The organism is Janthinobacterium sp. 61 (assembly GCF_002846335.1).
Classification (GTDB): Bacteria; Pseudomonadota; Gammaproteobacteria; order Burkholderiales; family Burkholderiaceae_D; genus Janthinobacterium.
On record NZ_PJMQ01000001.1, the window covers coordinates 1,533,564 to 1,648,472 of the forward strand.

The following is a 114,909-nucleotide window of genomic DNA, read 5'->3' on the forward strand; positions in this document are numbered from 1 at the left end:
CGCGGGGCTGAAAGTAGCGCACCTGGACGCCGAAGGCGGCCAGGCGCAGCGCGATGGCCTGGCCGATCTGGCCGAAGCCGAAGATGCCGGCCGTCTTGCCGCGCAGGCTGGAGGCGGGGGCGATGGCCTCGCGGCGTTCCCAGCCGCCATCGCGCACGAAACGGTCGAGCGTCACGATGTGCCGCGCGCTGGCCAGCAGCAAGGCCAACGCCACGTCGGCCACGTCATCCGTCAGCACGTTCGGCGTGGTGGTGACGGCGATGCCGCGCGCGCGGGCTGCGTCGAGGGCCACGCCATCGAGGCCCACGCCATTCACGGCGATGATTTCCAGGGCGGGCAGCAAGGCCATGTCGGTGGCGTTCAAGCCCAGCGCGCCCGTCGTCACGACGGCGCGGATGGCAGGCGCGCGTTCGGCCAGCCAGGCGTGGCGCTCGTCCGCCGGCACTTGCCAGGCGTGGTGGCAGGTATATTGCTGCTCCAGCTGCGCGTTGACGGCAGCCGAGGGGCTGGGAGCGAGGATGAGGAGTTCGGGTGGCATGGGCGTCCTGGGGCGTGTCGACATAAGGGTGGGAAACAAACGCAGACGCAACTTAGCATATTTGACGCCCAGCCGGGGATGGCTGCCCCGGAATGGCCGTCAATCCCATACCATTGATACGGTCTTTAGCCAGGGCAAGGCACGCGTTTCACCTTGCCGCCCGTCTTGAACGGGTCAGCGCCAGAGCCAGGATTCTCGGCCATGCCATAGCAGGTGGCGCCGCCGGCGCTGACCACGCGCGTGGCGGGCCGGCCATCAGCCGTCAGGTATTCCTCCACGCGAATGACGGGGCCGCCGCGCCAGGCGGAGGCGACCAGCTTCTGGAAAGCGCTTTCGCTTTTGAGTTCGGCTGCGGCCAGCCACGGCTTGTCTTGCTTGATTTCGCCGCGCAGGGACTTGTCGGCGGCCCCGGCGGCCAGACGGGCGCGCGTGCGCAAGTCTGCGGCGGGCGCAGCTGCGGGCGATTCTTCGGCAGGCACGGTGATGGTTTCTGCTGCAACGGCGGGCGATGCGAGGATGGCGGGAGGCGTGGCAGGCGCCGCACTGGCGCGCGCACGCGGCATGGGAAACGGCAGCGGCAGCGGCAAGGCCATCGACGGCGTCTGCGGCGGTGGACGGGGCGGCATCAGGCTCATGAAGGCCACTTCCGTGTATTGCTTGAGCTGGCGCGCCGGCAGCAGGAGGAAATACAGGCCCAGCGCGTGCATGGCGAGTATCAGCGCAACAGCCATGCCTTTCAGGCTCAAGCCCCGCCGCATGCGCAGGGAGGCGGACTGTAGATGGCGGAGCAATGGCATGCGGTTTCCTGTGGGCGCCGGGCGCGATGGCCCATTTTAGCGAAACTTGAGCATAGGCATTAATAAATCCATAAGGTATCGTCTGGCGCGCCTTTTTCCGCCAGATTCCAGTGCCTGCCTGGTGTTGTACGAATGGCGACTTTTTTTATGACATTCTCACACTTATTCACGCCCCGCTCGTCACTGGAATATAATGATAATCATTCTCATTAATATCCAAACAACACCATGCGCCCCTTCCGCCTCGCTCCTACCCCCTTCGCCCTGGCCGCCTTCCTGCTGGCCAGCACTGCCGCCCACGCCCAACACACGCCGCCAGGCAGCGATGCGCAAACCATGCCCACGGTGGAAGTGAATGCCTCGGCCGATGCGTCGGCGGAAGGCTTGTCGAAAGCGTATGCAGGTGGCCAGGTGGCGCGCGGCGGGCGTTTGGGCTTGCTGGGCAACGTGGACATGATGGACACGCCCTTCAACAGCACCAACTATACGCAGGCGCTGATCCAGGACCAGCAGGCACAGGGCGTGGGCGATGTACTGCAAAACGATGCTGGCGTGCGCGTGACGCGCGGCTTCGGCAATTTCCAGGAAATGTACATGATCCGCGGCTTCGCCGTGAATTCGGACGACCTCGCGTATAACGGCCTGTATGGCTTGCTGCCACGCCAGTTTGTCGCTTCCGAATTGCTGGAACGCGTGGAAGTGTTCCGTGGCGCGAATAGCTTCATCAATGGTGCGGCGCCCGGCGGTGGCGGCGTCGGCGGCACCATCAATCTGGTGCCCAAGCGCGCCACCGATGCACCGCTGACACAGATTACGGTCGGCACGGAAAGCGGCGGCCAGGGCTATGTGGCAGCCGATATCGGCCGCCGCTTCGGCCCCGACAATAATACCGGCGTGCGCATCAATGCAGTACGACGCGATGGCGACACAGCCGTCGACCGCGAAAAGCGCGAACTGAGCGTATTCTCTGTCGGCGCCGATTACCGCGGGCGCGATTTCCGCCTGTCGGCCGATGCCGGCTTTCAGGAACACAAGCTGCGCAATCCGCGCCCAAGCGTCAGTGTGGCCAGCGGCGTTGCCGTGCCCGCTGCGCCTGATGCCAGCAGCAACTTCGCGCAAGGCTGGACGCACTCCAACGAACGCGATACTTTCGGCACCCTGCGCGGAGAATACGACCTCGCCAAGGACGTCGTGGCTTGGGCTGCCATCGGCTTTCGTAATGGCGACGAGTCGAACGTGCTGGCAGCGCCCACGGTGAACAGTACGTCCGGCGCGGCCAGTTCCTATCGCTTCGACAATACCCGCCACGATAGCGTCCGTACGGGCGAGATCGGCGTGCGCGGCAAGCTGCGCACAGGCAGCGTCGGGCATACCATCAGCGCCACCGCCTCGACCTTCTGGTCGCAATCGAAGAACGCCTATGGCATGAGCGATTTTGTGACAGGCTTTGGCACGAATATCTATGCTCCCGTGCAGGTAGCCGCGCCCGCGCCAACCTGGTTCATGGGCGGCGACCTGGCGCATCCGCTGGTGACGGCACGCACCATGCTGTCGAGCTTTGCCATTGCCGACACCATGGCCTTTGCCGATGACGAGGTATTGCTGACTGTGGGCGCGCGCCGCCAGACCATCAAGGACGATTCGTACGACTACAACACGGGCGTCCGGTTTGATAGCAGCAGCTACAGCGAAAGCACCACCACGCCTGTGCTGGGCCTGGTGTATCGCCCAGTCAAGGAAGTGTCCGTCTATGCCAACTATATCGAAGGCCTGCAAAAAGGCGCGGTCGCCGCTGGCACCGGGGTGACCAATGTCGGCCAGGCGTTCGCGCCCTACAAGTCGAAACAGAAAGAAATCGGCGTCAAGTATGACGCTGGCCGCATCGGCGCCAGCCTTGCCCTGTTTACCACCAAGCAGCCATCGGCCTATGTGGAAAACGGTATCTTCGGCGTGTTTGGCGAACAGCGCAACCGCGGCATCGAATTGTCGGTCTTCGGTACACCTGCCCGTGGCCTGCGCCTGCTGGGCGGCCTGACACTGCTCGACACGGAGCAGCTGAGCGCCATGAACGCTGCCAACGAGGGCAAGGATGCCATCGGCGTGCCTGCTACCCAGCTGAATTTCGGTGCGGAATGGGATGTGCCCGGCGTACGCGGCCTGGCTTTGACGGGACGCACCTTGTATACGTCGAAGCAATACATCGATGGCGCTAATATGCAGAAAGTGCCGTCCTGGACACGCCTGGACCTGGGCGCACGCTACCTGACCACCATCGCCGACCGCGCCGTCACCTTGCGCGCGCGCCTGGATAACGTGACCGACAAGAACTACTGGGCGTCTGCCGGCGGCGCCTCGGGCGCTGGCTATCTTGTGCTGGGCGCCCCACGCACCGTCGTCGTGTCGGCGTCAGTGGACTTCTAAGCCAGAAGACAAAGCTGCCCTCGGGCAGCTTTTTTTTTCGCGTGCGCGCCTGTGCCGCGAGGCGCGATTCGGCGACAATGCCCGCATGAAACGACTCCCCGCCCTGCTGCTCTTGCTCTGTCTATCCCTGCCGGCGGCTGCCCAGAAGCAAGCCGCCTGCCCCTATGCCGCCTGGAAAAGCGGCTTCAAAGGTGATGCGCGGGCGCAAGCCACGTGTTTATTACGTCCCGTCAAGTTGTATGCGCGCCTGGGCGACAGCGCGCCGCTACCGGACATTCTTGCCGCCCACATCGGCCAGCGCACGGGCATCACTCCGGCACGGCTGCGCGCCTGGCTGGCACAGCAGTCGATCAGTGAAACGGATGTGGGCGGCGCCGTCGACGCACCGCTGTCGCGCGCCGTGGGCCGGCTGGCGGCGCCTATGGCCCGCTATTTCGTCATCCATGACACCAGCTACCCGAATTTCTTGCTGGAAACTATTCCCGACCATATCAACGATGCCAGCTGGGACTTCAACGATTTTAGCTTGCGCAATCCGGCGCTGGGTGGCGGGCCGAAAGGCCATGTGTATGTGAACCGTCTGGGCGCCTCGCTGCAAGTGCGCGACTTTGGCACGCCCAGCTACGCCAGCAAGCTGGAAAAGGACAAGCCGTCGCTGACGGGCCTGTTCCTGCACGTGGAGCTGGTGCAGCCGCGCAATTCCGTGCCGGGCGGCGGCAAGGGCAACGACGGGCTGGCCCCCGATCCGGGCTTTACGCCAGCGCAATACGACCGCCTGGCCCTGCTGTACCTCGCTGCCAGCGTGCGCAAGGGCACGTGGCTGATTCCCGCCTTCCACGCCGTGCTCGATACGGGTTTTGCGAACGGTCATGACGACCCGCAGAACTTTTCTCTGGCCGAGTGGTCAGCATCGCTTTCCCGCCTGCAGGCGACTCTGCGGCAAGCCGATACGGGACAATAAGGCGTTTCCCTGGCCGCCGAATTGGCGCATACTATTATGAGCATAGCCATTCCTGTCAGGGAGTTCAGGTGAATATTGCCACGGATCATCAGGCGGACCGCCAGGCGGGCGCGCGCCATCCACTGCAGCGCGCACAGCGCATCTTTGCCATGCGCGACGCCGTCCTTGGCGTCTGGGAACAGCGCGTGCGGGCCAGCGTGCGCGGTGCGGATCAGTTGCTCAAGCCCATCCTCACCAACACCCTGCCCGCTTTTTTCGATAATCTGGCCGAAGCACTGACCCCGGGCCACCCGCGCGAAAACGCCGCCAGCAACAGTAACGTGCCCGCCGTGCATGGCAATGAGCGGGCGCGCATGACGAATTACGGGCCGGAACAGGTAATCCAGGAATACCAGATCTTCCGCGACTGCTTTGCCGCCGTCGCGCATGAATCAGGTATCACCCTGCGCAGCAAGGATTGGCATGTCATCAACGAGTCCATCGACGTGGGCATCTGCGAATCGATACGCGAATTTACCAGCATGCACGAAGCTTTCCGGCGCCGCATCGCGGCCGGTCTGTCGCACGACATGCGCAACCCCCTCGCTGTTATCAGCACCAGCGCCCAGTTGCTGCTCCGGCCAGTGGACCCGGAACGGGTGGTATTGCTGGCGCACAAGATTGCCGAGCACAGCAAACGGCTCGACAGCATGATCGAGGAATTGCTCGATAGCCTCAGCTACCACCAGGGCCAGCGGCTGCCGCTGGCCCTGAGCCAGTTCGATGTGCTGCCCCTGGTGCACGCCGTGGCCAGTCAGGTCAATCTGCAGCTGCCCGACAAATGCCAGGTCAACGGCCAACCCGTTGTCGGCTGGTGGTGCGAGAACTCGCTGCGACGCGCGCTGGAAAACCTGCTCGGCAATGCCATCAAGTACGGCGACGACGCGCCCATCAGCGTGCACGTGGAAGCGGTCCACGAACGCCTGATCATCACCGTCCACAATGGCGGCCAGGCCATCGCGCCGGAGCAGGCCGAACGCATCTTCGACTACCTGCGCCGCGAGAACGACAACCCCGCGCCAGGCTGGGGCATCGGCCTGCCTTTCGTGCAGAACGTGGCCGAAAGCCACGGCGGCAGCATCGCCGTCGACAGCGCACCTGAAACGGGCACCAGCTTCATCTTCGACGTGCCCGTCGATTGCCGTCCCTTCGTCCAGCCCGCCGACTTCCCCAAGAGTGACAGTTAGCGCACCAAATCGGTGCGAAGAACGCCGCAACGCCACAAAAGTGGTCATATTTGCACATCTTCGAGGCCACCCTCTTGGCACGCTTCCTGCTGAGCTATACATAGACACGGCTCAAGGGAAATCACAACATGGCAAATTTTTTCAATGAAATGACTGCGGATGAAGTGGGTACGGACAGCAAGGTACGTGAACACTATCGTGAATTTGACAACTGGCTGGCGCAGCAATCCCCCGAGACCATCGCCCGCAAGCGGGCCGAAGCCGACCTGACGTTCCGCCGGGTAGGCATCACCTTCGCCGTGTATGGCGACGATGCCGGCACGGAGCGCCTGATACCGTTCGACACCATCCCCCGCATCATCCCCGCCGCCGAATGGGCGCAGATGCAGACGGGCCTGGTACAGCGCGTGCAAGCCTTGAACATGTTCATCCATGATATTTATCATGGGCAAAACATCATCAAGGCGGGCATCATTCCTGCCGAGCAAATCTACAAGAATGCCCAGTATCGGCCGGAAATGCAGGGTATTTCCGTCGCCTCCGACATCTACGCGCACATCGCCGGTGTCGATATCGTGCGCGCCGGCCAGGGCGAATTTTATGTACTGGAAGACAATTTAAGGGTGCCTTCGGGCGTGTCCTACATGCTGGAAGACCGCAAGATGATGATGCGGCTGTTTCCGGAACTGTTCGCCCGCAACCGCATCGCCCCCGTTGACCATTATCCGGACATGCTGCTCGACAACCTGCGCTCCGTCGCGCCCATGGGCGTGGATGACCCAACGGTCGTCGTCATGACACCCGGCATGTACAACTCCGCCTACTTCGAACACGCCTTTTTAGCCCAGCAAATGGGCGTGGAACTGGTCGAAGGCAAGGATTTGTTTGTCAACGACAACTCCGTGTACATGCGCACCACGCGCGGCCCCAAGCGCGTCGACGTGATTTATCGCCGCGTTGATGACGATTTCCTCGATCCGCTGGCTTTCCGCTCCGATTCCTCGCTGGGCGTGCCAGGCCTGCTGTCCGTCTACCGGGCCGGAAGAGTCACCTTGGCCAACGCCATCGGCACGGGCGTGGCCGACGACAAGTCCATCTACCCCTTCGTGCCCGACATGATCAAGTTTTACCTGTCGCAGGAGCCGATACTCAACAACGTGCCCACTTACCAGTGCCGCAAATCGGCCGACCTGTCCTACGTGCTGGCGAATTTGTCCAAGCTGGTGGTCAAGGAAGTGCATGGCGCGGGCGGCTATGGCATGCTGGTGGGCCCGGCATCGAGCGCCGCGCAGATCGAGGATTTCCGCCAGCGCCTGCTGGCCAATCCGGGCGGCTACATCGCCCAGCCTACACTTGCCCTGTCCGCCTGCCCCACGTATGTGGACGCCGGCATTGCGCCGCGCCATATCGATTTGCGCCCGTTCGTGCTGTCTGGCAAGACGATTTCCATGGTACCGGGCGGCCTGACCCGCGTGGCGCTGGGCGAAGGCTCGCTGGTAGTCAATTCCTCGCAAGGGGGCGGCACCAAGGATACCTGGGTACTGGAAGCCACATCCGCTTTTGCAGGAGAAAAAACATGCTGAGCCGCACTGCCGATCATTTGTTCTGGATGGCCCGCTACACGGAACGGGCGGAAAACACGGCGCGCATGCTGGACGTCAACATGCAGACCTCGATGCTGCCCCAGTCCGAGCAGGACGCGGAACAGGGCTGGCGCGCCACCCTGGGTATTTCCGAACTGCAAAGCGCGTATGACCACAAATATGGCCGCTTCCATACGCGCGACGTACTCGACTTCATGGTGCGCGACCCGAACAACCCGTCTTCCATCCTGGCCTGCCTGACGGGCGCGCGCGAAAACGCCCGCGCCGTGCGGGGGACATTGACGACCGAAGTGTGGGAAATCCAGAACGCCACCTGGCTCGACATGCAGAAACGCCTGAAGAGCAATCTGCTGGAAACGGACCCCAGCCAGTTCTTCGAATGGGTCAAGTACCGCTCGCACCTGTCGCGCGGCGTGACCCTGGGCACCATGCTCAAGGATGAAGCCATCCATTTCATCCGCCTGGGCACCTTTCTGGAGCGCGCCGACAACACGGCGCGCATCCTCGACGTGAAGTTCCACGGCGCGCGCGACACGTCGAAAGACATCACCCAGCGCGACTTTTACTACTGGGCGGCCCTGCTGCGCTCCGTCTCCGGCTTTGAAATCTACCGCAAGGTCTACCGCGACGTGATCACCCCGGCGCGGGTAGCGGAATTGCTGATGCTGCGCGGCGACATGCCCAGATCCTTGCTGGCCTGCATGGATGACGTGGTGGAAAATCTGAAGCATATCCGCAACGATGTGTCGGCCGATACGGAGCGGTTCGCCGGCAAACTGCATGCCGAGTTAAAATTTGGCCATATCGACGACATCATGAAGGCTGGCTTGCACCATACATTGACGGAGTTTCTGGAAAACATTTATGAGCTGGGCAACCGGGTCAGCCGCGACTTCCTCGTTCCCCTGGCGGCCTGATGCAGCTCACCATCCGCCACGAAACCCATTACGCCTACAGTGCATCGCTGGCCTACACCATCCAGCAGCTGCATCTGACGCCGCGTATCGAGCCGCAGCAGCGCGCCCTGTCCTGGCAGATCACCACGCCAGGCCGGTGCCACGCTTATACGGATGCCTACGGCAATTTGTCGCACATGCTGACCATCAGCGGCAGCCATCAATCCCTGAGCCTGGTGGCGCACGGCGTGGTGGACACCATCTACCCGCACAAGGGACGGCTGAACCTGATCGACACCTTGTCGCCGCTCTTGTTTACCATGCCGACACCCCTGACGCAGGCCAATCCCGCCATTCTGGAGTTGGCGGCCGCCAGCCTGCCGGACCGCCGGGTGACGGCCGGCACGGGCCATTTGCTGCGCCTGGCCGAGCACATCGTCGGCAAGGTGGCGTATGAAAGCGGTGCCACCATGGTCACCACCACCGCTGGCGATGCCCTGGCGCTGGGACGCGGCGTGTGCCAGGACCACGCCCATCTGTTCCTGGCCTGCTGCCACGCCTGGGGCATCCCGGCCCGCTATGTGTCCGGCTATATCGATCCAGGCACGACGGGCCATGCGGCCAGTCACGCCTGGGTCGACGCCTGGACGGAAGACACGGATTTCGCAGGCTGGGTCAGCATCGACGTCACGCATGCGCGCCTGATGACGGACGCGTATTGCCGCCTGGCCATCGGGCGCGACTATGATTCGGCCGCGCCCGTGCGCGGCGTGCGCCAGGGTGGCGGCACGGAAACGTTAAGAGTCGATGTGCAGATCGTGCCCGTGTAACTGGCAGGAATGAGGCTGGCCGGGCCTTGCCAGCAGGTGGCAAGGCCCGGCTGGTGTAGAATGTCCCCCCTTTTGACTTGATTTACGACGATGACTTATTGCATAGGCATGCGCCTCAACGAAGGCCTGGTCTTCCTGTCCGACTCCCGCACCAACGCCGGCGTGGACCAGGTGGGCACCTTCCGCAAGATGAGCGTGTTCGAAAACCCGGGCGACCGCATGCTGGTCCTGATGACGGCCGGCAACTTGTCGATCTCGCAGGCGATTCGCCAGATCGTCTCCGAACACGTGGATGCAGATGGATGCAGTATCTGGAACGTGGCCAGCATGTACGATGCGGCGCGCATCGTGGGCGAAGCCGTGCGCACCGTGCACCAGCGCGAAGCGAAGGCCCTGGCCGAGTGCGGCATCGATTTCAATGTCAGTATTATTCTCGGTGGCCAGATAGGCGCCGAACGCTGCCGGCTGTTCCAGGTGTATTCGGCCGGCAATTTCATCGAATCGCACGATGAAAACACGTATTTCCAGATCGGCGAAGCGAAATACGGCAAGCCCATTATCGACCGGGTGATCAACCCGGCCACGCGCCTGGACGAAGCGGCCAAGTGCGCGCTGATCTCCATGGATTCCACCCTGCGTTCGAACATTTCCGTCGGCTTGCCGCTCGACCTGCTCGTCTACGAGACAGGCAGCCTGGCCGTCACGCGCTTCGTCACCATCGATGAAAAGAACCAGTATTTCCGCATGATCCGCGACACTTGGGGAGAGCAATTGAAACATGTTTTCGAAGGCATCGTCGATCCCGTGTGGAATGCGGCGCCGGAAACCGCGACGAACGTATTGTCGTCGGCCAACATGCACAGCAAGCCCGTGCGCGTGGCCATTCCCGAGCACCTGAGTCGCGGCGGCCTGACGGTAGCGCCCTTGCAATCGCTGGCGCAGCAGTTCGGCGACGACAAACAGCATTGATCTGCCGCGCACCGCCCGCGCGCGGTGCTGGACAAATCGCCCCTACCGTGCTTTTATGGCAAGATGGCTTGACATTCAATCCAGATTGACCTGAAAGGCAGGTGGCGCATGGACTTGATTACTTCCGCCGTCGTGGCGGCCATCGGACAGGGCGCGCCTGACCACGCGTCCGAAGCCGTTACCAGCCATTTTCAAAGGCTCAAGCGGGCCATCGCCAAGTTCGACAGCGCGGCCGCCATCCTGGCCGCCATCGCCGCCGTGGAGGCGGCGCCGGACCATACCCGGCTGCAACTGGCCCTGTCGGCCGCCCTGTCCCGCGCGAAAGTACCTGATGACATGGAAGCCCTGTTCGCCGCGCAAGGCTTGCTCGATGCGTTGCAGCGGCCTTTCCCCCAAATACCCGAAGTGCAAGCGGTGCCCGCGCCTGCCGATAAAAGCGCCGTCGTGTCCAATTATGCGGTGATGAAAGTGTACTTCGCCACGGACCGCCAGCGCGACGTGGGCAAGCCGCCCGCCCAGCGCTTCAGCGGCGAACGCAGTAAAGGAATGAGCAGCGGCAACGGCGGCGGCGATGGCCTGCTCAGCTATGGCAGCTGCAACATCAGCATCCCCCGCGACCACCGCATGGGGCAGCTGGAATCGCCGTCGTTGTGGCGCCTGGAATTTCGCGACGACCCGGCCAAGCATGTCGTGCTGCTGGACGCCGTGGTGCAAGACCGCGAGCTGTTCTTTGCGGCCTTGAAAACGCAGATCCGCGCCTCGGCCGGCAAGAGCGCCTTTGTCTTCGTGCACGGCTACAACGTGAGTTTCGAGGATGCGGCGCGGCGCACTGGGCAAATGGCCTACGACCTGGGTTTCGATGGCGCGCCCGTCTTCTACAGCTGGCCGTCGCGCGGCGACCTGGCCGGCTACACCATCGACGAAAACAATATCGAGTGGAGCACGCCCCATATCACCAATTTCCTGGCCGACTTTCTCGCCAGCACGGAAGCGGCACAAGTCTATCTGGTGGGACATAGCATGGGCAGCCGGGGCCTGGCGCGCGCCGTGGCCGACTTGCTGGCCGCGCAGCCGCAGCTGGCGCAAAAGATCACGGAAATCATCCTGTCCGCGCCCGACATCGACGCCGCCATCTTCAAGCATGATATCGCGCCGAAACTGGCCGGCGCGCGCAACCCCGTCACTTTATATGCCTCGTCGCAAGACCTGGCCCTGGCCGCCTCACAAGCCGTGCACGGCTACCCGCGCGCGGGCGACAGCGGCGCCGCCATGCTGATCGTGGCGGGCGTGGAAACCATCGACGCCACGGGAGTCGACACGAGCTTCATGAAGCACGCCTACTTTGCGGAAAAGCGCTCTGCCCTGTCCGACATATTCTATTTGATACGCAACCACGCGCGTGCCGAGCAGCGCTTTCTCGACCCCGTCGATACAGTAGCCGGCCGCTACTGGACGTTCAAACCATGACGCGGCTTCATGCTAGTGGGCACGCATGCTAAGATACGGCCAAGAGGGTGGCAACGGGCACGGCGATGACGCCGTCAGCCGATCCCCCGCAAGCAGGCCATATCATGTTGACATCATCTTCTACACCGCAAGCCGAATCACTGATCCGCAACACCAACGCCCGCGTCACCAAGACGCGCGTAAAGGTGCTCGACTTTTTAATGGCGCAAAGCCGTTCGCTGACCCACCATGAAATCCAGCAGGCACTGTCGCAGGACAGCGATATCGATTCCGTCACCCTGTACCGGGTATTGGAATGGTTGACGGAAAATGAACTGGTGCACCGCATCGCGGGTGCCGACCAAGTGTGGCGCTTCAGCGCGGGCGCTGGCCACCAGGCGCACGAACACGCGCACTTCCAGTGCACCAAATGCGCCAACGTCACCTGCTTCAATGAAGTCAAGCTGCCACCGCCCGTGCTGTTGCCGGAAGGTTTCAGCGGCGGCGAAGTCGATTATTTGATCAAGGGCCTGTGCCCCCGCTGCAAGTAAGGCCCTTCTGACATCACTTGAGCAGGCAGGCCAGGTGATGCTCGTCGTACAGCAAGTTGCCCACGCGCATAGAGCGCGGCTCCGTGCCATACGCGCTAAATCCCAGCGATTCATATAGTTGCCATGCGGCATTGTTTTCCGCATTCACGCTCATGCATGACTGCAGGGTCCGTCCCGGCCTGTTCCATGCAGGCGTTGACGAGACGCGACGCCCCCCCCTTACCCCGCTGCGCCACATCGACGCAGACGCCCCATAGCAAGGCCTTGTGCCACAGCTGACGCAGCGGTGCGCGCCGCAAACCGGCAAAGCCCACGAGGCGTTCGCCATCGAAGGCGCCAAAGCCGCTTTGCTGCGCGCCGTCGGCGATGCGCTGCGCGTGTTCTTCTTGTGTGCGTTTGTCCTCGCGCGACGATGAAAACGCGCTGGGCGAATCAAGGATGGCGCGCAGGTGCAGTACGCAGAGGCGGCGGGGTCTGCTGGCGTCAGCAGGCGAATGACGATAGCGGGTGCGTGCCTGGTGGAATTCGGCTCTTTTCCATCCTGCCCACGCCCTGCCCTTACGCTGGCACGCGGCGCAAGACTAGCAAGGTCCAGCCGTACAGGGCCGCCATCAGCCATACCATGGCCCCGCCCAGTGACGCCATCCAGCTTTCCGGCAGCGACCAGGCGGCGTCCAGCTTGCCGGCCGCCATGCAGGCGGCCATGGCCACACAGATGGCGACGATGGGCCAGCCCAGGCGGCGCCGGAAGGCCCGCACGATATCAATCTTGCCGGTGCGCATGACTTTCGCCGTGACCCAGCCATCGAAGGTATCCGTCACGCCCATGCCCACGGCAAACACCGTACCAGTGAGCAAGGCCGGCCCCATGCCGCCCAGCGCCACGGCCGCATAGCCCCATGCGGCCGCCTGCACGGCCGTGTCGAACACCAGCGCGAACAGCATGCCGACGAGGATGGCGGCAAGCGGCCCGGACGTGTCCCGCACCCAGCGGGGTAGCAGCCGGGCGCGCACCTCGGCCAGTTGCGCGCCCGCCAGCAAGCTGCGCGCGTTCAGGGCTGCGATGAGCAGCAGCAAGGCGATGGGCAGCCACTCCAGCCAGCCGAACACGGCTTCCGATGGTGAGAAATGACTTGAGGCCAGCGCGGCGACAGCCACGATGGCCAGTACGCTGACGCCATGCCCCAGCGCAAACAGCGCGCCCATCCACGGCGCCCAGCGCGGATGGGCGGACTGGCTGCGCAGGGTCAGGCCATCGACGGCGGCCAGATGGTCCGGCTCCAAACCATGCCGCATGCCGAGCAGGAAAATCAGCGCCAGGGCGGGCAAGCCCGCGTCCACGCTCATGCGGCCGCCAGGCTGGGGGCGCTGGCCGCACCTGCCACGCAGCGGTCCAGGCCCCGCGTCAGCATCTCCTGCGGCAGGTCGCGACCGATGAAAATCATCTTGCTGGCGCGCGTCTCATCGTCGCGCCATGGCGCACCCAGTTCCGAGCCCATCAGCATGTGCACACCCTGGAAGACGGCGCGGCATGGCAAGTCGGCAACATACAAAATGCCTTTGTAACGCATCAACTGGGTGCCGAACAGCTGCACCACGGCGTCAAGGAAGTTTTCCACCTGCAGCAAATCGAGGGGCTGGGACTGGTGGTACACGAACGATTGCACGCCGTCGCCGTGGCGGTGGCCCAGTTCCCCCAGGAAATCCGGCTCCAGTTCGACGATGGCGTTCAAATTGAAACCGCGAATGTTCAGGATGTCGCGCAGCGGCACATTGCCAAAGCGCACTTTCTGTATGCTGGCGCGGCCATTGATGGCGACCAGGCGCTGGCGCAGCGCGGCCAGCTCGTTTTTGCTGACCAGGTCCGTCTTCGACAGCAGGATGCGGTCGGCAAAGCCCACCTGCTCCTGCGCTTCCTTGTGCGCCGTCAATTGCTGTTGCGCATGGCGCGCATCGACCACCGTCAGGATGGCGTCGAGCATGAAAAACTCGCTGACGGACGGCTCGGCAAAGAATGTTTGCGCCACGGGGCCGGGCGCCGCCAAGCCCGTCGTTTCGATGATCACGTGGTCAAAGGCGATCATCGCGGCGGCCCGTTTGGCCTGCAATTCGCCCAGGATGCGGATCAGGTCGCCACGTACGCTGCAGCAGATGCAGCCATTGTTCATTTCCACGATCTGCTCGTCGCTATCTTGCACCAGCAAGCCATGGTCGACGCTTTCGGCGGAAAATTCATTTTCGATCACGGCGATGCGCACGCCGTGATCGCCCTGCAATATGCGCTTGAGCAAGGTGGTTTTCCCGCTGCCGAGAAAACCCGTGATGATGGTGACGGGGATCAGTTCTCTCATGGTGCGTTCCTATCGATGGTTAATCTTCCAGTTCTTCCATGCGTTGCCATTGGGGAAACGGGTCGGGCAACTTGCGCCAGGCGGCCATGCCCTGGCGCGTTTCCGTGTAGTTGAGTTGACATTTCTTTAAGTCCGCCTCGATGGCGGCCTGGTCCATGTCCTGGCCGATGAAGACGAGTTCCTGGTAGCGGTCGCCATACGTTTCGCTCCAGCCCGCTTTGACTTCCGCCAGCGAGGCCGCATCCGTGGGCCAGCGATCTTTTGGCACGGAGGCCCACCACAGGCCCACGGGTTCGATATTCATCAGCTTGCCTGCGCCGGACAGGCTGGCCACCCATTCGGGCCGGCTGGCCAGCCAGAAATAGCCCTTGCTGCGTACCACGCCCGGTATCGGCCGGGAAATATAGTCATGCAGGCGCTGCGCGTGGAAGGGCTCTTTCGCCCGGTAGACGAAGCTGTGAATGCCATACGTGTCCGTTTCCGGCGTATGGATGCCGGCCAGCTCTTGCGCCCAGCCCGGCATGGCGGCCGCCTGCTCCAGGTCGAACAGGTTTGTGCCCAAAATGGCGTCCAGCGGCACGACGGACTGGTTGGTTTCAATGATGCGCGCTGCCGGATTCAAGGCCTTGAGGATGGCCAGCACGCGCAGGCGCGCATCCACATCTACCATGTCAACCTTGTTGAGGACGATGACATTGGCAAACTCGATCTGTTCCGTCAGCAAATTGGCCAATTGGCGGTCGTCGCCCTCGCCCGCGATCTCGCCGCGCTGCTCCAGGCTGTCTTCGCTGTGAAAATCCGTCAGCAGGTTGGCGCAGTCGACCACGGTGACCATGCAGTCGATGCGCGCCACGTCGTTCAGGCTGTCGCCGTGCTCATTCTCGAAGTCGAAGGTGGCGGCCACGGGCATGGGCTCCCCTACGCCCGTCGATTCGATCAGCAGGTAATCGAAACGGTCTTCGGCAGCCAGGCGCCGCACTTCCAGCAACAAATCGTCGCGCAAGGTGCAGCAGATGCAGCCATTGGACATTTCCACCAGTTTTTCTTCCGTGCGCGACAGGGCCGCGCCGGCCGCCTCGGCACTGTCCTTGACCAGCGAGGCATCGATATTGACTTCGCTCATGTCGTTGACGATGACGGCCACGCGCTTGCCTTCGCGGTTGCGCAGTATGTGGTTGAGCAAGGTGGTCTTGCCGGCGCCGAGAAAGCCGGACAGGACGGTGACGGGGAGTTTGCGCTGGGTCATGGGTAATCCTTCGGATTGGTGAGTTCGTGATGGCGGACGTAAATGCAGCTTAGTTGCATTTTTAAATTATAATGCAACTTACTTGCATTTGCATGGCAATCGTTACCCACCATGACGAAAGAAACCTTGCTACACACTCGCATTTCACGACATGTCGTGCAGTCAAGGACCACGCTCCTCAAGCTGCTATAGTGAAATTGTGTCGGCCATGCTATCGAAGCAAGCGCATGGCGACTGAACAGTCAAATTCTCACAGTTTCCAAGGAATCGATGATCTTGCGCAGCTATACAATGTTTCTTGCATTAGTTATTTTGATGATGGGCAGTGCGATTGCCGCAGAAATAAAACACCCGATCAAACACTATATTTACTTTAATCACCGCGAACTGAACGGGGAAAACATCACCTCGGATAAAGCACTAAACGATCCCCGTTTCAGCGGCGCGCAAATCGTGTACACGTGGCGCAGCCTGGAGCCCGAACAGGACCGTTATGATTTTGCGGCGATCCGCCACGACATCGCCTATCTCGATTCAATCGGGAAAAAACTGTGGATACAACTGCAGGAAAAATCATTCACGCCACGCTATAACGTGCCGGCCTATTTGCTCAGTGATCCTCGCTACCATGGCGGCATCATCAAGCAAAGCATGCTTTCGGCGCCGGAACGCGACCCGCGCAAGCCGGTGACGGATGATGAGTACGGCTGGTCGCCAAAAATGTGGGAAGCACCGGTACGCGAGAGCTATCAACGCTTGATACGGGCGCTGGGCAAGGAATTCGACGGGAAAATCGAGGGCATTAATTTCAGCGAAAGCTCGATCGACATTGGCGTTGAGGACAGCAAGGGAAATACTACTTTCCCCGATGATTTCAAGCCGCAAGAATATGTGGATGCCATCAAGGAAAACATGCAGGTACTGGCCACTGCTTTTCCCCACACCACCACCATGGTGTACTTAAACTTTCTGCCGGGTGAATGGCTGCCGTGGACCGACAAGGGCTATATGCGCAGCCTGTTTGCGCAAGCGCAAACGCTGCATATGGGCGTGGGCGGTCCTGACCTGATGCCGTATCGAAAAAGCCATATGGGCCAGAGTTACGGCTTTATCAAGGACTACCCTGCGAACCTGGTCAAGGGCATGGCCGTACAGGACGGCAACCTGCGCCAAATCAATCCCCGTACCGGGAAAAAAAATTCCGTGGAAGATTTGCTCGATTTTGCCCGCAATTACCTGGGTCTGAACTATATTTTCTGGGTAGAAGACGAGCCTTACTTTAGCAATGAAGTGCTGAAAAAACTGCCGGCGCATTGATACGCAATCGCGCCATCGCGCGGCAGCGTGTATCCATGCGCCTTGCACGGCTGTCATCGGCGCGTCATATGGCGGCGCTACAGTCGCGTCCTTTGAATCTTTCCGAGGGCGGTAATGAAAACAAATTGGGTCATGCTGGCGGCGCTGACAAGTGCAGGTTTAACTGGCTGCAACGGCAGCTCGACGACGGCGCAGGTCATTCAAGAAGGGACGACGGTCACCGTGGCATTGCTGGAAACCACGGATATCCACTCGAACGTCCTGAGCTACAACTATTACGCGCTGGCCGAAGACACCAGCCTGGGCCTGGAGCGCACGTCGACTCTGATCCAGGCGGCGCGTGCGGAAAACCCGAACAATGTGCTGCTTGACGATGGCGACGTCATCCAGGGCACCCTGCTGGCCGACCTGCAAGCCGTGGCCGCGCCCGTGCCCTGCTCCGGCACTCTGGCCGTACACAAGGCCATGAACGCGCTGAAATACGATGCGGGCGGCATGGGCAACCATGAATTCAATTATGGCTTGCCCTACCTGAGCCAGATCACCAACACGGATTTCGGCATTCCCGGCGTGGCCAGGCCGACGGGCACCTGCGGCGCGCCCGCCTTCCCTTCCGTGCTGAGCAATGTCGTCGGCGTAGCCAGCGGCAAGCCCATCTTCCAGCCCTACACCCTGCTGCCCCGCGATTTCACCGCCACGGCGCCCGATGGCAGCAAGCTGACCGTGAAGATCAATGTGGGCGTGCTGAGCTTTGTGCCGCCGCAAATCCTCGAATGGGATCAAAAAGTACTCGCTGGCAAGGTCAGCGTGACGGGCGTGCAGGAAGCGGCCAAGCAATACGTGCCGGAACTGCGCAGCAAGGGCGCCGACCTCGTCGTGGCCCTGTCGCATGGCGGCCTGGACACCAGCGCCTACAGCCCGAAGATGGAAAACGGCAGCTATCACCTGACCAGCACGGGCATCGACGCACTGATGATCGGCCATTCGCACCTGATCTTCCCGAAGGGTAAAGAGACGGGCGCGGCCGCGCTGGACGCGTCGTTTGCCGCCTTCCCCGCCAGCGCCAAGATCGACGCCGTCAACGGTTTCGTCAATGGCGTGCCCACCGTCATGGCACAAAGCTGGGGCCGCCGCCTGGGTATCATCAAGCTGACCATGGTGTATCAGGGCGGGCGATGGGTAGTACAGCCGGCCAAGACGACGGTGGAATCGCGCGGCTTCAAGTACACGGATGGCACGACCCTCGTGAAAGCCGACCCGGCCATCGCGCCCCTGGTCGCCACCGAGCACGCAGCCACCATCGCCTATGCCAAGCAGCCGCTGGGCATCAGCACGGATTTCGAAATGTCCGCCTATTTTGCGCTGGTGGGCGACGTCAGCGCCATCCAGCTGGTGAACCAGGCACAGCTCGATTACGTGAAGAACTTCATCGCCACCAGCACGGATGCCACCTTGGCCAGCTACAAGAACATCCCCGTCATCTCGTGCAGCGCGCCTTTCAAGGCGGGCCGCAACGGGCCATCGGACTTCACGGACGTGGCTGCAGGCGCGACGCCAGCCGCACCAATCGGCTTGCAGGTGCGCAATCCGGGCGACTTGTATTTATATAGCAACAACAACCTGCAAGCCGTCAAAATCAAGGGTTCGGACTTGAAGGCGTGGCTGGAAACGTCGGCCAAGCAATTCAACCAGATCGACCCGAGCGCCACGGCCGAGCAGGACCTGGTGCCGTCGTATGGCACGATTTACAACTATGACGTGTTCTACGCGGAAAACAATGCTCTCACATACCAGATCGACGTGACGAAAAAGGTCGGTAGCCGCATCGTCAATCTCACGTACAAGGGCGCACCCGTGGCCGATGGCGATGACTTCATCGTCGCCACCAACGACTACCGCGCCGGTGGCGGCGGCGCCGTGCCGGGCATCGATGGCAGCAAGACCATCATCAAGTCGCCTGATGCGAACCAGGCCGTGGTCAGCAACTACCTGGCGTCGCTCAGCACCAAGGGCGGCAAGGTGACCCTGGCGGCCAATGGCAGCGCACGCAGCTGGAGCTTCGTCAAGACAGCCACGGCCGGCCCCGTGATCCTGCGTTCGGCACCGGGCCATCTGGCCTTGGCGCAAGGCAACGGCATCGCCAACGTGGCGGCTGAAGGCGGACTCGACGCCAGCGGTTTCGCCAAGTACCGCATCGACCTGAGCAAATAAGGTCCATGGGCCGGGACTGCGGTGGTTCCGGCCTGTTTTGATGAAAGGTGATCCAGATGAAACATGCACTCTCCCTCCCCGCCGTCGTGCTGGCTGCCGTCCTGGCCGCCTGCCAGGCATCGCCGCCGCCCACGCCGGCTGAAATCGAAGCCGTGGCCATGCATGCGCGCCAGGCGGGCGACCACCAGGCCGAGCGCCGTGTGCGCAGCTGGGCCAGCAAGGACATCCCCGTCGCCGAGCGCGAACTGGCGCTGATTTACCAGCCCCGTCCGGAACGCCGCGCCGAGGCGCTGAGTCTGTTCGAACAGGCGGCCCGCGCCGGCGATACGGAAGCGGCATTCGAACTGGGGCAAATGCTGCGCGCGGCAGCGCCCGGCCAGGCCTGGTTGTGGTACCGGCAAGCGGCCAAGCAAGGCCATGCGAAGGCGGCATTGATGCTGGGCTTGCTGGCAGCGAACGGCGAAGGCGTGCCAAAAGATCAAAGCGAAGCGGCGCGCTGGCTGGAAAAATCGAGTGAGCTGGGCAACCCGCACGCCATGTTCCTGCTGTACAACGCCTACCGCGAAGGCCGCGGCGTGCAGCGCGACCTGGTCAAAGGCCATGCCCTGCTGGAAGAAGCGGCCCACCACGAATATCCGCCCGCCATCCAGGAACTGGCCATGACGGTGCAGGCGGACGACGCTCTGCGCGCGGGGCATCTGATGAAGGAAGCGACGGAACACCGGCACAATAACTGGAACAAGTTTTAAGCCAGGTCAAGGTCAAGCCGTATTGCTGGATGCCACATATCGCTAGCGCCAGAAAATCACGCTGCGCTTTGGGCCAGGTCAATCGTGTTGGACTGGACATTGCCGAGGGGCTATGATGAACAAGCTGCTTCCGTGGAGGCGGCGGGGCTGTTGCCGGCCCCGAAATAGCACACTGTATTTGCTTTTTAGAAATTTGTTACTCTGGACCAGCCTCGGTGAGCATGTCGCATACGCTCAGCCCAGCCAGTGTTTGGGTAGGCCCTGGCTCGTCCGTTGACCTCCCTATAAGAAAGAGTCCAATGAAAAAGCTGACCACCGCCTTTGGCGCGCCTGTAGTCGACAACCAGAACATCCAGACGGCCGGCCCGCGTGGCCCTGCCCTCTTGCAAGATGTGTGGTTTTTGGAAAAGCTGGCCCACTTCGACCGCGAAGTCATCCCCGAGCGCCGCATGCATGCAAAGGGTTCCGGCGCGCACGGCACGTTTACCGTCACGCACGACATCACGCGCTACACCCGGGCGAAGATTTTTGGCGCCGTGGGCAAGCAAACGCCCATGTTCGCACGCTTTTCCACGGTGGCTGGCGAGCGGGGTGCGGCGGACGCGGAACGCGACATCCGCGGCTTTGCCCTGAAGTTCTATACGGAAGAAGGCAACTGGGATTTGGTCGGCAACAACACCCCCGTGTTTTTCATGCGCGACCCGCTGAAATTCCCGGATTTAAATCACGCCATCAAGCGCGACCCGCGCACGGGCTTGCGCAGCGCCAACAGCAACTGGGATTTCTGGACCTCGCTGCCCGAAGCGCTGCACCAGGTGACGGTGGTGATGAGCGACCGGGGCTTGCCGCGCAGCTTCCGCCACATGCATGGCTTCGGCAGTCATACCTTCAGCTTCCTGAATGCGCAAAACGAGCGTTTCTGGGTCAAGTTCACGTTTAAAACCCAGCAAGGGATACAAAACCTGACGGACGCCGAAGCAGAGGCGCTGGTGGGCAAGGACCGCGAAAGCTCGCACCGCGACCTGTACGAAAGCATCGAGAACAAGGATTTTCCCCGCTGGACCCTGTACGTGCAGATCATGCCGGAAAAAGAGGCAGGCACGTATCACATCAACCCCTTCGACCTGTCGAAGGTGTGGCCGCACGGCGACTATCCGCTGATCGAGGTGGGCGTGCTGGAACTGAACCGCAATGCCGACAACCATTTCGCGGAAGTGGAACAAGCTGCCTTCAACCCGGCCAACGTGGTGCCCGGCATCAGTTTTTCGCCAGACAAGATGCTGCAAGGCCGCTTGTTTTCGTATGGCGACGCGCAGCGCTACCGCCTCGGCGTCAACCACAGCCTTATCCCCGTCAACGCGCCAAAGTGCCCGTTCCACAGCTACCACCGCGACGGCCAGATGCGCGTCGACGGCAACCAGGGCGGAACCCTGGCCTATGAGCCGAACAGCGAACAGGAATGGGCCGAGCAGCCGGATTTCCGCGAACCTCCGCTGAGTATCGAAGGCGCGGCCGACCACTGGAACCACCGCGTCGACGAAGATTACTATTCGCAACCGCGGGCCCTGTTCCGCCTGATGACCCCGGCACAGCAGCAAGTGTTGTTCGACAACACGGCGCGCGCCATCTCGGGCGCCTCGGAGCAAGTCAAGCAACGCCACATCGGCAACTGTACCCTGTGCGACCCCGCTTATGGGGCGGGCGTGGCCGAAGCGATCGGCCGCCTGAGCAAATAAGGGCAGACTGAAAGCAGGCAGGAAAGACGGCGGCGCCAGGCCTGGCAACAGGCCTGGCCCGCAACACGGTGCGCCTTGGTGGCCAGAGGCGCTTGCCTAGCTGCGCTCGATATCGACCTGGCCCGTGATGCTCGTTTCCACCGGATAGCCATCGACTTGCGACGGCACGCGCCGCCTGACGGACGCATCATGCAGATACACGACGAGGGCTTCGCCGCCGATGGCGGTCTGTCCCAGGCTGACGCCTTCGACCCCATCGATCGCCATCAGCGCCCGCTCGTGGCGCCGCTTTGCCGCTTCCAGCCGGCCGGGCGGCGGGGCCGCATGAGCGAAGCCCGCCACCGTGTGGCCACTGGCCTCGTCCGGCACATATGGCATGGCCCCATCCTCGAAGTCGGCGTATGGCGCTTGTACGAATTTACTGTTTGACATGACACATCCTCCCGATGCCGCCCATGGCACGCATGGAACAAGGAGGCACGGCAGCGCCTCTTGCCCGTCAGGCCATGCATGGCAGCCACTCCTGACCATCTCATCATCGTGCAAAAGGCCGCGCAGTGCAAGGTAGCATCACGCCGCCACGCCGTTTTCTGTGACAATGATCAAGTGTACAACTCTCGGTTCGTCCCTTGCCGCTGCTGCCCGGCGGGGTGCCCGCAGTCTGCGACGTGCAGCTCCTTGCGCACGCTGTCCATGCGGCGGCCGTGTTCGCCATCCTCAGCCGCCTGCGCGAGCATGGCCGCTTCCAGAAAGTGCGCGCAGCCGTGAAGGCGCACATGGCCGAACTGATCGCCACGCCGGATCTGATCGCAGGCTACCACTGCTGACCTACCGCCAACTGATGCGCACCTCAGGCCTTGTCCGCCTGCGCCACATACCAGGCAATGGTCTGCCGCAAGCCCTGCGTCAGGTCGTGCGTGGGCACATAGCCGAGCAGGCGGGCCGCCTTGGCGATGTCCGCCTGCGAATGGCGCACGTCGCCGGCGCGGAATGCGCCATATTGCGGCGGCAGCGGCACGTGCTGCGGGCGGGCGGCCAGCAACATCTGCTGCATGGTGACGTGCAGCTGCGTCAGGCTGGTGCTGGCGTTGACGGCCACGTTGTAGACCTGGTTCACGGCGGCCGGATCGGCTTGCGTGGCGGCCAGGATATTGGCTTGCACGGCATTGTGCACAAAGCAGAAGTCGCGGCTGGTGGCGCCGTCGCCATGGATGTACACGGCCTGCTCGTCCAGCATGGCGGCGATCCAGCGGGGAATGACGGCCGCGTAGGCGCCCAGCGGGTCTTGCCTGGGGCCGAAGACATTGAAGTAGCGCAACCCCACCGTCTGCATGGCGTAGCAGCGCGCGTACACCTGCGCATACAACTCGTTGACATACTTGCTCAAGGCATACGGCGACAGGGGCGCGCCGATGTGCTGCTCCACCTTCGGCAAGGCCGGGTGGTCGCCATAGGTGGCGCTGGAGGCGGCGTACACGAAGCGCTGCACGCCCGTGTCGCGCGCGGCGGCCAGCATGTTCAGAAAACCGCTGACATTGACGGCGTGGCACAGCAGCGGGTCTTCCAGCGAGCGCGAGACGGAACCGAGCGCCGCCTGGTGCAGCACGTAGTCGACAGGACCGCCAGTCCCGGCACGGCCGCAGCCGGCAGTCTCCGCTTCACCGTCGCCAACGCTGGCGGCCTGCGTCGGCGCGCCACACGCGCGCGCGCATGCCTGCGGGTCGCGGATATCGGCCTCGATGAAGGTGAAGCGCCGCCATGCCGCTTCGCCCACGCTGGCGCGCACCAGTTCCAGATTGTGGCGGTGGCCCGTCAGGAAATTGTCCAGGCCTCGCACTTCCTGCCCCAGCTGCAGCAAGGTTTCCAGCAGGTGAGAGCCGATGAAGCCGGCCACGCCCGTCACCAGCCAGCGGCGCGGTTCCCTGGCCAACTGCGCGCAGGCCAGCGCATACGCGCCTGTCGCCGGGCCGCCGGCGGGATCGCCTTGCGCCATGTTTGCGCCTTGATCGAAGGCATCGGCCGCCATCACAGCCGCCACACATGCAAGCCCCCATCCTCCAGCGGACGGGGGTCGAAATGCGATTTGATGTCGATGAAGCAGCCGTTTTCCAGCACCTTGGCCTGGAAATCGGCCAGCGGGCGGGCCAGCAAGGCCTGGTGCGAGACGGCGCTGATAATGGCCTCAGCACGCGGCAGCTGCTCCCAGCTTTCCAGCGCCAAACCGTATTCTTCCAGCGCTTCGTGGCCATCGGCGACGGGGTCGTGCACATGCACCTGCACGCCATACGATTGCAGTTCGTGGATCATGTCGACCACTTTCGAGTTGCGCAAGTCCGGGCAATTTTCCTTGAAGGTCAGGCCCAGCACATTCACGTGCGCGCCCTTGAGTTTAAAACCGGCGCGCACCATTTCCTTGATGGTTTTTTCCGCCACGAACTTGGCCATGCCGTCGTTGATGCGGCGCCCGGCCAGTATCACATGCGGGTGGTAGCCCAGCATTTCAGCCTTGTGCGTCAAATAATAGGGGTCGACGCCGATGCAGTGGCCGCCCACCAGCCCCGGGCGGAATGGCAAAAAATTCCATTTCGTGCCCGCCGCCTGCAGCACTTCCAGGGTGTCGATGCCGATGCGGTCGAAGATGATGGCCAGCTCGTTCATCAGCGCGATGTTCAGGTCGCGCTGCGTGTTTTCGATGACCTTGGCCGCTTCCGCCACGCGGATGCTCGACGCCCGGTGCACGCCCGCCGCGACCACGCCTTCGTACAGGGCGGCCACCTTGTCCAGCGTGGCGTCGTCGTCCCCCGAGACCACCTTGCGGATGCTGTGCAGGGTATGCGCCTTGTCGCCAGGGTTGATGCGCTCCGGCGAAAAGCCCACATGAAAATCTTCCTTCCAGCGCAGGCCAGAGTGCCGCTCCAAGATGGGGATGCAGATTTCCTCGGTGGCGCCCGGATACACGGTGGACTCGTAAATGACGATGGCGCCGCGCCGCATGTGGCGGCCGACGGCCGCGCTGGCGCCGGCCAGGGCGGAGAAATCGGGATTGTGCGCGCTGTCAACGGGTGTGGGCACGGCCACGACAAGAAAATCGGCCAGTTGCAGCTCGGCCGGATCGCAGCCCACGCTCAGCCACTGCGCCGCGCGCAACTGTTCCGTACTCACTTCGCCCGTGGGATCGACATGGTTGCGGTAACTTTCTACCTTGCGTGCCGACAAGTCAAAGCCGATGGTGCGCTGGCGCATGCCAAAGGCCACGGCCAGCTGCAAGCCGACATAACCGAGCCCTACCACCGCCACCACGTCCGCCTTGCCACCTTCCTTGCTATCCATATGCATGTGCTCCCAATGGTTGCGGCCTGAGCAACGCCGTCCGGGAAATTCTACGGTCGCCGGCCCGGTAATTCTTGAGCGGGAACAAGGAACACGGAGCATGGGCAGGCAGGCGCGCGGCCAATCGGCCGCTTGTTGAGCGCAATCAAGGAGAGCTTCGGCCATCTTTTTAAGCTAGGCCATGCCCATCCTTCATGCACGCCGCTACCGGAGACTTCCATGGCCCGCTCCCTGCCCCGTCCTTTTTCCGCCTTGCCGGCCGCTGCGCTGTGCTGCACCCTGCTGCTGCCCGTGCTGACGGGGTGCCACGGCACGCAGAGCAGCGCATCCCTGCTGGCTGACGCGCAGCAGTACCGCCAGAAGGGCGAGGCGCGCGCCGCCATCATCCAGTTGAAGAACCTGCTGCAAAAGGAACCGGACAATGCAGCGGCCCGCTTGCTGCTGGGCAGCATCTATCTCGACACGGGCGAAGCGCTGTCGGCCGAGAAAGAATTGCGCAGGGCAAAGTCGCTGGGCTTGGCGGCGCAGCAAGTGATGCCATTGCTGGGCAAGGCCTGGCTCATGCTGGGCCAGTTCGACAAGGTACTGGCCGAGATCGCCGACGATGCGGCGCAGCCCGCCAGCGTGCTGGCCCTGCGCGGTGATGCCTTGCTGGCCCTGGGCCGTCAGGACGAGGCGCGCGGCGTGTTTGCGCGCCTGCTCGAAACCCATCCTGGCCAGGTCGAGGCCCTGCTGGGCCTGGCGCGACTGGCGGCACTGGAGCAGCAGGTCGCGGCGGCCGAGCTGCTACTGGCGCAAGCCTTGAAAGGCGCGCCCGCCAACCTCGACGCCTTGCGCCTGCAGGGCGACCTGCTGCGCCTGCAGGCCAAGAATGGCGCGGCGCGCCGCGCCTACATGCAGATCCTCAAGCTCAAGCCGGACAATACCCAGGCGCATATCGACCTGGCCAACCTCGACCTCCTGGAAAACCGCTACCTGGAAGCGGCGGCCCAGCTAGCCACGGCGCGCAAGACGGCGCCCAACAGCCTGGCCTTGCTGCAGGCGCAGGCGCTACTCGATTTCCGCCAGGGCAAGAACAAGGCGGCCCTGCAATCCTTGCAACTGGTGCTCAAGGCGGCACCCGAGCACATGCCGTCCGTCCTGTTGGCCGGCGCCGTGCAACTGAAGCTGGGCGCGCTGCAACTGGCGGAAAACTATCTGCAGCGCTTCCTGGCTGCCTATCCCAGACATGTGTACGCGCTCAAGATGATGGCGTCGATCGAACTGATGCGCGGCAAGACGGACGCCGCCCTCGACATGCTGCTGCCCGTGCTGTCCGCCTTTCCCGACGACGTGGAACTGCTATCGCTGGTGGGCGAGGCGCATTTGCGCGCGCGCCGCTACGACAAGGCATCGGCGTACTTCGAAAGGGCCAATACCCTGGCGCCTGACACGGCCAGGCTGCATGCGGCGCTGGGCATCAGCAGCCTGGGCATGGGAGAGAACAGCCGTGCCATCGACGAGCTGGAACGCGCCAGCATGCTCGACAAGAGCACGCCGCAGGTGGGCACCATGCTGGTGCTGACCTTGCTACGCAACAAGCAGAACGACAAGGCCCTGGCCACCGTCAAGATGCTGGAACAGCAGCAGAAAGGCACGAATCCGCTGTTGCTGAACCTGAAAGGCGGCGTCTACCTGGCCTTGCGCGACTTGCCCGCCGCGCGCGCCAGCTTCGACCAAGCCCTGGCGATGGACCCTGTCCATCTTCCCGCCCTGAACAACCTGGCGCAGATCGACCTGGCCGGAAAAAAGCCGGAACAGGCGAAACAGCGCTTCGAGCGGGCGCTGGCAAAAGCGCCAAAAAATGCCGACCTGTGCGCGGCGTTGGCCAAGCTGGCCGCCTCGCAGGGCAAGACGGACGAGGCGCGGCGCTGGCTGGAACGGGCCCACCGCGACAATCCAGACGCCGTCGCGCCGGCTCTGCTGCTGAGTAACTTTTACCTGCAGAGGGGCTCGCCGGAGAAGGCGCTGGAACTGGCCCGCACCCTGCAGGCTGGCCACCCGGGCGACGCCGATGCGCTGGCCCTGCGGGCGCAGGTCGAATACGGCGCCGGCCAGACGCAGGCTGCGCTCGACAGCTACAGCAAGCTGGCCAGCATACAGACGACGTCGGCACCGCTGCAGATGCGCATCGCCAGCCTGCACCTGGCGCTGGGCGACCGCCACAATGCGCTGCAAGCCGTCAAGCGGGCGCAGGTGCTCGATTCCACGCTGCTCGAAGCGCGCGTGGTCGAAGTGACGCTGCTGCTGGGCCTGAATCGCCAGCACGACGCGCTGGTCGTGGCGCGCCACGTGCAGGAGCAGCAGCCGAAGCTCGCGGCCGGCTACAAGCTCGAAGGCGATGTGCTGATGGAGCAGAAACGGCCGCAGGAAGCCGTCAAGCTGTACCAACACGCCCTCCAGCTCAGCAAGATCGGCCCCATGCAAGTGCAGCTGCACCGTGCCTTGCTGGCCGCGGGCCAGGTGCGCGAGGCGGATGCCCGCATGGCGGCCTGGCTGAAGGAAAAGCCCGATGACCTGGGTGTGCGCACCTATCTGGCCGGCGCCAAGCTGGCCGCAAAGCAATACGGCGCGGCCATCGAACAGCTCCAGCACATCGTTGCCAAGGACACGGCCAATGTGGCGGCGCTGAACGACCTGGCGTGGGCGTATCAGCAGCAAAGAGATCCGCGCGCGCAGGCGACGGCCGAGCAGGCGCTCAAGATGGTGCCGGACAACCCCATCGTACTCGACACCCTGGGCTGGATCGTGCTGGAACAGGGCGACATCAAGCGCGCGACCACCCTGCTGCGCAAGGCGGCCGGCCTGGCGCCGGAGTTGCTCGACATCCAGTACCACCTGGGGGCGGCGCTGGCGAAATCGGGCGACAAGCCGGGGGCGCGCAAGCAACTGGAACAGCTGCTTGCCGCCAGCAAGGATTTCCCGCAGCGGGCCGAGGCGCAAGCCTTGCTGACCCAGCTCTAGGCCATGCTGGCGCACGCAGCCCTGCCCGGCCTGGCAGCGCGGCTGCTGGCCTTGCTGGCGGGCGCGGCCTGCATGCTGTCCCTGCGCCATTATCCGCTGGGCCACGGCTGGCCCGCCCTGCTCTTTGCCACCCTGCTGCCAGCCTATTTCCTGCTGCTGTGCTGGCGTCCCGCCTGCTGGCTGTTCTGCCTGCCGGCCTTGCTGCCCGTGCTGGACCTGGCGCCGTGGACGGGCTGGTTCTTCTTCGAAGAAATCGATGTGCTGCTGTTGCTGACGGTGGCCTGCGGCTATTGGCGCCTGGGCGGGCCGGCCCGGCCTGCAGCGGCGCAGCTTTCGCCCGCCGCCCGCGCCTGTCTGCTGCTGTGCAGCCTGGCCTGGCTGGCGGCGCTGTTGCGCGGCGTCCTGCCGATGCCCTCCCTAGCCGTGTATGCCTGGGATAATTACTTGAGCCCCTACAACAGCTTGCGACTGGGCAAGGCCTGGGCCTGGAGCATGCTGCTGCTGCCGTTGCTGCTGCGCGACGGTAACGCAGCCGCCCTGCGCCGCTATGCGCTGCCAGGCATGTTGGCCGGGCTGGCCATGGTGTCGCTGTTCGCGCTGTGGGAACGGGCCGTGTTTCCCGGTGTGATGAACCTGTCCAGCGACTACCGCATCACGGCGCCGTTTTCCGCCATGCACACGGGCGGCGCCGCGCTGGACGGCTATCTGGCCCTGAGCCTGCCATTTGCGGGACTGTGGCTGGCGCGCGCGCGCAGCCGCAGGCCAGCGGCGCTGGCCATGCTGCTGCTGGCACTGGCCCTGCACGCGGCATGCGCCACTTTTTCACGGGGCCTGTACGCGGCCGTGGCGGCGGCTGTACTGCTGGCCTCGTGGCACGTCTTGCGGACGCCCCCCGGCGCGGCGCGGCGCCCGGCCGGCCCGCTGCCAGCGGGGGGCATGTTGCTGAGGCTGCTGCTGGCCGGCTTGGGCACTGTACTGCTCGTGACCATGTTCAGTCTGGCCGGCTACCGGGGCTTGCTCGCCGCTGTGGCCATGCTCGCAGCCAGCTTCGTGCTGGCGGCGCGGTCCTTGCCGTGGCGCTTGGCGCCAGCCACCGTGCTGTGCGCGCTGTGCCTGCAGGGGCTGCTGGCCGGCTGGTGGCCGGAACCTGCCGGCCAACAGGCTGCCGGCTGGCTGAAAGGCCCGTATTTCCTGTTCCTGCTGTCCGCCATGCTGCTGGCGGGCGCGCTGTGGCCGGGCGGTGCTGCCAGCAAAAGCCCAGCCAGGCTGGGCCTGGCAATGATGGCGTGGACCATGCTGGCGTGCAATCTCGTCTGGATAGGCTGGCACTGGGCCGGTGCTCCCGCCCTGATGCCAGCCGGGCTGGTCGTGCTGCTGGCCATGCTGATGCTGTGCAATGGACGCTTGCGCCCTCCGTTGTGGCGACTGGACCGCGCAAGCCTGAGCATGGCGGGCGCGGCCGGTATCGTGTTACTGCTGGCCATACCCGTCTCGGCCAGCTATTACGCCACAGAACGTTTCGCCACTACCGCCTTCGACATGCAAGGCCGCTTGCGCCATTGGCGGCAAGTGCTGGCCATGCAGCCATCCGACTGGGGCGATCAGCTGTTCGGCATGGGCATGGGCAGCTTTCCCGCCACGTACTACTGGCACAATCCCCAGCGCGAGGTGCCGGCCAGCATCGCCTATGCCGAAGAAGTGGGCCAGCCTGGCAATGCCGGCAACACCTATGTGCGCCTGGCCAGTCCCGGCTACAGCGCCGGCTACGGCGAACTGCTGCGGCTGCTGCAACGCCTGCCGGTGCAGCCGGCCACGCGCTACACCCTTGCGCTCGACGCGCGTAGAAGCGGCACCATGCCCGTGCTGCTGGTGCGCCTGTGCCAAAGACAATTGCTGTACGCACAAAATTGCGTGCCTATCCCCCTGCGCCTGCGCCTCCCGCAACCAGGCGAGCCGGCCGACACGTGGCAGCACTATGAAGTAGCGTTCGACAGCGCATGGCTGGGTGCGGGCGCCTGGCTGCTGCGCCCGCCCGTGCAACTGGAACTGGCGGCCAGCGGGACGGCCGCCTCATCCGTGATCGAGCTCGATAATCTGAGCCTGCACGCACCGGGCGGCGAGGAATTGATCGCCAACGGACGTTTTACGCAGGCCAATAATTACTGGTTTTCCAGTAGCGACCACCACCACTTGCCGTGGCATATCAAGAGCCTGGCGCTGCAACTGCTGGTGGAAACGGGCTGGTGCGGCGCACTGTCCATGCTGGGCCTGCTGGCCCTGGCCGGCCTGCGCCTGCTGCGCCAGGCGGCGGGAGGCGACCAGGGCGCGCTGGCCTGCGCCGCCGCCCTGCTGGGTTTTCTCGTCGTCGGCCTGTTCGACAGCCTGCTTGACGTGCCACGCATTGCCCTGTTGTGCTATCTGATGCTGCTATGCGCGCTGCTGCAGCCCCCGCCATCTCCTCCTGCTGAAAGTACGCCGCCATGAAAGCCCTGCCGCAGACGCTCTCCTCCGCCCTGATGTCCTGCCTTGCCTTGGCCCTGGCCCTGGCAAGCGCACCCTGCCGCGCCGACGATGCGCTGGCGCAAGTCATTGCGCGCGTGAAACCGTCCATCGTCGGCGTGGGCAGCTGGCAAAAGACGCGCACGCCGCCCATGCATTTCATTGGCACGGGCTTCGTGGCGGGCGACGGCTTGAGCGTGCTCACTTGCGCCCATGTGATCCAGAAGCTGCTAGACGCCAATCCGGACGAAGTCATCGGCATACTCACGGGCCAGGGCGAGGCGACGCAATTTCGCCCCGCCAAAGTCCAGGTGCTGGACACGGAACACGACCTGGCCCTGCTGCGCCTGGCGGGCGCGCCGCTGCCTGCCTTGGCGCTGGGCGACGCGGCCACGGTGCGCGAAGGCCAGGCCATGGCCTTTACGGGATTTCCTCTGGCTACCTTGCTGGGCTTACATCACGTCACGCACCGCGCCACCGTGTCGTCGCTGACGCCGGTGGTCACGCCCAGCGACAATGCGCAGCGCCTTGACCCACGGCGCCTGGCGCAACTGAAAAAAGCACCGTACATCGTGTTCCAGCTGGACGCGACGGCGTATCCGGGCAGCAGCGGCAGCCCCCTGTTCGACCCCGAGACTGGTCTCGTCTACGGCATCGTCAACATGGTGTATGTCAAAGGTTTGAAAGAAGCGGCCATCAGCACGCCCAGCGGTATCACCTACGCGATTCCGGGCAGCCACATGCAAACGATCCTGCTGAAAGATAAATGCGTCAGTTGCGTCCCTGCCTCAGCCGGTCGGTGATGCCAGGTTCATCCCATGTCGGGAAAAAATAGGGGTAAAACGATCGTTCACCCCCATGCTGCTCCATCATGCCGCCGTACTCGCGGATCCTGGCCCCCATGTAGTCGAGGTCCAGACGCAGCAGCACGGCCGGCGCCCCTACGCGCGTGCACTCTCGCTGGCCGCCAAAATCCTTGAAACCGAGCATGCGCTTGTAAAACACCACATGCCGTGGATTGACTTCGATCACATAATCCGTAAAACCGTGAATATTGTGGGCATAGATATACGAAATATGAATCAACGCCGCAAACACGCGCTTGCTCACGCCCTTGTCGATGGCCAGGCGCGATGGTTCGCAAAGACGCCGCCCCTCTGCGCGCAGCGAGTCGAGCTTGTCGCGGAAGTTTTCATCGGCGGGCAAGCCCGTCTCTTCATTGTCCAGGCACAAGGTCATGGTACCGACGGTGGAGCCTGCCGTTTCCGCAAACAGGGTGATTTTGTTCAGGGCATGCGCGATGCCGGGATCGACGGCATAGCCGCGCCAGCCGTACATCTTGCGGATCAGCAAACTGGCCGCTTCGCGCCGGCCACGCGAATTGGCCATGCGGATATGAAAGCGCTGCAGGTCGAGCTCGTGCTCCATGGCCGGGTCGATCTGTCCCTCGCCCACCACCAGGTCACTGAAGGTGCCTGGCGTGTCGAAGGAAATAATGGGTTCATCTTTCACGCTCATCTTGTCCTCACGTTCATCGGCCGCCATCGCGACGGATTGAAGCCAATGCCTTGAGACAAGAAAAAGTCGAGAAAAGTTCCCAATTCCAGACAAATAAACAGAAGATGGTGCCTTTGGATGGCAACATTGCGCGCTGAAATTTACTGAAGAGTACAAAAAGACAAATGTCACTGCGGTTTTAATATTGCTGAGTTCGCTACTAAAAGAAGCTCTCCGGTATCAACAGCACGTCACCCGGCCGCATCATGACGTTGGCGGAAATATCGCCACTCTTGAGCAGGTCATCCAGGCGCACACCCAGCTGCTGCTGCCTGCCATCGGTCGTGCGGATGATGCTGGCCTTGTTGCCAGCGGCAAAGTCCGTAATGCCGCCCACGGCGATGAGCACATCCATCAGCGACATGCCCAGGCGGTACGGCAGCGCCTGCGGCTTGGCCGCCTCGCCGATGACCCGGATCTGCTCGCCGTACGGGCCGGAGAAATTGGTGACAATGACCGTCACCACCGGTTGCTGGATGAACTTGCCCAAGGCGTGCTCGATGTCGCGCGCCAGCTGGGTCGATGTCTTGCCGCTGGCGGCCAAATCCTCGACCAGCGGCGTCGTGATCTTGCCGTCCGGCCGCACGGCCACCGTTAGCGACACTTCCGGATTGCGCCACACAACGATGTTGACGGAGTCGCCCGGGCCGATCAGGTAATCGTGCATGGGGGCGCTGTCGTCGGCGGGCGCCAGCGGATAGCGTGCGCGGCAGCCCCCCAGCAAGCTCGCGCTACAGGCCAGGACCAGCGTGTGGCAGACAAATGCACGGCGAAACGGATTCATGCGGGGCCTCTTCGAGTCGATGGCGCGTCCATGGCAGTTCCCGCAGAACCAGCCTGGGCCGCGAACTTCCTATGATTATTAAAACCCGGCAAGTGAACCTTGAGGCGTATCAAGAAGCAATCATCTTGGGAAATCTTGCCCGACAGGCGCTCTATACTTTGCTTACTCAACAGGCAAGCATTCCTTGCAAGACGCCGTTGTCCGCGCCGCCCAGCCATCGACCGTGCAGCACCGTCACCTGAAGGAAGCGACATGGAGCAATTGATACAGCAACTGCTTTCCAGCCTGAAGGGCATCTGGAAATACCGCTGGCATGCAGTGCTGGTGGCATGGCTGGTGGCGATCGGCAGCTTCATCAGAGTGATTACGCTACCCGACGACTTCCAGACGTCGGCGCGCGTGTTTGTCGATACGCAAACCATCCTCAAGCCGCTGCTGGCCGGCATGACCAGCGTGCCGAACACGGAGCAGCAGGTGGCCATCATGAGCCGCACCCTGCTCAGCCGCCCGAACGTGGAGCGCGTCATGCGCATGGTCGACCTCGATCTCGATTCGAAGACCGTGCGCGAACATGAAGCCCGGCTCGATGAGCTGATGAGCCGCATCAAGATCACCGGCACCAACGCCTACGATATCTACACCATCAGCTACAGCGGACGCGACCCGAAGCTGGTGCGCGACGTGGTGCAAAGCCTGCTGACCATCTTTGTCGAAGGCAGTTTCCAGGGAAAAAAAGGCGATTCGCAGAAAGCCGTGCAATTCATCGACGAGCAGATCAAGAATTACGAGGACAAGCTGAGCGCGGCGGAAAACCTGATGAAGGAATTCAAGATCCGCAACAATCTGCTGCTGCCGCGCCAGGGCATCGACTATGGCAGCCAGTTGCAGATGTCGTCCGATAGTCTGAACAATGCGAAGCTGGAATTGCTCGAGGCGGAGCAATCGCGCAAGGCCATCCTGAGCCAGATCGAGGGCGACGAACCCGTGCTCGACCTGGAGCCGAACGCGTCGGCCATCACGAACCCGGAACTCGACGAGCGCATCGCCTCGCTCAACAAGAATCTGGACAGCCTGCGCATGCAATTTACGGAGTTGCACCCCGACATCATCGCCTCGAAGCGCCTCATTGCCCAGCTGGAAGAGCGCAAGGTCGAGGAAAGCAAGCTGAAAACGGCGTCAGGCGACCCGGGCAAGAACTACAGTCCCATGCTGCAGCAGCTGAAGGTGGCGCTGACGGACGCGGACGCCAAGGTGGCCGCCATCCGCGCCCGCGTGCAGGAATACAAGGCGCGCAATGAGCGCCTGCTGGCGCAAAGCAATGCCGTGCCCGAGGTGGAATCGCAGCTGGCGCAACTGAACCGCGACTACATCATCAACAAGGAAAACTATGAAAAGCTGATTGGCCGGCGCGAAGCGGCCAAGCTGTCGGGCGAACTCAGTTCCACCACCGAGATGATGGCCTTCAAGATCATCGATCCGCCCACGGTGCAATATGCGCCCGTCGGCCCGAACCGTCCGCTGCTGTTCAGCGCGGCGCTGGGCGCAGCCCTGGTAGCCGGCATCGCCACGGCCCTCTTGATCAGCCAGGTGCGCCCCACCTTCCTCAGCCCCGCCGAACTGCGCGATGCCACGGGCTTGAACGTGCTGGGCACGGTATCGATGAACTGGACGCCGCTGCAGCAGGTGCGCCGTCGCCGCGCCCGCTATGGATTTACCGCCTGTCTGGGCAGCCTGTTTTTGCTGTACAGCGGGGTCATGACGGCCGCCCTGCTCAAATTCTAGACCACGCCACGGGAGCGACGATGACCAGCAAGGAGTGCACCAGCAAGGACAGCGGCAGGCAGGAAGGCCTCATCCCGGGCGTGGCGGAAACCCCCATGCCGTACGCAGCGGACAACGCCGATGATGCCGACAGCGCGGACACCCTGGCGGCGGCCAGCAACCCCCAGTACCGCGCCCTGAACCTGGCCAGGTTGGCGGAGCAAGGCATGCTCACGCTGGAAGGCGGGCGCAGTTCGGTGGCCGAAGACTTCCGCATCATCAAGCGCCCGCTGCTGCGCCAGGCGCGCGCCAGCGGCGCCGAGGCCATCCGCCACGGCAACCTGATCGTCGTCACCAGCGCCATGCCCGGCGAAGGCAAGACGTATTGCGCCGTCAACCTGGCCATGAGCATCGCCATGGAAATGGATATCACGGTGCTGCTGGTCGATGCCGACGTGGCGCGCCCGTCCGTGCTGAAAGTGCTGGGCCTGTCGCCCGAGCCGGGGCTGATGGACGTGCTGCTCGACCCGCAGCTGGCCATGGCGGACGTGATCCTGAAAACCAACGTGGCCAACCTGAGCATCCTGCCTGCCGGGCGCAGCAACAAGCATGCGACGGAGTTACTGGCCAGCCGGGCCATGAGCCGGCTGCTGGCCGAGATCGCCAGCCGCTACGCCGACCGCGTCGTCGTCTTCGATTCGCCGCCCCTCTTGATCACAAGCGAAGCGCACGCGCTCGTGGGACAGATGGGCCAGGTGGTGATGGTGGTCGAGGCGGAAACGACGACCCAGCACGCCGTCAAGGAAGCGCTGCGCCAGATCGAATCGTGCGAACACATCCATTTAATCTATAACAAGACCAAATCGTTTCCCGGCAACGACTACTACGGCTATGGCTATTACGACTAGCCGCCGCACGCCGCAGGCGATGCCGCTGCTGCCGTTGCTGTCCCTGTTGCTGCCCGTGCCGGCCTTGGCTGTCGACTGGCTGGTGCAACCCTCGCTGCGCCAGCGTGTCAGTTATACGGACAATGCGCTGCGCGCGCCGCCCGGCAAGGCGCAATCGGATTACATCACGGAAATCGCACCCGCCATCGCCCTCATCGGCACGGGCCCTCGCCTGCGCGTGGACCTCGATTACAGCTGGCACAAATCCCTCTCGGGGCAGCGCGGCAATAGCGAAGACCACGACTTGCGCGCTGCGGCCGACGCCGAACTGGTGCAGGACTGGTTCTTCATCGATGCCAACGCCAGCGTGAGTCGGCGCAACATCTCGCCATTCGGCCAGCAACTGATAGCCGATCTTCCGGACACGGACAATGCCAGCACGGTGCGCACCACCGGCATCAGCCCCTACCTGCGCCACCGCTTCCGTGGCCTGGCCACAGCCGAACTGCGCTACACGCGCAATTCGGTCGACAGCGGCGGCGACCTGCTGTCCGTACACAGCGACGAGCTGGAATTGCTGCTCGGCGGCGAGCCGCGCAGCCAGGGCTGGACCTGGAACGCCAGCCACGACGTGCGCCGCACGCAGGACAGCAAGCTGGCGCCCGTGCGCATGCAGCGCAGCAGCGTGGGCCTGCGCTATCCGTTCGGCAGAAAATGGGCGGCCACGGCCAGCGGCGGCACGGAAAAGGAAAGCTATATGTCGAGCACCGGCAAGGCGCCGGAAGGCCGTTTCTGGTCGCTGGGCGGCGTGTGGACACCGTCGCCGCGCACCAGCTTGGCCTTCAGCACGGGCAAGCGCTTTTTTGGCAACACCTACAGCCTCGATGCCACGCTCCTGCAGCGCCATACCAACTGGCAACTGAGCTACAGCGAAAACATCACCACCCTGCCCACGCAGTTTGCGCGCCTGGGCGACCACGACGCGGGCCAGTTGCTCGATCAATTATGGCGCGCAATCCTTCCCAATGCGCGTGACAGGCGCTTGCGCATCGCTGCCTTCCTGCGCTACGCCAACAAGCTGGGGCCGGAACGGGGCGCCATCAATTACTTCAGTCACCGCTATTTCCTGCAAAAACAGCTGCAACTGACGATGGCGCGCGCCACGGCGAAGAGCGCGATGGTCGTCGGCGTCACGGCCGTCGACCGCACGGCGCAAACGGCCAGCGGCATCGACAGCGCCTTGCTGCCTGGCATGACATTCGGCAGCGAAGACCGCATGCGCCAGGTCGGCGGCAATCTGGGCTGGAGCTGGCAAGCCAATTCGCGCAGCAGCGTGAATGTCGATGCCGGTTACGCCAGCGTGCGCTCGCTGAGCGTGCCGCGGCGCGACAACAACATCACCGTGACGGCGGGTTACACGCGCATCCTGCAGCCGAACATGACGGCCAGCATCGACGTGCGGCACGTGCGCCACACCAGCAACCGGGGCGGCGACTACCGCGAAAACGGCGTTAGCGCCACGCTCACCATGCAATTCTAAGGAGGCCGCAGCATGTCCGACCCTGCCCTTTCATCCGACGCGCCCGCGCACCTGCTGTGCGTGGTGGCCGCGCGCCCCAATCTCATGAAAATGGCGCCCATCCTGGCCGCCCTGGCGCACCAGGCGCCTGCCGTGCGCGTGACCTTGTTGCATACTGGACAACATTACGACACGGCCATGAACGGACAGCTGTTTGCCGACCTGGGCATGCGCGCGCCCGACATCGCCCTCGACGTCGGCTCCGGTAATCATGCGCAGCAGACGGCCGAGATCATGCGCCGCTTCGATGCCGTGCTCGACGCCCCTCCGCCGCTGGCCCCCGACGCCGTGCTGGTGGTGGGCGACGTCAATTCCACCTTGGCGTGCGCGCTGGTGGCGGCCAAGCGCGGCACGCCCGTGATCCATGTGGAGGCGGGCTTGCGCAGCGGTGACCGGCACATGCCCGAGGAAATCAACCGCGTGCTGACGGACCAGTTGTCCGACTTGCTGCTGACCAGCGAGGAAGGCGCGCGCGCCAACCTGCTGAGCGAAGGCATCGCCCCCGAACGCATCCACTTCACGGGCAACGTCATGATCGACAGCCTGCGGCAGCAACTGCCGCGCGCAGTCAAGCCCGCCACCACCCTGCGCGCCCACGGCCACGCCTGCCCGCCCGCGTATGGCCTGTTGACCCTGCACCGGCCATCGAACGTGGATGACGCGGTGCGGCTGGAAGCACTGCTGCAGGCGCTTGGGCAACTGGCGCGACAGCTGCCGCTGCTGTTTCCCATCCACCCGCGCACCCGGGCCAGTTTGCGCCTGGCGGGCATGGAAGCGTTGCTGGCGCGGCAAGCCATCGTCTGCCTGCCGCCGTTGGGCTACCTGGAAATGCTGGGCCTGATGCAGGGCGCGCGCCTGGTGCTGACCGATTCGGGCGGCATCCAGGAAGAAAGCACGGCCCTGGGCGTTCCCTGTCTGACCTTGCGCATCAGTACGGAGCGGCCCGTCACGGTCAGCGACGGCACGAACACCCTGGCAGGCACGGACCCGGCCGCCATCCTGGCGCTGTCGCGCGCCATCTTGGAGACGGGCGGCAAGCGTGGCCGCATCCCCCCCCTGTGGGATGGCCACGCGGCCACGCGCATCGCCGCCGTCATCGCGCCCTGGTTGGCGGTGCGCCGGGGACCGCCATGACGCCGCCAGCCATACTACGTAACGCCCTGACCATTGACGTGGAAGATTATTTCCAGGTGTCCGCCTTCGCGCCACATATCGCCCGCGCCGACTGGCCGCACCTGGAATGCCGGGTCGAGGCGAATATCGAGCGCATCCTGCTGCTACTGGAAGCGCGGCGCATCCACGCCACCTTTTTTACCCTGGGCTGGATCGCCGAGCGCTATCCGGCCATGCTGCGCCGCGTAGCGGCCGCCGGACACGAAGTGGCCAGCCACGGCTACGCCCACCTGCGCGCCTGCGATCAGTCAGCCGCGCAGTTTGCCGACGATGTGCGCCACAGCAAGGCCATCCTGGAACAGCTGACGGGGCAGGCCGTGCGCGGCTACCGGGCGCCCAGCTTTTCCATCGGCGCGGCCAATCTGTGGGCCTTCGACGTGCTGCAGGAAGCGGGCTACCGCTACAGTTCCAGCATCTACCCGATCCGCCACGACCACTACGGCATGCCAGATGCTCCCCGCTTCGCCTGGCGTCCGCGGGGGCCGCATGGCGTGCTGGAATTGCCTGTCAGCACCGTGCGCCTGCACGGGCGCAACGTACCGGCCGGTGGCGGTGGCTATTTTCGCCTGATGCCGTATGGACTGTCGCGCTGGCTTTTGCGACGCATCAATTCGCGCGACGGGCAAGCTGGCATATTCTATTTTCATCCCTGGGAACTCGATCCCGGCCAGCCGCGCCCTCCCGGCCTGAGCGCGAGGACGCGCTTTCGCCACTACCTGAACCTGGGGCGCATGGAAGCGCGGCTGGCGCGCCTGACGGGCGACTTCGCCTGGGACCGCATGGACCGTATATTTCTGGAAGGCACATGATGCACGAAGCCAGCCGTCCTCCCGACCCGGCGCCGTCCAGCGCTGCCATTGCCGTGCGCTCGCTGCAGGCGCATGAGCATGCGCGCTGGGATGCCTTTGTCGACGCCTGTCCCGACGCCACCTTCTTTCACCGGGCAGGCTGGAAAATCATCATGGAGCAAGGCTTCGGGCACGACAGCCATTTCCTGTACGCGGAACAGGACGGGCGCATCGCCGGCGTGCTGCCGCTGGCCCATGTGCGCAGCCGCCTGTTCGGCACGTCCCTCGTCTCGCTGCCGTTTTGCGTATACGGCGGCATCGCCGGCGGCAGCCCGGCCGTGCGGCTGGCCCTCGACGACGCGGCGCAGGCGCTGGCGCGGCGTCACGGCGTGGGGCACCTGGAATACCGCTGGCGCGAGGTGGAAGAAAATGCGCCGGAAAGCGCCGATGCATGCTGGCTGCAGAAACCCCTGTACGCCACCTTCCGCCGCCCTCTGCGCGTTGATGCCGAACAGAATCTGCTGGCGATACCGCGCAAGCAGCGCGCCGTCGTGCGCAAGGCCATGTCGGCCGGCCTGCACAGCAGCATCGAGCATGACCTCAGCCTTTTCTACCCGATCTACGCGGCCAGCGTGCACCGGCTGGGCACGCCCGTCTTCGCGCGCCGCCATTTTTCCCTGCTGCGCACGGTCTTCGGCACCGATTGCGACATCCTCACCGTGTATCACGGCCAGCAGGCGCAGGCCAGTGTGCTGCTTTTCTATTTCCGCGATGAAGTGCTGCCGTATTACGGCGGCGGCACGCCGCTGGCGCGCAGCACGGGTGCCAACGACTTCATGTACTGGGAAACGATGCGCCGCGCCTGCGAACGCGGCTGCCACCTGTTCGATTTCGGCCGCAGCAAGCTGGGTACCGGTGCATACGACTTCAAGAAGAACTGGGGTTTTACGCCGCAGCCCTTGCCGTACGCCTACCAGCTCGTGCGTGCCAAGGCCTTGCCGGAAGTGAACCCGCTCAATCCCAGGTACGCACTGTTCATTCGCGCCTGGCGCCACCTGCCGCTACCACTGGCCAATCTGCTGGGGCCGCACATCGTGCGGCAGCTGGGCTAAGCAACCGGACACACTATGCGCGAACTTCTATTCCTCGCCCACCGCCTGCCGTATCCGCCCAACAAGGGCGACAAGATACGCTCGTGGCACATGCTGCAGTACCTGAGCCGGCATTTCCGCGTGCACCTGGGCTGTTTCATCGACGATGACGACGACTGGCAGCATGCGAAGACCGTGGCCGCCCTGTGCGCCAGCACGCACTTCATCGGCTTGCGGCGCGGCGCAGCCCGCTGGCGCGCCATGCAGGCGCTGCTGTCGCGGCAAGCCATGAGCGTGCATTACTACCGCGATGCGCGCCTGCGGCAATGGGTCGATGGCCTGCTAGCGGGCGGCAAGGTGCACCACGCGCTGGCCTTTTCCGGCCCCATGGCGCAATACATCGACGGCAGCGCGGGCCGCGCCCTGCACCGCGTGATCGATTTCGTCGATGTCGATTCCGATAAATGGCGGCAGTACGGCGACAGCAAGCCCTGGCCCATGTCGCTGCTGTACCGGCGCGAAGCACAGCTGCTGCTGCAATACGAGCGCCATATCGCCCAGCAGTTCACGGCCGCCAGCTTCGTCTCGCCGGCCGAAGCGGCCCTGTTCCGCCAGTGCGCGCCGATGGCGCGGCGCAAGACGGGCCATGTCAATAATGGCGTCGACACGGCGTATTTCGCGCCCATGCCGGCCCAGCCCGGCGTGTATCCACCCGGCGTGCAGGCGCTGGTGTTTACGGGCGCCATGGATTACTGGCCGAACATCGACGCCGTGCAATGGTTCGTGCGCCACGTCTGGCCCGCGCTGCGGCGCCAGTTTCCCCAGTTGCAGTTCTATATCGTCGGCAGCGCGCCCGTGCCCGCCGTGACGGCGCTGGCCAGGGTGGCCGGCGTGGTGGTGACGGGCAAGGTGCCCGACATCCGTCCTTATCTGGCCGGCGCGGCGCTGGCTGTGGCGCCCCTGCGCATCGCCCGGGGCGTGCAGAACAAGGTGCTGGAAGCGATGGCGATGGGCAAGATCGTGCTGGCCACGCCGCAGGCGCTCGAAGGCATCACGGCCCAGCCCGGCCTGGAACTGCTGCTGGCGCGCGACGATGCGGAATTCATCCACCATGCCACGCGCATGCTGCGCAATGCCCGCAGCGGCGCTGCCGAAGGACGTGGCGCGGCCATGGGCGCAGCGGCGCGCCAGCTGGTCTTGCAGGATTACGACTGGGAACGCAATTTGCGCAGCTTGGGCGCCATGCTGGGCCTGCCTGACGAGGCCGCAGCCGGAGCGGGAGCCAGCACCGACGCCGCGCCGACGCTGCCCGTGGGGGTACCATCCACATGAGTTTGCAGCTCGACCGGGTCGCCCCCATGCCGGACGCGGCCGTCCTGCCGCATGGGCATCATGGCCAGGGCCAGGGCCAGGCCGCCCTGGCTGCCCTGCCGCTGGCCCTGGCCGCCATCGTGCTGCTGTACCACGCCACTTTCTGGTCGATGGTGGAATTGTGGGTCCGCTCGCAGACCTTCGCGCACGGTTTCCTGATCGTGCCCATCAGTTGCTGGCTGGCCTGGCGCCAGCGCGCCCGCCTGGCCGCGCTGGTGCACCAGCCATCACGGCTAGGCTTGCCGCTGCTGGGGGCGCTGGGCCTGGCCTGGCTGCTGGCCGACGCAGCCAATGTGCCCGTGGTGGAACAATATGCCGCCACGGCCATGCTGCCCGCCTGCGTGCTGGCCATCCTCGGCTGGCCGGCCGTGCGCCTGCTGGCCTTCCCGCTGGCGTACCTGTTTCTCGCCGTGCCGTTTGGCGAAGTCTTCCTGGCACCCCTGATCGATTTCACGGCCGCCTTCACGGTGACCGCGCTGCAATGGACGGGCGTGCCCGTGTTTCGCGATGGTAGTAATTTTTCGTTGCCTACCGGTAACTGGTCGGTGGTCGAAGCGTGCAGCGGCTTGCGCTACCTGATCGCCGCACTGGCCCTGGGCGCCCTGTACGCCCATGTGCACTTTCACAGCATGGGGCGACGCCTGGCCGTCATGGCCGCCGCCCTGCTCGTACCCATCCTGGCCAATGGCGTGCGCGCCTACCTGATCGTGATGCTGGGTCACCTGAGCAATATGCGCCTGGCCGTGGGCGTCGACCACCTGATCTATGGCTGGCTGTTTTTCGGCGTGGTGGTGCTGCTGCTATTCTGGCTGGCCGCGCGCTGGCGCGAATTGCCGCCAGCGCGCGCCGCACTCCCCCCCACCCTGCCCGTGTACCCGGGCGCTGGCGTGCCCGGCATGCGCGCCACCATCCGCGCGAGCGTGGCCTGCCTGCTGCTGGCGGCGGTGTGGCCGGCGCTTGCCCTGGCCAGCCATCGCCACGACGGCGCCAAGGCGCCAGGTTCCCCCGTTGTGCTGTCCTTACCCGACCCGCCTGCCTGGCGGCGCCTGCACGACGCGGCGTCGGGCGGGCCGATCTGGCAGGCGCCGTATGCGGGCGCGCCCGCGCGGTTTGCCGCCACCTATACGCGCCAGACAGACGACGGCGCGCAGGTGAGGCTGCAATTGCGCTGGTATGCGCGCCAGATGCGCGATGCCGAACTGCTGACGCACCTATCCTCGCCATACGGCGCGCGCTGGTTGGCGCTGGCGCAGCGCGTGCAAGACGTCACCCTGGCCAGCGGCGCTCTGGCCGTGCGCGAAAGCGTGCTGGGGCACGGCGGTGAACGACTGCTGGTGTGGCGCGTCTACCGCCAGGGCGGCGTCGTCACGGCCCGGCCCGTGCTGGTGAAACTGCTGCTGGCGCAAGCCAAGCTGCTGGGCAGGCGACAGGATGGCGCCGACATCATCGTCTCTGCCGCCTACGATGAGCTGGCGCCGCCACCGCGCGCACGCTTGCAAGCCTTCCTGCGGGCAGCAATGCCCGTCATCGAACGACGCTTGCAGGAGCTGCCACATGGCCCCTGACCTCGATGCCGGCGGCACCCACGTGGCCGGCGCCGCCCCCCTGATCGTGCACGTGATCCACCAGCTCGACGTGGGCGGGCTGGAAAACGGCCTGGTCAACCTGATCAACCATCTGCCGCCTGAACGCTACCGGCACGCCATCGTCTGCCTGAAGAACGCCACCGCGTTTCGCCAGCGCCTGACCACGCCGGGTGTCGATGTCATCAGCCTGGACAAGCGCGAAGGCAAGGACTGGCACCACTACCTGCGGCTGTACCGCGTTCTGAAACAGCTGCGCCCGGCACTCGTGCATACGCGCAACCTGGGCTGCCTCGAGGCGCAGCTGCTGGCCTGCCTGGCCGGCGTGCGCCTGCGCGTGCATGGCGAACACGGGCGCGACATGAGCGACTTGTACGGCACGCGCCGCAAATACCGGCTGCTGCGCAAATGCATGCTGCCACTGGTGCAGCACTTCATTGCCGTCAGCGCCGACCTGGGGCAATGGCTGGTGGAGACCATCGGCGCGGTTCCCACGCAGGTGTCGCACATCGGCAATGGCGTCGACAGCGTGCAATTCCATCCACGCCTGGGGCCGCCCGCCGCCGTGGGCCCACCCGGTTTCCTGTGCAACGGCGCCTTCGTCATCGGCAGCGTGGGCCGGATGGCGGCCGTCAAGGACCATGCATCGCTGGTGCAAGCGTTCTTGCTGCTCCTGGCGCAACCGGGCGCCCACGCGCGCCTGCGCCTGATCATCGTGGGCGACGGACCATGCCGCCAAACATGCCTGACCCTGCTGCAGCAGGCCGGCGTGGCCCATCTTGCCTGGCTGCCCGGCGCGCGCGACGACGTGGCGCAACTGCTGCGTGCCATGGATCTGTTCGTCCTGCCCTCGCTGGCCGAAGGCAGCTCGAACACCATCCTCGAAGCGATGGCGACGGGCCTGCCCATCGTCGCCACCCAGGTGGGCGGCAACGCGGAACTGTTGCAGTCGGGCTGGAGCGGCACCCTGGTACCGCCCGGTTCGCCCGAGATGCTGGCCGACGCCATGCTCGACTACTACAGCATGCCCGAACTGGGCCCGCGCCACGGTGCACGCGGGCGGCGCCAGGTGCTGGCCGAGCACAGTCTGCCCGCCATGGCCGGCGCCTACCTGGCCGTGTACGACCGCTTGACGGGCGCGCACCAGCCCTCTCCCCTGTCCACCACTCCCTTAAAGGCCTCCCATGTGCGGCATCAGCGGCATCTTTGACTTGCAGGGCCAGCGCGACATCGACGTGCTGCTGCTGGCGCGCATGAACCACAGCCTGCGCCACCGTGGGCCGGACGAAGGGGGGCTGCACCGCGAGCCGGGACTGGGCCTTGCGCACCGGCGCTTGTCCGTGATCGACCTGGCCAGCGGCCAGCAGCCGCTGTTCAACGCCGACCGCAGCATCGCCATTGTCTTCAATGGCGAAATCTATAATTACCGTAGCCTGATGGACGAACTGCGCCAGTTTGGCCATCAGTTTCGCACCAGCAGCGACACGGAAGTCATCGTCCACGCCTGGGAACAATGGGGCGAGCAATGCGTGCAGCGCCTGCGCGGCATGTTCGCCTTCGCCCTGTGGGACCGCCGCCGCCATCTGCTGTTCCTGGCGCGCGACCGCCTGGGCGTGAAGCCCCTGTATTACGGCGAGGCGCAGGACGGCACCCTGCTGTTCGGCTCCGAACTGAAAGCCCTGCTCGCGCATCCGGCCATGCCGCGCGCGCTCGACCCGCTGGCGGTGGAAGAGTATTTCGCTTACGGCTACGTGCCCGAGCCGCGCAGCATCTTCCAGCACGTGCGCAAGCTGCCGCCCGGCCATGCCCTCTCCATCCGCGCGGGCCAGCCGCTGCCCGCGCCGCAATCGTACTGGGACATTCCATTTACGCCGAATCCGCCCGTCAGCGAGGCGCAGGCTGCCGACGAACTGCTGGCGCGCCTGCGTGAAGCGGTGCGCATCCGCATGGTGGCCGAAGTGCCGCTGGGGGCCTTTTTGTCGGGCGGCGTCGATTCCAGCGCCGTCGTGGCGTTGATGGCCGGCGCGAGCGCCACGCCCGTCAACACCTGCTCCATCTCGTTCGGCGACCCGGCATACAACGAGGCGCACTACGCCGACCTGGTGGCGCGCCGCTACGCCACGGCGCATCATGCGCGCCAGGTGGAGCAGGACGACTTCGAGCTGATCGACCTGCTGGCCAGGCTGTACAACGAACCGTTTGCCGACAGTTCCGCCATGCCCACCTACCGCGTCTGCCAGCTGGCGCGCCAGCGCGTCACGGTGGCCCTGTCGGGCGACGGCGGCGATGAAAGCCTGGCCGGCTACAGGCGCTACCGCCTGCACACGCGCGAGGACAAAGTGCGCAAGGCGATGGCCCCCTTGCTGCCTGCCGGCCTGCGCCAGTCGCTGTTCGGCACCCTGGGGCGGCTGTACCCGAAGGCCGATTGGGCACCCCGCTTCCTGCGCGCCAAGTCCACCTTCGAGGGCCTGGCGCGCGACACGACGGACGCGTATTTTTACGGCGTCAGCCTGCTGGGCGACGCCATGCGCGCGCGTTTGTTCAGTCCCGAGCTGAGGCGCAGTCTGCACGGCTACCGCGCCGTGGAAGTACTGCGCCGGCACGCGCTGGCCAGCCCCGCGCAAGATCCGCTGGCGCAAGTGCAGTATCTCGACTTGAAAACTTACCTGCCCGGCGACATCCTGACCAAGGTGGACCGGGCCAGCATGGCGCATGCGCTGGAAGTGCGTTCGCCCCTGCTCGACCATGAACTGGTGGCGTGGATGTCCGGCTTGCCGCCGCAGTTCAAGCTGCGGCGCGGCGTAGGCAAATACCTGCTGAAAAAAGCCTTGCGCCCGCTGCTGCCAGACGCGCTGCTGTACCGCCAGAAGATGGGTTTTTCGGTGCCGCTGGCCCACTGGCTGCGCGGCCCGCTGCGCCAGCGCCTGCAACAGCGCCTGCTGGGTCCCACCCTGGCGCAGTGCGGGCTGTTCGACATGGACTACGTGCGCCAGCTGCTCGATCAGCATGCGAGCGGGCGGCGCGACTACAGTGCAGCCCTCTGGGCGCTGCTGATGTTCGAAGCTTTCCTGCGCCAGGTTGCAACGGGGTCTGACCCGTCGGGTCAGACCCCAGCCGTCCCGGTAGCAGCCACCGTCCCAGGCTAATCCATGCGCATCCTGCACATCCTCGACCACTCGCTGCCCCTGCACAGCGGCTACACCTTCCGCACCTTGGCCATCCTGCGGCAACAGCGCGCGCTGGGCTGGTTCACCATGCAGCTCACCAGTGCCAAGCAGGGACCGTCCGACGGTGCGCAGCAGCAGCTGGTCGACGGCTGGCATTTCTATCGCACGGCGCCGAATGCACGGTGGTGGGCGCGCCTGCCCGTGCTGCGGCAGGTGGCCGTCATCTTCGGCCTGGCCGTGCGCCTGCGCCAGCTGGCGCGGCAAGCCAGGCCGGACATCCTGCATGCGCATTCGCCGGCCCTGAACGCCATCGCCGCCCTTAACGCGGGACGCGCGCTGGGCATCCCCGTCGTATATGAGGTGCGCGCCTTCTGGGAAGATGCGGCCGCCGACCATGGCAGCAGCCGGCCCGGAGGCTTGCGCTACCGGCTCACGCGCGCACTGGAAAGTTATGCGCTGCACCGCGCCAACGCCGTCACCACCATCTGCGACGGCTTGCGGCGTGAACTGTGCGCGCGCGGCGTGCCCGCGCATAAAATCACGGTCATCCCGAACGCCGTCGACGCCACGGCCTTCGATGCCGTCGCCGATCCCGCGCTGGTGCACAGTCTGGGTCTGGATGGCTGTCGTGTCATCGGCTTCATCGGCTCTTTCTATGCCTACGAGGGATTGGCGCTGCTGCTGCGCGCCATGCCGCGCCTGCTGGCAGCGCAGCCGGCGCTGCGGCTGCTGCTGGCCGGCGGCGGCCCGCAGGAAGCGGCGCTGCGCGCGCTGGCGGCGCAATTGGGCACAGACCACGCCGTGGTCTTCGCGGGCAGAGTGCCGCATGCGCAGGTGGCCTCTTATTATCAGTTGGTCGACATCTGCGTGTATCCGCGCCTGCCCATGCGCCTGACGGAACTGGTGACGCCCTTGAAGCCGCTCGAAGCGATGGCCCTGGGCCGTCTCGTGGTGGCGTCCGACGTGGGCGGCCACCGCGAACTGGTCGAACACGGCAAGACGGGCATGCTGTTTCGCGCCGGCGACGCCGAGGCGCTGGCGCAGGCCATACTGGCCCTGCTGCTGGCGCCCGCCAGTTGGCCAGCGCTGCGGCGCCAGGCGCGCGCGTTTGTCGAGACGGAGCGCAGCTGGAGCGCCAGCGTGGGCCGCTACGCGCCCGTGTATGCGCGTGTAGCAGCGGCACACATGGCGGCGGGAGCGGCGCCATGATCTTCACGGGCCTGCGCATCGCCCTGGTCGGCCCGCTGCCGCCACCGGCCGGCGGCATGGCCAATCAAACGCAGCAGCTGGCGCGGCTGCTGCGCGAGAATGGCGCGCATGTGCAGCTGCTGGCCGTCAACGGCCCCGCACTACCACCCTGGCTGGCGCGTATCCGCTACCTGCGCGCGGCGCTGCTCCTGCCCGTGTACCTGTGGCGCCTGTGGCGCACGGCCAGTACGGTCGACCTGTTCCACATCATGGCCAATTCCGGCTGGTCCTGGCATCTGCATGCGGCACCGGCATTATGGATCGCCAGCCTGAAAGGCAAGCCGACCCTGCTCAATTACCGGGGCGGCGAAGCGGCCGCCTTTTTTGCCCGTTCGCCGCGCCTGGTGGCGTTCAGCCTGCGCCGCGTCAGCGCCATCGTCGTGCCCTCGGCCTACCTGGCCGGCATCTTCGAGCAGTATGGTCACACGGCCCACATCGTGCCGAACGTGGTGGACTTGCAGCGCTTTACGCCGGCGCCGCCGCGCACGCGCGCCGAAGATCCGTGCTTCCTCGTGGCGCGCCACCTGGAGCAGCTGTACGACAACGCCAGCGCCGTGCGCGCCTTTGCCCTCGTGCGACTGGCCTTTCCCAGGGCGCGCCTTGTGCTGGCAGGCGGCGGGCCGCAGCGCGCTGCTCTGGCGTGCCTGGCCAGGTCGCTCGGCGTTCTGGACTCCGTGCGCTTCGCCGGACCTGTCGACAACGCCGCCATGCCTGCGCTGTACCAGGCCAGCGACATCGTCCTCAACCCCAGCCTGGCCGACAACATGCCCATTTCCGTGCTCGAAGCGCTGGCCTGCGGCGTGCCGGTCGTCAGCACCAATGTGGGCGGCATCCCCTCCCTGCTACAGGACGGCGTGACGGCGCTGCTGGTGCCGCCCGGCGATCCGGCCGCCATGGCGCAGGCCATCGTGGCGCTGCTGCGCGACCCGCGGCGCGCACAGGCGCTGGCAGACGCGGGCCTGGCGCACGCCGCCACTTTCGGCTGGTCCGGCATCGCGCCCTGCCTGGCCGCGCATTACCGCCGCATCCGTGCAGCGCCGCGCCCGGGTGCCTACACGCGCTGCGTCGCCCGCTGGCTATTTCCCCTGCATGAATGGCTCAAGGGCCACCACAGCGTACGCCTGCTGCGCCGCCTGGAACGCTCGCAGTGGTGGAGCGCCCAGCAGCTGCAGGAGTGGCAGCTGGCGCGCCTGCGCGCGCTGCTGCGCCACGCCGGCGAGCACGTGCCCTACTACCGCGCGCTGTTTTCCAGCAGCGGCTTCGACCCGGAACAGGTACGGAAACTGGCCGATTTGTCTCGTTTGCCACTGCTGCGCAAGGTTGACATTGCGAGTGCGCGCGACAGCTTCAAGTCCGCCCGCGCCGTGGGCTTGCGCCCGTTTGCCACGGGCGGCTCCAGCGGTGAACCGCTGCAGTTTTTCCTGGGACGGTGCCGGATCAGCCACGACATCGCCGCCAAGTGGCGCGCCACGCGCTGGTGGGGCGTCGATATCGGCGACCGCGAAGCCGTGTTGTGGGGTTCGCCCATCGAGCTGCAGGCGCAAGACCGCCTGCGCCGCCTGCGCCGCCTGCGCGATGCGCTGCTGCGCAGCACCCTGCTGCCCGCGTTTGCCATGTCGCCCGCGCGCCTCGATGGCTACGTGCGGCAGCTGCGCCGATGGCGTCCGCGCATGCTGTTCGGCTATCCGTCGGCCCTGTGCCGCATCGCCAGCCACGCGCAAGCGCGCGACCTGCCGCTCGACGGCCTGGGCGTGAAAGTGGCGTTCGTCACGGCCGAGCGACTGTACGACGAGCAGCGCACGCAGATCGCCGCCGCCTTCGGCTGCCCCGTGGCCAACGGCTACGGCGGGCGCGACGCGGGTTTCATCGCCCACGAATGCCCGGAAGGCGGCATGCACATCACGGCCGAAGACATCATCGTGGAAATTGTCGATGGCAATGGCCAGCCGCTGCAGCCAGGGGCCACGGGCGAAATCGTCGTCACCCATTTGGCCACGCAGGATTACCCCTTCATCCGCTACGCCACGGGCGACGTGGGCGCGCTGGGCACGCAGCCCTGCGCCTGCGGCCGCGGTTTGCCCCTGCTGCACAAGCTCGAAGGGCGCAGCACGGATTTCCTCACGGCGGTCGACGGCACCGTCATGCATGGCCTGGCCCTCGTCTACATCGTGCGCGAACTGCCGCAAGTGCAAAGTTTTAAAATCATCCAGGAAAGCCTGCTGCGCACGCGCGTGCTGCTGGTCTGCGTGGCGCGCCTGGATGACGCCACGCGCAGCGCCATCGTGAGCGGTTTCCAGGCCAGGCTGGGCGCGCAAGTGGACATCGCCATCGAGGAAGTCGACGAGATCGCGGCCGAGGCGTCGGGCAAGTACCGCTATGTGGTGAGCGAGGTGGCGTAGGCGGGCGGCCTGCAGCGCGATGCAATAGCAATTGTCCATACTCGTCGATGTATCTTGCTACATCCTTGCTACATCACTTGCAATGGGCTCGCCTGCTAAGCAATATCCGTATGAATGCACGCTACGGAGCGGGATATCCACAGCGGTCTGGCTGACGATTTTCGCACGCAAGCGACGCACCAGTGAATCGAGCGAGCGGCCGCTATGGTAGTCATCGCGCTTCTGGCGAGGTTCACTACTCTTGAAGTTTCAGGCAACGTGCACTCATACATTGATGTAGATCAATCATTTTTTGAACTGTGTGCAGCAGAATATGAGCATTCGCAAGTGTCTGTTGATCAGACCATGGCAGTGCGCCTGACTGACCAAGCACAACACGTCAGCCCAGCACCCGCGCCCTGCGCTACGCATGACTAACTTCATAAGGAATAACATGACACCCACTACCATGAAAGCCGCCGTTGTCGAACAACTGGGCCAGCCCCTGGTGCTGCGCGACGTTCCCGTGCCGGTTCCCGGCCCCGGCCAGATCCTGGTCAAGACGGAAGCTTGCGGCGTGTGTCACACTGACTTGCACGCGGCGCGCGGGGACTGGCCCGTCAAGCCGACGCCGCCGTTCATTCCCGGCCACGAAGGTATCGGCCTGGTGGTGGCCATGGGTACAGGCGTGACCGAGGTGCAGCTGGGCGACAGGGTCGGCGTGCCCTGGCTCTACTCGGCTTGCGGCCATTGCGAACATTGCCTGGCAGCCTGGGAAACCGTGTGCGCCGAGGCGCAGTTCGGCGGCTACACCAAGAATGGCGGCTTTGCCGAGTACATCCTGGCCGACCCGCGCTACGTCGCGCATATTCCGGCCGGGTTGTCCGCAGTGCAGGCGGCGCCCATCATCTGCGCCGGCGTGACCAGCTACAAGGGCATCAAGGAAACTGGCGCGCGGCCGGGCCAGTGGCTGGCCGTGTCCGGCATCGGCGGCCTGGGCCACCTGGCCATCGAGTATGCGGTGGCCATGGGCTTGCGCGTCGCGGCCGTCGACATCGATGAAGGCAAGCTGGAGCACGCGCGCGCCCTCGGTGCCGAAGTGACCATCAATGCCCGCCAGGGTGATCCCGTCGCGGCCCTGCGCGAAGCGACCGGTGGCGGCGCCCACGGCGTGCTGATCACCGCGCCATCGATTGATGCCTTCCAGCAAGGCGTGGCGATGACGCGCAAGCGCGGCACCTGCGTGCTGGTGGGCTTGCCGCCAGGCGACTTCCCAACGCCGCTGTTCGACGTGGTCGCCAATTGCGTGACAATACGCGGCTCCTTCGTCGGCACCCGCCAGGACATGGCCGAGGCGCTCGCCTTTGCCGCCACTGGCAAGGTCAAGGCCGGCGTGGAATTGCAACCGCTGTCAGCCATCAACGACATCTTCAGCCGCCTGGAGCAAGGCAAGGTTGCCTCGCGCGTGGTGCTCGATTTCAGCAGCAACTGATCAGTACTCAGGCCAAGCGGTGTATCTGTGCGACGGCAAGGAATTGCCGTTGCTATGATGGCATATCATAAAGGACACACCGATGAAAACCTCCCGCTTTTCCTCCCTCTCTTCCCTGCTGGCCTGCGCCGCCCTCGCCTGGCCGCTTGCTGCCAGCGCGGCCGATCAGGCCGCGCCATCCCTTCCCGGACACTATTACCTGCAAGGTGTCATGGAAACGGGCTCCGAACTGCTGCTGAAAAAGGACGGCACCTTCGAATGGATGCTCAGTTACGGCAATACCGACCAGCAAGCCAGCGGCGAGTGGCGCGTTGCCGGGGACACGCTGACCCTGGTGGCAGGCAACGGCGACAAGGAGCCGCAGTTCCGCGTGTTCGAGGAATCGGAAATGCGCATCCAGAAACCGGCCGAAGCGGGATTGTGGGTGGCCATCGTCGGTTTTCCCCGGCTGGGGCCGATGGCTGGCGTGGAAGTGAAGTTCGAAGCGCAAAGCGGTAAGACGGCCACGGCTGTGAGCATCGCGAACGGCGACGCCATCGTCCGTATGCCAGCGTCGGAACGCTGGGTGCGCGCCGGCTTGCGCCGCCAGGGATCAAAGGCCGACTATCAATGGCTGGCCGTGCCGTCCGGGCGCGCACAGGAACGCATCGCCGCCTTCGCCGTCACCGACCCACAGTGGCTCAGGGGTCAGGCATTCCAGAAACTGGCCTTGCGTATCGTCAAAGGCGGGCTCCAAGTGGACGAGACAGACAGCAGCCTGGCCCGAGGCCTGTACGCGAAACCGGCATCGAAGCAATAGCCCCGCTCCAACTCACTCATCTTCCAGGCACGCTGCCCTGATCAAGGATATTGACCAGGGCAGCGCTGTTTGTGGCCAGGCGCAGCCGTGCGCCGTTGACACCCCGCACGGTCTGTCCTATAGTCGCCGGGTTAACAAGAAATGAGAATGAGAATCATGTTCATTAAAATGAAAAAGTGGCTCGCATGCTATCCGCTCGTGGCCGCCAGCCTGTTGCTGGCCGGTGGCGCGCAGGCGCAAGTGGCCGATCCTGGTGCCGGTGCCAAGCAATTGTGGCAATTGATAGACTATGTTGCCGTCGATTACAGCGGTGCCGTCGAACACGGCAAGGTGGTCAGCGAGGCCGAATATGCGGAAATGCTCGATTTTACCGACAACGCGACGACGCAAATCGCTGCCCTGCCAGCCCACGCTTCGCAGGCGGCCATCGCCGCCGCCATCGCCGACCTGCGCAAAGCCGTCGTGGCCAAGGCCGATGGCGCGGAAGTCAAGCGCCTGGCGCACCACGCGAATGGTTTGCTGATTGCCGCCTACCCGATTCCCGTGGCGCCCAAAGTGCTGCCCAATCTGGCGCGCGGCGCGGCCCTGTATGCGGCCCAGTGCGCTTCTTGTCATGGCGTGGCCGGTGGCGGCGACGGTCCGCTGGCGGCCAGCCTGGAGCCGAAACCGATCGCCTTCACGGATGGCGAACGGGCGCAGTCGCGCAGCCTGATGGCGCTATACCAGGTCATTTCGCAAGGCGTGGCCGGCACTTCGATGGCCAGTTTTGGCCAGCTCTCCGAAAACGAGCGCTGGGACCTGGCCTTCTTTGTCGGTGGCATGTCGCACGATGCGGCGGCGCGCGCGCGCGGCGAAAAGCTGTGGCAGGACGATCCGCGCAGTAAAAACCTGTACGCCGACCTGGCCGCCGTGACGACCCTGACGCAGGAAGCGGCGGCCGCCAAGCTGGGTGCGGACGAAGCGCAAGCCTTGACGGCGTACTTGCGCAGCACCCCTGGCAAGGCCGAGGCGCACAAGCCGGCGGGCCTGGCCCTGTCGCGCTTGCGCCTGGAAGAAAGCCTGGCCGCCGTGCACGCAGGCGACCGAGCGGCCGCCACGCGCCTGGGCCTGTCGGCCTACCTGGACGGTTTCGAGCCGATCGAGCCGATGGTCGGTGCACGCAACAAGTCCTTGCTGCTGGCCGTGGAAAACGCCATGCTGGCCTACCGTTCCGCCGTTGCCAAGGGCACGGTGGCCGACGCCGAGGCGGCGGGTGAAAAGCTGCAGCAACTGTTCAGCCACGTGGAAGCGGAACTGGGGGACGCCAAGGCGGAGCCGATGACGACCTTTATCGGCGCCCTGACGATCTTGCTGCGCGAAGGCGTGGAAGCGCTGCTGATCGTGATCGGCATTATCGCCTTCCTGCGCAAGGCCAAGCGCAACGACGTGCTGCCGTACGTGCATGGCGGCTGGATCAGCGCGCTGGTGGCGGGCGGCCTGACCTGGGTGGCGGCAACGTATCTGGTCACCATCAGCGGTGCCAGCCGGGAAGTGAGCGAAGGACTCGGTTCCGTGTTTGCTGCCCTGGTCCTGCTCAGCGTGGGCTTGTGGATGCACCAGAAGAGCAGCGCCGGACGCTGGCAGGAATACCTGCATGAGAAACTCACGGCAGCGATGAGCCGGCGCTCCGCCTGGGGCCTGTTCGCCCTGGCCTTCATCGCCGTCTACCGCGAAGTCTTTGAAACCGTGCTGTTCTATTCCGCCCTGGCGGCGGACGGCAATGGCGGCGCCCTGCTGGGAGGCTTCCTGGTGGCCATCGTGCTGCTGGTCGTGATCGCCTGGGCCTTGCTGCGCACCAGCGCCCGCATGCCGATCGGCAAGTTCTTCTCGTGGACGTCCGCCTTCGTGGCCGTGCTGGCCGTAATACTGATGGGTAAAGGCGTGGCCGCGCTGCAGGAAGCGGGCTGGGTCGGCGTCACCCCCGTCGATTTCATGCGCATCGACCTGCTGGGCATCCTGCCGACCCTGGAAACGCTGCTGGCGCAAGCGGCCATCGTGGCCATCATCATCGCCGGCTACGGCTGGAACCGCGTGTCCGCAGGCAGACGCAAGCTGGCCTGAGCTTGACACTCGCCCTTTGAAACGCGCCGGCACGGGCGTTTCCGCCATCCCCCAATCGCTGCAGCCAGCCATTGGGGGATTTTTCATTGCAGCCGCTTGGCGCGACATTTCGCCTGACGACTTTCATCCGACAACAGCGCTGGCCAGCAACAGGAAAATCGCTGGTCACGACCAGCTTGGCATCTTTGCCGCTGCTGGCCATCAGCCACATTCAAGAAATCGTCCGTAGCTGTCCAGTCCCGTTCGATCGTAAACGCGCTTTACAAATAGATCCGGCGTCTTTTGCTGCCATTCTTTGAGCGCCTGAATGGGTGTTTTTGCACCGATGGGCCCCTGCTGCAGCAGTTGCTGCTGCGCGGCCTGTGGGCCGATGTCGTCGATGACAGCTTGCCGAAGCCGCAGTGGATAGCACGCTGGTGCGAACTGGGTGCGTCAGGATTTCCCTTTATCAACTCCCCTGCCCTGCAACGCCTGCTGGACGCCGGCGTCGACGTGCATGACCTGACGGACGTCGTGCGTTCCGCGCAAGTCTTAACGATCTACAATATCGCCCAGCTGATCGACGAGCCTTGCCGCGACCTCGGCTATGACGTCGAGGCAGCGCCCGACGTGCAACTGGGGTATGTGGATGAGGCCGGCGCACCGCACCTGCCCGGCAGCCTGCATGATGCGCTGGAAGAACTGGATCCGGCGGGCCGCCACGGCCAGCCCCGCTCGCTGGAACTGCGCCAGTTTGGCGGCTTGCCGGGCGATCTGCAGATGCAGCTCAAGGACTTGCTGGAGAAGAAAGCCTGGTCGCAGGCGGCCGTCCTGTGGAAGCGTGCCGTTGGCGGCGAGCTGGCGCACTGCCTGGCGGCAATGCAACAGCTGGCGCGCCAGCTGTAATACCTTACCAGTAGCCAAGCACCTTCCACCACGTCGTGCCGACAATGGCAAAGATCAGCAGTTCCACCACGCACATGATGAAGCCGACCCGCCACCAGTTGCCCATCGTCACGAAGCCGCTGCCAAAGATGATAGGCGATGTGCCCGTCGCGTAGTGGGTCAGGGTCATCATGATGGCCGAGCCGGCCGTCATCATCAGCATGAACGGCACGTGGTATTCGGCGGGAATCAGGTGCAGGCCCACCGTCAGGAAGGCCAGCAGCATGGCGCTGATGTGGGCCGTCGTGCTGGCAAAGAAGTAATGCGAAAAGACAAACACCAGCACCAGGACGGCGGCGATCGGCAGCCAATCCATGCCGCTGGCGACGATGGCGGCCTTCATGCCGGCCGAGAACCAGGCAATCACGCCCGTCTTGTTCAATTGCTCGGCCATCATGACCAGCGCGCCGAACCACACGAGGGTATCCCAGGCGCTCTTCTCGGACAGCACGTCGTCCCAGTCGATGGTGCCCGTGATAATCAACACGAACAAGCCGACAAAGGCCACCACCGTCGCATCGAGCGAAAACGCTGGGCCGAACAGCATGGCGGGCACGTTCGCCCATAGCAACAGCAGCAGGGCAAAGGTGCCCAGCATGACTTTTTCCGACGGCGACAAGGGACCCATGCTCTTCAATTCCGCCTTGGCGTAAGTGACGGCGTCCGGCGTGGCTTTCAGTTCCGGCGGCGACAGCCAGTAGATAATCAAGGGCATCACCAGCAGGCAGACCAGGCCCGGCAACAGCATGCACAGGGCCCAGGTGGTCCACGTCAGATGAAAACTCTGGCCGCTGGCCTTGGCCACGAAATCGACCACCAGCGGATTGGGCGCCGTGGCTGTCAGGAACATGGCCGAGGTAATCGGGTTGGCGTGGTAGTTGACGAGGGCCAGATACGTGCCCACTTTACCTTCCGTGCCCTTGGCAGGGTCCGAGTCGAAGGCGTTGGCGATCGATTTCATGACGGGGTGGACGATGCCGCCACCGCGTGCGGTGTTACTTGGCGTAAAGGGCGCCAGCACCAGTTCGCAAATGGCCAGGCCGTAGCCGATGCCCATGGTGCGCTTGCCCAGCAGGGAAATGAACAGCAGACCGATGCGGCTGCCCAGCCCTGTCTTTTTCAGGCCGCGCGAAATCAAAATCGCCACCACGATCAGCCAGATCAACGGATTCGAGAAACTGCTGAGCGCATCCGTGATGGCGCCTTTGGACGAGGTCGACGTTACTTGTGACAATGACACGATAACGATGGCCATCATGGCCATCACGCCAATCGGCATGACTTTCAGGATGATCGCCAGGATGGTGGTGAGGAAGATTGCCACCAGGCCCCAGGCCTTGGGCGTCAAGCCATCGGGCGCGGGCAGCAATAGCATGCTCACCAGCAAGGCCGTGCAAATCAGGGCGGGGACGAGGCGGAATGGGACGGCTTCCTTGAAATGCAGGAACATGTCGCGCACTGTTTTATACATCTTTATTACCTTTCGCTGTGGGTCAGGCATCGTGGCAAGCGGCATGGTGCGCGCAGAGTCTTGGGCTGGCGCGCAGGAAAAACGCACCTTCAACGATGACAGATGCCCAACAATTCTGTTCGGCAATATCATACACGCAAGGCGTGCCCGTCCCAGGCTCCATTCGGCGCGCCGTTCCCGCCAATTGCAAAATCGTTGACCTGCGAGCGACATGTGTCGCATAATCGCCCCTCATGTCGCCTAAGCCTACGAGGAAGCCATTGCAAGCACGCAACCATCATATCGACGCCTTGCGGGGCGCTGCCATCCTGTGCGTGCTGCTGCTGCACTTCGCGCTGGCCTACGGCCTGAAGAACAGCCCGCTCTCCGCCTTGCCGGGCTGGCTGCTGGGCGCCGCCTACCAGGGCAATTACGGCGTGACCATCTTCTTCGTTATTTCCGGCTACCTGATCACCTCGACCTCGCTACGCCGCTGGGGCGACCTGGCGCGCATAGACCTGGCCGCGTTCTATCTCTACCGCATCGCCCGCCTGCTACCCTCTCTGCTGCTGGCCCTGTCCCTCATCGTGCTGCTGGGCGTGCTGGACGTGCCCTTCTTTGCCAATTCGGACGGCGGCAAGGACTTGCCAGCCAGCTATTTCGTCATCGCCATCGCTTCGGTGCTGACCTTCTGGCACAACGTGCTGATGCAAAGCGCCGGCTATTTCAATTACTGCCTGAACGTCTACTGGTCGCTATCGGTCGAGGAAATGTTTTATCTGCTGCTGCCGCTGTCGTGCCGCTTGCTGCGCCAGCGCCACTGGATCATGCTGCTGTGCGGCGCTGCCATCGTGGCCGGACCCGTCTACCGCAGCTTGCACGCGGATAATGAGATTGACTTCATGTACGGCTACCTTGCCTGTTTCGACGCCATCGCCATGGGCTGCCTGACGGCACTGTTGACACAGCATTGGCAGCCGGGCGCGCGTGCCGGCCAACGCTTGCGCTGGACAGCGGGCCTGGCCCTGGCGGCCCTGTACGTGCGCGGCATTGGCGGCCATGAAGTCTTTGGTTTCAGCGCGATCGCGCTGGCCAGCGCCGCCTTCATCGTGGGCGCCACGGCGGGCCACGCGGCCAGCCAGGGCCGCCCAGGCCCGCTGCAATGGCTGGGACGGCACAGCTATGAGCTGTACTTGTTCCATATCATCGTGCTGGCCGTCATGCGCAATATCGTCGACAAGGCGGGCCTGGGCTACTCGGAGCGCCTGCCGTGGCTGGCGCTCTTCCTGGCTGCGACCGCACTGGCGGCCGCCCTCGTCGCCCGCTGCGTGTCCGAACCGGCCAATACCGCCCTGCGCCGGCGCTTCCGGGGCGCCGCCACGGCCGCGCCTGCACGCGCGGGGGGCAGCCCTGGAGCGGCGCCTTGAAAAAGTGAGCCAGGTCAAGAGACCGCATGCCGGTCGTGCGTTTCAGGGGGATTTCCAGCCCGAACTTGCCATCCGCACTATAATGTCGGCACCGCGTGCGGCAGCATTGGCGGCGATAGACGGTAACAATTTCGTGTGGACGCCAGTACAATAGCGTCTGGGCCTACACAGGGTTTCACTTTTGCCAGCAGTTGCCAGCAACTAACCATTTTTTTGACCAGCCAACAAACACTATGAGTTCGATGAATGAAGAGCGCGTATTAAGCGTGCACCACTGGACGGATACCCTGTTCTCCTTTACCACCACGCGCGACCCGTCGCTGCGTTTCTCGAATGGCCATTTCACCATGATCGGCCTGCGCGTCGATGGCAAGCCACTGCTGCGCGCCTACAGTATCGCCAGTGCCAATTATGAAGACCACCTGGAGTTTTTCAGCATCAAGGTGCCGGGCGGCCCGTTGACGTCGCGTTTGCAGCACTTGCAAGTGGGCGACACCGTCATCGTCGGCCGCAAGCCGACGGGCACCCTGGTGTCAGACTACCTGCTGCCAGGCAAGCGCCTGTACATGCTGTCGACGGGCACGGGCCTGGCGCCTTTCCTCAGCATCGTGCGCGATCCGGACATCTACGAGCGCTTCGACCAGTTGATCCTCGTGCACGGCGTGCGCCAGGTCGATGAACTGGCCTACCGCGAGCTGCTGGAAGAGCACCTGCCGAAACATGAATTCCTGGGCGAAATGGTCAGCGACAAGCTGCGCTACTACCCGACCGTCACGCGCGAAGACTTCCGCAACATGGGCCGCATCACGGCACTGATCGAGAACGGCAAGCTGGCCGAAGACCTGGGCTTGCCAGAGCTGAACCCGGCCGAAGACCGCGTCATGATCTGCGGCAGCTCGGACATGCTGCGCGACCTGAAAGAGATGCTGGAAGCGCGTGGCTTCAAGGAAGGCAATACCTCGACGCCTGGCGACTTCGTTGTCGAGCGCGCGTTCGCCGAGAAGTAATCCGCAACGCTACAGGTGCCGGGTCCCGCCGCTTTGCGCGGCGGGGCCCGGCTTTTTTATTGCTGGATCAACGGGCCATCGCTGCCCCGCGCTGGTATTGCAAGCCATTCATGAAGCGCTGCACGGGCTGAAAGCCGATGCTGAGGATATCGTCGTGCGCCGCGTAATAGCGCGTCTCGATCTTCAGCAGGCCCAGCACGGTCGCATCGAGCTTGTCGGTCTGATATGGCCGGCTTTCCAGCGCCGCGCGCGCGGCCGTCGATTGCGGCGCTTGCCGGTTGCTCCAAATCAACATGGGAATTTCATAACCACTCTTGTCCGAGGCGGAATGGCCCGCGTGATTGCGGCTGTAACCCACTTCCTGCCCATGGTCAGAAACGAACAGCAGCGAGGCGGCGCGGTCGGTCTTGGCCTTTTCCGCCATGCCGATCAGGGTGCCCAGCACGTAATCGCCATAGCGGATTGCGTTATCGTACTCATCGCGCTGGTTGCGTATCCAGCCAGACCTGCCCTGGCTGGCCATCTGCACGCTGACGGCGTCCTGCGCCTTGTCGAAATGCGCAAAGCGGCTGGGATAGCGCATGTCATAGCTGGGATGGGCACCCAGCAAGTGCACGACGATCAGCTTTTTCGGCGCGTCGTCGCGCAGCGCATGAGCGAACGGCTGGAACAGGTTGCCATCGAAATTGTTTTCGCCGCGGCCAGTACCGTAGTTGATGAAGTCGCTTTCATCGGCCTCGCCCGCCAGCAGACCGATCCAGCCGTCGTTGCGCGTCTGGTTCGAGACCCAGAAAGTCTTGTAGCCGGCCGCCTCGGCCAGCATCAGCAAATTCGGCTTGGCCATCCACGCATCGGGGTTGCCGATATCGGCCGGCGTGAGCATCGTCATCATCGATTCCACCGTGCTGGACGCGGGCGAAATGACATCATTGAACACCAGCAGCTTCGCACGCATGGCGTCGAGCCTGGGCGTGGTGGCGCGCGGGTAGCCATACAGCGACATCGAGGCACGGTTGGTGCTCTCGCCGATCACCAAGATGACGGTGCGCGCATCCTCGCCCACATAGCGCACATGCCAGTCGCGCGGCGCGGCCATGGCCGCCGTCAGCGCATGCTGCATGGACTTCATCGCGTCCAGCTGCGCGCTGTACTGCTGGTAGCGCAGTGGCCAGAACAGCGCCGGATTTTCGCGCCGCATGGTGGTATTGACGTGCAGCAGCACGAGAAAGACGGCCATGCTGGCAGCAAAGCTTTTTTGCAGCAGGCCCGGCACGCGACTGGCGCGCGCCGCTTGCCAGCGCAGCAGTTGGCGGTCAGCCAGCAGCACCGCCGCCGTCACGAGTACAAACCAGCCCGCCGATTGCGCCAGCGCGATGCTGTTGTGCAGGAAAAATTCACCCGTTTCGGCTTGATCTGTCGCAAACATGGCCTGTAAAACTGCATTCGGATTCGGCCGCATGCCAAAATAGCCACGCAAAAAACCTTTGATGGCGGCGTCGAGGTAAAACATGGGCACCACGATGCGCACCAGCACGGTGACCACGCCGGCGCTGGTGCTGCTGCGCCAGGCATGCAGCATGCCGCCTATGCCCAGCAGGAAGGCCGCCAGCAAGACGCACAATTTCAGGCATTCGTTCGCACTTAACTGATCGAAGAGGAAGAACAGCAGCAGGCCAGCAAGACTTAACAGGACACGGAAAAACAGAATCAGCATGGAGGCAGTAGATAGTAGACGTTCGACGGGGACAGGCCCGAGCGGACGGGCCAGCGATTGTAGCGTAGTCCCTTGCAACGCGTAGCAGCATTTCTTGCATGCTCCTGACAGAAATTGTCAGTGCTGTCCATTATGCTTTTGGCACCAGCAGGCTAAGCAGCCTGTACTATTGATATCTCCACCTGCGACAGGACTTTTCATGACCCGTGCCATCACCATACTGACCGAGAACTTTGCCGATTGGGAAACCGCCCTGATCAATTCCACGGCGCGCCTGTATTACGGTTTTTACACGCAGTTCGCCACGCCGGGCGGCCTGCCTGTCACCTCGTCCGGCGGCATGCTGGTCACGCCGCAACTGGCGCTGGAAGCCATTTCGCTCGACGAACTCGACTTGCTGATGGTGTGCGGCGGCAGCCACTGGCAAAGCGGCAAGGCGCCCGACCTGGGTCCGCTGCTGCGCGCCGCCCGCGACAAGGGGGTGGTGCTGGCCGGCATTTGCGACGGCACGCGCGTGCTGGCGCAGGCCGGCGTGCTCGACACCGTGCGCCACACTTCCAATTCCGCCGACAACCTGATGGACACGGGCTATGCGGGCGCCGCCCAATACCAGGATGTGCCCTGGGCCGTGGCAGACCAGCGCATCATCACGGCGCCCGGCACGGCGCCCGTCACCTTCACGCAAGAAGTCTTGCGCGCCCTGGGCATAGCCGACGAGAACCTGGCCGCCTACCTGGCCTTGCATGGTGCCGAGCACGGCAAGGCTGCAGCTGCCCAGGCAGCCCGCTAGTCGGCAGCCAGCACGCGCAGGCGCGCCACGGCGTGCTTGTTGCCGGGGTCCAGTTCCAGCGAGCGGCGGTAATGCGTGATGGCCGATGCCGAGGCACCGTCCGCCTCGTACGCTTCGGCCAGGCTGTCGTGGCCGTTCGCCCCTTGCGGGTAGAGTTGCACGCCAAGCTGGAAGACGGCAACCGCCTGCTTCAGCTGCTGCCGGCCCAGCAGGCGGTAACCCCAGGCGTTCAAGTCGTCTTCGGTGGGCGCAGACAGCCCGTGCTGGCGCCGGATGGCCGCCAGTTTCTTGTCCAGCCCGTCGAAACCACCGCTGGCCGCGCTGTTGCGCAGCAGGTGCGCGGCATACGCGCCGCCACGCTGCTGGCGCAGGGCGGGAATGTAGAAGCCGGCGATGGTATCGATCAACTGTTCCGGCTGGCCGCCAGCCAGGTTGCTCAGGATAATGATGGCCAGGTCATCGTCCGGGTACACATAAAAGGCGGAGCGGGCGCCGCCGATGCCGGCCACGGCGCGGTGGCCATCGCGGCCGATCGTGGGCCAGCCCAGCGCCCACGGTGCCGGCTTGCCGTCATTCAAGCTGGTCGGCTGCCACAGCCGTTCCACGCTGGCGGGCGCCAGCAAGCGTCCTGACTGTAGCGCGATAAGCCAGTTCGTCAGTTCACCCACATTGCTGTTGATGCCGGCCCCCGCGCGCATGAACACGGGGAAGTCCTCGATCACGTTGCGGTAACCGTTGCCGCCCCGGTTCAGCACATAGGAACTGGCCTTGTTGGCGACCACGTCCTTCGCATCGCCAAAACCGCTGTGCGGCATGCCCGCCACGTCGAACTGCCTGTGCTGGATGAAGGAGACAAAGGGCTGGCCGCTTTGCTGCTCGATCAGTTGCGCCAGCAACACATAATTGGTCTGGTTATAGCGGAAGCGCTGGCCTGGGCGGGCTTCCACCGGCAGCGCCCGCACGGCTGTCCACGCCGCGTCGGCGTCGTCCGGCTGCGGCCCCACCAGCTTGCCGCTGCGCTGGTCCAGCACATCGGGCAAGCCCGAAGTATGGTTGAGCAATTGCGTCACCGTCACGGCTTGCCAGGCTGGCGGCAGCCCCGTCAGGTACTGGCCGATGGGCGCCGCCAGGTCGATCTTGCCCTGCTGTACTAGCTGCATCACGGCCACGCCCGCAAATGCTTTCGTTGCCGAATTGATGGAAAACAGGCTGGCGTCCGTCACCGGTACCTGATATTGCAAGCTGGCCAGGCCGAAATTGTGCTTCAGCACGACCTTGCCACCTCGGATGACCGCCAGTTGCAGACCTGGAATCTGGCGCTCCTGCATTTCACTGCGCAAGAAGGCGGCAATTTCCTGTTCCGCGGGGGACGCCTTCGGCCCGCTGGCGGGGGCGGCCGTGGCGGCCACGGTGACGGGAGCGGCAATGGCGGCAAGCGCCATAACGAGCAGAACAGATGGGAGGCGTGGCTTCAAGATGCGGCTTTCGGCAAGAGAAAACGGAACAGCAGCATCCCATACCTATTTATCAACGTCAACGAGAATATTACTGCTTAGAAAGTTACTCTTCCAGCCACACGTCCTCATAGCCTTCCCGATCGAGAATGAATTTGGCGCCGCTGGGCAAGGCCAGGTAATCGAGCACCTGCGGCAGCATCTCGTGCAGGTGTTCCACATGCAGGGGCTGGTAAAAGCCGCTGGCAGTGTCATGCTCGCCGCAGTGGATGAACCAGCTGATGGTGCCGTTTTCCGGCAGCACGATGCGCGTGCCGTAGATGGGCGACTGCGCCAGGCTGCCGATGGCCAGGGCCACCATGGGTTCGGGCGCCTGCGCCGGCAAGCCGAATTTGTCGCAAATGCGCCGCTGTGTTTCGCTGATCAGTTCAGTCATGGTGCTCTCAGGATCCGATATATTGATAATGCAGCCGTAGCGCGCCATCGGCGCCGGACATTTCCAGGTGCAAGGTCGCTTCACCCGGCTTGCCATCGGCCAGCAACATGCATTCCAGGCCCAGCGGCCCGGCGTCGGTGGCATACACATCGATGGCGGAACGGCCACCCTTGCCCGGCACAAAGGCCTCGGCCAGCGGCGCCAGGGAGAGCGCCTGGTTTGCCGAAAAATAGCTGTCGAGCATCTCGAGGATCTCCTCGGCCACGCCCGCCGACAGGGACCAGTCGCGTTGCAGCGCAACAGGATCGCGCAGGTCGAGCGTCTGCACGAAGGCGGCCGCCTGTGCATAGGCCTGCTGCCGCAGGCTGTCGGTAATACTCATTTCCATGCTGCGATTCCTCTCTCTTGAACAGGCGCCATTATAGTGCGCGCCCTGACGGATGCGGCACAGTCGCCATGCCAACAGTTGCATGACAGTACGGCATCCCTGTAAAGTGGGCCACGATGAAAAAAACCTACCATGGCAGTTGCCACTGCGGCAGCGTGCGCTTCGCGGCCGAGATCGACCTGGCCGCTCCCAGCCTGCGCTGCAACTGTTCCTATTGCCTGAAAATCCGCTGCTGGGCTAGCCAAGTGCCGCCCACAGCATTCCACCTGCTGGCAGGAGAAGCGGAGTTGAGCGAATACCGCTTTGGCGCCGGTCGGGAACGCCACTACTTTTGCCGCCACTGCGGCGTGCGCCCGTTTGGCCGCGGCGATTCTGCCCGCAGCGGCCCGTTTGTCGGCATCGGCGTGAACTGCCTCGACGATGCCTCGGTGGCCGAACTGGCCCAGGTGCCCGTCACCTTTGTCGATGGCTGGCATGACGACTGGGACGCGCCGCCGCAGGAAACGCGGCATCTGTAAAAATGCAATGTAGAAATGGTTGTCACGCACCACGGAGTTTTCCTACGTGGCGACAGGTAGTGTCCCTATGGTGAAGCCAGCGTCCGGCAGCGAAAATGGCCTTAACGGTGCTGCACGGCGCCGGAGGCCAGGCAGGAGCATCCTTAATCCATCCTTACGCCATCCTTGGTGCGGATGATGACGCAGACTAACCACAGGGGGAACGATCATGACGTCAAACAGCAACGACAAAAGCGGCAAGCAGTCGAGCAAACCGCAATCGGGCAACCAACAGTCGGACAAGCAGCAGGCGGACAAGCCATCCGGCACCCGCCAGCCAGCCGGTGGCACCCAGGGCGGCAAGCACGAGCAGAACATTGACGCGAGCCGCCAAAGCCACAAAAATGACGGCAACAAGCAATCTGCTTCGCAACAAATGGGTCTGGGCAGGAGCGCCAGTGAACAATCGGGTTCGGGCGCCGGTTCGCGTGGCGGCACGCATGATCAGCAAACGGAAACGGGACGTCAAGGCCACAAGAATGATGACAAATCCTGATAGCCGAATCGTGTGATTGCCGGCAAATCTGCCAAGACTTCGCTGCAGCATGGGCCGGTGCGGCAGTGCCGTGCCGGCCCATGGGTAGCGTAAGGCCAGGCCCGCCACTTCATGGGAGGTCAGACAGGTGAGGTGCGAAAGGCCGTTGTCTGGATCCGCATTCTGGGTGATAATTACGCCCATGAACGATACCACTACCTTACCCCCATTGCCCGATCGCCTGTCGATCGACCCTAGCAGCCCTTTCCACGTTGCAGCCGTGTTCGAGAATGACGTCGGCATCCGCTTCAACGACAAGGAACGTCTTGACGTGGAAGAATATTGCATCAGCGAACGCTGGATCAAGGTCGCTTCCACCAAGTCCCTGGACCGCCGCGGCCGTCCGCTGCAGATCAAGCTGAAGGGCAAAGTCGAAGCGTTTTACCGCTAAGCAACACATGTAATGTCATCGAGGCCGATTTCCATCGGCCTTTTTTTCGTCTGCAGGTATTGCTCAGCCGTGTAGCGATCAAGCCGCCGGTGGCGGCTGGTATGCGCAAAAGCCCGGCCACTGGTCGCGGCTGTCGCACACTTTCAGGCAGCCTTTATTATCCTTGAACGTGGCGACAACCTTGATGTGGAAACCATATTTTGGTGTGGTGGCCAGAAAGGCGGACGGGCAGCTTTGCTCATTGCTGAAGCGGAAAGTGATTTCTTCGCGGCGGCCCTTGCGCTCAAAACCCAGCATGAAGGTTTCATTGCTGTTCCACTGCGCCTTGCCCGGCACGCGGAAGCGGTAGCGCGGACTGCCCTGCTGCTGGCCTTCGAGTTTCTGGCCGAAGACGCGGCTGCTGGCCGTGGCCGTCTCGACTTTGGCAACCGGATACACGATGGCAAACATATAGGTGCCAGCGAAACCCTGGTCAAAACCGAGTCCCTTCTGGTAGAACGGCACGACGATATGCGGCGCGCCCCCGTACTCCACCGTGTTGCGGGCCGTCACGCGCGACGTCAGCTTGTCATCGGGCGCTTGCCCGAAGACCACGTCCAGTTCCAGCAGCGCTTGTTGCTTGTCGATATCTTGTGCCAGATAATCCTTGGGGAACATTTCGCCGTGCACGCAGCCGGCCAGCAAGGAGGCGGCGAGGCAGCCGGTGAGGAGTTTAGGTATTGTCATGGCTGTTTTCCTTCTGGCGGCGTTGAACTGAGGCCCAGCCCCGTCACTTGCCAGCCATTCTTGCCTTGTTTCCATTGAAATTGCTGGCCGAACCAGGCCAGTTCCAGTTCGCGCCGGATGCGGTTCGAATCGGTGCGGCCCTGGCGCGCCTTGATGGCGGCGCCCGCCTGTTCGGAAGCCGCCTCCGACAAGGGCTTCAACCACCGTTGATAGGTATCGGGCGGCAAGGCCAGGATCCCGGCAACGCCGTCGTCACGCGTGGCAACGATGATTTGCAATTTGGTCAGCTTCCTGGCGAGATAGGCGCCGCGCCACCCGTCGGGCGAAACGGAGACCAGCATGGCGGGCGCGTAATCGCCAGTGACGGTGTCCGGCATGTCAAACCACAGCAACTCGCCCGTGCCCGTGTCGAGCGCGCGGCCGTCGCGGGCAAACAGCAATACTTCGGGATGGCCCGGCTGCGGCACGCCCCATTCCGGATCGCGCTCCGTGCGCGCCATGCTGTCGCGCTGCATGGGACTGAGGGGGCGCATCAGCGGTTCGCCATTTTGCACGCCGATGAGGATGGTGCCCTGCCCCGTATAGCCCTTGGTAAAGGCCAGCAGCATGGGTTGGCCTTCGCGCGTGGCCTTGAGGGGACGCACTTCCACCACTTCGCGCGCGCCGCCGGGCCAGTAGCCGTGCTGGCGGAAAGACAAAGTGACGAGCGAGTCGAAGCGGTCATTCGTGACGACGAAGTCGCCGTATTGTTTGGACACCGGCACATACGGCGCTTGCGCCAGCGCGGCAGGCACGAAGGCGGCGGCCAGGGTGGCGGCGGCCGCCAGGCGGCGTAAAGGTAGCGACAGAGGTAGGAACAGCATGGCATCCTGTGTGGGTCGCGCTGGGCGAAGGATGCATATCATAGACGATTCCTCGCCAGCAACACTGTCCGGTAGGAAACATCAGTGGCGCTGGATTTCGATCAGCTCGATCTCGAACAGTTTGGGCCACAGTTTGCCCGTGACAAACAGGCGCTTGCCGCGCGCGTCCCAGGCGATACCGTTGAGCACGGCGTCGGGATTGGCCGTGCCCCGCTTCTCGGGCGGCAGCAAGCCAGTCAGGTCGATCCAGCCCACGACCTTGCCGCTGGCAGGGTCGATGCGGGCGATCACGTCCGCGCCCCACACATTGGCAAACAGCTCGCCGTCGACCATTTCCAGTTCATTCAGGCGGTCGATGGGGCGGCCTTCGGCCTTCACTTCGAAGCGGCGCACCTCGGCCAGGGTTTTCGGATTGAGCACGCGGATGGCGGAGGTGCCGTCGCTCATGTAGACAAATTTGTCATCGCTGGCCAGGCCCCAGCCTTCGCCCTGGTAGCTGAAGCTGCGTTTCAGTTTGAACGTCTTCTGGTCGAACACATAGCCAGTCTGCGAAATCCACGTCAGGCCCAGGATTTCATCGCCCACATCCGTGATGCCTTCGCCGAACACTTTTTTGTCGAGCATGCTTTTCTGCAAGACCTTGCCCGTCGTCAATTCCACCTTGCGCAGCGAGGACTGGCCGTTCTGGCCCGTGCTTTCATACAAATGGCCATCCTTGAACAGCAAGCCCTGGGTAAACGCCTGGGGGTCGTGCGGATAGGTGTTCTTGACGAAATAACCATACACGGGAAGCGCGGCCTGGGCGTAGCCCATTTCGCTCATCAGGCCCACGGTGCATAACAATCCCAGCAGCAGCGAGCCGGCGGTGCGTTTGAGTCTGGCGTTGACGTTGATGTTCATCTGGTGGGGCGGAAGTTGGTGTACGCCTATTGTAAACGTGCCGCGTCCGCCATGCGCGCCCTGACGAGGTCCAGCCAGGCGCGCCCCGCGAAAGACAGGCGTCCACCGCGGCGCCAGGCCAGCATCAGATTCCATTCCACGGGCGGACCGTCCAGGGGAATGACGGCAAACTGCGCCGGCTCGAGCGTGTCGCAATACATCTTCGGCAACAGGCAGATGCCCACGCCCAACCGCACCAGCGAGGCAATGAAGTCCCACTGGCCGCTGCGGCCCGTGATGCGCGGCGCAAAACCGGCCCGCTGGCAGGCATCCTGCACAATGTCGTTCAGGGCAAACGCTGCGCCATAGAAGATGAAGGGGCTGTCGGCCAGCTCGGCCAGGGCCACCGAGGCGCGCCCCTGCCACGGCGAGCCGGGCGCCGCCAGCAGGCACAGGGGCGAGCGCACGATGGGCAGCGACTCGAAATCCTGCCAGGTGGCCGCATTGCCTGGATAGTCAAGCATGGTGCCCAGTTCCACCGTGCCGGTGCGCAAGTCGCGTTCAATGGCTTGCGTGCCGCTTTCATACATTTTCAGCTCGATGCCCGGATAGCGCTGATGGTATTCGGCCAGCCACGGCGCCAAGGTGGAATGCGTCTGCGGCGATACGCCCACGCGCAATTCCCCCCGCTCCAGTTCTTGCAGGTCGCGCAATTCCACCTTCAGTTCCGCATGCAGGGCCAGCAGCTCATGCGCGCGCGACAGCACCACCTTGCCCGCGTCCGTCAAGGTAAAACGCTTGCCCGCGCGGTCCAGCAAGGCCAGGTCCAGCGACTGCTCCAGCTGGGCGATCATCTTGCTGACGGTGGGCTGCGTCACGTGCAGCTTGGCGGCCGCGCGCGTAAAACTGTTTTGCTCGACCACCTCTACGAAGTAGCGCAAGGAGCGGATATCCATGATGCATTCCAATATCGAATGATAATCATGAGTTTAAGTCATTTTATCTTTTGATGTTGGGTCACTACAATGAAGACTTCCCCCAGCCGTTTGAAAGCCCGCCGTGAAAGCACCAGCCTTGCAGCATTCCATCCATCCCGCCCCCGCCCTGCCGTCCGCCCCTGCCTGGCGCCAGCCCGCGCAGACCGCGTGGCAAGTGGGCATACTGATTGCCGCCTGGTGGCTGGCCGACGAGGCCGCATCCGCCCTGCATTTGCCGTTTTCCGGCGGCGTGGTGGGCCTGTTCGTGCTGGTGGCCCTGCTGCTGTCGGGCTGGGTGCGGCCTGCCGCCGTCGAACTGGGCGCGAACTGGCTGCTGGCCAATATGCTGCTGTTCTTTATTCCGCTGGTGGTATCCGTGGTGCAATTTACGCAACTGTTGAAATCGCAGGGTCTGATGCTGTTCGTGAATATCGGCCTGGGCTTTGCCAGCGTGATGCTGGCCACGGCGTTGACGGTGGAATGGGTGTGCCGTTATGAGCGCAAGCTGCGCCTGCAAAAACTCGTGCGCCAGCGCACAGCCAGGGCGGCAGCATGAGTACCCTGATTCTGTCCCTGCTGTTCTTGCTGCTGACCCTGGTCTTGTTCTATGGCAACCAGGCTGTGCACCGCCGCCACCCGCATTTTTTGCTGACGCCCGCCATCTGCACCTCGGCGATATTGATCGTCATCGTGCAGGCGACCTCGACGCCGTTCGCCACGTACTTCGGCGAAACGCGCTGGCTGCCGTGGCTGCTGGGGCCGGCCACCATCGCCTTCGCCCTGCCCATCTTCCAGGAGCGCAAGCTGATTCGCAAGCATTGGCTGGCCCTGTCGTTGGGCAGCTGCGCCGGCATCGTGGCATCCGTCGCCGCCACCCTGCTGCTGGACCGGCTGATGGGCGTGCATGGCGACATGGCGCGCAGCCTGCTGGCGCGGTCTGTCTCGACGCCATTCGCGCTGGAAGCGTCGCGCCACATGGGCGGCTCGGCCCAGCTGACGGGGATTTTTGTCGTGATGACGGGCTTGTTCGGCTTGATGCTGGGCAAACCCTTGTTAAAACTGCTGCCCTTGCGCATGCGTATCGCCCGTGGCGCGCCGTATGGCGCGGCCGCGCACGGTTTTGGCCTGTCCGTGGCGCGCCGCGTGGGCACGGAAGAAGGCGCCGTGGCCAGCCTGACGATGATTTTTTCGGGCGTCGTGACGGTGCTGCTGGCACCGCTGCTGGGGCATCTTTTGGGCTAGCGGTTCGCTTGCAGCACCTGCATGCCATGCACGATCAGGTCGATTCCCGCCAGAAAATCCTCCCTGTCGTCGTGCGTGCGCAACTGCCCCGCCACCTTGCGGGCAAACGGAAACGCCTGCGCATCGAGGCGTGACCACGCACCCGCCAGGCTGTCGAGGAAATGCGCGCGCTCCAGGCCCTTGTCCCTGGCGATGACGGCATTGGCCGCATTTTGCCCGCTCACGCCCAGCAAATAGTTCAACAAGGTGCATGCTGCCAGCCATTGCCTGTGCTGCGGCACGCCCAGGGCATCGACTTGCTGGCCCAGGCGTTCCAGAATGCGCACGCTGGGCAGCTGGCCCGGCGCGCGCGACAGGGCCGAGCCCAGCCACGGATGCGCATCCATGGCCTCGAAGATGGTCAGCGCCACGGCGCGTATGCCCGCCTGCGGCGTAGTCCCTTGCGGGGCGGCATCCATGGCCCGGGTGACGATGGCGTCGCTGGCCGCCGTGAACAAATCATCCTTGTCGGCCACGTGCCAGTAAATGGCGCCCGCCCCCGTGGACAGGCGCGTGGCCAGGGCGCGGAAGGTCAGGCCGCCCTCGCCGGCTGTATCGAGCAAGGCAATGGCGGCATCGATGATGGTGTCGCGCGTCAGGGCATCGGCGCGTCGTGGAGGGGGCGCTACAGTATTGGACATCGCTTATCTTGACACAGATGCTGGCTTGCCGCAAAATTCCTCTGGAACGCTGTTCCACCAACATTTTGGACACTACCCTCAAGGATCACCATGCATATCGCCATCATCGGCGCGGGCCTGGGCGGGCTGATGCTCGCCCGCGTGCTGCACGTCCACGGCATCGCCGCCATAGTATATGAGGCGGATGCGTCGCCGCAGGCGCGCCGCCAGGGTGGCCTGCTCGATATCCACGAGGAAAGCGGCCAGCAAGCGCTGCGGGCGGCTGGCCTGCATGACGCCTTCCGCGCCCTCATCCATGCAGGCGGCGAGGCCAGCCGCGTGCTCGATCAGCACGGCACCGTTTTGCTCGACGAGGGGGACGATGGCACCGGTGGCCGGCCGGAAGTGGCGCGCGGCGAACTGCGCCGCATCCTGCTCGATGCCTTGCCTGACGGCTGCGTGCGCTGGGGCCATAAATTGACCAGCGTCACAACCATGGACGGCGGCCAACACATGCTGAGCTTTGCAAATGGCGCCACGGCAACCAGCGACCTGCTGGTGGGCGCGGACGGCGCCTGGTCCAGGGTGCGGCCCCTGCTCTCAAGCGCGCAGCCCGGGTACAGCGGCATTGCCTTCATCGAAACGTATCTGTTCGACAGCGACCGTCGCCACCAGGCCAGCGCGCAAGCCGTGGGCGCGGGCGCCCTGTTCGCGCTGGCGCCGGGAAAAGGCATCCAGGCGCACCGGGAAGCCGATGGCGTGCTGCATGCGTATGTGGCCTTGAGCAAGCCCGAGGAATGGCTGGCCGCCATCGATTTTGCCGATCCCGCCGCCGCCCGGGCTTGCATCGCCGCGCAATTTGCCGGCTGGGCACCCGCGCTGACGGCCCTGATCACGGACGCGGACACGCCGCCCGTGCCCCGTCCCGTGCACCTGCTGCCCGTCGACCACCGCTGGCAGCGCGTTGCGGGCGTGACCTTGCTGGGCGACGCTGCCCATTTGATGGCGCCGGCCGGCGAAGGCGCCAACCTGGCCATGCTCGATGGCGCCGAGCTGGCGCAGGCGCTTGCCGCGCAGCCGGGCGACATGGACGCGGCCCTGCTGGCGTATGAAACGGCGCTGTTTGCGCGCAGCAGCGTGGCTGCGGCGGAGTCCAAGCGCATCCTGCACCTGTGCTTTGGCGACGAGGCGCCGCACAGCCTGGTCCAGTTCTTTGCCGGCATGCAAGATGCCGGCCCTGAGCGGGCAGTGTAAGGGCGGCGGTGAGGCGCGGCGCCAAAGCCCCACGCCAGCGGCCTTTATCGGGGATAATACGTCTTTCCCCATTCCAAGCAGCCGCGCCACGATGAAATACCCTGCAGTCCTGCCTTTCAGCGACATCCTGTCCCGCTTGCACGAGTTCGATGCCATCATCGACGTGCGCAGCCCGTCCGAATTCGCGGAAGACCACTTGCCGGGCGCCATCAACCTGCCCGTGCTGGACGACGAGCAGCGTGTACGCGTGGGCACTTTATATAAACAGACGAGCGCCTTCGAAGCGAAGAAGCTGGGTGCGGCGCTGGTGGCGAAAAATATCGCGCGGCATATCGAAGAGGGTTTTCTGGGCCACCCGCACGACTGGAAGCCCCTCGTCTACTGCTGGCGCGGCGGCAACCGCAGCGGCGCCATGGCACACATCCTGGCGCGTATCGGCTGGCCCGTCACGCAGCTCGAGGGCGGCTACAAGGATTACCGGCGCCATGTGAACGCCGCGCTGGCCACCCTGCCCGAGCGCTTCGACTTCATCAACGTGCTGTGCGGCCCCACGGGCAGCGGCAAGAGCCGCTTGCTGCAGGTACTCGACAGACAAGGCGCGCAAGTCATCGACCTGGAAGACCTGGCGGCCCACCGCGGCTCCGTGCTGGGCGGTTTGCCCGAGGAAGAGCAACCAGCGCAAAAAGCGTTTGAAAGCGCGCTGTGGCAGCAACTGCGTACTTTTGACCCATTGCTGCCTGTATTCATCGAGTCCGAAAGCAAAAAAGTGGGTCGTTTGCGCGTGCCCGATGCGCTGATGGAAAAGATGCGTGCTTCCGCCTGCACGGACGTGCGGCTCGATACGGCCCAGCGCGTGCAATTGCTGATGCAAGACTATGCGCATTTCGTCGGCGACCCGGCCCGCCTGAACGTGCAGCTGGCCCTGTTGACGCAGCTGCATGGCAAGGAGAAAATTGCCCACTGGCAGCAACTGGCCACTTCGGGCCGCATGGCCGAGCTGGTGGAAGAGTTGCTGGTGCAGCATTACGACCCCGTCTACCGGCAATCGATCGCCCGCAACTTCAGCCGCTACGCCCAGGCGACGCCGCTGGTCTTGCCCGATATTTCAGAACATGCCTTTGAGCAAGCCGCGCGTGCATTATGTGCTATCGTCGGCGAACCCCGTACCGCCAGCGCCGCGTAAGCGCCGGCGTAGCTTCCAATGACCTTTTTGAGCAGGATGACGACCATGTCCGATAGCGTTCCAACCCCCATCCGATTGACCGAATTTGCCCATGGCGGCGGCTGCGGCTGCAAAATTGCGCCCGGCGTGCTGGCCGACATTTTAAAGGGCAGCGGCGGCTTTCCCCTGCCGAAGGAATTGCTGGTCGGCATAGAAACTTCGGATGACGCGGCCGTCTACCAGCTCAACGACGAGCAGGCGCTGATCGCCACCACGGATTTCTTCATGCCCATCGTCGACGACCCGTTCGACTTTGGCCGCATCGCCGCCACCAATGCCATTTCCGATGTGTACGCCATGGGCGGCACCCCCATCATGGCCCTGGCCCTGGTGGGCATGCCAATCAACAAGCTGCCCGTGGAAACCATCGGCCTCATATTAAAAGGCGGCGAAACCATCTGCGCCCAGGCCGGCATTCCCATCGCGGGCGGCCACACCATCGATTCCGTCGAGCCGATCTACGGCCTGGTCGTGCTGGGCCTGGTCCACCCCTCGCAAGTGAAGCGCAATGCGGGCGCGCGCGCCGGAGATAAACTGGTATTGGGCAAGCCGATCGGCGTGGGTATCTTGTCGGCCGCGCTGAAAAAGAATGCGTTGGACGCGGATGGCTACGCCTCGCTGATAGCCAACACCACCAAATTGAATACCCCGGGCAAGAAACTGGCCCTGCTGGACGGCGTGCATGCGCTGACGGACGTAACGGGCTTTGGCTTGCTGGGCCACACCCTGGAACTGGCGCGCGGCGCCAAATTGCAGGCGCGTATCGCCATGGATTCCGTGCCGCTGCTGCCGCAAGTGCAGCAACTGGCGCAGAATGGCAACATCACGGGCGCCTCCGGCCGCAACTGGCAGGGCTACGGCGCGCAAGTGGCGCTGGCCGACAGCCTGAGCGCCATCGACAAGGCGATTTTGACGGACCCGCAGACGGCAGGCCCCCTGCTGGTGGCGTGTGCGCCGGAAGCCGTCGAGCAAGTGCTGGCGATTTTCCGCGCCGAAGGCTTTGGCGACGCCGTTGTCATCGGCGAGATGCAGGACGGCAGTACCGGGGTTTCCGTATATTAATGAACAATTTTCTTAAAGGCAGTCCCATGACCACGTTCTCCAACTCATTGAGCAAGTTCCCCGCCATCCTGGCCACCGTCGCCGCCACCCTGGCCATCCACAGCGGCCTGGCGCAGGCGCAGCAAGTGTTGCGCGTGTCCGCCATCCCCGATGAAGCACCGACGGAACTGCAGCGCAAGTTCAAGCCGCTGGGCAGCTATCTGGAGAAAAAGCTGGGCATGAAGGTGGAATTCACGCCTGTCACCGATTACGCGGCGTCCGTGGAAGGCTTGATCAATAACAAGCTCGACATGGTCTGGTTCGGCGGCTTTACCTTCGTACAAGCGAACGTGCGCAGCGGCGGCAAGATCGTGCCCCTGGTGCAGCGCGAGGAAGACACGAAATTTCGCTCCGTATTCGTGACCACCAGCAAGGACATCAATCAATTGTCCGACCTGAAAGGCAAAAATTTCACGTTCGGCTCGGAATCGTCGACCTCGGGCCATTTGATGCCGCGCTACTACTTGCTGGCCGCCAAGATCAACCCGGATACGGACATGAAGCGTATCGCGTTTTCCGGCGCGCATGACGCCACCGTGGCGGCAGTGGCCGGCGGCAAGGTCGATGCCGGCACCTTGAATATTTCCGTCTGGGAAAAGCTGGTGGAAGCGAAAAAGGTCGATCCGAGCAAGGTGCGCGTGTTCTACACGACGCCCGGCTACTACGACTACAACTGGAGCGTGCGCGCCGACATGAATCCCGTCGTGCGCAAGAAGCTGACGGACGCCTTCCTGGCGCTGGACCCTTCCACGCCTGAAGGCAAGGAAATCCTCGAACTGCAGCGCGCCACGAAGTTCATCCCGACCAAGGCCGAGAACTACAAGGATATCGAAGCGGCCGCGCGCGATGCGAAGCTGTTGAAATAATTCTCGACACGCAGCAGAAATCCGGGGTCAGACCCGCCGGGGGAATACGTCCCAATGGGACGTATTCCGATCGCGAAGCGACTGACCCCAGCCCTCATTTGCAACGAAACATCGCATGACATTCCAACTTCACAAGGTCAGCGTCCACCACGCGGGCGCCGCCAGCAATGCGCTGGCACTGCGCGAGCTGGACCTGGACGTGGCCCAGGGCGAACAGATCGCCCTGATCGGCCCTTCCGGCGCCGGCAAGACCAGTTTGCTGCATACCCTGGCCTGCGCGCTGCGCCCTGAATCCGGCAGCCTGAACATCCTCGGCACTTCTCCCTGGCAGATCGCCAGCGGCGAACGCCACGCCTTGCGCGCGCGATTGTTCCTGGCGCCGCAAACGCCGCCGCTGCCGCCGCGCCAGAGGGTCGTCAACGCCGTGCTGGCAGGCCGATTGCCGCAATGGAGCTTGTGGACGGCCATCCGTTCCCTGCTGGCGCCCGTCGACCCGCGCGCCGCGTGGGAAGCACTGGGCAAATTCGAGCTGCAGGACAAATTGTATGCAAGAGTCGACCGCCTGTCCGGCGGCGAACGCCAGCGCTGCGGCATGGCACGCGCGCTCGTGTCGGATGCGGAGGTCTTCCTCGTCGACGAACCGCTGTCCGCGCTCGACCCCACGCTCGCTTTGCAGACGATCCATGTGCTGCAAGCGGAAGCGACAGCGCGCAACGCCACCCTGATCTGCAGCCTGCACCAGGTGGAAATCGCACGCGCCTGTTTTACGCGCATCGTCGCCTTGCGCGATGGCAAGATCGTCTTCGACGCGGCCAGCGCCGACGTCAGTGACGCCATGATAGAGCAGCTGTACCGCAACAAGGCCGATCCGGCGCCCCTGATCGAGATGCTGGAGGCGAACCCGGACGCGGCGAGGCCCCTTTGCTGAAGAATGCCAACGCCGCCATGCCGCGCGATCCCGCCTGGCGCGGGCGCCTGATCGGGGCTGCCGTCGTGCTGCTCGTGCTGTGGCCGATGCTGGTGCAGGCCGAATTCAAGCCGTGGATTTTATGGGATGCGCAAAGCCTGGCCGCCACCTGGCAATTCCTTGCCAGCTTCGTGCCGCCCGCCCACTCGCTGGAATTCCTGCAGCTGGTGGCCATTTCCAGCTGGGAAACCATCGCCATGGCTACGGCCGGCATGGCGCTGGCCATGCTGGGCGCCATACCGCTGACGTTATTGGTGACGGAGCGCCTGTCGATTTCGCGCATCGGCAGCGGCGCCGTCTCGCCCCTGGCCGCCACCGTGCGCCACGCAGTCCGGGCGCTGCTGGTGCTGCTGCGCAGCGTGCCGGAACTGGTCTGGGCCTTGTTATTGGTGCGCATCGTGGGACTGGGACCGACGGCGGGCGTGATCGCCATCGCCCTCACCTATTGCGGCATGCTGGGCAAGGTGTATGCGGAAATCCTCGAATCGTCGGATGCCGCCGCCTGCAACGCCTTGCTCAACAACGGCAGCGGCCGCTTGAAAGCCCTGCTGTATGGCGCCTTGCCGGAATCGGCCGCCGAACTGGTGTCGTACACGATTTACCGCTGGGAATGCGCGATCCGCGGCTCCGTCGTCATGGGCTTTGTCGGTGCGGGCGGCCTGGGCCAGCGCATGGATGAATCGATGAAGATGATGGCGGGCAATGAACTGGCCACCATGCTGATCGTCTTCGTGTTACTGGTGGCGGGCGCTGACGCCGTTTCCGCCATGCTGCGCCGGAGGTTGGCATGAAAACGGGACCGATGCTGCCCGCCTTGCCTGCGTCCGCTCCCGTGCGCTGGTCGACCTGGGCCTTGCTGGCAGGGTTAGTACTGCTGGTCATCGCCAGCTTCGCCACACTGCCCCTGAAATGGGGCGAGTTCTTCAGCGCCGACGCCGTGCGCACGAGCGCCGACTTCCTGCACGGCTTCGCCCCGCCCGAGCTGGCGCCCAACTTTTTGATGAAAGTCGGCGTGGCCACCTTCGAGACCCTGGCCATGTCGGCCATCGGGACGGTGATCGCCGCCGTGCTGGGCGCGCTGCTGGCCCTGCCCGCCAGCGGCCGTTTTGGCAAGCTGGCGCGCAATGCCACGCGCGCGGTGCTCAACGTGCTGCGCTCGATTCCCGAACTGGTGTGGGCCTCGATCCTGCTGATCGCCGCCGGCCTGGGACCTTTCGCGGGCACCCTGGCGCTGGCCCTGCATACGGTGGGCGTGCTGGGACGCTTGTTTGCCGATGCGTTTGAAAATTGCCCGCCCTTGCCGGCCGCCACCTTGCGCATCAATGGTGCGCGCCCTGCCGTAGCCTTCCTGTACGCGACCTTGCCACAATGCAGCCCGCAAATGATGTCCTACACGCTGTACCGCTGGGAAAACAATATCCGCGCTGCCGCCATCCTCGGCGTCGTCGGTGCGGGCGGCCTGGGGCAGATGCTGAAGTACCATCTGTCGCTGTTCCAGATGCAGAGTGCCGCCACGGTCATCGTCGCCATGCTGCTGATGGTGGCAGCCGTCGATGGGCTCAGCTATGTGCTGCGCCGGGCCATGACCCGTTAAATATTACTTTTCACAAGGAGTGCCCATGTCAGGCTGGTGGACCATTATCTCGACGCAAACGCCCGAACAGATGGCCGATATGACGAAAGTCAACAAGGAAGCCTTTCTGGCCAGCTGGGAAGCGGGCCTGTTCGGCGCGGACTGGATCGCCCAACTGTGCGCACAAGGCAAGGCGACCCAGCTGGCGTTCAACGGCTTTCCCAACCGCTATACGGCCCCGGTGGACATCATCGCGCCCCTGCTGCAGGCGGGCATTGCCGAGGCCCACGATGGCGACTTTCCGCAAGATGAACTCACGGGCTGGCCCGGCAGTATCACCGTGTATCCCGAACGCATCGCCGCCTGCCTGCCAGGACAGTTGCTCAGCATCGAAGTGTGGGACCAGTCCTAAGTTGCGCGAAATCAATACAAATGCGCAGCCGGCATGGCAGCGATCCTGTTAATATTGTCAAATACTTCAATGTTTGGCGTCACCCCATGGAGAGGCGCCACACCATTCAAGCATGATGGACGCATTTTCCTGCACTGCAGGCCACTCTTGCATAGGCTGACAACACCATGAAGAAACTGCTCCTGGGCGCCCTCGCCGCCTGCTGCGCGCTGCACGCCAGCGCCGCCCCTGTCGAAGACTTTATTGGCACCTGGAAACTGGAACGCACCACCGTCCCGAACTATATCGTCATCAAACAGGAAGGCGAGCGGCTCATCGCGCTGCGCTATACGCGCAATATCCTCGGCAACAAGATCACCGAACGGCGCTTTCCCGCCAGCTACGCGAACGGCGATGTCACCATCACTGCGGGAGAAACGCTCATCGAGGCGCGCAGCGTGAACGATGTGGCGACCGTCACGATGCTGGCAGAAGCGTACAAGAAGATATCGTCGTCCACGTCCGCGCCCACCAGTTGAGGAATGTCGCCGATTTGAAGACTATCATTATCCGCCCCACCAGCGCCGCCGACTGGCCGGCGCTGAAAGCCACGCGCCTGGCCGCCCTGCTCGATGCCCCCACCGCCTTTGGCACCAGCCACGCCAGCGCGGCCCGCCTTAGCGATGCAGACTGGCAACAGCGCGCCATCAGCACGCCGCAGCGCACGTTTTTCCTCGCCTTGGAGAGAGAACAGCCCATCGGCCTCGCCGCGCAAGTGGTAGCCGGCAATGGCGATTGCCATCTGATCGCCATGTGGGTACATCCGGAATGTCGGGGTCTGGACGTGGCGCAAGGCCTGGTCGACGCCGTGAAACAATGTGCCGTCGGCAACGGCCACGCGCGGCTGGTGCTCGACGTGGCACAGGAGAATGCGCGCGCGGCGGCGTTTTACCAGAAACAGGGCTTTGTCTTTTTGCCGGAATGGGAGCCGCTGGAAAGCCATCCCCATATCCAGGTGCAAAAGATGGAGTGGCTGGCGGCGGCTTGAGCTCAATCAGCCTATCTGACGACCATTGCAGCCATCCATGCCGCTGCTTGTGCCCCCCGAGGATATACCGTGCTTGATTGGATTTTCGACGCCATCGTCTGGATCGTACGCCTGTTACTGTATGGCCTGTTGGGAACAGTCATAGAAAAACTGTTCTATTGGCCAGGCTGGGCAATGCTGCGACTACTCACGCTGGGCCACTATCCTCCGGCCAGGGGGTTCCCTCACAATCACTTTGCCGTTGCCCTGTTTGCGGCGGTAGTCATTGCTTCCGGCTTGCTGATGGCACTGACGTCAATACCGGTGCGCCTAATGCGGGAAAACAGCACTTTCACGCATTCCATTGATCCCCCATTCACATTCTGTCTTAATAACTTGCTCGTGGCGTTGTTTTTTTCTACACTCACGTTTCCATTGATGCGTAGAAAGATCGGGGATGCGAGCAATCAAGAAAACTGGTCTTCTGCTGTGCTTGTGCGGCGCTGCGGCGCAGGCATACGCTGATACTGATCAAGTCATGGCGCAAGCGGGGCAGGATGCGGCGGCGTCAGTCAATGTAAAGGGTATACGGGATCCGGACTGGAAGCCCTACAGTGCCATGCTCAAGGGCGTAAAACGGTTCGAAGAAAAACATGCGCTGGCGCCGGGCGCCGAATTGCGCTTCATACTGGAACCGCGCCGTCCCGACGTCGACATGCACGCCATCGCGCTCAGGCTGGAAAGTGACGAGGCAGGTACGGCGATACCGCTGGGGGAGCGCAATATCTTCGGCTTGCCCGTCGAACTGGGCCCGCTGTATGAAAAGGCCGAGCTGACCTTGAACCGCAAGGCCGGCTCGGTCCGGTGGATTCCCTACATCCGCAGCGCGGCGACCAGCGACACCATCCGCCGCCTGGGCGACTTGCGACTGACGTGCGAAGTCCATTGGGCCATCGACAAGGACTCCTTGCCTTTCGCCATGCGCGCGGCGATGGGCGCATTGGGCGGGCCGTGCAATTTCGTGTCGCAAAAGGGAACCTACAGCTTTGTCGAACCGCGGCGCATCACGGCTGCGACGATCAGCTTCAACGGCAAAAGCGCGCCCGTGCCCTTCAGCGGCGCGTCGTTCACGCCGCCCTTACGGGAGCAGGACTGGAGCGACGACAGCGTGCTCGAGCTGACTTTCGAAAACCACTAGCCTTTTCCGCGCGCACCTATTCACTTCACAACGATACCTGGACATGAAAAAACTTCTCCTCCTGATCCTGTGCACGGCCGCTACGCTGAACGCCGCTGCCGCCCCCCTTTCGCTGATCCCTGAGGCGGGCCCGCACGCTGTCGGCCTGCGCATCGTGCAGCAGTATGACTACAGCCGCGTAATGGACGCGCAGCTGGACGCCTTTGGCAAGCCCCTCCCGACGGGCAGCGGGCGCGCGATCCAGACGCTCGTCTGGTATCCGGCCAGGAAGACGGCAGGTTCCCGCATGCAGGTGGCCGATTATCGCGCGGCCAGCCTGTCCGACGTGGACTTCGCATTTTCCGGCGCGGAGGCGGCCAGGCAGCGCGCAGCCTGGATGTCGGGACCGCAAAAAGCCCAGTACGGCAGTGCCACCCTCGCCGTACGCGACGCCCCGCCCTCCGGAGGAATCTACCCGGTGGTAATCTACGCGCCTAGCTTCGCTGCCCCCGCACAAGAAAACCTGGACTTGTGCGAATACCTGGCCAGCCACGGCTATGTGGTCATCGCCAGCCGCAGCCTGGGCGCCCGCTCTGTCGTCATGACGGAGGACGTCGAAGGCGTCGAGGCGCAGGCCGCCGATATTGCCTTCCTTGTCAACTATGCGCAAACCCTGCCGCAAGCCGACATCAGCAAGGTTGCAGCGACCGGTTTCAGCTGGGGCGGCATGGCCAACGTCTTTGCCGCAGCGCGTTCGAGCCGCATCAAGGCCCTGGTCAGCCTCGACGGTTCGATCCGGTTTCATCCCAAGATATGGGGCGCCGCCACCTATGTGCGGCCGGCGCGCACGCCCGTGCCCATGCTGTCATTGGGCGCCCGTGCCCCGTCGGCAGAGGAGCTGGAGCTCAACGACAAACTGGGCATCAGCTATCTCAACAGCATGAAGTATTCCGACGTCTACATCGGCACCATGCATCCGATGACGCATCCGCACTTTAGCGCGTGGCACTTGCGCTTTTCCGCTGACGATGCATTCGGCGACTACCAGCGCGCCGATGTCGTGCTGGCATACCACAGCGGCACGCTGTATGTGCGCCGCTTTCTGGACGCCTACCTGAAAAACGATGCCCAGGCGCGGGCATTCCTGCAACAGTCCCCGGCGCGGCACGGAATCGCGCCGCAAGTGATGTCGATGCAGTTCCGGCCAGCCAAATTCTCATTGCTGGGCGAATCGGACTTCCTGCGCGTCTTCGCCGACGGCGGCTTCAAGGATGCGCAAGCGATCTATACCAGCATGGCGGCGGCGTCGCCGGACTTCAAACTCAGCCCCCTCAACCTCAACAACCTGGGCTACCAGCTCCTGCGCGGAAACAAGGCGCGCGGCGCCGTGGAGCTGTTCAAGCTGGCGACCCACATCGAGCCGCAATTTGGCAATGCCTTCGACAGCGAAGGCGAAGCATACGAGGCGCTTGGCGAAAAAGCGCTGGCGATTGCCGCCTACGAAAAGGCTGTCGCAGTGGACAAGGAGCAAGTCAACGCCATGGCGCGGATCAAGGCGCTGAGCGCCGGTGGTTAAGCCTGTTCAGTGAACCAGCGATGCCAGGCGAGCGGGCGCCGCCCCTGACGCGGTACGTGTTTAAAAATCGGAAAGATAGCAACTTTGCGTCGTCTGCCGGAAAGCGCCCTACTTCACCCGCTGCTTCTCCAGCTTGCGGGCCAGGGTGCGCCTGTGCATGCCCAGCCGCCTTGCCGTTTCCGAGATATTGAAATCCGTCTCGGCCAGCATTTCGTGGATGCGCTCCCATTCCAGGGTCTTGATGTTGGTGGCGCGGTTCGTCAGTTCGATGTCGGCGTTGCCGGCCACGTGGCCAAAAGCCGCTTCGATGTCGTCCGTATTCGATGGTTTCGCCAGGTACTGGCAGGCGCCCAGCTTGATTGCTTCGACAGCCGTGCCGATGCTGGCGTAACCCGTCAGCACGACGATCAGCATTTCCGGATCGTGCTGGTGCAGCATCTGTACGCAAGCCAGGCCCGACGTATTGCCATTCAACTTCAGATCGACGACGGCGTAGTCGGGGCAATTTTGTTCCAGCAAGGCGCTCGCTTCATCGAAGTTGGTGGCCAGGATGACCTGGTAGCCGCGCCGCTCGAACGAGCGGCCCAGGGTGCGGGCAAATGCCGCGTCGTCCTCCACGATCAGTAACAGACGGTCATCCTGCATGGTGGTCGCTTTCTCTTTCCAGTTTGATGGCCGCCAGCGGCAAGGCCAGATGCACTACCGCCCCGCCCTGCACCCTGTTGCGCGCCGTCACCGTACCACCCAGGGTACGCGCGACATTCACCACCAGGAACAGACCGAGGCCGCCGCCGGGCTTGCCCTTGCTGCTTTGATACGGTTTGCCCAGGTGCGTCAGCATCGACGGCTCGAAGCCGGGGCCAGCATCGGTAATGACCAGGTGCAAGGCGTCCGCTTCGCGCGTCGCTTCGAAGCGCAGCCAGTCGGGCGACGCTTCCAGCGCATTGTCGAGCACATTGCAAATGGTTTGTTTCAGGGTCGAATCGAAGACGACGGGCACATCATGCTCGATGCGGTTATCGTACTCGAAACCCTGGATCGGGCGGCTGCTGCGCCACTCGTCGACCAGGTCGTTGAGGAAGGTGTTGATCGTCGTTTTCACGGACGATTCGCCGCGCGCCTCGCCGGCCGACAATAAAATGCCGCTGACGATGCTCTTGCAGCGCTGCAACTGTGCCTGCATTTCCGTGATTTCTTCCAGCAATTCGCTGTTCTTGCTCAGTTCCGGCATGCGGCGCCAGTCGCCGAGGATGACGGACAGGGTCGCCAGCGGCGTGCCAAGCTCGTGCGCGGCGCCCGAGGCCAGCAAGCCCATGCGGATGATGTGCTCTTCTTCCGCCGCGCGCTGGCGCAGATCAGCCACCTTGGCGTCGCCGGCGCGCTGGTTGCGGTTGATGCGTGTGATGAACACCACCAGCAAGGCGGCATTCAGGATGAAGCAGATCAGCAAGCCTTGCACGTAGAGGCTGGAAAAACCCCGCTCGGGGTCGATAGGCAAGGTCAAGGGACCGGGCAGCAAGGCCAGGCCTGCCAGGCACAGGCTGGTGATCGCCACCATGATCCAGGTCGACCACACTTCCAGCAGCACGGCGCTGAGGATGACTTGCAACAAATACAGGAAGGCAAACGGGTTGCTGATGCCGCCGCTCAGGTAGAGCTGAGCCGTCAGCACGGTGACGTCGACCAGCAGCGCGAGGAACAGGGCCGTGTTGGAAACGGGCTGGCGTTCGTGCCAGCGCAAGAGGCTGGCAAGATTGAAAGCGATGAGGCAGGACAGCACTTCCAGCATGTAGGGTACGGGCAAGGCAATGCCCAGCCCTACACCCACGCCGAAGATGGTGCTGATCTGGCCGATCACGGCCAGCCAGCGCAGCTGGATCAGCAGCTTCATGTTCTGGTGGCCGGCCGGATGTTCCATCTCGGCCGCCACCGCTCCGCGCTCTAAGACTTCGCGGTTGGGCAGGATCTCAATCCTGCCCGGCATGGTCGCTTTCCTGGCGCTGGGCGCCACGGGCGCGGCGGCGCTTGTCTTCACGCACGATCCACCAGCTGATGCCGGCCACCATCAAGGCCAGCGCAAACCACGTCAAGGCGTACACGAGGTGGTTGTTGTGGAAGGAAATCACGGTCAGTCCGCCGACGGGCGCGTCACTGGCCGTTTCCGACTTTTCCTTCGCATCGACAAAATATGGCGCCACGTTGCTCAGCATGTGCGAGGCGCCGATGGCGGCCACGTCACGCGAATACCAGTGCTGCGTGGCAGGACTATTCTCGCGCAGGAAACCGCCGCCCGTCTCGCTGATGCGCAGCAAGCCGTCGACGTTGACGATGCCGGCCGGCGTGCTGGCGGCGATGCTGGCGCGTTTCGGCACGAAGCCGCGGTTGACCAGCACAGTGCTGCCATCGGCGAGGCGCAATGGCGTCATCAGCCAATAACCGCTGCCCAGTGCCGTCGTTGCCTGCACCAGGGTATTGAAAATGGGGAGATAAGTACCGGAGAGTCGCACATGGCGGTATTCATCCGTTTGTGGCGTAATGCTGGCCCAGGCTGCGGGTCCAGGTGCGTCCGTTGCGGGCGCATGTACACGTTGTTCGACGCGCTCGATCAGGTCAAGCTTCCAGAACAGGCGCTTGACTTGCCAGGTGCCCAAGGCACAGAAACCGGCAAATAAGATCCCCGCCAGCACGGCCAATGCATATCGCACGACCATGCCGCGTGGGCCTGGCGCAGCATCTTGCGATGCGGCGCCAGGGGCGCGCCCGGTGTTGCTTGGGCGCGGTTGACTCATCATGGAGCCGTTTTCGTATGCATGTACTCAGGCATCAGATCCGGCATCATGTTGTGGTTCATGTGGTACATGACCCACAGGGAACCGGCCATGGCAATGCCCACGATCATGATCGTGAAGATCAGCGCCATCATGTTCCAGCCGCCTTCGGACTTGGTGTTCATGTGCAGGAAGTACACCATGTGCACGACCACTTGAACAGCCGCAAACGCCAGCAGGACCAGGCCCATGGTACCCGAGTTGGTGATGGCTTTCGTCATCACCAGCCAGAAAGGAATGGCCGTCAGGATCACCGACAGGATGAAGCCGATGGTGTAGCTTTTCAGGCTGCCATGATCGTGCTGGTCATGGTGGTGGCTATCGCCGTGTGTGTTGTGGTCGCTCATGGCAGCACTCCCATCAGGTAGACAAAGGTGAAGACGCCGATCCAGATGACGTCCAGGAAGTGCCAGAACAGCGACAAGCACATCATGCGACGGCCGTTTTCCGGGGTCAGGCCATGCTTGTTCAACTGGAACATCAAGGTCACGAGCCAGATCACGCCGAACGTCACGTGCAAGCCGTGGGTGCCGACCAGGGCGAAGAACGACGACAGGAACGCGCTGCGCTGCGGACCGGCGCCTTCGTGTATCAGATGAATGAATTCATACATTTCCAGCGACAGGAAGGCCAGGCCGAACAGGCCCGTGATGCCCAGCCAGACCAGGGTGCTGCGCAATTGCTTGCGCTGCATGGCCAGCATGGCGAAGCCGTAGGTGATCGACGACAGCAGCAGCATGGCCGTGTTGACAGCCACCAGCGGCAGGTCGAACAGCGCGGCGCCCGTCGGGCCGTCCGCATAGCTGCGGCCGACCACGGCGTAGGTGGCGAACAGACAGGCGAAGATCAGGCAATCGCTCATCAGGTAGAGCCAGAAACCCAGCAAGCTGCCGTTTTCCGGGTGGTGCTCGCGCACAAAGTAGCTGCGCGTGCTTGGTGCGGCGCCAGCGGCGCCGGTGTTATGGGCGATGGTATCAGACATGGCTGCTCAGCAATTTAGTGTAAGCGTCTTCGGTACGGACCACTTCTTCCGCAGGAATGTAGTAATCGCGCTTGTAGTTAAAGGTATGGACGATGATGGTGACCATCATGATCACGAAGCCTATGCTGGCGACGAGCCACATTTGCCAGATCAGGCCAAAACCGACCAGTGCGGAGAGTGCGGCGATCACGAAACCAGCCCAGGTGTTCTTCGGCATGTGGATCTTCGTGAAACCGGACGTCGGACGCTGGTAACCGTGTTTCTTCATGTCAGTCCATGCATCGAGTTCGTGCACTTGTGGCGTGAAGGCGAAATTATAGTCTGGCGGAGGCGACGACGTCGACCATTCCAGCGTACGGCCACCCCATGGGTCACCGGTCACGTCGCGCAGGGCGTGACGGTTGCGGTAGCTGACATAGAACTGGATCAGCATGGAAGCGATACCCAGTGCGATCGAGACGGCGCCAAACCAGGCGATGATGGTCCAGATTTGCAGCGATGGATCTTCAAAGTGGTTGACACGACGGGTCACGCCCATCAGGCCCAGCACGTACAGCGGCATGAAGGCCAGGTAGAAGCCGACGAACCAGAACCAGAACGAGCACTTGCCCCAGAACGCGTCGAGCTTGTAACCGAAGGCTTTCGGGTACCAGTAGTTGATTGCAGCAAATACACCGAACACCACGCCGCCGATAATCACGTTATGGAAGTGGGCAATCAGGAACAGGCTGTTATGCAAGACAAAGTCCGCCGGTGGTACGGCCAGCAGCACGCCGGTCATGCCGCCGATGGTGAAGGTGACCATGAAGCCGATCGTCCACAGCATAGGCAGTTCGAAGCGGATACGGCCGCGGTACATGGTAAACAGCCAGTTGAAGATCTTCGCGCCCGTCGGAATCGAAATGATCATCGTCGTGATGCCGAAGAAGGAATTGACGCTGGCGCCAGAACCCATGGTGAAGAAGTGATGCAGCCATACCAGGTACGACAGAATCATGATGACGCAGGTGGCGTAGACCATCGAGGCGTAACCGAACAAACGCTTGCTGCTGAAGGTCGCAACGACTTCCGAGAACACACCGAACAGTGGCAGGATCAGGATGTAGACCTCTGGGTGACCCCAGATCCAGATCAGGTTGACGTACATCATGGCGTTGCCGCCCAGTTCCGTCGTGAAGAAGTTAAAGCCTGCAACGCGGTCCAGCGACAGCATGGCCAACACAGCCGTCAGTACCGGGAAAGCGGCGACGATCAGAATGTTGGTGCACAGTGCGGTCCAGGTGAAGACTGGCATTTTCATCCAGGTCATGCCTGGCGCGCGCATCTTGACGATGGTGGCGATCAGGTTGACACCGGACAATAGCGTCCCGACCCCGGCAATCTGCAAGGACCAGATGTAATAGTCTACCCCCACGTCCGGACTGCCGACGATGCCCGACAGCGGTGGATAGGCCAGCCAGCCCGTGCGGGCGAATTCGCCGACGAACAGCGAAGCCATGACCAGGGCAGCGCCCATGGTGGTCATCCAGAAGCTGAAGTTATTGAGGAAAGGGAAAGCCACGTCGCGCGCGCCGATTTGCAGCGGCACCACGTAGTTCATCAGACCCGTCACGAAAGGCATCGCGACGAAGAAGATCATGATCACGCCGTGGGCGGTGAAGATCTGGTCGTAGTGATGCGGTGGCAGGAAGCCGGCATTGTCGCCAAAGGCGATCGCCTGCTGGGTACGCATCATGAGCGCGTCGGCAAAGCCGCGCAGCAGCATGACCAGGCCCAGGATCATGTACATGATACCGATTTTTTTATGGTCGATACTGGTGATCCAGTCGCGCCACAGGGTACCCCAGACGCGGAAATACGTCAGTGCCGCAACGAGTGCGATACCGCCCAGGGCGACCATCGCAAAGGTCGCCAGCAGGATAGGTTCGTGAAATGGAATTGCATCCCAAGTCAGACGGCCGAAGATAAGCTTCGTCAGATCAATATGGTCTAGCATTGTTACTCTCAGAGAAAAAAGGGAGGCGCCAGGCAAGCGGCGCCAGTATCTGCAGCGCAATGCGCTGCGGGATTCATGCAGTCGTTACTTGGCTTGAACGCCCTTTTCAACTATTGCATCGCTAGCGACTACTGCCGTTACGGCCGCTACCGGGCTCTTTGCCATCGTCAATTTGTATGGCTCGACCGGCGTCACGCACAGGGCGTCGGAAACGATGGTGCGGTTCAGGATTGCCTTGTACAGATCGTTAGGTACGGCGCTGTAGCGGCGCACCGGATCGCGTTCGCTAGGCTGGGCCAGCGACAGGTAATCGTCGCGGTTCAGCGCGCCACCACCGGCACGTGCAGATTCCACCCATTTGTCGAAGTCCGCATCATTGACACCGTGGAACTTGAAGCGCATGCCCGAGAAACCGGCACCGCTGTAGTTCGCGGAGAAGCCCTTGTATACACCAGGCTTGTTGATGACGGCATTCAACTGCGTTTCCATGCCCGGCATGGCGTAGATCTGACCTGCCAGTGCGGGGATGAAGAACGAGTTCATGACGGACGAGGCGGTGATCTTGAAGCGGATCGGACGATCGACGGGCGCGTACAGTTCATTCACGGAAGCGATGCCTTGCTCCGGGTAGATGAACAGCCATTTCCAGTCCAGGGCCACGACTTCGACGATCATCGGCTTGTGGCTGGCAGGAATGGGGCGGTTGGCGTCGATACGGCTCAATGGGCGATATGGATCGAGGGTGTGGGTGCTGATCCAGGTCAGCAGGCCCAGCACGATGATGATCAACAGGGGCGCACCCCAGATAATCAGCTCGAGGCGAGTCGAGTGGTCCCAGTCCGGCTCGTATTTGGCCGCGGTATTGTTTTTTCTATAGCGCCATGCAAAGAGCAGGGTCAGGGCGATTACCGGAACGATAATCAACAGCATCAGCAATGTCGAGATGACAATCAGATTGCCTTGCTGAACTGCGATGTCACCAGACGCATTCAGTACCACCGTATTGCAACCAGCCAACAATGCGAGAGGTAAAAGAAGCAGTCCGCGACGAACTTTTAATGAAAACATACAGGAAAGTCCAGTACAGGGGATGAAGATATGGTACTGTATTCTCACTGGAGCGCGTTGGCAATTGGACGTTTTGTCCACCCCCTTGCTCGGATTTTCACTGGGTATGTGCAGAGTTTTTTAACGGCTACCTGGTGAATAATCCTACTCCGGGCGTGAGACACCCGGGGTATGTTACGCGTTGGCCGAACTCGAAACTATATTGGAGACGATCATCATGTCCAGCACACGCACACACGGCGGGGATGTACCCGCCGACTTTTCCCCCCATTCCCTGCGCGACGCACGCGGGGACGGCACGGTCGAATCGCATATCGACCCCGGTGAGATTGCCGTCGGCGTGATCATCGGCCGCGCTTCCGAATACTTTGACTTCTTTGTCTACGCCATCGCTTCGGTGCTGGTGTTTCCGCGCGTCTTCTTCCCTTTTGAAGAGCGCCTGGAGGGCACATTATATGCCTTCCTGATCTTCTCGTTTGCCTTCATCGCCCGTCCGTTCGGCACCGTGATCTTCATGGAAATCCAGCGCCGCATGGGGCGCAGCGCCAAGCTGACGATCGCCCTCTTCCTGCTGGGTGTGTCGACGGCCGGCATCGCCTTCCTGCCGACCTACTCGCACCTGGGCTTTGCCGCCATCATCTGGCTGTCCGTGCTGCGCATCGGCCAGGGCGTGGCGCTGGGCGGTTCGTGGGACGGCTTGCCATCGCTGCTGGCCCTGAACGCGCCGGAAAACAAGCGCGGCTGGTACGCCATGCTGGGCCAGCTGGGCGCGCCCTTCGGCTTCCTGATCGCCGCCGGCCTGTTCTGCTTCATGCTGGTCAACCTGACGGACGAAGAGTTCCTCGACTGGGGCTGGCGCTATCCTTTCTATGTCGCCTTTGCCATCAACGTGGTCGCCCTGTTTGCCCGCCTGCGCCTGGTATCGACGAATGAATATGCGCGCCTGCTCGACGAACGCGAACTGCAGCCCGTAAGCGTATTTGAAATGAGCCGCGGCCAGGGCCGCAACGTGCTGATCGGCGCCTTGGCCGCGCTGGCCAGCTACGCCCTGTTCCACCTGGTTACCGTGTTCCCGCTGTCATGGATTTCCGTCTACCAGACGCGTTCCGCTTCGGACTTCCTGCAAGTGCAGATGCTGGGCGCCGTGCTGGCTGCCATCGGCGTGGTGATTTCCGGCTTGCTGGCCGATAAAGTGGGCCGCCGCACCACCCTGGGCGTGCTGGCCGTGCTGATCGCCATCTTCAGCGCCTTCGTGCCGACCCTGATGGGCGGCGGCAATACGGGCCAGGACGTGTTCATCCTTGTCGGCTTTAGCCTGCTGGGCCTGTCTTACGGCCAGGCATCGGGTGCCGTGACGGCCAACTTCCCTGCCCGCTTCCGCTACACGGGCGCGGCCCTGACGTCCGACCTGGCCTGGCTGGTGGGCGCCGGCTTCGCCCCGCTGGTGGCGCTGGGCCTGTCGGCCAACTTCGGCCTCGCCTATGTCAGCTTCTACCTGCTGTCGGGCGCCGTTGCCTCGCTGGCAGCCCTGAGCCTGAACCGGGCACTGGAAATCCGCGACTGACATATATATACAGCGCAGAGCGCAACGCAGTGAAAAACGCCGGCACCGTCCGGCGTTTTTTTATACCTGGCAGCCATTCCACTCCACCTCATCTGTGCGATGGCGCGCATTGCATGACCTTGCGCCTCGGCAATCTATCGTAAGGCTGTTATGCTAGCGCACGCTTTGCTTGAGCTCCAGAAAACTTGCATTTCAATTAAAATTGACTTTTTCGCGCCAGCCTTACACGGACATGATGAATACCAAGACCCCGATCGATTCCTTCAGCTTTCGCCGCATCCTCGCCCGCAACGTGACCTTGCCGCTGGTCATCGGGGTCGTCACGGCTCTCGTGTTTGTCGGCCTGATCGCCTACCTGCTTTCGGCCCTGCGCTCGGTCGAGCATTCCGAACGGGTGATCGGCAATGCGAATGAGGTGATGAAGTTGTCGGTCGACCTGGAAACGGGCATGCGCGGCTACCTGTTGACAGGCGACGAAACGTTTTTGGCGCCGTATAAATCGGGCAAGGCCAAGATTGCCGTGGAAATGACTACCCTGCTCGACCTCGTGTCCGACAGCCCCATCCAGGTGGACCGCTTGCGCCGCATCCGCGCCCTGCAGGGCCAGTGGATGGAGTATGCCGAAGGCGTGATCGCCCAGCGCCGCAGCAACCAGGAATTCCTCGCGCGCGTGCGCCAGGGCGAAGGCAAGCTGGAATTTGATGAAATCCGCCGCGAATTTCTTACCTTCCTGTCCATGGAACAGCGGCTGCGCCAGGAGCGGGCCGACACGGCCGAGAGCCGCACCATGCTGGCCGTGGTGGTGTTCCTGATCCTCAGTCTGGGCATGTCCGGCCTGCTCGCCTACCTTGGCCGGCGCGAACTGCTGCGCCTGTCCGATATTTACAACGATGCGCTCGAGCAGCGCGGCAAGGATAACGACGTGCTGCAGGAGCAAGCCTGGCTGCGCACGGGGCAGACAGAGCTGGCGGCCCATACCAGCGGCCAGCTGGGCTTGCCGCAACTGGGACGGCACGTGCTCGATTTCCTCGCCCACCGGCTGGAAGTGGCCGTCGCCACCCTGTACGTCGTCGACGACGATGGCAGCCTGCGCCGCACGGCCGTGTACGGCTTCAACGAACAGGGCGTGAAGGACAAGCAAGTCTTCAAACTGGGCGAAGGCCTGGTGGGCGAAACGGCACGCGAGAAAAAGCTCAAGCATGTGAAGCAGGTACCTGACAACTATCTGACCGTGACGTCGAGCCTGGGCCGCGGTGCGCCGCTGGAACTGATACTGGCGCCGGTCAACAATGAAGGCGTCGTCAACGGGGTCATCGAACTGGGCTTTACGCATCCCGTCAGCACCCGCGCCAAGGAATGGCTGAACTTGATTGCGGCAAATGTCGGCACCTCGCTGGAAGCGGCCCTGTACCGCCAGCGCCTGCAAAACGTGCTGGAAGAAACCCAGCAACTGAATGAAGAGCTGGAAGTGCAGCAGGAAGAATTGCGCACGGCCAATGAAGAGCTGGGCGAGCAATCGCGCGTGCTGGAACAGTCGCAAGCTCACCTGGAAGAGCAAAAAGCGGCGCTGGAGCAGTCGAACGAGCAGCTGGCCGTGCAGGCGCTGTCGCTGGACCAGAAAAACATCGCAATCGGCCAGGCGCACGCGCAGCTGGAAGCCCGCGCGGAAGAGCTGCAGCGGGCCAGCCGCTACAAATCCGAATTCCTGGCGAATATGTCGCACGAGCTGCGCACGCCGTTAAACAGCTCGCTCATCCTGTCCAAGTTGCTGTCGGACAATGCCAGCGGCAATTTGACGCCGGAGCAAGTGACGTTTGCGCAAACCATTTATTCGGCCGGCAACGATTTGTTGACCCTCATCAACGATATCCTCGACATTTCCAAGGTCGAGGCAGGCAAGCTGGAATTGACGCCGGAAGCCGTGCCCTTTGACGAACTGCTCAGCGGCATGAAGATGCTGTTCGGCGCCCAGGCGCAGCAAAAGAAACTGGTTTTCAACGTCAGCGTGGCGCCGGACACGCCGCCGTCGCTGGTAAGCGACCGCCAGCGCCTGGAACAAATCCTGAAAAACCTGCTGTCGAACGCCATCAAGTTTACCGATACGGGCACGGTGTCCCTGCACGTGAGCGCCGATGCGGCTGGACAGGTGCGCTTCCAGGTGCAGGATACCGGCATCGGCATTGCTAGCGACCAGCAGCACAAGATTTTCGACGCCTTCCACCAGGCCGATGGCACCACCAGCCGCCGCTATGGCGGCACGGGCCTGGGCCTGTCCATTTCGCGCGACCTGGCAGCCTTGCTGGGCGGCAGCATCGAGCTGGCCAGCACGCCAGCCCAGGGCAGCACGTTTACATTGGTGCTGCCGGCAGTCATGCCGGAACGCGCCGTGGAAGTGGAAACAGCAGCAGTGCCCAACTCCGCGCCGCAAGCGCCCGCAAAAATCTCCGTCGCCGCGCCCAAGGCGGCTCCCGCCGCCAAGCCCGTGCCGCTGCCTACCTTCCAGGACGATCGCAATAGCGCCCCCCCTGGCAAGACGGGCCAGCGTTCCGTGCTGGTGATCGAGGATGAGCCCTCGTTTGCCGGCATCCTGTTCGACCTCGCGCATGAAATGCAATACCGCTGCCTGGTGGCGCACGGCGCCGACGAAGGCTTGCGTCTGGCGGAAGAGTTCCTGCCCGACGCCATCCTGCTCGACATGGGCTTGCCGGACCGCCCCGGCTTGCTGGTCTTGCAGCAACTCAAGGAAAATCCGTTGACGCGCCACATTCCCGTGCACATCGTGTCCGGCAATGACCAGATCCAGGAAGCCATGCAGCTGGGCGCCATCGGCTACGCCACCAAGCCGCGCACGCGCGAGCAGTTGAAGGAAGTGTTCCGCAAGCTCGAATCCAAATTCACGCAAAAGATGAAGCGCATCCTGCTGGTCGAGGATGACGAACGCCAGCGCGAAAGCGTGGTCCACCTGATCAGCGACGACGACGTGGAAATCACGGCCGTGGCCCTGGGCGAGCAGGCACTGGAATTACTGAAGACGCAGATTTTCGACTGCATGATCATCGACTTGAAGCTGCCCGACATCCAGGGCAACGAATTGCTCGAACGCATGGAACATGAAGAACTGTGCTCGTTCCCGCCCGTCATCGTCTACACGGGCCGCAACCTGAGCCGCGAAGAAGAAGCGGACCTGATGAAATATTCGCGCTCCATCATCATCAAGGGCGCCCGCTCGCCGGAGCGCCTGCTCGACGAAGTGACCTTGTTCCTGCACAAGGTGGAATCGGAACTGTCGAGCGAGCGCCAGGGCATGCTGCAGCAGGTGCGCAGCCGTGAGCGCGTCTTTGAAGGGCGCAAGATCTTGCTCGTGGATGACGATGTGCGCAACATCTTTGCCCTGACGAACGCGCTGGAACAAAAAGGCGTGGCGGTGGAAATCGGCCGCAACGGCTTCGAAGCCATCAGCAAGCTCAACAGCGTGGATGATATCGATCTGGTGTTGATGGATGTCATGATGCCGGGCATGGATGGCCTGGAGGCGACGCGGCTGATCCGCGCCGACGGCCGCTACAACAAGCTGCCCATCATCGCCATTACCGCCAAGGCCATGAAGAATGACCAGGAAGAATGTCTGCAGGCGGGCGCGTCCGACTACCTGGCCAAGCCGATCGACCTGGACCGCTTGTATTCTCTGCTGCGCGTGTGGATGCCGAAGATGGAACGCATCTGATGTCCCTGCGCTACACGGACGCGCAAATGCATGCACTGATGGAAGCACTCTGTCAGCGCTACAGCTATGATTTTCGCGACTATTCCCTGCCCTCGCAGCGCCGCCGCCTGAACCAGGCCATCGAGCGCTTCCACTGCACGGACTTGCCCGCACTGCAGAAACTGGTGCTGGACGACCCGGCCGCCTTTGACAAGCTGCTGCAGATTTTGACCGTGCCGGTCACGCAAATGTTCCGCGATCCGGCGTTTTTCCGCGCCTTGCGCGAACACGTGGTGCCCGTATTGAAAACCTATCCGTCGCCGACGATCTGGGTGGCCGGCTGCTGCACGGGAGAAGAAGCGCTGTCACTGGCCATCGTGCTGCAGGAGGAAGGCTTGCTCGAACGCAGCACGATCTACGCGACCGACATCAACCCGCAAGCGCTGGCTACAGCCGCGCGCGGCGTATACCCGCTGCACCGCATGGCCGACTATGGCGACAACTACCTGGCTGCGGGTGGCCTGGGGCAGCTGGCCGAGTACTACACGGTCGAGCATGCCACCGCGCATTTCCAGCAGCGCTTGCTCGACAGTATCAATTTTGCCGACCACAGCCTGTCCACGGACAGCGTTTTTATTGAAACGCAATTGATTTTGTGCCGTAACGTGCTGATTTACTTCAATAAAACCTTGCAGGAGCGGGCCTTGGGCCTGTTCCAGGACTCGCTTTGCCATCGGGGCTTTCTAGGCCTGGGCAGCAAGGAAAGCACGCACTTCACAAGCTTCGCCGCCGATTTCGAACCATTGCCCGGTCCCGAAAAGCTCTACCGCAAGCGTGCTCAGTCGCACGCCGTATCCCACTACGCTGGACGGCATGATCATGCCAGGAATGAAACATGATGAATGAAACAAGCACCAAACTGCTGATCGTCGACGATTTGCCTGAAAACTTGCGCGCGCTCAATGCGCTGATCCGTGAGAGCGACCGCAGCGTGTACCAGGCATCTTCGGGCGAAGAGGCGCTGGCCCTGCTGCTGGAACACGATTTCGCGCTGGCCATCCTCGATGTGCAAATGCCGGAAATGGATGGTTTCGAGCTGGCCCAATTGATGCGCGGCACGGAAAAGACGCGCCACATCCCCATCGTCTTCGTCACGGCGGCCGGCAAGGAAATGAATTTTGCCTTCCAGGGCTATGAAAGCGGCGCCGTCGACTTTCTGCACAAGCCGCTCGACATCAATGCCGTGCAAAGCAAGGTCAACGTCTTCGTGGCCCTGCACCAGCAGCGCAGCGAGACGCGGCGCCAGGTGCAGGCACTGGAGCACAGCCGACAGCAGCAGGAAGCGCTCTTGAAAGAATTGCGCGCCACCCAGGCCGAACTGCAGCGCTCGTTGCGCCTGCGCGACGAATTCATGTCCATGGTGGCGCACGAACTGCGCACGCCCCTGAACACCTTGTTCCTGGAAACGCAGATGCGCACCGTCAACCTGGAACGGGGCAACCTGGCCGCCTTCGAGCCGGAAAAACTGGGCAAGATGGTGGCGCGCGACGGGCGGCAAATCCGCAGCATGGTGCGCCTGATCGACGACATGCTTGACGTCTCGCGCATCACCAGCGGCAAGCTGTCGATCCGCCGCGAAGCCGTCGATCTGACCAGTCTGGTGCGCCGGGTGGCAGACGATCTGGGGCCGTATGCGGCCGCCACGGGCAGCGTGCTGGAAGTGCTGGCCTTCGAACCCATCCAGGGTTTCTGGGATGCGTTCCGCGTCGAGCAGATCGTTGTCAACCTGATCAGCAATGCCGTACGCTACGGCCAGGGCCAGCCCGTGGAAATCAGCCTCGCGCACACGCAGAACAGCGCCGTCATCGAAGTGCGCGACCATGGCATCGGCATCAATGCGCGCGACCAGGAACGCATCTTCGACGCCTTCGAGCGCGTCATGTACCAGGACCGCACGGGCGGCCTGGGCCTGGGCCTGTTCATCACCAAGCAGCTGGTCGATGCGCATGGCGGCGCCATCACCCTGCAAAGCCAGCCCGGCAATGGCGCCCTGTTCAGCGTCACCCTGCCGCTGGCCGGCAGCTGAGGCCGGCATGACCAGTACACCGCTCTCCCGCAGCCAGGCCGGCGCCAGCGGCGTCGCCTTCCTGCTGCAACTGGAACGCCGGCTGCGCCTGCTGAACGACACGGGCGAAATTCTCTCGCTGTCGGCGCAGTTGCTGGGACAGCGTCTGGGGGCCCAGCAAGTGGCCTGTTTCGATATCGACCAGACCTTGCAATGCCCCACCCTCCAGCATGCGTGGAGCGATGGCCTGGCGCCCGGCGCCGCCGGTGAATATTTCCTCGGCGATTATGCAGCCCGCCTGGCCGATACACTGGCCGCGGGCCAGGTGCTGGCTGTCAGCGATGTGGCCAGTGACCCGCGCACGGCAACGCCGGCCGCGCTGGCCACGTTTGCGCGCCTGGGCATCCGTGCCTTCCTGAACATTCCCATTGCCAAGGAGGGCCGGCTGGCGGCCCTGTTCGTCGTGCACAGCCGCGCCGCGCGACTGTGGCATGCCGACGAGATCGAACTGGCCGTGCAAGTGTCGGAACGGGTCTGGTCAACCATACTGCGGGCCCAGGCGGAATCACGCCTGCGCACGCTCAGTGCCAGCATGGAAATGCAGGTGGCCGAGCGCACGCGCGAATTTGGCCGTACCTGGAACGTCAGCCCCGATTTGCTGGGCGTGCTCAACCTGGACGGTTACTTTGAACACTCGAACCCCGCCTGGCAAGCCACCCTGGGCTGGTCGGTGGAGGAAATCCGCACGACGCGCTTCCTGGAACTGGTTCACCCGGACGACTTGACGCGCACCCATGCGGCCTGGGAGGCGGCCAACCAGGGCCAGCCGGCGCTACGCTTCGAAAACCGCTACCGCCACAAGCTGGGCGGCTGGCACTGGCTCTCGTGGGTCGCCGTGCCCGAGGGCGAGAAGGTGTATTGCAGCGCGCGCGACATCACCGTGGAAAAGAAGCTGGAAGCGGACCTGGCCGCGCGCAACAGCGAGCGCGAGCGGCTGTGGCGCAGCGCGCAAGACTTGATGGTGGCCATCGATGCCGAGGGCTGCTTTGCCGCCGTCAACCCGGCCTCGGCCGCCATCCTCGGTTGGCTGCCCGAGGAAATGCTGGGCCGCAGCCTGTTCGACTTCGTGCTGCCCGAGGATGCCGCCGCCACGCGCCTGGCGCTGGCGCAAGTGACGCAGGAAGCCATGCCCAGCTTTGAAAACCGCTACCGGCACCGCGAGGGCGGCCACCGCTGGCTTTCCTGGTCGGCCGCCCCCGAAGGCGACTTGATTTTTGCCACCGGGCGCGACGTCACGCTGGAAAAGCAGGCGGAAAGTACTTTGCGCAGCATGCAGGAATCATTGCGCCACAGCGAGATGGCCCTGCTGCAATCGCAAAAACTCGAAGCGCTGGGCAAGCTGACGGGTGGCGTGGCCCATGATTTCAACAACGTGCTGCAAATTATCTCCGGCAATCTGCAACTGCTGCAGATGACCCTGGAAGACGACCCGCTGGCCGCCAAGCGCATCGCCAGCGCCTCGGCCGCCGTGGAACGGGGCGCCAAGCTGTCGGCCCAGTTGCTGGCCTTTGCGCGGCGTCAACCATTAAAACCGCTGGTGACGGACCTGGCGCAACTGCTGCGCTCGACGGAAGAGCTGCTGCGGCGCGCCACCGGAGAAACCATCGAGACGCGTTTGCTGCTGGCCGACGATTGCTGGCGCGCCCTGGTCGACCCGCACCAGCTGGAAAACGTCATCCTCAACCTGGCCATCAACGCGCGCGACGCCATGGATGGCCAGGGCCAGCTGACCATCGAACTGAGCAACAGCGTGCTGGGCAGCGACTACGCAGCGCGCCATGCGGACGTGGCGCCTGGCGACTACGTGCAGCTGACCGTCTCGGACACGGGCTCGGGCATTCCCGCCGACTTGCTGGACAAGATTTTCGAACCATTCTTCACGACGAAGAAGGAAGGCGAAGGCACGGGCCTGGGCCTGTCCATGGCCTACGGTTTCCTGCGCCAGAGCGGCGGGCACCTGACGGTGGACAGCCTGCCCGGCCATGGCAGCACCTTCCGCATTTACCTGCCGCGCTCGCTCGAAGCGGAAACGGAATTGCCGCTGCAGCTGAGCGGCCCCGTGCTGGGCGGCAAGGAAACCATCCTCGTCGTGGAAGACGACGTGCAGGTGCAGACGACGGTGGTCGACATGCTGCGCGGCCTCGGCTATGTCGTGCTGCGCGCCAGCGATGGCGAAAGCGCGCTGGCCATCGTCGGCAGTGGCGTCCCCATCGATTTGCTGTTTACGGATGTGGTGATGCCAGGCAAGGTCGCCAGCACGGAACTGGCGCGCCAGGCCCGCTTGTTGCTGCCCCAGTTGGCCGTGCTGTTTACCTCGGGCTACACGCAGGACGCCATCATGCAGGGCGGCCGATTGGAACCGGGCGTCGAGCTGTTGAGCAAACCCTACCGGCGCGAAGACCTGGCACGGCGCATCCGCCACTTGCTGGCCAACGGCCGTCACGTAACGGCGCTGCACCAGTACCGCGCGCAGCTGGCGCCGCAGCAACCCGCGCCGCCTCTGCCGGGGGCGCAGCCGGGCAGGCGTCACATTCTGCTGGTGGAAGACAATGCGGACGCGCGCGCCATGACGAGCGAACTGCTGTCCATGCTGGGACACACGGTGCTGGCCGTGGGCACGGCCGAGGAAGCCTTGCCGCTGCTGGGCACGCCGGGACTGGAACTGCTGCTGACCGACATCAGCCTGCCGCACATGTCGGGCGTCGAGCTGGCCGAGCTGGTGGCACGCGAGCAGCCGCAGCTGGAGGTGGTGTTCTCCACCGGCCATGCGCCCGCCAATTCCGGCGTGCTGAACCCGGCCGCGCGCTTCCTCGTCAAGCCATTTACCCTCGATCAATTGCAGCAAGCCTTGCTGGCCCCCGGGACCCCGCCTGTTTAATAGACGTCCAGCCGGCGCGCCTTCAATGCGCCGGCCAGCTCTTCCAGGCCAAATGGCTTGCGCAGGAAGCGCGCGCTGGCGTCCTGCATCAGGCTGGCGCCCCAATCGTGCCCGGAAGCAAACACCACGTCCAGCTGTGGCCAGTGGGCGCGCGCATGGCGCGCCAGTTCCAGGCCGGACATGGTGGGCAAGCTGATGTCCGTCACCAGCACGTCCAGGCCCGGCATGGCCAGCAGGGGCAAGGCTTCCTCGGCGCTGGCCACGCCATGCACGGTATGCCCCAGCATATTGAGCATTTCCGTCGTCATGACACGCGCGTCGTCATTGTCTTCCACCAGCAGGATGCGCCGCCCGGACGGGTCGGGCGCGCCCACCAGGCGGCGGTCGGCCAGCAGGTGGCGGATGCGCCGGGCCAGGTCTTCGCGCTGGTAGGGTTTGCTCAACAGCTCCACGCCCGGGTCCAGCCGCCCGCCCTGCATGATGGCGTTGTGCGTATAACCCGAGGTAAACAACACGGCCAGGTCTGGCAGCAGCAGCCTGGCCTGCCGCGCCAGCTCCTTGCTGCTGACGGGCCCCGGCATGACCACGTCCGTAAACAGCAAGTCGATAGCCACGCCCGTGCCCAGCAGGGCCAGGGCCGAGGCGCCATCGTCCGCATGCAGCACGTCATAGCCCAGGCCGCGCAACATGTCGACTACCGTATGTTGAACAGGCGCATCGTCTTCCACCACGAGGATAGTCTCGCCGCCGCCCAGCACGGGGCCCGTCAGGCCCGGTGGCGGCTCGGCCAGCTTTTCCAGCGAACGGGGCAAATAAATCTTGAAAGTCGTGCCGGCGCCAGGCGCACTGTGCACCTTGATGTGGCCCGCGCTCTGATGGATGAAGCCGTAGGCCATGGAGAGGCCCAGGCCCGTACCCTCGCCTTCGCGCTTGGTGGTGAAGAACGGCTCGAAGATCTGGTCGATCACGTCGCGCTCCATGCCATGGCCCGTGTCGGTGATGGTCAGCAGCACGTATTGACCCGCCAGCACATCGGCATGCAGGCTGGCGTAGGCGGCATCGAGCGTGACATTGCTCAAGGTGAACGTCAGGCGCCCGCCCCCTTCCATCGCGTCGCGCGCGTTGATGGCCATGTTCAGCAACACGTTTTCCATCTGGTTCGGGTCGACCAGGGTATGCCACAAGCCCTCGCTGATAAAGGTTTCTTCGGTGACCGCCTCACCCAGCGCGCGGCGGATTAGCTCGTGCATGCGGCGCAGCAAGCGGCCCAGGTCCGTCACCAGCGGCTTCAACGGTTGACGCCGCGCAAAGGCCAGCAGTTGCGATGACAGCTTGGCGCCGCGCTCGACAGCGGAAGCGGCCGAATCAAGGCGACTGGCAGCCTGCGGATTGTCGGCCACCGTCAGTTTCAGCAACTGCAAATTGCCGGAAATGATTTGCAGCACGTTGTTGAAATCGTGGGCCACGCCGCCCGTCAACTTGCCGATCGATTCCAGCTTTTGCGCCTGCAATAAGGCCTGTTCGCTGCGCACCAGTGCCAGCCGCGCCTCTTTTTCATCGGTAACGTCGCGGCCGATGGCGTGGATCAGTTTTTGCGCGGGCACGGCCGTCCAGGAAATCCAGCGATAGCCGCCATCGCGGCGCCGGTAGCGGTTTTCCATGCGCAAGGTGGGCGCACCATGCGCCAGGCGCGACAAATCCTTCAGTGCCGCCATGCGGTCGTCGGGATGCACGAGGCTGATGAAATCCATGCCCAGCGACTCGATTTCAGGGCGGTCCAGGATCTTGCTCCAGGCGGGATTGACGGCGATGATCATGCCGGACAGGTCCGCCACCAGCATGATGTCGGTCGACAGCCGCCACATCCGGTCACGGTCGGCCGTGCGGTTGGCCATTTCCACTTCCAGCGAGGAATTCAGGTAGGCCATCTTTTCCAGCACGTTTTTCTGTTCCTGCACGTCCGTATTCGTGCCCACCCAGCGCAGCACCTTGCCCGTCTCGTCGAACAGGGGCAAGGCGCGCGCCAGGAACCAGCGGTAGGCACCGTCGCTGGCGCGGCGCATGCGGAACTCGTGTTCGTAGGCGCTGGCCGTGGCGACGGCCCGCTCCCAGCTTTTCTGCGTGGCCTGCACGTCTTCCGGATGCACGCAGGGGCGAAAGCCGCTGGTGACCAGCGACTTCAGCGATTGCCCCGTGTACTCGCACACCTGCTCATTGACCCAGTAGGTAGCGCCGCTGCCATGCGCGAGCCAGGCCTGGTTGGGCATGGTCGAGGCGAGCGAACGGAATTGTGCCTCGCTGTCGAGCAAGGCATTGCGCGCCTGCCAGTGCTCGTCGATGTCTTCGCAGGAGCCATACCATTTCACGGGCTGGCCCCGCTCATCGAGCCGGCAATACGCGCGCGAGTGCACCCAGCGGTACTGGCCGTCCTGGCGGCGCACCCGCATCTCCTGGTCCAGGGGCTGGCCGCTGCCCAGCGCTTCGCTCCAGGCCGCCAGGGAATGGGGCACGTCGTCGGGGTGGATGGCGTCCAGCCAGCTGGTGCCGAGACCGTTGCAACCCGTCCATTCGCGCCAGCGCTGTGCCACATAGTCGAGTTTGCCGTCGATGTCGGCCGTCCACAGCACTTGCGCGTTGAGCTCGATGGCGTAATGAAAGTGTTCGCGGCTGTCGTGCAGCGCTTTTTCCAGCTGGCCCCGCTCGATGACATGCGCGGCCACGCGCGCGGCCAGCGCCAGCAGTTCAATTTCAGGTTGCGTGGGATGGCATGGCGCCGGGAAGAACAGGCCCAGCACACCCAGGATATGTCCCTTGGCGCCGAAGACTGGGGCGACCCAGCAAGCGCGGTAGCCGTGCAGCATGGCTTCCTTGCGTCCAGCGCTCCAATGTACATCGCGCATGATGTCGCCGCAATACACGGGCGCGCCGGAAAAGGCTGCCGTGCCAAACGGCGAAGGCTGTTCACCGCCATTGCGCAGGGCCAGGCACAGGTCTTGCGGAAGGCTGGGCGCGGACAAACCGCAAAAACGGTCGGCCTCGTCGATGAGGAACAGACAGGCATGCGCGCCGCCCTCGGCCAGGTCTTGCAGCGCCAGCAACAAGTGCTCCAGTGCATGGGCCAGGTCGGCGCCTGCCGCGATACTGCCCAGCGCACTATGCTCGGCGTCCAGCAAGGAAAGAATGTTGTTTGCGTGCACCGTGTCGATAAGGGGGAAACTGATGCCCGGAATATACCATGGGGCACCCCTCTTGCAGGAGGAAAACAGTGCACTGCTTGATCTCTGCGGCCACGCGGCCCTATGCTACAGTGTTATTCTATTCTCAAGTGAAACCAACGATGCCCACGTCCCTGCCATCCTCCCTGATCGCCACCGCCCTGCTCGCCTCCGTCCACGACGCCGTCGCCGCCCCCATGAGCCTGGACGACTACCTGGCGCTGAACGGTTCCCCGCCGACCGTGCAGATCGCGTACGGCCCCGCGCCGTCGCAATACGCCCAGCTATTCCGACCCGAAGGCAACGGACCGTTCCCCGTCGTCGTGCTCGTGCATGGCGGCTGCTGGACGGTGGCCTTCGGCGGCATCCAGCAAATGCGCAACGTGGCCGGTGCCCTGGTAGCGCAAGGCATCGCCGTGTGGAATGTGGAGTACCGCCGGGTCGACGAACCGGGCGGCGGCTATCCGGGCACGTATGAAGACATGCACGCGGCGCTGGACAGCCTGCAGCAGCACGCGCCCCAGTACCAGCTGGACGTGAACCGCATCGTGGCCATGGGCCATTCGGCAGGTGGCCAGCTGGTGCAATGGATTGCCGGGCGAGAAAAACTGCCGAAGAGCAGCCCTCTGTACCGCGACAAATATCTGCCAATAAAAAACATTGTCAGCCTGGGCGGCCTGGCCGACCTGCGCCACGAACGAGACTTGATCAAGACCAGCTGCGAGCGCGACATCGCGCAACTGGCAGGCAGCGCCAGCACTGAGCGCCCCGATATCTACAGCGACACCAATGCGGCCGACCTGATGCCCAACGGCAGCCGCACCGTGCTGGCCACGGGAGAGCTCGACACCATTTCCCCGCCCAGAGTCGCACACGACTATGCGGACAAGGCAAGGCAAGCGGGCGACCATGCGGAAGTGCTGATCCTGCCCGGCGCCAGCCATTACGACGAGATTGCGGCCACGTCAAATGCGTGGAAGATGATGTTGCCGGTGATTCGGGGCATGTTGGGGATGGAGGCGAAATGAAGCACCTCATCGTCTTCACCGTGCTTGCCGCGTCTTCCGCCTTGGCCTTCGCCGACGATAAGCAGTCGCTCGAAAGCGGCTTGCTGCATGCCATGCAGCTAAAGAAAGGCACGTCCGAGCGCACGGGCACGTCCGGACAGGCCATCCGCGCCTATCAGCAAGCCGGCCTGGTCAGCAAGACACCCCGCCAGCGCTTCGACTACACCGACTACTACCTGCTGGAAAAGCCAGTGCCCTTCATGGGCCACGAACTGGTGCTGATCGAAGAAGAATACCGCAGCAAATACATAGGCTGCTGCGTCAGCCCCGGCGTCGGGATCACGGTGAAAGTCCATGGCAGCATCAAGAATCTGCAACAGTTCGCCCGCGCCAGCCGCTGCACCCTGACCGACCATGTTGATTTTGCACATGCACTGCGCGAAGTGGCGATCAAGAACAAGGTGCCCAAGGCGCACTATGCGTCCCTGAGCTGCCGCGAGCGCGATGCCGAGCGCGATGAATCATGACGTATCCCCGCGCGGCAAGCCTGCTGGTACAGATAGCGCACTAAGTCGACGACCACTTTATTGGCGTAATCGCCTGCGTGCTGATCGATGCGGATGGCAAGCGGCATGCATGCACAGAGAACGTGCCCGTGGTCAGTGCCGATGATCTTTATGTGATGGATGCGCAAATCCTCGATAGGTGATGACGGACGACTATCGTCTGCGCAGTCAGGCAGTTGACGTGACAATGCGTGACTTTTCCTGCTGACTAATTCGTTATGCTCATTGCCGCAGCCAGACGCTACCGGCCAAACGAGGTCATTGCCAATTCTTGCGCTTGGAGTGTGAACCTGCTGCCTCCTTTAAAGATTCAGCAGTGTCTATTAAATAGTGGTGATTCAGCTCGCACCAGTTAGGAAAAATATGAAAAAAACATTTCCACATTTTGTCAGTGTTGGTTTGGGAGTTGCGACTGGAACCTTGCTTTACACTCGCTTCCTTGGGGAAGCGCATGAATTCGATTGGGGACGTGCAGCCTTTGTCGGTATATTTTGCGCAACAATCGCTTTTATCTGGCCATCAAAAAAGAATTAAGTTCAAACCGCACTTCGCTGGAAAGACCAACGATACGCTTCAGGGCGGTTCCAGCCAAGGACGGCGAGCGGCCAGACACAGCCATTCGCCCGAACGTGACAATGAGTGAGTTTTTCCTTTCGGAAATTTGTTACTCTCTATTGCTGTTCGTAAGCACGAACTCCAAAGCATGACGTGACGGTATCGCATGACGTCTACGTGTTTGTAAAAATTAGCAATGTCATTAATCGAGGCTCTGAATGTATATTGTCGCTCCCCTATTCTTTGTCACAGGTGCTGCCCTGCTCGCTGTCGGTTTCAGGAAAAACAATCGAAAACTACTCACCTTCGCAGCTTGTCTGTGGCTAGTCTCCGGTGCATGGGACGATTTCTCTGAAGGTTTTACAGATGGCGTGAACAACAACGCCCCGGCCGTGTCATCTTCGCAAACGCCATAGTATCCCCAAGCAGGCGATCTGACTTGCCTGCAGTCCGTTTGCGGCCAGGAGCGTAGCTAGAGGGGCGAAATGAGAATTGCCAATATGCCATGCTCATGGCATAAGCCAAGGAATTTCCCCACAAGCTCCAAATTTCAATGGACAAGCAACGGATAAACATCTTTTTTCTAACGTTCGTCATATATTTGATCGAAATACATATGCCGAGCCGAATCAAATCATGAATAAGAAATAAGAAATAAGAAATAAGAAATAAGGTTAGATCATGAAAACAAAATTCGCTCTCTTTTTTCTTTTAAACATGTTCGCGTTTCCTGCCACGGCTCAGTGGAAGGCTACGACAAAGCAAGAATGCACCAAAAGGTGCATCGTATCAGACGCTGAAAGTCCAAGAAAAACAGCGTTTAAAGAAAAACTGAGGCAAATTCACGAAAAGAAAAAAATAGAGCAAGATGACGATAAACTTCAAAAATTGCTAAAGGAGGAAGAGCAAGAGATCGAAAACCATAAGGATAACGTTCAAAAGATATGTACCGCTATCTGCAAAGGCAATCCTGCGGACAACTAAGTATCTCGTCACTCATTGCTCGTTGCTCGTTGCTATTTCTTGTACAAGCAGGCACTCCTCAAGCGCCCACTGGCAACGACAGCAAGAACACCCACCGCAGCTCCATCCAAGGCACCCCAGGCCCGCGACTCTGGCCAGCGCTTCAATAAAAAGCCCTACTGAACCCGCGCCAGGTACTGGGCCAGCTGGCCAAACGTCGCCGTGAACCCCTGCTTCATCGACTCAAACCCCTGCTTGAAAGTCTCATGCTGCTCATCCGTCGCCTTGTGCGGCGTTGACCTTAACGTCATCGTCGTCTTGCCGTTTTCCTCGGTCAGGGTCATGATATTGAACGATTCCAGCGGCCACGTGGCGCTGACCGGGTGCTGTACGGGGTTGCCTTGCTTGTCGGCGAATGACAGGATGGAGACAATCTTTTCCGGCGCCTCGATCTGCTGGTAGGTGAACTTGCCCCACATTTCGTAGCCATTGTCGGCGCGCATGCCGTAGTGGAAAATGCCGCCCGGCTGCACGTCCAGCGCCAGCACGCTCAATTCGAAGCCGACAGGTCCCCACCACTGAGCCAGGCGCTCCGGCTCCACCCACGACTGGAACACCAGCTCGCGAGGCGCGTCGAAAGTTTGCGTAATGACAAAGTCGCTGCTGTCGCGGTGCTGGCCGTCCTGCTTCTGTTCTGCGGTGGTCATGGCGGTCTCCTGAGGGTGATGGACTGCCACTAATGTAGCAGCGGTGCCGATAAACGGGAAGGCCTGCACGCCTGTCAAACCGGCATGCTAAAATATTAGTTAGACACCTAACCATTAGACCACTTACCTTATGATTTCTATCGAAGAGCGCTTTTCCGCCGCGCTCCACAAGACGGCACGCGGCTGGCGCCATGCCATCGACCGGCGCCTGAAGGACCTGGATCTGGGGCAAGCGAGCTGGATGGCCATCGCCATGATCGCCAAGTCGCCGCAGCCGCCTTCGCAAAGCGAGCTGGCCCATCAGCTGGGCGTGGAAAACCCCACCATGGTGTCGATGCTGGACCGGCTCGTGAAATCGGGCTTCGTGCAGCGCCAGCCATCGGAAACGGACCGCAGGGTCAAGCTGGTGGTGCTGACGGAAGCAGGCATGCAGGTCTATGAAACCGTGCGCAAGGAAGCGGACGGTTTCCGCAAGGAGTTGTTGCAGGGAATTGATCCCGATCAACTGCGGGCCGCCACCGAACTGCTCGAAGCGCTGCAAGCGGCGACGGAGAAGTCTGTATGAGTTCGGCCACTGCCAGCGCCACGCCGGCGCTGCCCGCTGCACAGGACCCCACCCTGAACCGGCGCATGATCACGATGTCGATCATGCTCGCCACCATCATCCAGGCGCTAGACGGTACCATCGCCAACGTCGCCCTTCCCCACATGCAGGGCAGCCTTTCCGCCTCGCAAGACCAGATCACCTGGGTGCTGACCTCTTTTATCGTTGCCGCCGCCATCGCCACGCCCCTGACGGGCTGGCTGTGCGACCGCTACGGACAGAAGAACACCTTTCTCGTCTCCGTGGCCGGCTTTACGCTCGCTTCCGTGCTGTGCGGCCTGTCCGGCACCCTCTCCGAGATCGTCGCCGCGCGCCTGCTGCAGGGCGTGTTCGGCGCGGCGCTGGTGCCGCTGTCGCAGGCGGTCTTGCTCGACATCAATCCGCGCGAAAAGCACGGCTCGGCCATGGCCATCTGGGGCATGGGCGTGATGATCGGCCCCATCCTGGGACCGACGCTGGGCGGCTGGCTGACGGACAGCTACAGCTGGCGCTGGGTCTTCTTCATCAACATCCCCATCGGCGCCATGGCCTTCTACGGCATCTGGCGCTACATCCGCAAGGACCCACCGAAGGGCCGCATGCATTTCGACATGTTCGGCTTTGCCACCTTGAGCCTGTCGATCGGGGCACTGCAGATGCTGCTGGACCGGGGCGAGCAGAACGACTGGTTTTCTTCCACGGAAACGTGGATCGAAGCCATCGTGCTGGCCATGAGCTTGTGTTACTTCATTGCCCACACGGCCTTGCGCCCGGCCGGCAAGTCCTTCCTCGACTACCGGCTGTTGAAAAACTCGAACTATGTGAGCGGCCTGCTGTTCATCTTCATCGTCGGCATGGTGCTGTTCGCCACCCGTGCGCTGACGCCATCGATGCTGCAAGGCTTGATGAATTACCCGGCGGCGATTGCCGGCATGGTGACGGCGCCCAGCGGGCTGGGCACGATGCTGGCGATGCTGATCGTCGGCAAGCTGACGGGCAAGATCGATACGCGCATCCTGCTGGGCGTGGGCTTTTCGATTACGGCGTTTTCGCTGTGGCAGATGGCCAACTTCACGCTGGACCTGGTGCCCAAGACCGTCGTGTGGAGCGGCATCATCCAGGGCATAGGCCTGGGCCTCGTGTTCGTGCCCCTGAGCGCAGCCACGTTTGCCACGCTATCGCCCGAGATGCGGGCGGAGGGCACGGCGATATACAGCCTGGTGCGCAATATCGGCAGCAGCATCGGCATCGCCCTCGTGCAAACCTTGTTGGTGCGCAATACGCAGATCGCCCATGCGTCCCTGACGGAACACATCACTATCGCCAACCCGGCCCTGCACGACCCCGGCATTGCCCAGGTGTTCGACCTGGGCAGCAGCACTAGCATGGCGGCCCTGAATGGCGAAATCACGCGGCAAGCGTCGATGATCGCCTACCTTGACGACTTCTGGCTGATGATGTGGCTGACTATCCTCGTGCTGCCGCTCTTGCTCCTGATCAAACCACCGAAAAAGAATGCGCCAGTCGTGGTCGACCACGCGGCCATGGAATAAACCTCATGCCCACACCGATGAAACTCTCCCTCTCCCTGAGCGTATTGGCCCTCAGCGTATCGCTGGCCCTGGCCGGCTGCGCCAGCATCCCGCCCGACACGCAACAGCTGCCGCAACAAGACCTGGCCAAAGTGCAATTGGCGGCCGACATCCACCTTGCCAGCGAAGGCTGGCCCGCCGCCCAGTGGTGGCGCCAGTTCCAGGACGAGCAGCTGAACCAACTGATTGAAAACGCCCTGTCCGCCAGCCCCAGCCTGGAGGTGGCGAATGCCCGCATCGGCTCGGCCCTGTCCGCATTCGATGCGCAACATGCGCAGCGTGGCCCCAGCATAGATGCCAGCGCGAACGCCAACCGCCAGCGCTATTCGGGCAATGGCCTGATGCCCGCCCCCATCGGCGGCAATTACTACAACGAGGTGACGGTGGGCGTGCAAGCCCATTACGACCTCGACTGGTGGGGCAAGCACAAGGCGCAGATCGCCGCCAGCCTGGGCGAAGTCAACGCGCGCCGCGCCGAATACGCGATGGCGGAACAGATGCTGGCGGCCGAGATCGCCCGCCACTACTTCAGCATGCAAAATGGCTGGGCGCGCATGGACAACCTGCATGCGCTGGTCCAACTGCAGCAGCAACTGGTCGTAGACAAGGAAAAGCGCATCGCCAACGGCCTGGGCGTCAGCGATGACCATTTGTCCGCGCAAACACGCTTGAGCTTGCTGCAACAGCAAATCGCCCTGTTGGAAACACAGATCGTCACGGAACGGGAAGCCTTGCGCGCCCTGCTCGGCGCCGACAGCACGGCGCTGACCAGCCTGCAGCCGAAGCAGGCACAGGCGCTGCCGCATGCCCTGCCCGGCAAGCTGGGCATGGAATTGCTGGCGCGCCGACCCGACTTGCAGGCGGCGCGCTGGAGAGTACAGGCGGCCATGAGCAAGATCGAAGCGGCACAGGCGTCGTTCTACCCCGATATCGACCTGGGTGCATCGTTCGGCCTGGATGCCATCAAGCTGGGCAAGCTGCTGCAGTCGGGTAGCCGCACCCTGTTCATCGGCCCAGCTTTGTCGCTGCCCCTGTTCGACAGTGGCCGCCTGCAGGCGCAGCTCGGTGGCGCGCGCAGCGAACGCAAGGAACTGATCGCCGATTACAACCAGAACGTCTTCAATGTGGTGCGCGACGTGGCGCAGGCCGGTGCCAAGGTACAGGGCGTGGAAAACCAGCTGCGCCTGCAGCAGGAAAACCTGCGCGCCAGCGTAGCGCAGTTGCGCAATGCCAATGCCCGGCTGAAACAGGGATTGGCCGATCGCGCCACGCAACTGAATGCGGAAATGACCGTGCGCGGCCAGGTGGACCTGGGCATGCAGCTGCAAAACCAGCGCCAGGACGCAGAAATCAGCCTGACCGTGGCGCTGGGCGGCGGCTACCGGGGCAGCAGCGACTTTGCCACCACGACGACTAAACAATAACAATCGACTACGGAACACATCATGAGCAGCGATACCACAGCAAGCACCACCCCCACCGAACAGCCGGGCAAGCGCAAGGCCGTCCTCATCGCCATCACGGCCGCCTTTGTCGTGGCTGGCGCAGCCTGGGCTGTCTACTATCAGCTGGTGCTGGCCAAGGAGGAAGTCACGGACAACGCCTACGTGGGCGGCAATATGGTCACCCTGTCCGCGCAAGTGACGGGCAATGTCGATGCCATCCGCGCCGACGAGACGCAGATGGTGACGGCGGGCGCGCCCCTGATCACCCTGAACGCCATCGATGCGAACCTGGCCCTGAGCCAGGCCGAGGCGCGATTGGCTAATGTCGTGCGCCAGGAGCGCGAGCGCTATGCGAACGTGGCGCAGTACGACGCCGTTATCGAGCAGCGCCGCCTGGCGCTAGCCACGGCCCGGGGCAACCTGGCGCGCCGCGCGCCGCTGGCGGCGGACAACACGATCTCGGGCGAAGACCTGGCCCATGCGAAGCAGGCCGTCGATGATGCAAAAGCCGCCTTGACGGTGGCACAGCGCCAGGCCGAGTCGGCCAAAGCGGGCGTGGCCGGCGTGCACCTGGCCAGCCATCCGGCCGTGCTGTCGGCCCGGGGCGACGTGCTGCAGGCGTGGCTGGCCGTGCGCCGCAACGCCGTGGTCGCGCCTGTCTCGGGCTATGTGGCCAAGCGCAGCGTGCAGCTGGGGTCGCACGTGACGCCGGGCACGCCGCTGATGTCCATCGTGCCGCTGGACCAGTTATGGGTCGATGCGAACTTCAAGGAATCCGAATTGCGCAATATCCGCGTGGGCCAGGCGGCGACCATCGAAACGGATTTGTATGGCAGCAAGGTGGTCTACCACGGCAAGGTGCTGGGCATGTCGGCCGGCACGGGCAGCGCTTTTTCGCTGTTGCCGGCGCAAAACGCCACGGGCAACTGGATCAAGGTAGTGCAGCGTGTGCCCGTGCGCATCACCCTGGACCCGAAGGAGCTGGCCGCCCACCCGCTGCGCATCGGCCTGTCGACCACGGTGACGGTCGATACCAGCCATGGCGAAGGGGCGACCCTGGACCAGCCGATGGTGGCGTCCACCGTCTACACGACCAGGGCGCTGAGCCAGCCCGTGGACGAGGCGGAGAAAATGGCCGATGCCATCATTGCGCAAAACTCGGCTAACTGACACCTATTTCGCCTTCCCCGCCGCAGCCACCTGGTCCAATACATGCTTGGGCACGGCGGCATAGTGCTTGAATTCCATGGTGTAGGTGGCGCGGCCCTGGGTCAGCGAACGCAGGGTGGTGGAATAGCCGAACATTTCCGCCAGCGGCACCAGGGCCTTGACAATACGCCCCGCGCCGCCGGGGATGTCGTCGACGCCCTGCACCATGCCGCGGCGGGCCGTCAGGTCGCCCATGACGTTGCCCATGAACTCTTCCGGCGTTTCCGCCTCCACCTGCATCATCGGTTCCAGCAGCACGGGCGACGCTTTGCGCATGCCGTCCTTGAAGGCGATGGAGCCGGCCATGCGGAAGGCATTCTCATTCGAATCGACGTCGTGGTAGGAGCCGAAGGTCAAGGTAGCCTTCACGTCGACGACCGGATAGCCGGCCAGCACGCCGGCCTTTAACGTTTCGGCGATGCCCTTGTCGACGGCGGGGATGAATTCGCGCGGCACCACACCGCCCTTGATGGCGTCGACGAACTGGTAGCCCGTGCCAGGCGGCAAAGGTTCAAGTTTCAGCACCACGTGGCCGTACTGGCCCCGTCCGCCTGACTGCTTGACGAACTTGCCCTCGATATCTTCCACCGTGCGCGTAATGGTTTCCCGGTATGCCACCTGCGGCTTGCCGACATTGGCTTCCACGCCGAATTCGCGCCGCATGCGGTCGACTAAAATTTCCAGGTGCAATTCGCCCATGCCCGACATGATGGTCTGGCCGGATTCCTCGTCCGTGTGCACCTTGAACGACGGATCTTCCTGCGCCAGGCGGTTCAGGGCGATGCCCATCTTTTCCTGGTCAGGCTTGGTCTTTGGTTCGACCGCCTGGGAAATCACGGGTTCCGGAAAAATCATCTTCTCCAGGACGATGATATGGTCGATGGCGCACAGGGTGTCGCCCGTAGTGACAGCTTTCAGCCCCACGGCGGCGGCGATGTCGCCCGCATACACTTCCTTGATTTCCTTGCGTTCGTTCGCATGCATCTGCAAGATGCGCCCCAGGCGCTCGCGCGCGCTCTTGGTGGGGTTGTAGACCATATCGCCGGAGTTCACCACGCCCGAATACACGCGGAAGAACGTCAACTGCCCCACGAAGGGGTCTGTCATGATTTTAAAGGCGAGCGCGGCAAAGTGCTCCTCATCCGTCGGGTGGCGCTCCACTTCGTTGTCGTGCTCGTCGTGGCCCATGATGGGCGGCACTTCCATGGGCGACGGCAGGTATTCGATGACGGCATCGAGCATCGCCTGCACGCCCTTGTTCTTGAAGGCGCTGCCGCACAGCATGGGCACGATTTCGTTGCGGATGGTGCGCGCGCGCAAGGCTTGCTTGAGTTCGGCTTCCGTAAACGTGTCGCCATTCAGATAGCGTTCCGTCATGTCGAGGCTGGCCTCGGCCGCGTGTTCGACCATGTGCTCGTGCCACTCCTGCGCCTGCGCCAGCAGCTCGGCGGGAATCTCGCCATAGCTGAACTGCACGCCCTGGCTGGCCTCGTCCCAGGTGATGGCGCGCATTTTCAGCAGGTCGATCACGCCCGTGAAATGGTCTTCGGCGCCGATGGGCAGCTGGATGGGCACGGCCACGCCTTTCAGGCGCTCGGCAATCTGCTTGCGCACGCGCAAGAAATCCGCGCCCACCCGGTCCATCTTGTTGATGAAGGCGATGCGCGGCACATGGTATTTGTTGGCTTGCCGCCACACGGTCTCGGACTGGGGCTGCACGCCGCCGACGGCGTCGTAGACCATCACGGCGCCGTCGAGCACGCGCATCGAGCGTTCCACTTCAATCGTGAAATCCACGTGGCCCGGTGTGTCGATGATGTTGATGCGGTGTTCGGGGAAGTTGCCGGCCATGCCTTTCCAGAAGGCCGTGGTAGCGGCCGAGGTAATGGTGATGCCCCGTTCCTGCTCCTGCTCCATCCAGTCCATGGTGGCGGCGCCATTGTGCACTTCGCCGATCTTGTGGTTGACCCCCGTATAAAACAGGATGCGCTCGGTGGTGGTGGTCTTGCCGGCGTCGATATGGGCGCTGATGCCGATGTTGCGGTAGCGCTCGATAGGTGTCTTGCGGGTCATCACAATCTCCATGGCTAGCCCCGGCACGACTGTGTTTGCGCCGGTTTTCCAGTGTAGCAGACATCGATTTGCAGGGCGGCCCGCAACCATTTTTTGGCGTGCGTACAACACTAACACACACGCGCACGCGCGTTGTACAGGACAAACAGGAGATTCCGCTATACTTTCAACTTTATTAATCCAACAAAGATTAATCAAAATCAAGACGCACGGTGATACATCGTGCAAGGCGACGCCGCTGGCATGCCAGCTCAGGTGCGCACCGAATGACATGCCCTACTCAGCCTATGACTATCCGACTAAGAAAAATAATCCTCTCCTCCCTGCTGGCGTCGCCAGCGCTGGCCATGGCCGGCGAACTGGAACAGCAAATGCAGCGTTGCGCCGTGCTTGGTGACGCCAGCGCCCGCCTGGGCTGCTTCGACACCTTGGCCAAGGCGGCGGAAAAGGCCACCATTGCCGCCGGCGGTGATCCCGCCATCGCGGCCGTCACCCTGGCTGCCGCTGCCGAGGTCGCCCCGTTCACGCCCGTCAGCCCGCCTGGCGTAGCCACGCCGGACGCCGTCAACGCCGCCATTCCCGCCATCGCGCAAGCTGGCGCGGCGCCGCCGGAAGCGCCGATTTCGCGCACGCAGCAATCCTGGGAGCTCAATGACGCGTCGAAGCGCGGCCTGTTCAACTTCAGCCCGCACCGCGACACCTATCTGCTGCTGGCCAATTACAGCGATGCATCCAACGACGAACCATTCCAGGATTTCACGCCAGGCGGCGTCAAGAGCCAGCACGTGGAATTGACCTTCCAGCTGAGTTTCAAGATGAAGCTGCTGGAAGACATAGCTGGCACGCCCATCGACATGTGGTTCGGCTACACGCAGCAAAGTTTCTGGCAAGCGTATAACCGCAAGGCATCAAGCCCCTTCCGCGAGACCAATTACCAGCCGGAACTGATGCTGATCTTGCCGATCAACAAGAATTTCGCGGGACTGGAATTCAATTACCTGAACTTCGGCCTGGTGCACCAGTCGAATGGCCAGACCTCGACCCTGTCGCGCAGCTGGAACCGCGTGTATGCCGAGCTGGGCGTGGAAAAAGACAACCTGGCCGTCACGACGCGCGTCTGGCACCGCCTCGACAATGGCAAGACCGACAATGACAATATCGACATTACCGATTACATGGGGCATGGCGACTTGCGCGTGAGCTACCGCAACAAGGGCCATGAGTATGCCGTGACGGCCCGCCGCAATTTCAGCAAGAAGCATGGCTCCATGCAGGCCAGCTGGGCTTTCCCATTGAAAGCCAACCTGAAAGGCTATCTGCAACTGTTCTCCGGCTATGGCCAGAGCTTGATCGACTACAACTATTCGCAGAAATCGATCGGCGCCGGTTTCATGGTCGACCTGTAAGCAAGACAGTGATACAAACAAAAATGGCGCCGAGGGCGCCATTTTTTATGGGAAATTCAGTTTAGTGCCGCCCGCCGCCCAGCACGCGGGCCGGCAGCATGACGATGGCGCGCAGCAATTCGAACACGCCTTCCACGCCGATGCCGATCAGGCGCAATGGCAGCAACAGCAGCCATGCCAGCGGATACAGCACGAGTGCCAGCAAGGCCAAGGGCCAGCACACCAGCAAGAGCAGCAGCCACAGCACAAATCCCAGCATCGCGTTCCCCTCGAATGAAATGTGCGGAGCAAGCCGTGCTTGCCCCGCTACCGTGACAGCACTATAGTAAAGCGCCGCCGGGACGGCAACGGCCATGCGATGAACTGCAGGATGCGGGGATGGACTGAGTAAAAACAGGAATGAACGGTAGCTGGCGATGATCTTATTGGCCG

Annotated in this window: 102 protein-coding genes (2 of these 102 running past the window's edge); 68 read left to right on the top strand and 34 right to left on the bottom strand. The window is 63.2% G+C overall.

The features are described from left to right. A protein-coding gene (locus CLU92_RS07080; RefSeq protein ID WP_101481284.1) for a 2-hydroxyacid dehydrogenase crosses the window boundary here: on the bottom strand, window positions 1-538 show its 5' portion. The gene continues 416 nt to the left of window position 1, outside the view; the window shows 538 of its 954 coding nt (coding positions 1-538); it begins with the start codon at window positions 536-538; its stop codon lies off the left edge, out of view. Between the two features lie 125 nt (window positions 539-663). Next, a complete protein-coding gene (locus CLU92_RS27715) occupies window positions 664-1,335 on the bottom strand; it encodes a hypothetical protein (protein WP_180338450.1) in 672 nt (223 codons plus the stop codon). Between the two features lie 228 nt (window positions 1,336-1,563). Between CLU92_RS27715 and CLU92_RS07090 the strand changes: the two genes are divergently transcribed. The 9 genes from CLU92_RS07090 to CLU92_RS07130 all read left to right on the top strand — a co-directional run bounded on the left by CLU92_RS07090 (window position 1,564) and on the right by CLU92_RS07130 (window position 12,239). Then, complete coding sequence (locus tag CLU92_RS07090) at window positions 1,564-3,756, top strand: TonB-dependent siderophore receptor (RefSeq protein ID WP_101481285.1); 2,193 nt, start codon at window positions 1,564-1,566, stop codon at window positions 3,754-3,756. An 85-nt stretch (window positions 3,757-3,841) separates the two neighbouring features. Then, window positions 3,842-4,717, top strand: a complete 876-nt coding sequence (locus CLU92_RS07095) for a hypothetical protein (RefSeq protein WP_143452556.1) — start codon at window positions 3,842-3,844, stop codon at window positions 4,715-4,717. 68 nt (window positions 4,718-4,785) lie between these two features. Beyond that, on the top strand, window positions 4,786-5,943 hold the full coding sequence (locus CLU92_RS07100) for a sensor histidine kinase KdpD (RefSeq protein ID WP_101481287.1): 1,158 nt from the start codon (window positions 4,786-4,788) through the stop codon (window positions 5,941-5,943). Window positions 5,944-6,071: 128 nt separating this feature from the next. Then, window positions 6,072-7,526 (top strand): circularly permuted type 2 ATP-grasp protein, encoded by a 1,455-nt coding sequence (locus CLU92_RS07105; protein ID WP_101481288.1) that lies wholly within the window; start codon window positions 6,072-6,074, stop codon window positions 7,524-7,526. After that, the gene (locus CLU92_RS07110) at window positions 7,520-8,464 is read left to right on the top strand and encodes an alpha-E domain-containing protein (protein WP_101481289.1); all 945 of its coding nucleotides are present in this window, start codon (window positions 7,520-7,522) and stop codon (window positions 8,462-8,464) included. Before CLU92_RS07105 ends, CLU92_RS07110 begins: the two co-directional genes overlap by 7 nt. Continuing rightward, window positions 8,464-9,273 carry a transglutaminase family protein gene (locus tag CLU92_RS07115; RefSeq protein ID WP_101481290.1) on the top strand — a complete coding sequence of 270 codons (810 nt, stop codon included), beginning with the start codon at window positions 8,464-8,466 and terminating at the stop codon, window positions 9,271-9,273. Before CLU92_RS07110 ends, CLU92_RS07115 begins: the two co-directional genes overlap by 1 nt. 90 nt (window positions 9,274-9,363) lie before the next feature. Then, window positions 9,364-10,242, top strand: coding sequence for a peptidase (locus tag CLU92_RS07120; protein ID WP_101481291.1), 879 nt, complete (start codon window positions 9,364-9,366; stop codon window positions 10,240-10,242). A 108-nt stretch (window positions 10,243-10,350) separates the two neighbouring features. Then, on the top strand, window positions 10,351-11,709 hold the full coding sequence (locus tag CLU92_RS07125; RefSeq protein WP_101481292.1) for an alpha/beta hydrolase: 1,359 nt from the start codon (window positions 10,351-10,353) through the stop codon (window positions 11,707-11,709). 104 nt (window positions 11,710-11,813) lie between these two features. Further along, window positions 11,814-12,239 (top strand): Fur family transcriptional regulator, encoded by a 426-nt coding sequence (locus CLU92_RS07130; RefSeq protein WP_034787417.1) that lies wholly within the window; start codon window positions 11,814-11,816, stop codon window positions 12,237-12,239. Between the two features lie 13 nt (window positions 12,240-12,252). Here the strand turns inward: CLU92_RS07130 and CLU92_RS28170 are convergent, their stop codons facing one another. The 5 genes from CLU92_RS28170 to CLU92_RS07150 form a co-directional block, all read right to left on the bottom strand. Further along, window positions 12,253-12,393, bottom strand: coding sequence for a hypothetical protein (locus CLU92_RS28170; RefSeq protein WP_257561008.1), 141 nt, complete (start codon window positions 12,391-12,393; stop codon window positions 12,253-12,255). Continuing rightward, window positions 12,350-12,694, bottom strand: a complete 345-nt coding sequence (locus tag CLU92_RS28175) for a GNAT family N-acetyltransferase (RefSeq protein WP_306821379.1) — start codon at window positions 12,692-12,694, stop codon at window positions 12,350-12,352. Before CLU92_RS28175 ends, CLU92_RS28170 begins: the two co-directional genes overlap by 44 nt. Before the next feature lie 103 nt (window positions 12,695-12,797). Beyond that, entirely contained in the window at window positions 12,798-13,586 is a 789-nt protein-coding gene (locus tag CLU92_RS07140) for a nickel permease (protein ID WP_101481294.1), read from the bottom strand. Continuing rightward, the gene (locus tag CLU92_RS07145; protein WP_101481295.1) at window positions 13,583-14,590 is read right to left on the bottom strand and encodes a GTP-binding protein; all 1,008 of its coding nucleotides are present in this window, start codon (window positions 14,588-14,590) and stop codon (window positions 13,583-13,585) included. The genes CLU92_RS07140 and CLU92_RS07145 overlap by 4 nt, the downstream gene beginning before the upstream one ends. A 19-nt stretch (window positions 14,591-14,609) precedes the next feature. Beyond that, the gene (locus tag CLU92_RS07150) at window positions 14,610-15,836 is read right to left on the bottom strand and encodes a GTP-binding protein (protein WP_101481296.1); all 1,227 of its coding nucleotides are present in this window, start codon (window positions 15,834-15,836) and stop codon (window positions 14,610-14,612) included. Window positions 15,837-16,106: 270 nt separating this feature from the next. On the opposite strand from CLU92_RS07150, the gene CLU92_RS07155 reads away from it, so the two are divergent. The 4 genes from CLU92_RS07155 (at window position 16,107) to CLU92_RS07170 (ending at window position 21,849) form a co-directional block, all read left to right on the top strand. Then, window positions 16,107-17,153, top strand: a complete 1,047-nt coding sequence (locus CLU92_RS07155; protein WP_218973450.1) for a hypothetical protein — start codon at window positions 16,107-16,109, stop codon at window positions 17,151-17,153. A 114-nt stretch (window positions 17,154-17,267) separates the two neighbouring features. Then, window positions 17,268-19,364, top strand: a complete 2,097-nt coding sequence (locus CLU92_RS07160; RefSeq protein WP_101481297.1) for a bifunctional 2',3'-cyclic-nucleotide 2'-phosphodiesterase/3'-nucleotidase — start codon at window positions 17,268-17,270, stop codon at window positions 19,362-19,364. A gap of 56 nt (window positions 19,365-19,420) precedes the next feature. Further along, window positions 19,421-20,113 (top strand): tetratricopeptide repeat protein, encoded by a 693-nt coding sequence (locus tag CLU92_RS07165; RefSeq protein ID WP_101481298.1) that lies wholly within the window; start codon window positions 19,421-19,423, stop codon window positions 20,111-20,113. A gap of 299 nt (window positions 20,114-20,412) precedes the next feature. Continuing rightward, on the top strand, window positions 20,413-21,849 hold the full coding sequence (locus tag CLU92_RS07170; protein ID WP_101481299.1) for a catalase: 1,437 nt from the start codon (window positions 20,413-20,415) through the stop codon (window positions 21,847-21,849). Between the two features lie 96 nt (window positions 21,850-21,945). On the opposite strand, the gene CLU92_RS07175 is transcribed toward CLU92_RS07170, so the two are convergent. Next, window positions 21,946-22,281 (bottom strand): hypothetical protein, encoded by a 336-nt coding sequence (locus tag CLU92_RS07175; protein WP_101481300.1) that lies wholly within the window; start codon window positions 22,279-22,281, stop codon window positions 21,946-21,948. A 197-nt stretch (window positions 22,282-22,478) separates the two neighbouring features. Between CLU92_RS07175 and CLU92_RS07180 the strand changes: the two genes are divergently transcribed. Continuing rightward, window positions 22,479-22,676, top strand: a complete 198-nt coding sequence (locus tag CLU92_RS07180) for a hypothetical protein (RefSeq protein WP_101481301.1) — start codon at window positions 22,479-22,481, stop codon at window positions 22,674-22,676. 23 nt (window positions 22,677-22,699) lie between these two features. Here CLU92_RS07180 and CLU92_RS07185 read toward each other — a convergent pair whose 3' ends face one another. Both CLU92_RS07185 and CLU92_RS07190 read right to left on the bottom strand, forming a co-directional pair. Further along, on the bottom strand, window positions 22,700-23,875 hold the full coding sequence (locus CLU92_RS07185) for an SDR family oxidoreductase (protein ID WP_373917581.1): 1,176 nt from the start codon (window positions 23,873-23,875) through the stop codon (window positions 22,700-22,702). Further along, window positions 23,875-25,179, bottom strand: a complete 1,305-nt coding sequence (locus tag CLU92_RS07190; RefSeq protein WP_101481302.1) for a nucleotide sugar dehydrogenase — start codon at window positions 25,177-25,179, stop codon at window positions 23,875-23,877. The genes CLU92_RS07185 and CLU92_RS07190 overlap by 1 nt, the downstream gene beginning before the upstream one ends. A gap of 219 nt (window positions 25,180-25,398) precedes the next feature. Here CLU92_RS07190 and prsT point away from each other — a divergent pair, with 219 nt between their 5' ends. Genes prsT through CLU92_RS07205 form a run of 3 tightly spaced genes read left to right on the top strand, consistent with a single transcriptional unit; the run spans window position 25,399 to window position 31,484 of the window. Next, the gene (gene prsT, locus CLU92_RS07195; protein WP_101481303.1) at window positions 25,399-28,182 is read left to right on the top strand and encodes an XrtA/PEP-CTERM system TPR-repeat protein PrsT; all 2,784 of its coding nucleotides are present in this window, start codon (window positions 25,399-25,401) and stop codon (window positions 28,180-28,182) included. A 3-nt stretch (window positions 28,183-28,185) separates the two neighbouring features. Further along, window positions 28,186-30,666, top strand: a complete 2,481-nt coding sequence (locus CLU92_RS07200) for a hypothetical protein (RefSeq protein WP_101481304.1) — start codon at window positions 28,186-28,188, stop codon at window positions 30,664-30,666. Continuing rightward, window positions 30,663-31,484 (top strand): serine protease, encoded by an 822-nt coding sequence (locus tag CLU92_RS07205; protein ID WP_101481305.1) that lies wholly within the window; start codon window positions 30,663-30,665, stop codon window positions 31,482-31,484. Before CLU92_RS07200 ends, CLU92_RS07205 begins: the two co-directional genes overlap by 4 nt. Here CLU92_RS07205 and CLU92_RS07210 read toward each other — a convergent pair. Then, window positions 31,453-32,199, bottom strand: a complete 747-nt coding sequence (locus CLU92_RS07210) for a long-chain N-acyl amino acid synthase (RefSeq protein WP_243858066.1) — start codon at window positions 32,197-32,199, stop codon at window positions 31,453-31,455. The two genes, CLU92_RS07205 and CLU92_RS07210, sit on opposite strands and share 32 nt — an antisense overlap. 199 nt (window positions 32,200-32,398) lie before the next feature. Further along, window positions 32,399-33,022: an XrtA/PEP-CTERM system exopolysaccharide export protein gene (locus CLU92_RS07215; RefSeq protein WP_101481307.1), complete on the bottom strand. Its 624-nt coding sequence runs from the start codon at window positions 33,020-33,022 to the stop codon at window positions 32,399-32,401. A 252-nt stretch (window positions 33,023-33,274) separates the two neighbouring features. On the opposite strand from CLU92_RS07215, the gene CLU92_RS07220 reads away from it, so the two are divergent. From CLU92_RS07220 to CLU92_RS07295, 16 genes are all read left to right on the top strand, one after another. Beyond that, a complete protein-coding gene (locus CLU92_RS07220) occupies window positions 33,275-34,804 on the top strand; it encodes an XrtA system polysaccharide chain length determinant (protein WP_101481308.1) in 1,530 nt (509 codons plus the stop codon). Window positions 34,805-34,824: 20 nt separating this feature from the next. Beyond that, entirely contained in the window at window positions 34,825-35,691 is an 867-nt protein-coding gene (locus CLU92_RS07225) for an XrtA-associated tyrosine autokinase (RefSeq protein WP_101481309.1), read from the top strand. Further along, on the top strand, window positions 35,675-37,210 hold the full coding sequence (locus CLU92_RS07230; RefSeq protein WP_101481310.1) for a TIGR03016 family PEP-CTERM system-associated outer membrane protein: 1,536 nt from the start codon (window positions 35,675-35,677) through the stop codon (window positions 37,208-37,210). Before CLU92_RS07225 ends, CLU92_RS07230 begins: the two co-directional genes overlap by 17 nt. Window positions 37,211-37,222: 12 nt before the next feature. Beyond that, on the top strand, window positions 37,223-38,383 hold the full coding sequence (wecB, locus tag CLU92_RS07235; protein ID WP_101481311.1) for a non-hydrolyzing UDP-N-acetylglucosamine 2-epimerase: 1,161 nt from the start codon (window positions 37,223-37,225) through the stop codon (window positions 38,381-38,383). Further along, a complete protein-coding gene (locus tag CLU92_RS07240; protein ID WP_101481312.1) occupies window positions 38,380-39,231 on the top strand; it encodes an XrtA system polysaccharide deacetylase in 852 nt (283 codons plus the stop codon). Before wecB ends, CLU92_RS07240 begins: the two co-directional genes overlap by 4 nt. Beyond that, a complete protein-coding gene (locus tag CLU92_RS07245; RefSeq protein ID WP_101484544.1) occupies window positions 39,231-40,322 on the top strand; it encodes a FemAB family XrtA/PEP-CTERM system-associated protein in 1,092 nt (363 codons plus the stop codon). Before CLU92_RS07240 ends, CLU92_RS07245 begins: the two co-directional genes overlap by 1 nt. Window positions 40,323-40,337: 15 nt before the next feature. Beyond that, window positions 40,338-41,633, top strand: coding sequence for a TIGR03087 family PEP-CTERM/XrtA system glycosyltransferase (locus CLU92_RS07250; protein WP_101481313.1), 1,296 nt, complete (start codon window positions 40,338-40,340; stop codon window positions 41,631-41,633). Continuing rightward, entirely contained in the window at window positions 41,630-43,237 is a 1,608-nt protein-coding gene (gene xrtA / locus CLU92_RS07255; protein ID WP_101481314.1) for an exosortase A, read from the top strand. Before CLU92_RS07250 ends, xrtA begins: the two co-directional genes overlap by 4 nt. Further along, the gene (locus tag CLU92_RS07260; protein ID WP_101481315.1) at window positions 43,227-44,465 is read left to right on the top strand and encodes a TIGR03088 family PEP-CTERM/XrtA system glycosyltransferase; all 1,239 of its coding nucleotides are present in this window, start codon (window positions 43,227-43,229) and stop codon (window positions 44,463-44,465) included. Before xrtA ends, CLU92_RS07260 begins: the two co-directional genes overlap by 11 nt. Next, entirely contained in the window at window positions 44,440-46,401 is a 1,962-nt protein-coding gene (locus CLU92_RS07265; protein WP_257561009.1) for an XrtA/PEP-CTERM system amidotransferase, read from the top strand. Before CLU92_RS07260 ends, CLU92_RS07265 begins: the two co-directional genes overlap by 26 nt. Before the next feature lie 3 nt (window positions 46,402-46,404). Continuing rightward, the gene (locus tag CLU92_RS07270) at window positions 46,405-47,631 is read left to right on the top strand and encodes a TIGR04063 family PEP-CTERM/XrtA system glycosyltransferase (RefSeq protein ID WP_101481316.1); all 1,227 of its coding nucleotides are present in this window, start codon (window positions 46,405-46,407) and stop codon (window positions 47,629-47,631) included. Further along, window positions 47,628-50,069, top strand: a complete 2,442-nt coding sequence (locus CLU92_RS07275) for a glycosyltransferase (protein WP_101481317.1) — start codon at window positions 47,628-47,630, stop codon at window positions 50,067-50,069. The genes CLU92_RS07270 and CLU92_RS07275 overlap by 4 nt, the downstream gene beginning before the upstream one ends. A gap of 433 nt (window positions 50,070-50,502) precedes the next feature. After that, window positions 50,503-51,540: a zinc-dependent alcohol dehydrogenase gene (locus CLU92_RS07280; RefSeq protein WP_243858064.1), complete on the top strand. Its 1,038-nt coding sequence runs from the start codon at window positions 50,503-50,505 to the stop codon at window positions 51,538-51,540. A gap of 82 nt (window positions 51,541-51,622) precedes the next feature. After that, entirely contained in the window at window positions 51,623-52,339 is a 717-nt protein-coding gene (locus tag CLU92_RS07285; protein WP_101481319.1) for a hypothetical protein, read from the top strand. A 168-nt stretch (window positions 52,340-52,507) separates the two neighbouring features. Further along, on the top strand, window positions 52,508-54,439 hold the full coding sequence (locus tag CLU92_RS07290; protein ID WP_257561010.1) for a cytochrome c/FTR1 family iron permease: 1,932 nt from the start codon (window positions 52,508-52,510) through the stop codon (window positions 54,437-54,439). A 282-nt stretch (window positions 54,440-54,721) separates the two neighbouring features. Further along, window positions 54,722-55,324 carry a hypothetical protein gene (locus CLU92_RS07295; RefSeq protein WP_101481321.1) on the top strand — a complete coding sequence of 201 codons (603 nt, stop codon included), beginning with the start codon at window positions 54,722-54,724 and terminating at the stop codon, window positions 55,322-55,324. Between the two features lie 4 nt (window positions 55,325-55,328). On the opposite strand, the gene CLU92_RS07300 is transcribed toward CLU92_RS07295, so the two are convergent. Beyond that, window positions 55,329-56,834, bottom strand: a complete 1,506-nt coding sequence (locus tag CLU92_RS07300) for an anion permease (RefSeq protein WP_101481322.1) — start codon at window positions 56,832-56,834, stop codon at window positions 55,329-55,331. A gap of 260 nt (window positions 56,835-57,094) precedes the next feature. Between CLU92_RS07300 and CLU92_RS07305 the strand changes: the two genes are divergently transcribed. Both CLU92_RS07305 and CLU92_RS07310 read left to right on the top strand, forming a co-directional pair. After that, a complete protein-coding gene (locus CLU92_RS07305; protein WP_257561011.1) occupies window positions 57,095-58,240 on the top strand; it encodes an acyltransferase in 1,146 nt (381 codons plus the stop codon). A gap of 233 nt (window positions 58,241-58,473) precedes the next feature. Next, on the top strand, window positions 58,474-59,247 hold the full coding sequence (locus CLU92_RS07310) for a ferredoxin--NADP reductase (protein ID WP_101481324.1): 774 nt from the start codon (window positions 58,474-58,476) through the stop codon (window positions 59,245-59,247). Window positions 59,248-59,314: 67 nt separating this feature from the next. Here CLU92_RS07310 and CLU92_RS07315 read toward each other — a convergent pair whose 3' ends face one another. Continuing rightward, window positions 59,315-60,961, bottom strand: coding sequence for a phosphoethanolamine transferase (locus tag CLU92_RS07315; RefSeq protein ID WP_101481325.1), 1,647 nt, complete (start codon window positions 60,959-60,961; stop codon window positions 59,315-59,317). A gap of 199 nt (window positions 60,962-61,160) precedes the next feature. On the opposite strand from CLU92_RS07315, the gene CLU92_RS07320 reads away from it, so the two are divergent. Further along, window positions 61,161-61,751, top strand: coding sequence for a type 1 glutamine amidotransferase family protein (locus CLU92_RS07320; RefSeq protein WP_101481326.1), 591 nt, complete (start codon window positions 61,161-61,163; stop codon window positions 61,749-61,751). Here CLU92_RS07320 and CLU92_RS07325 read toward each other — a convergent pair. The 3 genes from CLU92_RS07325 to CLU92_RS07335 all read right to left on the bottom strand — a co-directional run bounded on the left by CLU92_RS07325 (window position 61,748) and on the right by CLU92_RS07335 (window position 64,029). Next, a complete protein-coding gene (locus CLU92_RS07325; protein ID WP_218973451.1) occupies window positions 61,748-63,226 on the bottom strand; it encodes a serine hydrolase domain-containing protein in 1,479 nt (492 codons plus the stop codon). The genes CLU92_RS07320 and CLU92_RS07325 overlap by 4 nt on opposite strands. An 85-nt stretch (window positions 63,227-63,311) precedes the next feature. Then, window positions 63,312-63,641: a hypothetical protein gene (locus tag CLU92_RS07330; protein WP_101481328.1), complete on the bottom strand. Its 330-nt coding sequence runs from the start codon at window positions 63,639-63,641 to the stop codon at window positions 63,312-63,314. Between the two features lie 7 nt (window positions 63,642-63,648). Next, window positions 63,649-64,029 (bottom strand): hypothetical protein, encoded by a 381-nt coding sequence (locus tag CLU92_RS07335; protein WP_101481329.1) that lies wholly within the window; start codon window positions 64,027-64,029, stop codon window positions 63,649-63,651. Between the two features lie 116 nt (window positions 64,030-64,145). Between CLU92_RS07335 and CLU92_RS07340 the strand changes: the two genes are divergently transcribed. The 3 genes from CLU92_RS07340 (at window position 64,146) to CLU92_RS07350 (ending at window position 65,512) form a co-directional block, all read left to right on the top strand. After that, window positions 64,146-64,547 (top strand): GFA family protein, encoded by a 402-nt coding sequence (locus CLU92_RS07340; protein ID WP_101481330.1) that lies wholly within the window; start codon window positions 64,146-64,148, stop codon window positions 64,545-64,547. Between the two features lie 208 nt (window positions 64,548-64,755). Beyond that, a complete protein-coding gene (locus CLU92_RS07345; protein WP_101481331.1) occupies window positions 64,756-65,082 on the top strand; it encodes a hypothetical protein in 327 nt (108 codons plus the stop codon). 181 nt (window positions 65,083-65,263) lie between these two features. Continuing rightward, on the top strand, window positions 65,264-65,512 hold the full coding sequence (locus CLU92_RS07350) for a DUF3297 family protein (protein ID WP_101481332.1): 249 nt from the start codon (window positions 65,264-65,266) through the stop codon (window positions 65,510-65,512). Window positions 65,513-65,590: 78 nt separating this feature from the next. Here the strand turns inward: CLU92_RS07350 and CLU92_RS07355 are convergent, their stop codons facing one another. The 4 genes from CLU92_RS07355 to CLU92_RS07370 all read right to left on the bottom strand — a co-directional run bounded on the left by CLU92_RS07355 (window position 65,591) and on the right by CLU92_RS07370 (window position 68,936). Continuing rightward, window positions 65,591-66,238, bottom strand: coding sequence for a hypothetical protein (locus tag CLU92_RS07355; protein WP_101481333.1), 648 nt, complete (start codon window positions 66,236-66,238; stop codon window positions 65,591-65,593). Continuing rightward, entirely contained in the window at window positions 66,235-67,101 is an 867-nt protein-coding gene (locus CLU92_RS07360) for a hypothetical protein (RefSeq protein ID WP_101481334.1), read from the bottom strand. The genes CLU92_RS07355 and CLU92_RS07360 overlap by 4 nt, the downstream gene beginning before the upstream one ends. Before the next feature lie 81 nt (window positions 67,102-67,182). Continuing rightward, complete coding sequence (locus CLU92_RS07365; RefSeq protein WP_101481335.1) at window positions 67,183-68,001, bottom strand: glutaminyl-peptide cyclotransferase; 819 nt, start codon at window positions 67,999-68,001, stop codon at window positions 67,183-67,185. A 26-nt stretch (window positions 68,002-68,027) separates the two neighbouring features. Continuing rightward, window positions 68,028-68,936 (bottom strand): LysR family transcriptional regulator, encoded by a 909-nt coding sequence (locus CLU92_RS07370; protein WP_101481336.1) that lies wholly within the window; start codon window positions 68,934-68,936, stop codon window positions 68,028-68,030. A gap of 103 nt (window positions 68,937-69,039) precedes the next feature. Between CLU92_RS07370 and CLU92_RS07375 the strand changes: the two genes are divergently transcribed. Then, window positions 69,040-69,513, top strand: a complete 474-nt coding sequence (locus CLU92_RS07375; RefSeq protein ID WP_257561012.1) for a CidA/LrgA family protein — start codon at window positions 69,040-69,042, stop codon at window positions 69,511-69,513. Then, a complete protein-coding gene (locus tag CLU92_RS07380) occupies window positions 69,510-70,199 on the top strand; it encodes an LrgB family protein (RefSeq protein WP_101481337.1) in 690 nt (229 codons plus the stop codon). The genes CLU92_RS07375 and CLU92_RS07380 overlap by 4 nt, the downstream gene beginning before the upstream one ends. Here the strand turns inward: CLU92_RS07380 and CLU92_RS07385 are convergent. Continuing rightward, window positions 70,196-70,879: a TetR/AcrR family transcriptional regulator gene (locus tag CLU92_RS07385; RefSeq protein WP_101481338.1), complete on the bottom strand. Its 684-nt coding sequence runs from the start codon at window positions 70,877-70,879 to the stop codon at window positions 70,196-70,198. The two genes, CLU92_RS07380 and CLU92_RS07385, sit on opposite strands and share 4 nt — an antisense overlap. Window positions 70,880-70,969: 90 nt before the next feature. Between CLU92_RS07385 and CLU92_RS07390 the strand changes: the two genes are divergently transcribed. The 13 genes from CLU92_RS07390 (at window position 70,970) to CLU92_RS07450 (ending at window position 82,012) form a co-directional block, all read left to right on the top strand. After that, a complete protein-coding gene (locus CLU92_RS07390) occupies window positions 70,970-72,112 on the top strand; it encodes an NAD(P)/FAD-dependent oxidoreductase (RefSeq protein ID WP_257561013.1) in 1,143 nt (380 codons plus the stop codon). Between the two features lie 91 nt (window positions 72,113-72,203). Then, window positions 72,204-73,295: a tRNA 2-selenouridine(34) synthase MnmH gene (gene mnmH / locus CLU92_RS07395; RefSeq protein ID WP_101484546.1), complete on the top strand. Its 1,092-nt coding sequence runs from the start codon at window positions 72,204-72,206 to the stop codon at window positions 73,293-73,295. A 45-nt stretch (window positions 73,296-73,340) separates the two neighbouring features. Continuing rightward, the gene (selD, locus tag CLU92_RS07400) at window positions 73,341-74,396 is read left to right on the top strand and encodes a selenide, water dikinase SelD (protein ID WP_101484547.1); all 1,056 of its coding nucleotides are present in this window, start codon (window positions 73,341-73,343) and stop codon (window positions 74,394-74,396) included. A 26-nt stretch (window positions 74,397-74,422) separates the two neighbouring features. Further along, window positions 74,423-75,301 (top strand): putative selenate ABC transporter substrate-binding protein, encoded by an 879-nt coding sequence (locus CLU92_RS07405; protein WP_180338451.1) that lies wholly within the window; start codon window positions 74,423-74,425, stop codon window positions 75,299-75,301. A gap of 115 nt (window positions 75,302-75,416) precedes the next feature. Continuing rightward, a complete protein-coding gene (locus tag CLU92_RS07410) occupies window positions 75,417-76,229 on the top strand; it encodes a phosphonate ABC transporter ATP-binding protein (protein WP_101481340.1) in 813 nt (270 codons plus the stop codon). Between the two features lie 17 nt (window positions 76,230-76,246). Then, on the top strand, window positions 76,247-77,059 hold the full coding sequence (locus tag CLU92_RS07415) for an ABC transporter permease (RefSeq protein WP_101484549.1): 813 nt from the start codon (window positions 76,247-76,249) through the stop codon (window positions 77,057-77,059). Then, window positions 77,056-77,862, top strand: a complete 807-nt coding sequence (gene phnE / locus CLU92_RS07420) for a phosphonate ABC transporter, permease protein PhnE (RefSeq protein WP_257561014.1) — start codon at window positions 77,056-77,058, stop codon at window positions 77,860-77,862. Before CLU92_RS07415 ends, phnE begins: the two co-directional genes overlap by 4 nt. A gap of 25 nt (window positions 77,863-77,887) precedes the next feature. Next, window positions 77,888-78,253 carry a hypothetical protein gene (locus CLU92_RS07425; protein ID WP_101481342.1) on the top strand — a complete coding sequence of 122 codons (366 nt, stop codon included), beginning with the start codon at window positions 77,888-77,890 and terminating at the stop codon, window positions 78,251-78,253. A gap of 167 nt (window positions 78,254-78,420) precedes the next feature. Next, a complete protein-coding gene (locus CLU92_RS07430) occupies window positions 78,421-78,771 on the top strand; it encodes a hypothetical protein (protein WP_101481343.1) in 351 nt (116 codons plus the stop codon). Between the two features lie 14 nt (window positions 78,772-78,785). Beyond that, a complete protein-coding gene (locus CLU92_RS07435) occupies window positions 78,786-79,280 on the top strand; it encodes a GNAT family N-acetyltransferase (protein WP_101481344.1) in 495 nt (164 codons plus the stop codon). Between the two features lie 69 nt (window positions 79,281-79,349). Beyond that, on the top strand, window positions 79,350-79,784 hold the full coding sequence (locus tag CLU92_RS07440) for a hypothetical protein (RefSeq protein WP_101481345.1): 435 nt from the start codon (window positions 79,350-79,352) through the stop codon (window positions 79,782-79,784). 94 nt (window positions 79,785-79,878) lie between these two features. After that, a complete protein-coding gene (locus tag CLU92_RS07445; protein ID WP_143452557.1) occupies window positions 79,879-80,457 on the top strand; it encodes a hypothetical protein in 579 nt (192 codons plus the stop codon). A 43-nt stretch (window positions 80,458-80,500) separates the two neighbouring features. Continuing rightward, a complete protein-coding gene (locus tag CLU92_RS07450; RefSeq protein WP_101481347.1) occupies window positions 80,501-82,012 on the top strand; it encodes a dienelactone hydrolase family protein in 1,512 nt (503 codons plus the stop codon). A gap of 108 nt (window positions 82,013-82,120) precedes the next feature. Here the strand turns inward: CLU92_RS07450 and CLU92_RS07455 are convergent, their stop codons facing one another. The 7 genes from CLU92_RS07455 to cyoA all read right to left on the bottom strand — a co-directional run bounded on the left by CLU92_RS07455 (window position 82,121) and on the right by cyoA (window position 88,886). Next, a complete protein-coding gene (locus CLU92_RS07455) occupies window positions 82,121-82,657 on the bottom strand; it encodes a response regulator transcription factor (RefSeq protein WP_101481348.1) in 537 nt (178 codons plus the stop codon). Further along, window positions 82,647-83,996, bottom strand: a complete 1,350-nt coding sequence (locus tag CLU92_RS07460) for an ATP-binding protein (protein WP_101481349.1) — start codon at window positions 83,994-83,996, stop codon at window positions 82,647-82,649. Before CLU92_RS07460 ends, CLU92_RS07455 begins: the two co-directional genes overlap by 11 nt. Continuing rightward, a complete protein-coding gene (locus CLU92_RS07465) occupies window positions 83,980-84,804 on the bottom strand; it encodes an SURF1 family protein (RefSeq protein ID WP_101481350.1) in 825 nt (274 codons plus the stop codon). Before CLU92_RS07465 ends, CLU92_RS07460 begins: the two co-directional genes overlap by 17 nt. Then, window positions 84,801-85,187 carry a cytochrome o ubiquinol oxidase subunit IV gene (cyoD, locus tag CLU92_RS07470; RefSeq protein WP_101481351.1) on the bottom strand — a complete coding sequence of 129 codons (387 nt, stop codon included), beginning with the start codon at window positions 85,185-85,187 and terminating at the stop codon, window positions 84,801-84,803. The genes CLU92_RS07465 and cyoD overlap by 4 nt, the downstream gene beginning before the upstream one ends. After that, entirely contained in the window at window positions 85,184-85,822 is a 639-nt protein-coding gene (cyoC, locus tag CLU92_RS07475; RefSeq protein WP_034788486.1) for a cytochrome o ubiquinol oxidase subunit III, read from the bottom strand. The genes cyoD and cyoC overlap by 4 nt, the downstream gene beginning before the upstream one ends. After that, a complete protein-coding gene (gene cyoB, locus CLU92_RS07480) occupies window positions 85,815-87,818 on the bottom strand; it encodes a cytochrome o ubiquinol oxidase subunit I (protein ID WP_101481352.1) in 2,004 nt (667 codons plus the stop codon). The genes cyoC and cyoB overlap by 8 nt, the downstream gene beginning before the upstream one ends. An 84-nt stretch (window positions 87,819-87,902) precedes the next feature. Further along, a complete protein-coding gene (cyoA, locus tag CLU92_RS07485; protein WP_257561015.1) occupies window positions 87,903-88,886 on the bottom strand; it encodes a ubiquinol oxidase subunit II in 984 nt (327 codons plus the stop codon). Between the two features lie 217 nt (window positions 88,887-89,103). Between cyoA and CLU92_RS07490 the strand changes: the two genes are divergently transcribed. The 5 genes from CLU92_RS07490 to CLU92_RS07510 all read left to right on the top strand — a co-directional run bounded on the left by CLU92_RS07490 (window position 89,104) and on the right by CLU92_RS07510 (window position 99,156). Then, window positions 89,104-90,450, top strand: a complete 1,347-nt coding sequence (locus tag CLU92_RS07490; protein ID WP_101481354.1) for an MFS transporter — start codon at window positions 89,104-89,106, stop codon at window positions 90,448-90,450. 235 nt (window positions 90,451-90,685) lie between these two features. Next, a complete protein-coding gene (locus CLU92_RS07495) occupies window positions 90,686-94,174 on the top strand; it encodes a response regulator (RefSeq protein WP_101484550.1) in 3,489 nt (1,162 codons plus the stop codon). Beyond that, window positions 94,174-95,052, top strand: a complete 879-nt coding sequence (locus tag CLU92_RS07500; RefSeq protein WP_101481355.1) for a protein-glutamate O-methyltransferase CheR — start codon at window positions 94,174-94,176, stop codon at window positions 95,050-95,052. The genes CLU92_RS07495 and CLU92_RS07500 overlap by 1 nt, the downstream gene beginning before the upstream one ends. Then, a complete protein-coding gene (locus CLU92_RS07505) occupies window positions 95,049-96,239 on the top strand; it encodes a hybrid sensor histidine kinase/response regulator (RefSeq protein ID WP_101481356.1) in 1,191 nt (396 codons plus the stop codon). The genes CLU92_RS07500 and CLU92_RS07505 overlap by 4 nt, the downstream gene beginning before the upstream one ends. Before the next feature lie 7 nt (window positions 96,240-96,246). Then, the gene (locus CLU92_RS07510; RefSeq protein ID WP_180338452.1) at window positions 96,247-99,156 is read left to right on the top strand and encodes a response regulator; all 2,910 of its coding nucleotides are present in this window, start codon (window positions 96,247-96,249) and stop codon (window positions 99,154-99,156) included. Here the strand turns inward: CLU92_RS07510 and CLU92_RS07515 are convergent. Then, the gene (locus CLU92_RS07515; protein ID WP_257561016.1) at window positions 99,153-102,353 is read right to left on the bottom strand and encodes a PAS domain-containing protein; all 3,201 of its coding nucleotides are present in this window, start codon (window positions 102,351-102,353) and stop codon (window positions 99,153-99,155) included. The two genes, CLU92_RS07510 and CLU92_RS07515, sit on opposite strands and share 4 nt — an antisense overlap. 140 nt (window positions 102,354-102,493) lie before the next feature. Here CLU92_RS07515 and CLU92_RS07520 point away from each other — a divergent pair, with 140 nt between their 5' ends. The 4 genes from CLU92_RS07520 (at window position 102,494) to CLU92_RS07530 (ending at window position 105,483) form a co-directional block, all read left to right on the top strand. Continuing rightward, window positions 102,494-103,399 (top strand): alpha/beta hydrolase, encoded by a 906-nt coding sequence (locus CLU92_RS07520; protein ID WP_101481359.1) that lies wholly within the window; start codon window positions 102,494-102,496, stop codon window positions 103,397-103,399. Next, complete coding sequence (locus CLU92_RS07525; RefSeq protein ID WP_101481360.1) at window positions 103,396-103,905, top strand: hypothetical protein; 510 nt, start codon at window positions 103,396-103,398, stop codon at window positions 103,903-103,905. Before CLU92_RS07520 ends, CLU92_RS07525 begins: the two co-directional genes overlap by 4 nt. 402 nt (window positions 103,906-104,307) lie before the next feature. Beyond that, a complete protein-coding gene (locus CLU92_RS27720; RefSeq protein WP_180338453.1) occupies window positions 104,308-104,478 on the top strand; it encodes a hypothetical protein in 171 nt (56 codons plus the stop codon). A 702-nt stretch (window positions 104,479-105,180) separates the two neighbouring features. Then, on the top strand, window positions 105,181-105,483 hold the full coding sequence (locus CLU92_RS07530) for a hypothetical protein (protein WP_143452558.1): 303 nt from the start codon (window positions 105,181-105,183) through the stop codon (window positions 105,481-105,483). Between the two features lie 155 nt (window positions 105,484-105,638). On the opposite strand, the gene CLU92_RS07535 is transcribed toward CLU92_RS07530, so the two are convergent. Continuing rightward, window positions 105,639-106,169, bottom strand: a complete 531-nt coding sequence (locus CLU92_RS07535; RefSeq protein ID WP_101481362.1) for an SRPBCC domain-containing protein — start codon at window positions 106,167-106,169, stop codon at window positions 105,639-105,641. Window positions 106,170-106,299: 130 nt separating this feature from the next. Here CLU92_RS07535 and CLU92_RS07540 point away from each other — a divergent pair, with 130 nt between their 5' ends. From CLU92_RS07540 to CLU92_RS07555, 4 genes are read left to right on the top strand one after another with little or no spacing between them, the layout of a single operon-like run. Beyond that, the gene (locus tag CLU92_RS07540) at window positions 106,300-106,734 is read left to right on the top strand and encodes a MarR family winged helix-turn-helix transcriptional regulator (protein ID WP_101481363.1); all 435 of its coding nucleotides are present in this window, start codon (window positions 106,300-106,302) and stop codon (window positions 106,732-106,734) included. Beyond that, window positions 106,731-108,305 carry a DHA2 family efflux MFS transporter permease subunit gene (locus CLU92_RS07545; RefSeq protein WP_101481364.1) on the top strand — a complete coding sequence of 525 codons (1,575 nt, stop codon included), beginning with the start codon at window positions 106,731-106,733 and terminating at the stop codon, window positions 108,303-108,305. Before CLU92_RS07540 ends, CLU92_RS07545 begins: the two co-directional genes overlap by 4 nt. Before the next feature lie 5 nt (window positions 108,306-108,310). Further along, window positions 108,311-109,768 carry an efflux transporter outer membrane subunit gene (locus CLU92_RS07550; RefSeq protein ID WP_243858058.1) on the top strand — a complete coding sequence of 486 codons (1,458 nt, stop codon included), beginning with the start codon at window positions 108,311-108,313 and terminating at the stop codon, window positions 109,766-109,768. A gap of 21 nt (window positions 109,769-109,789) precedes the next feature. Beyond that, window positions 109,790-110,959, top strand: a complete 1,170-nt coding sequence (locus CLU92_RS07555) for an HlyD family efflux transporter periplasmic adaptor subunit (RefSeq protein WP_101481366.1) — start codon at window positions 109,790-109,792, stop codon at window positions 110,957-110,959. Window positions 110,960-110,962: 3 nt separating this feature from the next. Here the strand turns inward: CLU92_RS07555 and fusA are convergent, their stop codons facing one another. Continuing rightward, complete coding sequence (fusA, locus tag CLU92_RS07560; RefSeq protein ID WP_101484551.1) at window positions 110,963-113,071, bottom strand: elongation factor G; 2,109 nt, start codon at window positions 113,069-113,071, stop codon at window positions 110,963-110,965. 287 nt (window positions 113,072-113,358) lie between these two features. Here fusA and CLU92_RS07565 point away from each other — a divergent pair, with 287 nt between their 5' ends. Continuing rightward, complete coding sequence (locus CLU92_RS07565; RefSeq protein WP_257561017.1) at window positions 113,359-114,477, top strand: phospholipase A; 1,119 nt, start codon at window positions 113,359-113,361, stop codon at window positions 114,475-114,477. Between the two features lie 61 nt (window positions 114,478-114,538). On the opposite strand, the gene CLU92_RS07570 is transcribed toward CLU92_RS07565, so the two are convergent. Both CLU92_RS07570 and CLU92_RS07575 read right to left on the bottom strand, forming a co-directional pair. Beyond that, window positions 114,539-114,736 carry a hypothetical protein gene (locus tag CLU92_RS07570; RefSeq protein WP_101481368.1) on the bottom strand — a complete coding sequence of 66 codons (198 nt, stop codon included), beginning with the start codon at window positions 114,734-114,736 and terminating at the stop codon, window positions 114,539-114,541. 163 nt (window positions 114,737-114,899) lie between these two features. Beyond that, window positions 114,900-114,909 carry the final stretch of a hypothetical protein gene (locus CLU92_RS07575; RefSeq protein WP_101481369.1) on the bottom strand. The gene runs 239 nt beyond the window's last position, so the window shows 10 of its 249 coding nt (coding positions 240-249); its start codon lies off the right edge, out of view; the stop codon is at window positions 114,900-114,902.

Coding starts and splice junctions, on each gene's coding strand:
- CLU92_RS07535 (WP_101481362.1), bottom strand. CDS start 106,169: ATGACCACCGCAGAACAGAAGCAGGACGGCCAGCACCGCGACAGCAGC.
- CLU92_RS07505 (WP_101481356.1), top strand. CDS start 95,049: ATGATGAATGAAACAAGCACCAAACTGCTGATCGTCGACGATTTGCCT.
- CLU92_RS07525 (WP_101481360.1), top strand. CDS start 103,396: ATGAAGCACCTCATCGTCTTCACCGTGCTTGCCGCGTCTTCCGCCTTG.
- CLU92_RS07185 (WP_373917581.1), bottom strand. CDS start 23,875: ATGGCGGCCGATGCCTTCGATCAAGGCGCAAACATGGCGCAAGGCGAT.
- CLU92_RS07300 (WP_101481322.1), bottom strand. CDS start 56,834: ATGTATAAAACAGTGCGCGACATGTTCCTGCATTTCAAGGAAGCCGTC.
- CLU92_RS07175 (WP_101481300.1), bottom strand. CDS start 22,281: ATGTCAAACAGTAAATTCGTACAAGCGCCATACGCCGACTTCGAGGAT.
- CLU92_RS07320 (WP_101481326.1), top strand. CDS start 61,161: ATGACCCGTGCCATCACCATACTGACCGAGAACTTTGCCGATTGGGAA.
- CLU92_RS07090 (WP_101481285.1), top strand. CDS start 1,564: ATGCGCCCCTTCCGCCTCGCTCCTACCCCCTTCGCCCTGGCCGCCTTC.
- CLU92_RS07340 (WP_101481330.1), top strand. CDS start 64,146: ATGAAAAAAACCTACCATGGCAGTTGCCACTGCGGCAGCGTGCGCTTC.
- CLU92_RS07455 (WP_101481348.1), bottom strand. CDS start 82,657: ATGCAGGATGACCGTCTGTTACTGATCGTGGAGGACGACGCGGCATTT.
- CLU92_RS07510 (WP_180338452.1), top strand. CDS start 96,247: ATGACCAGTACACCGCTCTCCCGCAGCCAGGCCGGCGCCAGCGGCGTC.
- CLU92_RS07110 (WP_101481289.1), top strand. CDS start 7,520: ATGCTGAGCCGCACTGCCGATCATTTGTTCTGGATGGCCCGCTACACG.
- CLU92_RS07105 (WP_101481288.1), top strand. CDS start 6,072: ATGGCAAATTTTTTCAATGAAATGACTGCGGATGAAGTGGGTACGGAC.
- cyoB (WP_101481352.1), bottom strand. CDS start 87,818: ATGCTAGACCATATTGATCTGACGAAGCTTATCTTCGGCCGTCTGACT.
- CLU92_RS28170 (WP_257561008.1), bottom strand. CDS start 12,393: ATGAGCGTGAATGCGGAAAACAATGCCGCATGGCAACTATATGAATCG.
- CLU92_RS07245 (WP_101484544.1), top strand. CDS start 39,231: ATGCACGAAGCCAGCCGTCCTCCCGACCCGGCGCCGTCCAGCGCTGCC.
- CLU92_RS27715 (WP_180338450.1), bottom strand. CDS start 1,335: ATGCCATTGCTCCGCCATCTACAGTCCGCCTCCCTGCGCATGCGGCGG.
- CLU92_RS07270 (WP_101481316.1), top strand. CDS start 46,405: ATGCGCATCCTGCACATCCTCGACCACTCGCTGCCCCTGCACAGCGGC.
- CLU92_RS07415 (WP_101484549.1), top strand. CDS start 76,247: ATGCCGCGCGATCCCGCCTGGCGCGGGCGCCTGATCGGGGCTGCCGTC.
- CLU92_RS07260 (WP_101481315.1), top strand. CDS start 43,227: ATGGCCCCTGACCTCGATGCCGGCGGCACCCACGTGGCCGGCGCCGCC.
- CLU92_RS07150 (WP_101481296.1), bottom strand. CDS start 15,836: ATGACCCAGCGCAAACTCCCCGTCACCGTCCTGTCCGGCTTTCTCGGC.
- selD (WP_101484547.1), top strand. CDS start 73,341: ATGTCCGATAGCGTTCCAACCCCCATCCGATTGACCGAATTTGCCCAT.
- CLU92_RS07200 (WP_101481304.1), top strand. CDS start 28,186: ATGCTGGCGCACGCAGCCCTGCCCGGCCTGGCAGCGCGGCTGCTGGCC.
- CLU92_RS07290 (WP_257561010.1), top strand. CDS start 52,508: ATGAAAAAGTGGCTCGCATGCTATCCGCTCGTGGCCGCCAGCCTGTTG.
- CLU92_RS07405 (WP_180338451.1), top strand. CDS start 74,423: ATGACCACGTTCTCCAACTCATTGAGCAAGTTCCCCGCCATCCTGGCC.
- cyoD (WP_101481351.1), bottom strand. CDS start 85,187: ATGAGCGACCACAACACACACGGCGATAGCCACCACCATGACCAGCAC.
- mnmH (WP_101484546.1), top strand. CDS start 72,204: ATGAAATACCCTGCAGTCCTGCCTTTCAGCGACATCCTGTCCCGCTTG.
- CLU92_RS07115 (WP_101481290.1), top strand. CDS start 8,464: ATGCAGCTCACCATCCGCCACGAAACCCATTACGCCTACAGTGCATCG.
- xrtA (WP_101481314.1), top strand. CDS start 41,630: ATGAGTTTGCAGCTCGACCGGGTCGCCCCCATGCCGGACGCGGCCGTC.
- CLU92_RS07450 (WP_101481347.1), top strand. CDS start 80,501: ATGAAAAAACTTCTCCTCCTGATCCTGTGCACGGCCGCTACGCTGAAC.
- CLU92_RS07410 (WP_101481340.1), top strand. CDS start 75,417: ATGACATTCCAACTTCACAAGGTCAGCGTCCACCACGCGGGCGCCGCC.
- CLU92_RS07285 (WP_101481319.1), top strand. CDS start 51,623: ATGAAAACCTCCCGCTTTTCCTCCCTCTCTTCCCTGCTGGCCTGCGCC.
- CLU92_RS07120 (WP_101481291.1), top strand. CDS start 9,364: ATGACTTATTGCATAGGCATGCGCCTCAACGAAGGCCTGGTCTTCCTG.
- CLU92_RS07355 (WP_101481333.1), bottom strand. CDS start 66,238: ATGACAATACCTAAACTCCTCACCGGCTGCCTCGCCGCCTCCTTGCTG.
- CLU92_RS07140 (WP_101481294.1), bottom strand. CDS start 13,586: ATGAGCGTGGACGCGGGCTTGCCCGCCCTGGCGCTGATTTTCCTGCTC.
- CLU92_RS07275 (WP_101481317.1), top strand. CDS start 47,628: ATGATCTTCACGGGCCTGCGCATCGCCCTGGTCGGCCCGCTGCCGCCA.
- wecB (WP_101481311.1), top strand. CDS start 37,223: ATGTCCGACCCTGCCCTTTCATCCGACGCGCCCGCGCACCTGCTGTGC.
- CLU92_RS07095 (WP_143452556.1), top strand. CDS start 3,842: ATGAAACGACTCCCCGCCCTGCTGCTCTTGCTCTGTCTATCCCTGCCG.
- CLU92_RS07155 (WP_218973450.1), top strand. CDS start 16,107: ATGATCTTGCGCAGCTATACAATGTTTCTTGCATTAGTTATTTTGATG.
- CLU92_RS07215 (WP_101481307.1), bottom strand. CDS start 33,022: ATGAATCCGTTTCGCCGTGCATTTGTCTGCCACACGCTGGTCCTGGCC.
- CLU92_RS07125 (WP_101481292.1), top strand. CDS start 10,351: ATGGACTTGATTACTTCCGCCGTCGTGGCGGCCATCGGACAGGGCGCG.
- CLU92_RS07210 (WP_243858066.1), bottom strand. CDS start 32,199: ATGAGCGTGAAAGATGAACCCATTATTTCCTTCGACACGCCAGGCACC.
- CLU92_RS07190 (WP_101481302.1), bottom strand. CDS start 25,179: ATGGATAGCAAGGAAGGTGGCAAGGCGGACGTGGTGGCGGTGGTAGGG.
- CLU92_RS07145 (WP_101481295.1), bottom strand. CDS start 14,590: ATGAGAGAACTGATCCCCGTCACCATCATCACGGGTTTTCTCGGCAGC.
- CLU92_RS07365 (WP_101481335.1), bottom strand. CDS start 68,001: ATGAACATCAACGTCAACGCCAGACTCAAACGCACCGCCGGCTCGCTG.
- CLU92_RS07315 (WP_101481325.1), bottom strand. CDS start 60,961: ATGCTGATTCTGTTTTTCCGTGTCCTGTTAAGTCTTGCTGGCCTGCTG.
- CLU92_RS27720 (WP_180338453.1), top strand. CDS start 104,308: ATGAAAAAAACATTTCCACATTTTGTCAGTGTTGGTTTGGGAGTTGCG.
- CLU92_RS07265 (WP_257561009.1), top strand. CDS start 44,440: ATGTGCGGCATCAGCGGCATCTTTGACTTGCAGGGCCAGCGCGACATC.
- CLU92_RS07280 (WP_243858064.1), top strand. CDS start 50,503: ATGACACCCACTACCATGAAAGCCGCCGTTGTCGAACAACTGGGCCAG.
- CLU92_RS07460 (WP_101481349.1), bottom strand. CDS start 83,996: ATGCCGGGCAGGATTGAGATCCTGCCCAACCGCGAAGTCTTAGAGCGC.
- CLU92_RS07520 (WP_101481359.1), top strand. CDS start 102,494: ATGCCCACGTCCCTGCCATCCTCCCTGATCGCCACCGCCCTGCTCGCC.
- CLU92_RS07550 (WP_243858058.1), top strand. CDS start 108,311: ATGCCCACACCGATGAAACTCTCCCTCTCCCTGAGCGTATTGGCCCTC.
- CLU92_RS07230 (WP_101481310.1), top strand. CDS start 35,675: ATGGCTATTACGACTAGCCGCCGCACGCCGCAGGCGATGCCGCTGCTG.
- CLU92_RS07390 (WP_257561013.1), top strand. CDS start 70,970: ATGCATATCGCCATCATCGGCGCGGGCCTGGGCGGGCTGATGCTCGCC.
- CLU92_RS07545 (WP_101481364.1), top strand. CDS start 106,731: ATGAGTTCGGCCACTGCCAGCGCCACGCCGGCGCTGCCCGCTGCACAG.
- CLU92_RS07205 (WP_101481305.1), top strand. CDS start 30,663: ATGAAAGCCCTGCCGCAGACGCTCTCCTCCGCCCTGATGTCCTGCCTT.
- CLU92_RS07430 (WP_101481343.1), top strand. CDS start 78,421: ATGAAGAAACTGCTCCTGGGCGCCCTCGCCGCCTGCTGCGCGCTGCAC.
- CLU92_RS07220 (WP_101481308.1), top strand. CDS start 33,275: ATGGAGCAATTGATACAGCAACTGCTTTCCAGCCTGAAGGGCATCTGG.
- CLU92_RS07335 (WP_101481329.1), bottom strand. CDS start 64,029: ATGGAAATGAGTATTACCGACAGCCTGCGGCAGCAGGCCTATGCACAG.
- CLU92_RS07445 (WP_143452557.1), top strand. CDS start 79,879: ATGCTCAAGGGCGTAAAACGGTTCGAAGAAAAACATGCGCTGGCGCCG.
- CLU92_RS07160 (WP_101481297.1), top strand. CDS start 17,268: ATGAAAACAAATTGGGTCATGCTGGCGGCGCTGACAAGTGCAGGTTTA.
- CLU92_RS07530 (WP_143452558.1), top strand. CDS start 105,181: ATGAAAACAAAATTCGCTCTCTTTTTTCTTTTAAACATGTTCGCGTTT.
- CLU92_RS07570 (WP_101481368.1), bottom strand. CDS start 114,736: ATGCTGGGATTTGTGCTGTGGCTGCTGCTCTTGCTGGTGTGCTGGCCC.
- CLU92_RS07330 (WP_101481328.1), bottom strand. CDS start 63,641: ATGACTGAACTGATCAGCGAAACACAGCGGCGCATTTGCGACAAATTC.
- CLU92_RS07540 (WP_101481363.1), top strand. CDS start 106,300: ATGATTTCTATCGAAGAGCGCTTTTCCGCCGCGCTCCACAAGACGGCA.
- cyoA (WP_257561015.1), bottom strand. CDS start 88,886: ATGTTTTCATTAAAAGTTCGTCGCGGACTGCTTCTTTTACCTCTCGCA.
- CLU92_RS07465 (WP_101481350.1), bottom strand. CDS start 84,804: ATGATGAGTCAACCGCGCCCAAGCAACACCGGGCGCGCCCCTGGCGCC.
- phnE (WP_257561014.1), top strand. CDS start 77,056: ATGAAAACGGGACCGATGCTGCCCGCCTTGCCTGCGTCCGCTCCCGTG.
- CLU92_RS07425 (WP_101481342.1), top strand. CDS start 77,888: ATGTCAGGCTGGTGGACCATTATCTCGACGCAAACGCCCGAACAGATG.
- CLU92_RS07385 (WP_101481338.1), bottom strand. CDS start 70,879: ATGTCCAATACTGTAGCGCCCCCTCCACGACGCGCCGATGCCCTGACG.
- CLU92_RS07565 (WP_257561017.1), top strand. CDS start 113,359: ATGACTATCCGACTAAGAAAAATAATCCTCTCCTCCCTGCTGGCGTCG.
- fusA (WP_101484551.1), bottom strand. CDS start 113,071: ATGACCCGCAAGACACCTATCGAGCGCTACCGCAACATCGGCATCAGC.
- CLU92_RS07500 (WP_101481355.1), top strand. CDS start 94,174: ATGTCCCTGCGCTACACGGACGCGCAAATGCATGCACTGATGGAAGCA.
- CLU92_RS07250 (WP_101481313.1), top strand. CDS start 40,338: ATGCGCGAACTTCTATTCCTCGCCCACCGCCTGCCGTATCCGCCCAAC.
- cyoC (WP_034788486.1), bottom strand. CDS start 85,822: ATGTCTGATACCATCGCCCATAACACCGGCGCCGCTGGCGCCGCACCA.
- CLU92_RS07370 (WP_101481336.1), bottom strand. CDS start 68,936: ATGGATATCCGCTCCTTGCGCTACTTCGTAGAGGTGGTCGAGCAAAAC.
- CLU92_RS07555 (WP_101481366.1), top strand. CDS start 109,790: ATGAGCAGCGATACCACAGCAAGCACCACCCCCACCGAACAGCCGGGC.
- CLU92_RS07350 (WP_101481332.1), top strand. CDS start 65,264: ATGAACGATACCACTACCTTACCCCCATTGCCCGATCGCCTGTCGATC.
- CLU92_RS07240 (WP_101481312.1), top strand. CDS start 38,380: ATGACGCCGCCAGCCATACTACGTAACGCCCTGACCATTGACGTGGAA.
- CLU92_RS07225 (WP_101481309.1), top strand. CDS start 34,825: ATGACCAGCAAGGAGTGCACCAGCAAGGACAGCGGCAGGCAGGAAGGC.
- CLU92_RS07310 (WP_101481324.1), top strand. CDS start 58,474: ATGAGTTCGATGAATGAAGAGCGCGTATTAAGCGTGCACCACTGGACG.
- CLU92_RS07165 (WP_101481298.1), top strand. CDS start 19,421: ATGAAACATGCACTCTCCCTCCCCGCCGTCGTGCTGGCTGCCGTCCTG.
- prsT (WP_101481303.1), top strand. CDS start 25,399: ATGGCCCGCTCCCTGCCCCGTCCTTTTTCCGCCTTGCCGGCCGCTGCG.
- CLU92_RS07495 (WP_101484550.1), top strand. CDS start 90,686: ATGAATACCAAGACCCCGATCGATTCCTTCAGCTTTCGCCGCATCCTC.
- CLU92_RS07490 (WP_101481354.1), top strand. CDS start 89,104: ATGTCCAGCACACGCACACACGGCGGGGATGTACCCGCCGACTTTTCC.
- CLU92_RS07170 (WP_101481299.1), top strand. CDS start 20,413: ATGAAAAAGCTGACCACCGCCTTTGGCGCGCCTGTAGTCGACAACCAG.
- CLU92_RS07345 (WP_101481331.1), top strand. CDS start 64,756: ATGACGTCAAACAGCAACGACAAAAGCGGCAAGCAGTCGAGCAAACCG.
- CLU92_RS07360 (WP_101481334.1), bottom strand. CDS start 67,101: ATGCTGTTCCTACCTCTGTCGCTACCTTTACGCCGCCTGGCGGCCGCC.
- CLU92_RS07130 (WP_034787417.1), top strand. CDS start 11,814: ATGTTGACATCATCTTCTACACCGCAAGCCGAATCACTGATCCGCAAC.
- CLU92_RS07380 (WP_101481337.1), top strand. CDS start 69,510: ATGAGTACCCTGATTCTGTCCCTGCTGTTCTTGCTGCTGACCCTGGTC.